At 44.4% G+C, this 98,639-nt stretch carries 94 protein-coding genes and 5 tRNA genes (1 of these 99 cut by a window edge); 52 read left to right on the forward strand and 47 right to left on the reverse strand.

Features of this window, described 5'->3' with window-relative positions:
* Positions 1 to 707 carry the 3' portion of a hypothetical protein gene (locus tag ACYFDN_RS06220; RefSeq protein WP_483510383.1) on the forward strand. 4 nt of this gene lie to the left of the window's left edge, so 707 of the gene's 711 nt are visible here — the last part of the coding sequence; its start codon lies off the left edge, out of view; its stop codon occupies positions 705 to 707.
* A 109-nt stretch (positions 708 to 816) separates the two neighbouring features.
* On the opposite strand, the gene ACYFDN_RS06225 is transcribed toward ACYFDN_RS06220, so the two are convergent.
* Positions 817 to 1,614 (reverse strand): hypothetical protein, encoded by a 798-nt coding sequence (locus ACYFDN_RS06225; RefSeq protein ID WP_483510385.1) that lies wholly within the window; start codon positions 1,612 to 1,614, stop codon positions 817 to 819.
* 201 nt (positions 1,615 to 1,815) lie between these two features.
* Between ACYFDN_RS06225 and ACYFDN_RS06230 the strand changes: the two genes are divergently transcribed.
* Positions 1,816 to 2,079, forward strand: coding sequence for a DUF5062 family protein (locus ACYFDN_RS06230; protein ID WP_016400603.1), 264 nt, complete (start codon positions 1,816 to 1,818; stop codon positions 2,077 to 2,079).
* Between the two features lie 130 nt (positions 2,080 to 2,209).
* Here ACYFDN_RS06230 and ACYFDN_RS06235 read toward each other — a convergent pair whose 3' ends face one another.
* The 5 genes from ACYFDN_RS06235 to ACYFDN_RS06255 form a co-directional block, all read right to left on the reverse strand.
* Positions 2,210 to 3,271: an alanine/ornithine racemase family PLP-dependent enzyme gene (locus ACYFDN_RS06235; protein ID WP_483510387.1), complete on the reverse strand. Its 1,062-nt coding sequence runs from the start codon at positions 3,269 to 3,271 to the stop codon at positions 2,210 to 2,212.
* On the reverse strand, positions 3,268 to 4,473 hold the full coding sequence (locus tag ACYFDN_RS06240) for an N-acetyltransferase DgcN family protein (protein ID WP_483510388.1): 1,206 nt from the start codon (positions 4,471 to 4,473) through the stop codon (positions 3,268 to 3,270). The genes ACYFDN_RS06235 and ACYFDN_RS06240 overlap by 4 nt, the downstream gene beginning before the upstream one ends.
* 251 nt (positions 4,474 to 4,724) lie before the next feature.
* Positions 4,725 to 5,621: an allantoinase PuuE gene (puuE, locus tag ACYFDN_RS06245; RefSeq protein WP_483510389.1), complete on the reverse strand. Its 897-nt coding sequence runs from the start codon at positions 5,619 to 5,621 to the stop codon at positions 4,725 to 4,727.
* 8 nt (positions 5,622 to 5,629) lie between these two features.
* Positions 5,630 to 7,027: an 8-oxoguanine deaminase gene (locus tag ACYFDN_RS06250; protein ID WP_483510390.1), complete on the reverse strand. Its 1,398-nt coding sequence runs from the start codon at positions 7,025 to 7,027 to the stop codon at positions 5,630 to 5,632.
* Positions 7,028 to 7,101: 74 nt separating this feature from the next.
* Positions 7,102 to 7,731 carry a TetR family transcriptional regulator C-terminal domain-containing protein gene (locus ACYFDN_RS06255; protein WP_483510392.1) on the reverse strand — a complete coding sequence of 210 codons (630 nt, stop codon included), beginning with the start codon at positions 7,729 to 7,731 and terminating at the stop codon, positions 7,102 to 7,104.
* Positions 7,732 to 8,008: 277 nt separating this feature from the next.
* On the opposite strand from ACYFDN_RS06255, the gene ACYFDN_RS06260 reads away from it, so the two are divergent.
* From ACYFDN_RS06260 to ACYFDN_RS06280, 5 genes are all read left to right on the forward strand, one after another.
* Complete coding sequence (locus ACYFDN_RS06260) at positions 8,009 to 9,559, forward strand: ABC transporter ATP-binding protein (protein WP_406608905.1); 1,551 nt, start codon at positions 8,009 to 8,011, stop codon at positions 9,557 to 9,559.
* Positions 9,552 to 10,658 (forward strand): ABC transporter permease, encoded by a 1,107-nt coding sequence (locus tag ACYFDN_RS06265; protein ID WP_483510393.1) that lies wholly within the window; start codon positions 9,552 to 9,554, stop codon positions 10,656 to 10,658. The genes ACYFDN_RS06260 and ACYFDN_RS06265 overlap by 8 nt, the downstream gene beginning before the upstream one ends.
* A complete protein-coding gene (locus tag ACYFDN_RS06270) occupies positions 10,658 to 11,587 on the forward strand; it encodes an ABC transporter permease (protein ID WP_016400612.1) in 930 nt (309 codons plus the stop codon). The genes ACYFDN_RS06265 and ACYFDN_RS06270 overlap by 1 nt, the downstream gene beginning before the upstream one ends.
* Positions 11,588 to 11,671: 84 nt before the next feature.
* Positions 11,672 to 13,351, forward strand: coding sequence for a bifunctional metallophosphatase/5'-nucleotidase (locus ACYFDN_RS06275; RefSeq protein ID WP_483510395.1), 1,680 nt, complete (start codon positions 11,672 to 11,674; stop codon positions 13,349 to 13,351).
* A gap of 42 nt (positions 13,352 to 13,393) precedes the next feature.
* Positions 13,394 to 13,879, forward strand: a complete 486-nt coding sequence (locus tag ACYFDN_RS06280; RefSeq protein ID WP_483510396.1) for an N-acetyltransferase family protein — start codon at positions 13,394 to 13,396, stop codon at positions 13,877 to 13,879.
* Positions 13,880 to 13,935: 56 nt separating this feature from the next.
* Here ACYFDN_RS06280 and ACYFDN_RS06285 read toward each other — a convergent pair whose 3' ends face one another.
* The gene (locus ACYFDN_RS06285; protein ID WP_483510397.1) at positions 13,936 to 14,367 is read right to left on the reverse strand and encodes a GNAT family N-acetyltransferase; all 432 of its coding nucleotides are present in this window, start codon (positions 14,365 to 14,367) and stop codon (positions 13,936 to 13,938) included.
* Between the two features lie 554 nt (positions 14,368 to 14,921).
* Between ACYFDN_RS06285 and ACYFDN_RS06290 the strand changes: the two genes are divergently transcribed.
* On the forward strand, positions 14,922 to 15,710 hold the full coding sequence (locus ACYFDN_RS06290) for an SDR family NAD(P)-dependent oxidoreductase (protein ID WP_483510398.1): 789 nt from the start codon (positions 14,922 to 14,924) through the stop codon (positions 15,708 to 15,710).
* A 209-nt stretch (positions 15,711 to 15,919) separates the two neighbouring features.
* Positions 15,920 to 16,630, forward strand: a complete 711-nt coding sequence (locus ACYFDN_RS06295; protein ID WP_483510400.1) for a substrate-binding periplasmic protein — start codon at positions 15,920 to 15,922, stop codon at positions 16,628 to 16,630.
* A 372-nt stretch (positions 16,631 to 17,002) separates the two neighbouring features.
* Here the strand turns inward: ACYFDN_RS06295 and ACYFDN_RS06300 are convergent, their stop codons facing one another.
* From ACYFDN_RS06300 to ACYFDN_RS06325, 6 genes are all read right to left on the reverse strand, one after another.
* Positions 17,003 to 17,251, reverse strand: a complete 249-nt coding sequence (locus tag ACYFDN_RS06300; protein WP_483510401.1) for a hypothetical protein — start codon at positions 17,249 to 17,251, stop codon at positions 17,003 to 17,005.
* Between the two features lie 162 nt (positions 17,252 to 17,413).
* Complete coding sequence (locus ACYFDN_RS06305) at positions 17,414 to 17,962, reverse strand: hypothetical protein (protein ID WP_483510403.1); 549 nt, start codon at positions 17,960 to 17,962, stop codon at positions 17,414 to 17,416.
* 85 nt (positions 17,963 to 18,047) lie between these two features.
* A complete protein-coding gene (locus tag ACYFDN_RS06310; RefSeq protein WP_483510404.1) occupies positions 18,048 to 18,428 on the reverse strand; it encodes a DUF6714 family protein in 381 nt (126 codons plus the stop codon).
* Positions 18,429 to 18,814: 386 nt separating this feature from the next.
* Positions 18,815 to 19,165, reverse strand: a complete 351-nt coding sequence (locus ACYFDN_RS06315) for a putative quinol monooxygenase (RefSeq protein WP_016400621.1) — start codon at positions 19,163 to 19,165, stop codon at positions 18,815 to 18,817.
* A gap of 95 nt (positions 19,166 to 19,260) precedes the next feature.
* Entirely contained in the window at positions 19,261 to 19,764 is a 504-nt protein-coding gene (locus ACYFDN_RS06320) for a hypothetical protein (RefSeq protein ID WP_483510406.1), read from the reverse strand.
* A gap of 192 nt (positions 19,765 to 19,956) precedes the next feature.
* Positions 19,957 to 21,345 carry a nucleobase:cation symporter-2 family protein gene (locus ACYFDN_RS06325; RefSeq protein WP_483510407.1) on the reverse strand — a complete coding sequence of 463 codons (1,389 nt, stop codon included), beginning with the start codon at positions 21,343 to 21,345 and terminating at the stop codon, positions 19,957 to 19,959.
* 659 nt (positions 21,346 to 22,004) lie between these two features.
* Between ACYFDN_RS06325 and ACYFDN_RS06330 the strand changes: the two genes are divergently transcribed.
* From ACYFDN_RS06330 to ACYFDN_RS06380, 11 genes are all read left to right on the forward strand, one after another.
* Positions 22,005 to 25,247, forward strand: coding sequence for an RICIN domain-containing protein (locus ACYFDN_RS06330; protein WP_483510409.1), 3,243 nt, complete (start codon positions 22,005 to 22,007; stop codon positions 25,245 to 25,247).
* Between the two features lie 289 nt (positions 25,248 to 25,536).
* Entirely contained in the window at positions 25,537 to 26,616 is a 1,080-nt protein-coding gene (locus tag ACYFDN_RS06335) for a BMP family ABC transporter substrate-binding protein (RefSeq protein ID WP_483510411.1), read from the forward strand.
* A gap of 71 nt (positions 26,617 to 26,687) precedes the next feature.
* The gene (locus ACYFDN_RS06340; protein ID WP_483510413.1) at positions 26,688 to 27,644 is read left to right on the forward strand and encodes an isopenicillin N synthase family dioxygenase; all 957 of its coding nucleotides are present in this window, start codon (positions 26,688 to 26,690) and stop codon (positions 27,642 to 27,644) included.
* A gap of 64 nt (positions 27,645 to 27,708) precedes the next feature.
* The gene (gene xdhA, locus ACYFDN_RS06345; RefSeq protein ID WP_483510415.1) at positions 27,709 to 29,124 is read left to right on the forward strand and encodes a xanthine dehydrogenase small subunit; all 1,416 of its coding nucleotides are present in this window, start codon (positions 27,709 to 27,711) and stop codon (positions 29,122 to 29,124) included.
* Positions 29,117 to 31,483, forward strand: a complete 2,367-nt coding sequence (gene xdhB, locus ACYFDN_RS06350) for a xanthine dehydrogenase molybdopterin binding subunit (RefSeq protein WP_483510417.1) — start codon at positions 29,117 to 29,119, stop codon at positions 31,481 to 31,483. Before xdhA ends, xdhB begins: the two co-directional genes overlap by 8 nt.
* Entirely contained in the window at positions 31,476 to 32,360 is an 885-nt protein-coding gene (xdhC, locus tag ACYFDN_RS06355; RefSeq protein ID WP_483510419.1) for a xanthine dehydrogenase accessory protein XdhC, read from the forward strand. The genes xdhB and xdhC overlap by 8 nt, the downstream gene beginning before the upstream one ends.
* Positions 32,353 to 32,868 (forward strand): 2-oxo-4-hydroxy-4-carboxy-5-ureidoimidazoline decarboxylase, encoded by a 516-nt coding sequence (uraD, locus tag ACYFDN_RS06360; protein WP_483510421.1) that lies wholly within the window; start codon positions 32,353 to 32,355, stop codon positions 32,866 to 32,868. The genes xdhC and uraD overlap by 8 nt, the downstream gene beginning before the upstream one ends.
* Positions 32,865 to 33,191: a hydroxyisourate hydrolase gene (gene uraH, locus ACYFDN_RS06365; protein ID WP_483510423.1), complete on the forward strand. Its 327-nt coding sequence runs from the start codon at positions 32,865 to 32,867 to the stop codon at positions 33,189 to 33,191. Before uraD ends, uraH begins: the two co-directional genes overlap by 4 nt.
* Before the next feature lies 1 nt (position 33,192).
* Positions 33,193 to 34,512, forward strand: coding sequence for a guanine deaminase (gene guaD / locus ACYFDN_RS06370; protein ID WP_483510424.1), 1,320 nt, complete (start codon positions 33,193 to 33,195; stop codon positions 34,510 to 34,512).
* The gene (locus ACYFDN_RS06375) at positions 34,493 to 35,695 is read left to right on the forward strand and encodes a urate hydroxylase PuuD (RefSeq protein ID WP_483510426.1); all 1,203 of its coding nucleotides are present in this window, start codon (positions 34,493 to 34,495) and stop codon (positions 35,693 to 35,695) included. The genes guaD and ACYFDN_RS06375 overlap by 20 nt, the downstream gene beginning before the upstream one ends.
* A 232-nt stretch (positions 35,696 to 35,927) precedes the next feature.
* Positions 35,928 to 36,383 (forward strand): hypothetical protein, encoded by a 456-nt coding sequence (locus ACYFDN_RS06380; RefSeq protein ID WP_483510428.1) that lies wholly within the window; start codon positions 35,928 to 35,930, stop codon positions 36,381 to 36,383.
* 64 nt (positions 36,384 to 36,447) lie between these two features.
* Here ACYFDN_RS06380 and ACYFDN_RS06385 read toward each other — a convergent pair whose 3' ends face one another.
* Positions 36,448 to 37,053, reverse strand: a complete 606-nt coding sequence (locus ACYFDN_RS06385; protein ID WP_483510429.1) for a nitroreductase family protein — start codon at positions 37,051 to 37,053, stop codon at positions 36,448 to 36,450.
* A 277-nt stretch (positions 37,054 to 37,330) separates the two neighbouring features.
* Between ACYFDN_RS06385 and ACYFDN_RS06390 the strand changes: the two genes are divergently transcribed.
* Both ACYFDN_RS06390 and ACYFDN_RS06395 read left to right on the forward strand, forming a co-directional pair.
* Positions 37,331 to 37,828 carry a GNAT family N-acetyltransferase gene (locus tag ACYFDN_RS06390; protein WP_338621629.1) on the forward strand — a complete coding sequence of 166 codons (498 nt, stop codon included), beginning with the start codon at positions 37,331 to 37,333 and terminating at the stop codon, positions 37,826 to 37,828.
* Between the two features lie 81 nt (positions 37,829 to 37,909).
* Positions 37,910 to 38,638 carry a hypothetical protein gene (locus ACYFDN_RS06395; protein ID WP_483510431.1) on the forward strand — a complete coding sequence of 243 codons (729 nt, stop codon included), beginning with the start codon at positions 37,910 to 37,912 and terminating at the stop codon, positions 38,636 to 38,638.
* Between the two features lie 46 nt (positions 38,639 to 38,684).
* Here ACYFDN_RS06395 and ACYFDN_RS06400 read toward each other — a convergent pair whose 3' ends face one another.
* The gene (locus tag ACYFDN_RS06400; protein WP_483510433.1) at positions 38,685 to 39,599 is read right to left on the reverse strand and encodes a LysR family transcriptional regulator; all 915 of its coding nucleotides are present in this window, start codon (positions 39,597 to 39,599) and stop codon (positions 38,685 to 38,687) included.
* A gap of 111 nt (positions 39,600 to 39,710) precedes the next feature.
* Here ACYFDN_RS06400 and ACYFDN_RS06405 point away from each other — a divergent pair, with 111 nt between their 5' ends.
* Both ACYFDN_RS06405 and ACYFDN_RS06410 read left to right on the forward strand, forming a co-directional pair.
* Positions 39,711 to 40,631 (forward strand): DMT family transporter, encoded by a 921-nt coding sequence (locus tag ACYFDN_RS06405; RefSeq protein WP_483510434.1) that lies wholly within the window; start codon positions 39,711 to 39,713, stop codon positions 40,629 to 40,631.
* An 81-nt stretch (positions 40,632 to 40,712) separates the two neighbouring features.
* Positions 40,713 to 41,066: a HopJ type III effector protein gene (locus tag ACYFDN_RS06410; protein ID WP_016400642.1), complete on the forward strand. Its 354-nt coding sequence runs from the start codon at positions 40,713 to 40,715 to the stop codon at positions 41,064 to 41,066.
* A gap of 125 nt (positions 41,067 to 41,191) precedes the next feature.
* Here the strand turns inward: ACYFDN_RS06410 and ACYFDN_RS06415 are convergent, their stop codons facing one another.
* The 3 genes from ACYFDN_RS06415 to ACYFDN_RS06425 form a co-directional block, all read right to left on the reverse strand.
* On the reverse strand, positions 41,192 to 41,587 hold the full coding sequence (locus ACYFDN_RS06415) for an ACT domain-containing protein (protein ID WP_016400643.1): 396 nt from the start codon (positions 41,585 to 41,587) through the stop codon (positions 41,192 to 41,194).
* A gap of 141 nt (positions 41,588 to 41,728) precedes the next feature.
* On the reverse strand, positions 41,729 to 42,268 hold the full coding sequence (locus tag ACYFDN_RS06420) for a phosphoribosyltransferase (protein WP_483510435.1): 540 nt from the start codon (positions 42,266 to 42,268) through the stop codon (positions 41,729 to 41,731).
* A gap of 35 nt (positions 42,269 to 42,303) precedes the next feature.
* Positions 42,304 to 43,482, reverse strand: a complete 1,179-nt coding sequence (locus tag ACYFDN_RS06425) for an MFS transporter (RefSeq protein WP_483510436.1) — start codon at positions 43,480 to 43,482, stop codon at positions 42,304 to 42,306.
* 156 nt (positions 43,483 to 43,638) lie between these two features.
* Between ACYFDN_RS06425 and ACYFDN_RS06430 the strand changes: the two genes are divergently transcribed.
* Complete coding sequence (locus ACYFDN_RS06430; RefSeq protein ID WP_483510437.1) at positions 43,639 to 43,857, forward strand: hypothetical protein; 219 nt, start codon at positions 43,639 to 43,641, stop codon at positions 43,855 to 43,857.
* A gap of 37 nt (positions 43,858 to 43,894) precedes the next feature.
* On the opposite strand, the gene ACYFDN_RS06435 is transcribed toward ACYFDN_RS06430, so the two are convergent.
* From ACYFDN_RS06435 to ACYFDN_RS06465, 7 genes are all read right to left on the reverse strand, one after another.
* Positions 43,895 to 44,719 carry a substrate-binding periplasmic protein gene (locus tag ACYFDN_RS06435; protein WP_016400647.1) on the reverse strand — a complete coding sequence of 275 codons (825 nt, stop codon included), beginning with the start codon at positions 44,717 to 44,719 and terminating at the stop codon, positions 43,895 to 43,897.
* Positions 44,720 to 44,899: 180 nt separating this feature from the next.
* Entirely contained in the window at positions 44,900 to 48,958 is a 4,059-nt protein-coding gene (locus ACYFDN_RS06440) for an AsmA family protein (protein WP_483510438.1), read from the reverse strand.
* Between the two features lie 177 nt (positions 48,959 to 49,135).
* Positions 49,136 to 50,299, reverse strand: a complete 1,164-nt coding sequence (locus tag ACYFDN_RS06445) for a glycoside hydrolase family 5 protein (protein ID WP_472590638.1) — start codon at positions 50,297 to 50,299, stop codon at positions 49,136 to 49,138.
* A 494-nt stretch (positions 50,300 to 50,793) separates the two neighbouring features.
* Positions 50,794 to 51,639 (reverse strand): S-formylglutathione hydrolase, encoded by an 846-nt coding sequence (gene fghA / locus ACYFDN_RS06450; RefSeq protein ID WP_483510439.1) that lies wholly within the window; start codon positions 51,637 to 51,639, stop codon positions 50,794 to 50,796.
* Positions 51,640 to 51,650: 11 nt separating this feature from the next.
* Positions 51,651 to 52,778: an S-(hydroxymethyl)glutathione dehydrogenase/class III alcohol dehydrogenase gene (locus ACYFDN_RS06455; RefSeq protein WP_016400652.1), complete on the reverse strand. Its 1,128-nt coding sequence runs from the start codon at positions 52,776 to 52,778 to the stop codon at positions 51,651 to 51,653.
* Positions 52,779 to 52,957: 179 nt separating this feature from the next.
* A complete protein-coding gene (locus ACYFDN_RS06460; RefSeq protein WP_483510440.1) occupies positions 52,958 to 53,863 on the reverse strand; it encodes an AraC family transcriptional regulator in 906 nt (301 codons plus the stop codon).
* Positions 53,860 to 54,276 carry a DUF5329 family protein gene (locus tag ACYFDN_RS06465; RefSeq protein WP_483510442.1) on the reverse strand — a complete coding sequence of 139 codons (417 nt, stop codon included), beginning with the start codon at positions 54,274 to 54,276 and terminating at the stop codon, positions 53,860 to 53,862. The genes ACYFDN_RS06460 and ACYFDN_RS06465 overlap by 4 nt, the downstream gene beginning before the upstream one ends.
* Before the next feature lie 193 nt (positions 54,277 to 54,469).
* Between ACYFDN_RS06465 and ACYFDN_RS06470 the strand changes: the two genes are divergently transcribed.
* Genes ACYFDN_RS06470 through ACYFDN_RS06500 form a run of 7 tightly spaced genes read left to right on the forward strand, consistent with a single transcriptional unit; the run spans position 54,470 to position 60,862 of the window.
* On the forward strand, positions 54,470 to 57,265 hold the full coding sequence (locus ACYFDN_RS06470; RefSeq protein WP_483510444.1) for a monovalent cation/H+ antiporter subunit A: 2,796 nt from the start codon (positions 54,470 to 54,472) through the stop codon (positions 57,263 to 57,265).
* On the forward strand, positions 57,265 to 57,618 hold the full coding sequence (locus ACYFDN_RS06475; RefSeq protein WP_016400656.1) for a Na+/H+ antiporter subunit C: 354 nt from the start codon (positions 57,265 to 57,267) through the stop codon (positions 57,616 to 57,618). Before ACYFDN_RS06470 ends, ACYFDN_RS06475 begins: the two co-directional genes overlap by 1 nt.
* Complete coding sequence (locus tag ACYFDN_RS06480; protein ID WP_483510446.1) at positions 57,618 to 59,129, forward strand: monovalent cation/H+ antiporter subunit D; 1,512 nt, start codon at positions 57,618 to 57,620, stop codon at positions 59,127 to 59,129. Before ACYFDN_RS06475 ends, ACYFDN_RS06480 begins: the two co-directional genes overlap by 1 nt.
* Complete coding sequence (locus tag ACYFDN_RS06485; protein ID WP_016400658.1) at positions 59,126 to 59,629, forward strand: Na+/H+ antiporter subunit E; 504 nt, start codon at positions 59,126 to 59,128, stop codon at positions 59,627 to 59,629. Before ACYFDN_RS06480 ends, ACYFDN_RS06485 begins: the two co-directional genes overlap by 4 nt.
* On the forward strand, positions 59,623 to 59,892 hold the full coding sequence (locus tag ACYFDN_RS06490) for a K+/H+ antiporter subunit F (RefSeq protein ID WP_016400659.1): 270 nt from the start codon (positions 59,623 to 59,625) through the stop codon (positions 59,890 to 59,892). Before ACYFDN_RS06485 ends, ACYFDN_RS06490 begins: the two co-directional genes overlap by 7 nt.
* 9 nt (positions 59,893 to 59,901) lie before the next feature.
* Positions 59,902 to 60,267: a Na+/H+ antiporter subunit G gene (locus ACYFDN_RS06495; protein ID WP_220718332.1), complete on the forward strand. Its 366-nt coding sequence runs from the start codon at positions 59,902 to 59,904 to the stop codon at positions 60,265 to 60,267.
* The gene (locus ACYFDN_RS06500; protein ID WP_483510447.1) at positions 60,257 to 60,862 is read left to right on the forward strand and encodes a DUF938 domain-containing protein; all 606 of its coding nucleotides are present in this window, start codon (positions 60,257 to 60,259) and stop codon (positions 60,860 to 60,862) included. Before ACYFDN_RS06495 ends, ACYFDN_RS06500 begins: the two co-directional genes overlap by 11 nt.
* Positions 60,863 to 60,917: 55 nt before the next feature.
* Here the strand turns inward: ACYFDN_RS06500 and clpX are convergent, their stop codons facing one another.
* The 3 genes from clpX to tig form a co-directional block, all read right to left on the reverse strand.
* Positions 60,918 to 62,198: an ATP-dependent protease ATP-binding subunit ClpX gene (clpX, locus tag ACYFDN_RS06505; protein ID WP_016400662.1), complete on the reverse strand. Its 1,281-nt coding sequence runs from the start codon at positions 62,196 to 62,198 to the stop codon at positions 60,918 to 60,920.
* A gap of 113 nt (positions 62,199 to 62,311) precedes the next feature.
* On the reverse strand, positions 62,312 to 62,935 hold the full coding sequence (clpP, locus tag ACYFDN_RS06510) for an ATP-dependent Clp endopeptidase proteolytic subunit ClpP (protein ID WP_016400663.1): 624 nt from the start codon (positions 62,933 to 62,935) through the stop codon (positions 62,312 to 62,314).
* A gap of 89 nt (positions 62,936 to 63,024) precedes the next feature.
* Positions 63,025 to 64,326, reverse strand: a complete 1,302-nt coding sequence (gene tig / locus ACYFDN_RS06515) for a trigger factor (RefSeq protein WP_016400664.1) — start codon at positions 64,324 to 64,326, stop codon at positions 63,025 to 63,027.
* Positions 64,327 to 64,723: 397 nt separating this feature from the next.
* On the opposite strand from tig, the gene ACYFDN_RS06520 reads away from it, so the two are divergent.
* A complete protein-coding gene (locus ACYFDN_RS06520) occupies positions 64,724 to 65,230 on the forward strand; it encodes a prepilin-type N-terminal cleavage/methylation domain-containing protein (RefSeq protein WP_016400665.1) in 507 nt (168 codons plus the stop codon).
* 44 nt (positions 65,231 to 65,274) lie between these two features.
* Here the strand turns inward: ACYFDN_RS06520 and ACYFDN_RS06525 are convergent, their stop codons facing one another.
* The 8 genes from ACYFDN_RS06525 to ACYFDN_RS06560 all read right to left on the reverse strand — a co-directional run bounded on the left by ACYFDN_RS06525 (position 65,275) and on the right by ACYFDN_RS06560 (position 73,480).
* Positions 65,275 to 66,261, reverse strand: a complete 987-nt coding sequence (locus ACYFDN_RS06525; RefSeq protein WP_483510448.1) for a Gfo/Idh/MocA family protein — start codon at positions 66,259 to 66,261, stop codon at positions 65,275 to 65,277.
* A 7-nt stretch (positions 66,262 to 66,268) separates the two neighbouring features.
* Positions 66,269 to 67,168: a carbohydrate ABC transporter permease gene (locus tag ACYFDN_RS06530; RefSeq protein ID WP_483510449.1), complete on the reverse strand. Its 900-nt coding sequence runs from the start codon at positions 67,166 to 67,168 to the stop codon at positions 66,269 to 66,271.
* Positions 67,165 to 68,181, reverse strand: a complete 1,017-nt coding sequence (locus ACYFDN_RS06535) for a carbohydrate ABC transporter permease (RefSeq protein WP_483510450.1) — start codon at positions 68,179 to 68,181, stop codon at positions 67,165 to 67,167. The genes ACYFDN_RS06530 and ACYFDN_RS06535 overlap by 4 nt, the downstream gene beginning before the upstream one ends.
* A gap of 69 nt (positions 68,182 to 68,250) precedes the next feature.
* A complete protein-coding gene (locus ACYFDN_RS06540) occupies positions 68,251 to 69,492 on the reverse strand; it encodes an ABC transporter substrate-binding protein (protein WP_483510452.1) in 1,242 nt (413 codons plus the stop codon).
* A 59-nt stretch (positions 69,493 to 69,551) separates the two neighbouring features.
* Positions 69,552 to 70,559: a LacI family DNA-binding transcriptional regulator gene (locus tag ACYFDN_RS06545; RefSeq protein ID WP_016400670.1), complete on the reverse strand. Its 1,008-nt coding sequence runs from the start codon at positions 70,557 to 70,559 to the stop codon at positions 69,552 to 69,554.
* A gap of 112 nt (positions 70,560 to 70,671) precedes the next feature.
* Positions 70,672 to 71,376 carry a phytanoyl-CoA dioxygenase family protein gene (locus ACYFDN_RS06550; protein ID WP_483510454.1) on the reverse strand — a complete coding sequence of 235 codons (705 nt, stop codon included), beginning with the start codon at positions 71,374 to 71,376 and terminating at the stop codon, positions 70,672 to 70,674.
* 284 nt (positions 71,377 to 71,660) lie between these two features.
* Positions 71,661 to 71,855: a carbohydrate-binding protein gene (locus ACYFDN_RS06555; RefSeq protein ID WP_483510456.1), complete on the reverse strand. Its 195-nt coding sequence runs from the start codon at positions 71,853 to 71,855 to the stop codon at positions 71,661 to 71,663.
* Positions 71,846 to 73,480: a hypothetical protein gene (locus ACYFDN_RS06560; RefSeq protein ID WP_483510457.1), complete on the reverse strand. Its 1,635-nt coding sequence runs from the start codon at positions 73,478 to 73,480 to the stop codon at positions 71,846 to 71,848. Before ACYFDN_RS06560 ends, ACYFDN_RS06555 begins: the two co-directional genes overlap by 10 nt.
* An 841-nt stretch (positions 73,481 to 74,321) precedes the next feature.
* Between ACYFDN_RS06560 and ACYFDN_RS06565 the strand changes: the two genes are divergently transcribed.
* The gene (locus ACYFDN_RS06565; protein WP_016400674.1) at positions 74,322 to 75,653 is read left to right on the forward strand and encodes a carbohydrate porin; all 1,332 of its coding nucleotides are present in this window, start codon (positions 74,322 to 74,324) and stop codon (positions 75,651 to 75,653) included.
* 259 nt (positions 75,654 to 75,912) lie between these two features.
* A complete protein-coding gene (locus ACYFDN_RS06570) occupies positions 75,913 to 76,875 on the forward strand; it encodes a MalM family protein (RefSeq protein ID WP_483510459.1) in 963 nt (320 codons plus the stop codon).
* A gap of 262 nt (positions 76,876 to 77,137) precedes the next feature.
* Here the strand turns inward: ACYFDN_RS06570 and ACYFDN_RS06575 are convergent.
* The 5 genes from ACYFDN_RS06575 to ACYFDN_RS06595 form a co-directional block, all read right to left on the reverse strand.
* Positions 77,138 to 77,214: transfer RNA gene (locus ACYFDN_RS06575), tRNA-Pro, on the reverse strand.
* Between the two features lie 135 nt (positions 77,215 to 77,349).
* Positions 77,350 to 77,434 (reverse strand) — tRNA-Leu (locus ACYFDN_RS06580).
* A gap of 43 nt (positions 77,435 to 77,477) precedes the next feature.
* Positions 77,478 to 77,553, reverse strand: a tRNA-His gene (locus ACYFDN_RS06585).
* Positions 77,554 to 77,584: 31 nt separating this feature from the next.
* A tRNA-Arg gene (locus ACYFDN_RS06590) sits at positions 77,585 to 77,661 on the reverse strand.
* A 47-nt stretch (positions 77,662 to 77,708) separates the two neighbouring features.
* Positions 77,709 to 77,785: transfer RNA gene (locus ACYFDN_RS06595), tRNA-Pro, on the reverse strand.
* A 46-nt stretch (positions 77,786 to 77,831) separates the two neighbouring features.
* Here ACYFDN_RS06595 and ACYFDN_RS06600 point away from each other — a divergent pair.
* The 4 genes from ACYFDN_RS06600 (at position 77,832) to ACYFDN_RS06615 (ending at position 81,731) form a co-directional block, all read left to right on the forward strand.
* Positions 77,832 to 77,996 (forward strand): hypothetical protein, encoded by a 165-nt coding sequence (locus tag ACYFDN_RS06600; RefSeq protein WP_472590625.1) that lies wholly within the window; start codon positions 77,832 to 77,834, stop codon positions 77,994 to 77,996.
* 208 nt (positions 77,997 to 78,204) lie between these two features.
* On the forward strand, positions 78,205 to 79,869 hold the full coding sequence (locus ACYFDN_RS06605; protein ID WP_338621653.1) for a putative transporter: 1,665 nt from the start codon (positions 78,205 to 78,207) through the stop codon (positions 79,867 to 79,869).
* A gap of 177 nt (positions 79,870 to 80,046) precedes the next feature.
* Positions 80,047 to 80,904, forward strand: coding sequence for a bifunctional methylenetetrahydrofolate dehydrogenase/methenyltetrahydrofolate cyclohydrolase FolD (folD, locus tag ACYFDN_RS06610; protein WP_016400678.1), 858 nt, complete (start codon positions 80,047 to 80,049; stop codon positions 80,902 to 80,904).
* 98 nt (positions 80,905 to 81,002) lie between these two features.
* Positions 81,003 to 81,731 (forward strand): substrate-binding periplasmic protein, encoded by a 729-nt coding sequence (locus ACYFDN_RS06615; protein WP_483510460.1) that lies wholly within the window; start codon positions 81,003 to 81,005, stop codon positions 81,729 to 81,731.
* A 43-nt stretch (positions 81,732 to 81,774) separates the two neighbouring features.
* On the opposite strand, the gene cysS is transcribed toward ACYFDN_RS06615, so the two are convergent.
* Positions 81,775 to 83,154 carry a cysteine--tRNA ligase gene (cysS, locus tag ACYFDN_RS06620; RefSeq protein ID WP_483510462.1) on the reverse strand — a complete coding sequence of 460 codons (1,380 nt, stop codon included), beginning with the start codon at positions 83,152 to 83,154 and terminating at the stop codon, positions 81,775 to 81,777.
* Positions 83,155 to 83,306: 152 nt separating this feature from the next.
* On the opposite strand from cysS, the gene ACYFDN_RS06625 reads away from it, so the two are divergent.
* The 3 genes from ACYFDN_RS06625 to ACYFDN_RS06635 all read left to right on the forward strand — a co-directional run bounded on the left by ACYFDN_RS06625 (position 83,307) and on the right by ACYFDN_RS06635 (position 85,349).
* Entirely contained in the window at positions 83,307 to 83,804 is a 498-nt protein-coding gene (locus tag ACYFDN_RS06625) for a peptidylprolyl isomerase (RefSeq protein ID WP_152786009.1), read from the forward strand.
* 6 nt (positions 83,805 to 83,810) lie between these two features.
* A complete protein-coding gene (locus tag ACYFDN_RS06630; RefSeq protein WP_221076722.1) occupies positions 83,811 to 84,560 on the forward strand; it encodes a UDP-2,3-diacylglucosamine diphosphatase in 750 nt (249 codons plus the stop codon).
* Between the two features lie 192 nt (positions 84,561 to 84,752).
* On the forward strand, positions 84,753 to 85,349 hold the full coding sequence (locus ACYFDN_RS06635) for a Yip1 family protein (protein ID WP_016400683.1): 597 nt from the start codon (positions 84,753 to 84,755) through the stop codon (positions 85,347 to 85,349).
* A gap of 54 nt (positions 85,350 to 85,403) precedes the next feature.
* Here the strand turns inward: ACYFDN_RS06635 and rluB are convergent, their stop codons facing one another.
* From rluB to rnm, 5 genes are read right to left on the reverse strand one after another with little or no spacing between them, the layout of a single operon-like run.
* Positions 85,404 to 86,264, reverse strand: coding sequence for a 23S rRNA pseudouridine(2605) synthase RluB (gene rluB, locus ACYFDN_RS06640; protein ID WP_040306893.1), 861 nt, complete (start codon positions 86,262 to 86,264; stop codon positions 85,404 to 85,406).
* A 26-nt stretch (positions 86,265 to 86,290) separates the two neighbouring features.
* A complete protein-coding gene (gene scpB / locus ACYFDN_RS06645) occupies positions 86,291 to 86,842 on the reverse strand; it encodes an SMC-Scp complex subunit ScpB (protein WP_016400685.1) in 552 nt (183 codons plus the stop codon).
* The gene (locus ACYFDN_RS06650) at positions 86,835 to 87,653 is read right to left on the reverse strand and encodes a segregation and condensation protein A (protein ID WP_483510463.1); all 819 of its coding nucleotides are present in this window, start codon (positions 87,651 to 87,653) and stop codon (positions 86,835 to 86,837) included. Before ACYFDN_RS06650 ends, scpB begins: the two co-directional genes overlap by 8 nt.
* Complete coding sequence (locus tag ACYFDN_RS06655) at positions 87,653 to 88,273, reverse strand: L-threonylcarbamoyladenylate synthase (protein ID WP_016400687.1); 621 nt, start codon at positions 88,271 to 88,273, stop codon at positions 87,653 to 87,655. The genes ACYFDN_RS06650 and ACYFDN_RS06655 overlap by 1 nt, the downstream gene beginning before the upstream one ends.
* Before the next feature lie 23 nt (positions 88,274 to 88,296).
* The gene (rnm, locus tag ACYFDN_RS06660) at positions 88,297 to 89,139 is read right to left on the reverse strand and encodes an RNase RNM (RefSeq protein ID WP_483510465.1); all 843 of its coding nucleotides are present in this window, start codon (positions 89,137 to 89,139) and stop codon (positions 88,297 to 88,299) included.
* Positions 89,140 to 89,381: 242 nt separating this feature from the next.
* On the opposite strand from rnm, the gene ACYFDN_RS06665 reads away from it, so the two are divergent.
* From ACYFDN_RS06665 to galU, 10 genes are all read left to right on the forward strand, one after another.
* The gene (locus ACYFDN_RS06665) at positions 89,382 to 90,965 is read left to right on the forward strand and encodes an anthranilate synthase component 1 (RefSeq protein WP_483510466.1); all 1,584 of its coding nucleotides are present in this window, start codon (positions 89,382 to 89,384) and stop codon (positions 90,963 to 90,965) included.
* Positions 90,955 to 91,551 (forward strand): aminodeoxychorismate/anthranilate synthase component II, encoded by a 597-nt coding sequence (locus ACYFDN_RS06670; RefSeq protein WP_016400691.1) that lies wholly within the window; start codon positions 90,955 to 90,957, stop codon positions 91,549 to 91,551. Before ACYFDN_RS06665 ends, ACYFDN_RS06670 begins: the two co-directional genes overlap by 11 nt.
* A complete protein-coding gene (gene trpD / locus ACYFDN_RS06675) occupies positions 91,551 to 92,555 on the forward strand; it encodes an anthranilate phosphoribosyltransferase (protein ID WP_483510467.1) in 1,005 nt (334 codons plus the stop codon). The genes ACYFDN_RS06670 and trpD overlap by 1 nt, the downstream gene beginning before the upstream one ends.
* Positions 92,552 to 93,934 (forward strand): bifunctional indole-3-glycerol-phosphate synthase TrpC/phosphoribosylanthranilate isomerase TrpF, encoded by a 1,383-nt coding sequence (gene trpCF / locus ACYFDN_RS06680; RefSeq protein WP_483510469.1) that lies wholly within the window; start codon positions 92,552 to 92,554, stop codon positions 93,932 to 93,934. Before trpD ends, trpCF begins: the two co-directional genes overlap by 4 nt.
* A gap of 51 nt (positions 93,935 to 93,985) precedes the next feature.
* Positions 93,986 to 95,176, forward strand: coding sequence for a tryptophan synthase subunit beta (gene trpB / locus ACYFDN_RS06685; RefSeq protein WP_016400694.1), 1,191 nt, complete (start codon positions 93,986 to 93,988; stop codon positions 95,174 to 95,176).
* Positions 95,176 to 95,982, forward strand: coding sequence for a tryptophan synthase subunit alpha (gene trpA / locus ACYFDN_RS06690; protein WP_483510471.1), 807 nt, complete (start codon positions 95,176 to 95,178; stop codon positions 95,980 to 95,982). Before trpB ends, trpA begins: the two co-directional genes overlap by 1 nt.
* Before the next feature lie 70 nt (positions 95,983 to 96,052).
* Entirely contained in the window at positions 96,053 to 96,613 is a 561-nt protein-coding gene (locus ACYFDN_RS06695) for a septation protein A (RefSeq protein WP_406608960.1), read from the forward strand.
* Between the two features lie 4 nt (positions 96,614 to 96,617).
* The gene (locus ACYFDN_RS06700; RefSeq protein ID WP_152785989.1) at positions 96,618 to 96,917 is read left to right on the forward strand and encodes a YciI family protein; all 300 of its coding nucleotides are present in this window, start codon (positions 96,618 to 96,620) and stop codon (positions 96,915 to 96,917) included.
* 124 nt (positions 96,918 to 97,041) lie between these two features.
* On the forward strand, positions 97,042 to 97,314 hold the full coding sequence (locus ACYFDN_RS06705) for a ComEA family DNA-binding protein (RefSeq protein ID WP_472590613.1): 273 nt from the start codon (positions 97,042 to 97,044) through the stop codon (positions 97,312 to 97,314).
* 169 nt (positions 97,315 to 97,483) lie between these two features.
* A complete protein-coding gene (gene galU / locus ACYFDN_RS06710) occupies positions 97,484 to 98,380 on the forward strand; it encodes a UTP--glucose-1-phosphate uridylyltransferase GalU (RefSeq protein ID WP_483510472.1) in 897 nt (298 codons plus the stop codon).
* The last annotated feature ends 259 nt before the right edge of the window (positions 98,381 to 98,639 follow it).

Consider the following 98,639-nt stretch of genomic DNA (forward strand, 5'->3'; position numbering starts at 1 on the left):
CTAATACCAACTCACACCCTAGCAAAAAATCCACGGGCACCTGGCAAGTAGTGGTGGCAGTTATCATCTTTGTTACCAGCCTGATAGCTGTGTTCTACTGGGGCTACAAAGACATTCACTTTTTGGTAGTGAATCCCGAGTTATCAGATAAAGGCAGCGACATTTTCCTAAAGTACCTATTTATTGTGGTTGCGGTAGAGCGAGCCGCTGCAGTGTTTGTAAGTAATTACCGTAATCGAAAAGTAGCCGATTGGACCTTAAGAATATCCAGAATAAAAGAAACCCTATCCGATGAAAGCCAACACTTAAACGTGCTAAAAATGGTGTTTGAACGAGAGATCCAAGTCGCGCAAAAAGTGTTAGATAAACAAATGGTTGATTTGCTTATCCCACCAGAAGATACCGCCGATGAATACCGCGCCGCGCTATTGTGCATTAAACACAGCTATGAGTTTTCGCTGGCTAGGCATCAATCAACCTGCAACCGAGACGTAACCTTTTTTGTGTTTATCTCGGGTATTGTGCTGGCTTCACTAGGGCTTAGCATTCTTAGCGATGTAATGATGAACCTAACTGAAATATCCGGCATACACGGCCACCTAATACGAATTGCCGACGTACTCATTACCGGAGGTCTTTTGGGAGGTGGAAGCGCAGGACTTAACTTTGCTTCTACGCGATTTGCTGAGCTGATGAAAAAGAATTAATGAACGGCAATTGATTAGTGCTTGCAGCCAATTAGAGGCTCCAAGCACTTTCTTTTGGTTTAATAGCAAAGCACCCGTTTTGTTATAACGAGTACTGTGGGTCTATTAGTTATAGTTCTACCGTGCCAATTTGTGGTTTGTCTTCTTTGTCTTCTTCCTCTTCATCAACTTGATTGTCGGTTACAAACTTATAGCTAAGTGACAAAACACCCACTTGGATAGTAGCTACTAACAAAGATACCGCTGTTGAAAATATCGCAAATAGCCAGCTATCCTCAACGGCAATTATGCTTAGAAGCATATTACTGCTAGTAGGAAGCAGCCCCATTAATAGGGCTAAACGCCAACCATTTCCATCACTTAAGTTCCATGCCCAGGATAAGCTCTTCCCCCTAATGCCAATAGCACTTGCAGGAAGGACTAACGACCACCGCCCAACAAAATAGTACACCGGAAAGGTAATCGCTAATGATACAATTTGAGCGACTAATTGAGGTGAATTTTCTCCCAAAACCATGCTGCCAACAAGTACACCACTAATACCAACCACCGGCAAAGATACCAAAGCAACACAAACTATTAACAGCAAGCTCCAACCTGCAAACCGGACCTCATTACCTGTCCAGTTAAACACCCTCTCTTCGCTAGGCAGTCGCTTGTTAAGAAACAAACGGTGAGCCCCAACCAAGGCCTGCAGCGCTGTAGTTATATAAGCAATGCTCAAAAAAGCTATACCAATATTACTAAAGTAACTGTCACCAACTTCTAACGAAAGTGACGCAAACAACACTGCAATAAACATAACAAAAAGCAGCGGAGCGCCAATATTAAGAAGATCTCGAAAATAACGAAAAGGCAAAGACACGGCATCATACAAAATGGCGGTAACGGGTAACTGCTGGCTCAAAATAAATTCCTTGTTCTAAATACCACTCCCTCCAACCCTATGGGTTGAGCTAGCCAACTATTAAAAAAGAAAAGCACAGCAAATGCCATACACCAAATTGGTGAATTTATTTGCTTTCACATTAATTAGTGAGCCAAGCACTGTTAATAGCCAGCGCTTTACCGTATGTTGAAGAAAAATTGCTAAGCAGCGAGGCCAAGAGTGAAAAAGTACAAACATGAGGCGCAGTTATTAAAAAAAGCCTTACAAATTGGTGAGGTATACGCACTGCAACGCGGTTTTGCCAAGTTTCCACCTGGCATCTCAGAGAAAGACAAAGTAGAAGCGCTATACATGTTGTTAGCCGAAGACAAACGATTAACACCGTTACCAAAAGACAAAATCACCGGCCCAGAAATGCGCCACAAACTGGTACTGTGGTTAGCCAACCAACTGCCTAAAGACCACGAATTGTTAGATGGTTAGCAATAAGATCATTCACAAAAAAGCAGCACCGAGTGCTGCTTTTTAAGTACCAGTTCCCCCCATCTTTAAAGCATAGGTATTAGAACTAACTCGCACGTGTAGAACTCAGTAGCGATTCACGTTGAATAGACTAGTTATTAAATACTTTATCAACTGAAGCAGAAGACATTGACGCCAAAAAAGCACTGTATTCAAGTGCAAATGTCACTTTTTCCCCTACCGTTAGCGACGCGTTTGGGGCTTCAACAATGAGATGGTCACTACACGAGGAAACCACCCTTATGCCATCAGGTGACTTAAGCCCTGTAACACAAACATCTTGTCGCCCTAAGGCTAGAATGGCTTGAGCAACAGCTCCTCTATCTTTAACGTACTCTTTTTCGCCAAAGGCATTTATACCTCGCTCTCCCCAAGGAAAAGTGGGCTTAACCTTCGCCTCTATCACCTCTGCGCTTAGGGTAATCGCATCAGTATATAACCCTTTTATAGGCGCTTGCTCGGCTGGCACACAGCCTAAGAAAATGGCTTCGCCAAGGCGCAGATTGTTGATGCGAGTTCGCTCTACATTGTCCAAAGCCCAATTAATTGATGCTGAATTCCCCCCGGAAATTACATCAAGCTTGATCCCTAAATCGCTCTCAGCTTCATCCACAAGTTCAGATAGCAGTTTCATTTTTTCATCATCGGGTGCGATCCCATAACGACAAGCTAAGTTTGTTCCAATCCCCCTAATCGTAATGTTGGGTAACGATACAACTTTACGCATAAAATTGATGACTCGCTCCGGCATAACCCCTTCTCTTAAATCGCCCAATTCAACCATAATAATGATCCCGTGGTTTAAATTTAGGTGGGAGGCTGCTTGGGAAAGCTTCTCAATAACCTTAATTTCTGAGTTGAGGCTAATATCGCAGTATTTTACAACTTGAGCAGCCTGGCTAAGCATGGGGGTGCGAATCAGCATTTTGGGAATGCTAATCCCCGAGTCTGCCATTCTTTTGATATTTTCAACTCTAGAATCGGCAAACATCTTTGCCCCAGCCTCGATCAAAATCTTCGCAATTACAGGGTGTCCTAAGCACACTTTAGTAACTGGGGTAACTGAAATGTTTTTCTTCGCCAGCTGGTTAATCAGCAGCTGAGCATTATGATGTATTTTGTAACAATCAATGTTTAACCTTGGGTAACTCACTCGCTGTCGGCCAGTTTTTGAGCTAATAGCGGGTAAGCCATTAACACCATTTCCACCAGCTTCTGCTTAGGCTGAGTAAGAGGATCAGTAACCAGCAGGTCAAATTCCTTGGTGCAAGCGGTGATTTCTGACTCCATTTCTTCACTAGACATTCCCTCATGATTCAATGAAATGCCTATAACAGAGGTGTTTGCAAAGGTTTCTATGAGATTTATTTCAGATGAAATAGAAGGTACTGGCATAGAGGGAAAATCTACGCGATACAAACGCTTAGGCGCATGCTGCAAGATAATTCCTGTAGGGCAGCTGCCACGTAAAATGAAAGAGCTGGTCGAAAATGCCGGATGGCTCAAAGCGCCTTGCCCCTCAATAATAATGATATCTGGGCTTTCTTTTTGGTAAGCCTTAAGTACCACCGCTTCTAACTCTCCAGCGCAAAACTGCGACGGAACTGCATCTAAAGCCACGCAGTAAGCTGCACCTTGCATGATGCCAGTTTGCCCCGTTGCAATCATCACCACATTAAGGCCTTTATTCCTCAGCTCTTCTGCCAGTATTGTTGCTGTAGTACGCTTTCCCAATGCGCAATCGGTTCCCATTATCGCTACTCTTGGGCAGCTAACATCATGTATCTTGCCACTAAATGTGTGCAAATCTTCTTGCTTTTTGGGTTTGCGAATATCGAGAATATGAACGTTATTGGCAATGCTTGCGTTCTTGAAGATGGGATCATCATTTAAAAACTCATGCAGACCATTAACAATATTCATGTTCAGCGACATAGCGTCTAAAATGATTGCTTTCTCTGCGTCAGATAAAAAGCCACTTGACGGCGCTATACCAAAAATAAAGTAGTCAGGAATAGTTTCTGCGTGATTCAGTGCCTCGATAATATCACTGACTATTGGAATACCATTTGGCTTGTTGTCGAGCATTTCGCCAGAATCTAAGCCCGCAGAATGGCTATCAATAACCGACAGTATTCGGTAGTTTTGCGAGTGCCGGACTAAGCCATTTGCAGTTTTTCCATCGGTTTTTCCAAAGTTTCCTTCACAAAACACAATGGCCGAAGGTACCAAGGGAGTTAAGCATTCGTAGAGCGGAGCAACTGCTGCGTAATCCATCGAGTCTGCGCCAATGTTTAATTCTTCAGTACTGTTAAATTGAGATGTATTTGGAAAATTTACTGTTGAGTTGGACATAACTAAAGCCTTGTTTATAAGGCTTAGAAGGGCGACTAAGGAGTGCCGAGATGTTAGTTCGGAAAAGAAAAGAAGTCCCTACTAAGCGGTAGGGAGAAAAAACATACTAACATACTTCAGGCTTCAAGCGGGGGATAATTTAAACCATGACCTTGAGGTGAAGATGTAGCTATCTCGCCTCCCCGATAAGGTCCAGACGAAATAGGCTGTGCGCTCACTATAGTAGAAAAAAACAAATACCCAATAGGCCTTTATTTATTCACCCAATGTTCTGCAATTTGCTCTCTGGTGGCATACCAAACACCTTCAAACTGCTGGGTATATTGAATAAAACGTTGTAACGCAGCAAACCTTGCTGGACGGCCGATGATTCGGCAGTGCAAGCCAATGCTAAGCATTTTAGGCGTGGTTTCTCCTTCAAAATACAACACATCAAAAGCATCTTTTAAATATTGGTAAAACTGATCGCCGCTGTTAAAGCCCTGTGGGGTAGCAAAGCGCATGTCGTTGGTGTCTAGGGTATAGGGCACCATTAACAAGGGTTTACTGTAGTTGTTGTCCCAATAAGGTAAGTCGTCGGCGTAGCTATCGGCGCAATAGAGAATATCGTCACGTTCGGCAATTAACTTTAGGGTATGCGGGCTGGTGCGGCCGGTATACCAGCCTTTAGGTTTCGAGCCAGTAGTTTGTTGATGAATAGCAATGGCTTGCTCTATGTGTTCACGCTCTTGCTGCTCGCTAAAATCTTGATAGTGAATCCATCTTAAACCATGGCTGGCAATTTCCCAGTTGGCATCTAACATAGCTTTTACCGCTTCCGGGTTGCGCTGCAAGGCCATCGCAACGGCAAACACAGTTACTGGGATCCCTTGGCTCACAAACAAACGATGCAAGCGCCAAAAACCCGCTCGGCTACCATACTCGTATATGGATTCCATACTCATATGGCGATCGGGATACGCCTCTGCCCCAACTATCTCCGATAAAAACTTCTCGGAATGACTATCACCATGTAATACACAATTTTCGCCCCCCTCTTCATAATTAACCACAAATTGCAGGGCAACTTTGGCTTTGTTTGGCCAGTTTGCTTTGGGCGGGTTTTGGCCGTAACCGACTAAATCTCGAGGGTAGTTTTTGTTGCTCATAGTTATCCTTAGTTCACCAATTGAATGGCTAATTGGTGATGCTGTAATTTTAGTTGTTCTAGCTGGGCACGGGTTTCATCGGCGTCTTCAATAATCCACTTACCCGCTACCATCAGTTTGCTCACTTGGCTTGCACCACATAAAATCAAAGCGGCTAATGGGTCGTGAGCACCCGAAAAATTAATTCCATCTAGCTTGTACAAACCAATGTCTGCCTGCTTACCTGGCGCCATAACGCCAATATCATCGCGCCCCAATACCGCGGCGCTGCCTTGTGTTGCCCAATTAAGCACTTGGTGGTGAGTGATTTGATCGGCGCGATAACGCAAGCGTTGCTGCATTAATGAATGGCGTAACTCTTGAATCATATTAGAGCTATCGTTAGAGGCTGAACCGTCTACCGCCATGCCTAGCTTACAACCGGCTTTGGCTAAGTCTAAAGTTGGGCAAATGCCCGATGCCAGCACCATGTTAGAGGTTGGGCAATGTGCTATTCCAACTTGTGCAGCACCTAAACGTTGAATTTCAGTTTTGTCGAAATGAATGCCATGCGCTAACCACGTTTGTGGTCCTAGCCATCCGCAATGCTCCAAATAGTCTACCGGTCGCATGCCTAGTGTTTTCAAACAAAAATCGTTTTCATCGATGGTTTCACCAAGGTGAGTATGCAGTCGTACTCCTTGTTCTTTGGCTAAAGTAGCGGTGTCGCACATTAGCGATTCGGTCACCGAAAAAGGGGAGCATGGCGCAAGCGCTAAGTTAAGCATGCTGCCTTGTTCAGCACTGTGATATCGCTTAATTAAACGCATGCTATCATCAAGAATTTGCTGCTCGGTTTGCACTACAGAGTCTGGCGGCAAGCCGCCATCTTTTTGTGACAAACTCATACTACCGCGAGTTAAAGTTGCCCTTACTCCCAAGCGCCCTACTACCTCGGCTTGAATATCTATCGCCTCGCTTAAGGCATGATTAAATACATAGTGATGATCGGCCACCGTTGTCGCGCCGCTCAACATTAGCTCCCAACAAGCAATCTCTGTAGCAACCTCGATGTGCTTAGCAGTAAGGCCAGCCCATATTGGGTAAAGCGTTTGTAACCAAGGAAATAATGGCTGATTAATTGCAGCCGGTAAGCAGCGCGTAAGGGTTTGATAAAAGTGGTGATGAGTATTAATTAAGCCAGGCAGCAACACCATATCACTGGCGTCGAGTTGTTGGTCTACTGCCGCAACCGGCTGCTGCCCTGCTGCAATACATTCAATTATTTGGCTTCCTTGAATCACAATGCCACCACGCAAATCGCGCTCAGCATCGGGGCCGCTGATAGCTCCGCTAAATACGGCTAAAGGATTTTTAATCCAAAGAGTTTGGCTTGCTTGTTGAGCTTGATTAGAGAGTGGCGACATGACTTAGTGCTTGTCCTGTTAGCATAGTAGCTAAAGCATAAGCAAAAATCTGACCAAGCACTCAGCTTTTTGCTTTAGCTTTTTAAGCCAATCCCGCGAATAACTATATCAATCACGTTTCGCTCGGCTTTGGCAAACTCTTCTGCACTTAAGGTTTTACCATTGATCATTCTAATTTCGGTATCAAAGTCGGCGTAAAATTGAGTAGCTCCCCAAATCAAAAACAACAGATATAAAGGCTCTATTGCTGCAATTTTGCCTTGGTCGACCCAAGCTTGAATCAAGCTACATTTGTTTTTAGTCCAATCTACAACAGGAAATTGTAAGTTTCCCTTTAGGTTAGGAGCACCTTGGATAATTTCCATAGCAAAGATCCGAGAGCTTTTAGGGTGGCTACGGCTGTAACGCATTTTAGAGCGAATATAAGCACTAATTGCTTGCTCAGGGTCGTCGTTAGCGGTGGTGTTTTCAAAGGCATCGTTCCACATATCTACAATATCTTCGAGCAAGGTTTTGTATAGGCCTTGTTTAGATTTGAAGTAATACAGAATGTTAGCCTTGGGCAACTCGGCTCTGTCGGCAATGGCTTGTAAGGAGGTGCCTTGGTAACCGTGTTTTACAAATTCATTGGTTGCCGCTTTAAGAATAAGCCGTTCATTCTTTTTTCTAATTGCGCCACTTTGACCTGCCGTAGCTTTAGCCATGCTAACCCACTCTCCCTGTTGAACTTTAATGCCGAAACTTTATACCAAAGTATTATTAATGATTAATTTATAAATCACTAGCACTAAGTTTGCTTTACTAAAAATAGCGATAAACGCACCATAACGCGCCAAAACTTGCCATACTTCGCACCATCAAAGCACAACAAAAAACCAACAATTGCAACTTATTAGCTACAGCGCTTAACTTGAACAGTTGGTCAGATTTATGCAGTAAGACCAGCCAAGCGGATAGAATGCATAAACGAATGGACGCAAAATGAAACCAGAGCAAAGCTTGTTGTCGTTATGGCGAGTGACAAAACGTTACCCCGGCGTAATTGCCAACGACAAAGTAAGCCTAGACTTAGCCGAAGGAGAAATCTTGGCGCTACTAGGTGAAAATGGCGCAGGGAAATCCACCCTGGTCAAAATGATCTACGGAGTGATTCAGCCAGATGAAGGCGGCCTGCTATGGAAAGGGAAAGAGCAATTAATACGCTCGCCTAACATGGCCAGAGCCATGGGCATTGGCATGGTATTTCAGCACTTCTCGGTATTTGAAACTCTCACCGTGCAAGAGAACATAGCGTTAAGCTTAGATGCTGGTGTAGTTAAAGATGCCGCGGCGCTGCGAGCAAAGATCGTTGAGCTAAGCAATGCCTACGAGCTAAAGGTTGAGCCCGACCGTTACGTGCATAACCTAAGCATTGGCGAACGCCAACGGCTTGAAATTTTGCGCTGCTTAATACAAGACGTAAAACTACTGATTTTAGATGAGCCCACTTCGGTACTCACTCCTCAGGAAGTAGCCGGTTTGTTTAAAGTATTACGCACCTTGGCAAGCCAGGGCTGTAGTATTTTGTTTATTAGCCACAAGCTAAAAGAAGTGACCGAGCTGTGTGACCGCGCCGTTATATTACGTGGCGGTAAAGTGAGTGGAGAATGTATCCCTTCACAAGAAACGCCAGAATCAATTGCTGGCATGATGGTTGGTAGCGATACCCAACTATCGGAACGCTACCAAAAACGCATTGGCTCAGACGAGTTAATGGTAGTGAGTAATTTGAGCGTGCCACCCACCAATCCCTTCGGTACAGGCCTAAATAAGGTGAACTTAAGTCTGCATCGCGGCGAAATTTTAGGTATTGCCGGGGTTGCTGGTAATGGCCAAGAAGACTTACTCGAAGCGCTTAGCGGCGAAGATACTCGCGCGGCAGCCGACAGCATTTTAATTGGTAAACGCAAAGTGGGTAAATTACATGCTGGCGAGCGCCGCTTGCTAGGTATGAGTTATGTACCCACCGACCGCCTAGGCCAAGGCGCAGTGCCAGAGATGAGTTTGGCCGACAATACCTTGCTTACCAGCGCGCGCAAGGGCTTGGTAAGCAAAGGGCTAATTTTGCCGCACAAAGTGGTGGAGCTCGCCAAAACCATTATTCATCGAAATGACGTTAAGTGTCATAACGCTCACGCCCAAGCTAAGAGCTTATCGGGCGGCAACCTACAAAAGTTTATTATTGGTAGAGAAGTAGACCAAAATCCAGAAATTTTGATTTGTGCTCACCCGACCTGGGGCGTAGACATTGGCGCAGCCAGCGCAATTCATCGCCAACTGATTGAACTTCGCGATAAAGGTGCTGCTATTTTGGTGGTGTCAGAGGATATCGATGAGCTGTTTATGATCTCCGATCGCATTGCCGCCTTATATGAGGGGCAACTTTCTGCGGCGGTGCATACCGAGCAAACCAATATAGAAGAAATTGGCAAATGGATTGCCGGTGGGTTTGTCCATAACGATAGCGAGCAAGGAGGCCAAGCGTATGCTTAAAACTCAAGCCCGTTTAGAGTCATCAAAGTTAATGTCTTGGCTCTCGCCACTCATCGCTATTGTTCTCACCATGTTGGTGTCTAGTGTGATGTTTTGGGCCCTAGATATAAACCCAGCCACCGCCTTTAAAGTGTTTATCATCGACCCGCTAAGTGATAGCTATAACTTAGGCGAGTTAATGGTAAAAACCACTCCCTTACTGCTTTGTGCTACGGGTTTAGCCTTGTGTTACAAAGCCAATATTTGGAACATTGGCGCAGAAGGCCAGTTGCTGGTTGGCGCATTAGTGGGCAGCTATTTTGCGCTGCAAGCCAATGAGCAAAGTGGCTATGGGTGGTTATTGGTTACTCTCGCAGCAGGGGCATTAGCTGGCATGCTTTGGGCGGCCATCCCTACTCTGCTGCATCAGCTATTCCACACCAACCTTATTCTTACCACCATCATGCTCAACTACATTGGCTTGTATTTGCTGCTGTGGGGCGTGCATGGTCCTTTAATTGACCCAGACGGATTTGGTTTCCCAGAGTCAGCCATTTTTGCCGACAGTGTATTGCTGCCGACCATAATGGAGGATGGTCGCGCTTCCATTAGTATTCTCTTGGCGGTGGTATTTGCTATTGGCTCAGGGATCATTTTGTATCGCACCTTACCTGGGTTTCAGCTGCGAGTATTTGGCTCCGACCAACCCGCTGCGCGTTACGCAGGTTACAGCAGCAAGTTTATTGTGTGGAGCGTAATGCTAAGCGCAGGCGCACTGGCAGGTTTTGCTGGCGTTGCAGAAGTAACTGGCCCAATTGGTCAGCTCATCCCACAGGTGTCTCCGGGCTATGGTTACGCCGCCATTATTGTGGCCTACCTTGGCAGGCTAAATCCCTTTGGCATTATTTTCGCCGCATTCTTCATGGGTACTTTATACATGGGCAGCGATTTAGCCCAAATAGAACTAGGTATGCCCACTGCCATCACTGGTTTATTCCAGGGTGTACTGCTGTTTTTCTTACTCGCTTGTGACTTTCTCATTCATTACAAAATAGTCTGGCAGCCCAGCGCGGGCGTAGCGCAACCCTCTTCATCTAGTGCTAAGCAAGGAGCTGCATAATGGACATGGAACTACTGCAACAAATATTGGTAGCAGCAATTAAAACCGGAACACCCTTGCTATTAGTAGCGCTAGGCGAGCTAATATGTGAAAAATCAGGCGTACTTAACTTAGGCCAAGAAGGCATGATGTTAATGGGCGCTATGGCAGGCTTTGCCGGTGCCTACTTTACTGGCAACTTAGCCTTAGGTTTATTGCTAGCGGTGATTGCAGGTATGTTAATGGCAGGCATATTTGGGCTACTCTCGCTAAACCTTAATACTAACCAAGTGGCAACTGGCTTAGCACTAACCATTTTTGGCACCGGTTTAAGTGCTTTCTTAGGTGCAAGTTTAGTTGGCTCTACCATTAACGGTTTTAAGGCAATTTCAATTCCTTTATTAAGTGATATTCCAATGCTTGGTGCCTTGCTATTTCAGCATGACATTTTGGTATATGGCAGTTTTGCTTTAGTGGCAATAACTTGGTGGGTTGTGAATAAAACCCGCGCAGGTTTAACCTTGCGCGCCGTGGGCGAAAACCCTTATTCTGCCAATGCTCTTGGCATTAAGGTAATAAAAGTTCGTTATATTGCGGTGCTGTTTGGCGGCGCAATGGCCGGTTTAGCTGGCGCTTATATGTCGCTTTCTTATACCCCAATGTGGATGGAAAACATGACTGCCGGCCGAGGCTGGATAGCGTTATCGTTAGTGGTGTTTGCATCATGGCGTGTAGGTTATTTAATGGTAGGCGCTTACCTGTTTGGAGCAGCCTCTATTTTGCACTTAGTGATGCAAGGCATAGGTTTTACCATATCGCCTAACCTACTAGCGATGATGCCTTACGTGGCAACTATTGTGGTAATGGTTATGATTAGCGCCAACCCAATTCGCCAGAAATTAGCGGCCCCAATGAGCCTAGCTAAACCCTTTGACGCTCGCCGTCATTAATAAGCAGGCCAATTTATTGAAGCAAATACTTCAAGCTAGCCAGCAAACTAACGTATTATGCTTGCCCGCTAGTTTGGAGTAGTCATGACTTATTCGCTGTACCTTGCTCACATCAACGATACCCACTCTCATTTTGAGCCTACTTTGGTTCACTTTGAAGTCACCATAAACCAAGAGGTTTACCAAGTAGACGCGTACTGCGGCGGGTATGCAAGGTTAGCTACAGCGGTAAAACAACACCACGCCTTGGCAACACAAAATAATAGCTCAAGCCTGTTTTTACACGCTGGTGATAGCTTTCAAGGCAGTTTGTATTTTAGCCAGTTTAAAGGTGAAGCTAACGCTCATTTACTCAATTTGATGTCGGTAGATGCTATGACCATCGGCAATCATGAGTTTGATCTTGGCAATGCTCCGGTGTCTAAATTTGTTGATCAGGTTAACTTCCCCTGTCTTGCCGGCAACATGGATTTAAGCCAAGAAGATCAGCAAAAGCATTTACCTTTAGCGCCCCATAACAATCTGTATTACTACAACAACGAGCTGGCTATTGCTAACTATCTGCTTAAGCCCTTAGGCGACCAGCAATTAGCCATAGTAGGCATCACTCACGACCAGATGCACAACATTGGTTGCCCCGATGCCGACTGCCATTTTTTGAACGCCATCGAAACCACCCAAGCCACGGTTAAGCACTTAAAGCAACAAGGCGTAAATCACATCGTCATACTTAGCCATTTGGGCTATGACGGCGACATTGCCTTAGCCAAAGCCGTAACTGGCATAAGTGTGATTGTTGGTGGTCACTCACACACATTAACCGGTGAGTTTGGCCATTTGGGGCTAGCAAGTACCGGCAATAACGGACAATGGCAGAATGGCTGCTTGTTACTACAAGCTGGTAAACATGCAGAATCCATAGGTTTAAGCTGCTTACACTTTGATAAGAATGGCAAGGTTATTGAGCTTGAAGGCGGGACCCAGTTTCTTATCGATGATAACTGGCAAGCCAGACAAAACGGGCAGATAGTTTGCAATGAAACTCGCCGTATCATTAGCGACTACTTGGCTGCTGCACCGGGGCTATTAAAGTGCTCTGATGATCAGCAAATCAGTAAGATCATCAATCAGCAATATCGTCCAGCGGTTGAACAAATGAAAAGCCAAATAGTGACCAAGCTCACCCAGCCTTTACGCCATAGTAGAATGCCTAATAAAGATCTACCCAATGGCAGTGAAATTGCGCCGCTGATTTGCCAAGGATTTTACCAAGCCTCTGCTGCCAAGCATCCAACCGACTTTGCCATGCACAATGCTGGCGGCGTTCGCGTATCGCTAAAAGCAGGCCCGTTGAGTAAGGCTGATATTTGTGGACGCTTACTGCCCTTCGAAATAACCTTAATGAGTTATTTAATTAAGGGCGAAAGTTTAGCCAGGGCCATTGAAGGTGCCATTAACAATGCCACTAACAATGGTTTAATGGGTACTGGAGATGGCAGCTTTCCCTACTTTTACAAACTGCGTTATAGCTACCAAGCCTACAAACCTCTGGGGCAGCGCGTTAGCCAAATACAACTTGAAGATGAGCAAGGCTGGCAAGCTTTGCAGCCCCAGCGGGTTTATCGCGGCGTTTCTTCCGCCTACACCTTGGCAGGAAAAGAAGGCTACCACGCATTATTAAACAGCTGGGATCATCACGATTTAGAGCTCAGCATGAGCGACAGCTTTGTTGCCTTTGCCAGTAGCAAACAATATTTGGTTTAATACCAATCGTACTAAATTGACTAAGTGAAAAGGAAAACGCCAGTGATTAGAGCCATGACCCAAGCCGACTTTAGTGCATTTTGGCCAAGCTTTAAGGCGATAATACAAGCGCAGCAAAGTTACGCTTTTGATCCAGAATTGAGCGAACAACAAGCCTTTCAGCTTTGGTGCGAGTTGCCGCTAAAAAGCTTTGTGTTTGAACACAACCAGCAAATTTTAGGGACTTATTACATCAAACCCAACGCCATGGGCCCCAGCAAGCATATTTGTAACTGCGGTTACATGGTAAGCGAAACAGCGCGTGGTAAAGGCATTGCGCGTAAGCTGTGCGAACACTCTCAAGATATTGCCTTAGAGCTCGGTTTTAAAGCTATGCAGTTTAACTCTGTAGTTGCCACTAATATCGTTGCTATTGCGCTTTGGCACAAGCTCGGCTTTGCAACTATTGGCACCATTCCAAAGGCCTACTTACACCCTAAGTTAGGTTATGTAGACAGCTTAATCATGCACAAACAATTAAGTGATTAAATTTGAATTGAGGCACCCATAACCTGCCTGCTTACATCTTGCAGTTTTTTGGTAGCTTAATCTTTAGCAATTGCCTTTCTTAAACCTATTCTGCTGTGCCCAGTAGGAAAGTTGTCAAAACGGGTAAACTCGCTAAACCCTAAACGCTTATAAAACGCGGGTGCTTGCCAGCTTTGGGTCCACAACCATAAACCACTAAGGCCTTTATCTCTGGCATAGTCTTCGGCTTGCTGTATAAGCTGCTGGCCCATGCCTTGGCCGCGGCAGCTATCGTCTACCCACAGCTCGTCTATGTATAACCAATCCCACAGTAGGTCTGCGGTTAGCGCAGCAATAAGTTTTCCCTCTGCATTTTGCAGCGTCCAATTTAAACGCTGCTTGTGATACGCCGGCGCGTCTTGTGATTGACTATGCTCTTCAAACCCTGCAGCCAAGGCGGAGTTAAGATTTGGTGCTAAAGCCCCTGTCGAAAACTCAAATTTAGCCATTACTTCCCCCAGCTTTAAACTGAACCAACACCACTATTTATTCAGCGAGTAAGTGTAACGCTCTCGGTTATGCAAGTAAGCTAAATTCATTTACATGTACTTGAATAGAGTTTGCTAGATAACCACCACCAGCGCTTATTAGTGGTTTATTTAACTAGGGTCTGTTGATCTTTGCTGATGGTTTTTGCAGCAATGTATTAGCCATTTAGGCAAGGCCGTGAGTGTGCAGTTAAGTGGGCTTATTAATCACTCGCTAACGCTGAATAAATGGCTAAGAAATGCCGCCCAAAGGGTTCGGATAAGCGAGCTTTACTCTTTGTTAAGCACTTCTTGCTTAGCCCACTAGGCTTCTAAGTGCTCGCCGCGATTAAAGCCCGCTTATCTCGAACAAAATTTCAACACCAAAGATCAACAAACCCTAGGTAATTATTAACAAAATCTAAAAACTGTTTCTCATTAACAGCCGTTGTAGTTGCTAGGTTCAACATCTACTATTTAAAACAACTTAAGGCATTCGCTTTTAGGCTTTCAATTTTAAGATAGGTATCAAGCACATGAGCAAAACCATTTTAATTACCGGTGCAACCGACGGCATTGGTTTAGTTACCGCCAAGCAATTGCTAGAGCAGGGTCATAAGGTGCTGCTTCATGGCCGTAACCCAGCCAAACTCGAGTCAGTTAAAAATCAATTGAGCGTGAATGGTGCACAAGTAGATACCTTTGTAGCCGACCTGTCCAAGCTTGAGCAAGTTGATGAGCTAGCCAAACAAGTAGCGAGCAAGTACAGCAGTTTAGATGTAGTGATTAACAATGCCGGGGTATTTAACATCCCCGAGCCACGCAATGCTCAAGGGCAAGATTTACGCTTTATAGTAAACACCCTCGCCCCATACAAGCTCACCAAAGCATTACTTCCTTTAATGGGTAAAAGTGGTCGTGTTGTGAACCTATCATCTGCTGCCCAAGCCACAGTAGATTTAGACGCGCTAAAAGGCAATCGCCAACTTAGTGACAACTCTGCTTATGCGCAAAGCAAGCTCGCACTTACCATGTGGTCTCGCGAATTGGGCTTAGCGCTAAAAGACAGTGGCCCAATCGTCGTATCGGTTAACCCTAAATCGCTACTTGGCAGCAAAATGGTGAAAGACGCTTATGGTATTGCTGGCGGCGATTTAAGCATTGGTGCAGATATACTAGTAAGAGCCAGCTTGTCGGAAGAATTTAATGATGCTGCCGGCCTATATTTTGACAACGACATCGGCCAATTTGCCTCACCCCACCCCGATGCGCTAAACGCCCAAAAATCTGGCCAAATTGTTGAGTTAATTGAAACACTCATCTAATAATTAAAGCAACTTAAGCGCCTTTAAAATGCCACTAACACAGTGGCGTTTTACTTTTTAACCCCTGGGGAAACTTGGTGGTCAAAATACATAGCCAAGCAGTCTGGATAACTTACATTTAAATCGCTTACCTACCCGCTTAAAATTTATGAAAAGCTCACCGAGCTGCACTATGCTTTTGAGGTAATAGTTAATACAAATGGTTCCTCATGATACGCAACATTCTCTTTGGCCTACTTTTTATATCCCTGCCTAGTTTAGCTTTTCAAGCCATTCACTTGGGCACTCAAGATCGTCCCCCTTATACCTGGCCACAAGATGGAAAGCCCGCAGGCCCCTTCGATAAAGTGGTGGTCTGCGCATTAGAGAGCATGGGCGTGGAATATAGCATCGACTTTTTGCCTTGGGCGAGAGCCCAATCAATGACCCAGCGAGGCCAATTAGATGGTTTTTATGCGCGTTCCCAAAATGCTGAGCGTGACAGTTACGCTACAGCCAGCCGCTTTATTGGCAAACAAAACTGGGCGTATTTTTATTTAGCAGATGTTATTAACCAACCGATCGATGACGAATACTTAAAGAACGCACGCGTGGGGGCTTACCTAGGGTCAAACATGGCGCGATGGCTAAAGGCAAAAGGCGTGAAAGTAGCCTATCGACCCGTTGAACCGGAAATGTTGCTAGAAGGATTAATACGCGATCGAGCCGACATCATTTTGGCTAACGAGGCAGCGATGCTAAAACTTACCGAGAAAACTAATCGCAGCGCCTATATCGACCGCCAAGTGGTAGTAAGCAAGCCCATCGCAGTTTATTTTGGCAACACCTACTTAAATGAAAACCCAGGATTTATTAATGCTTTCAATCAAGCAGCTAGCCAGTGCCTACCGGAAGAGTCATTGGTGATATACAGCGAATAGTAAGGGGCTAGAGTTATCAGTTTTAACTAGCTTGTTTTGGACATAAACGTGTTAGGAAAGTAATTTATGCTGTGATACTTTGGGTAAACCCAAGCTAGACATATTCAGTATTAACGCCTTCTAAGGTGCAGCTAACCAACACAAAAAACAAGCAACGCCGCCGTAATCACTAAACTCAACCGAACATAAAATGGTAGTGGTTAGCTGTCACTCGTAAGCAATTTGTTATGTTTATAGCTCCATACAACTTACTTCTGTATTACCCTGAGAGGTATCTAACAAAATCGAGCCTTCAACCTCAGCATACGTAACACCAATTGCGCGATGTGAGCGTGAAACAGGAAAAACAACAAATTCAGTTTTATCAGCACCTTAATAAGGAGACTTGTGTTCGAAGAGCATATTCACTTTTTTTCCATTACTATGATCTCTAATAGCAGTAACTATTCCTTTTAGCTCATCGCCAGTAGTTGTTTTTAATGTTGCGATGCGAGATTCTGTATTCCAAGCGATCGCCTTGAGTGTACTATGCTCTGTACCGGATTTTGAGCAAATGACGTTGCTTGCCATAGCTGGAGCGCACATTAGCAAACCTGATAGCAATGTAATTGTTAATTTCATATCTAAATACCTAATCTTCAAATCTTTACCATTATACAGACAGCTGCCACTTGCTAATTCAATTTATTTGTAAAAATGCTTAATTAAAAGTCATACCAACGCCTCAATAACCGGCGCAGCTTTTCTGCGTCCGGCGCCGTAGGCTCGTAGTTAATTGACTTGTTAGAGTGCAAATGCACGATTAATCACGTTTTCATATTCTGTAACGCTAAATATAAAAGGGCCTATCCCGTGAATTGTTTCCGGTTCTTCGTACCCATTCTCGTATGCAAAGTCACTCCAGATATACTCATTGTCAGTTTTAGTGATTTTGCACCCGTAAGCACCACAACCTAAATCAGCGCACTCAGGGCAAACATAAATTAGGCTTCGACCCGATTCAGTTTCAGGTGGTGCTTGTAGTAAAAGTTGTTTTAAGCTGTGATCATTCAAATTATCCCAGCCTCTTGCAAAACAGCCAAGGAAATCACCTCGCCCGCCCGCGTTTCTTACTATATCAGCTAAAAGTGATTGTCCATTTATCATGAAGTCAGAAGAATAACTTTCACGAGTATTATCACTTCCCTTTCTATGGAGGATATTCAAACCTAATTTCTTAGGGCTCATGTCAATTTCAATAGTTTCACCACACGCAGGGCATACGAAATACTCAATTTCATCAATAATTGATGATTCTTTAATGAATTCGCAGCAACTTCTACACTTCATCATTGCACTCTAACGCTTGTAGCTGGGGCGACCGGCGCTCGCGACGGGAGTCCAGCCGCGTTTTTTGCGGCGTGCCTGGCTACACTTGTTAGGCACTACGCCACCGTTCGATTATTTTTGATAGCTGTTCGAAGTCTATGTTTCCGGGTTGATTGTTCAGTAGGTGGCCAAGGAATGACATTACTGACTTCCTTTGGGCTGCATTAAGTAAGAGCCATAACCCTTCAGCGTGTTTGCACTTGCTGTACTCGTTTAAAGTAAACAAAAGCTGTATGTACACCATGGACTGTGGCTCAACTCTGAAATTGCGCAGTACATAGTTCATATAGTGCGGTAAGTACTTCGTTGCTTCTTCCGCATCAACTTCTTCGAACAAGTATTCGTTTGATGATATCCACTCATCGGTGATCACTTCACTCATATCGAATGAGGACGAAATTTGCTGGATGAGGCGCTCTTCAGCTTTCATTAGTGGTGCCTAACAACTTATTAAGAGGAAAAATTCCTTGTTTAAACAAGGGATTTTTCCTCTTATCATACATTTGATAAAACCCAGATTATCACCTTTCCTAAGCTACATCAGCCACCTAGCTCGAAAAATAACAAAAGCATCAGCACGAAAGAATGCAAGCCTTTGTGGAAAGAAGGAATCACCATTTATATGTATATAAGCTCAGTGCTTTGTCCACAAAAGTAGAGATACTAAGGATGCACAGGTTTATTAAGAGTAGTTTTTTGGGAGCTGTAACACGTGTGGGGCAACTACGAGTTAGCTTATAGCTTCAGTTCTCACTGATGAAGAAACCTATCGTTGAGCAACAAGAGCGCTCTATCGGCGCTCTTATCTACTTAAGACTAAGCAAATACTGGCGCGTCAAAATCTTCTGCTTCGTCGCTGTAAACACAAACATTTGAATCTTCTACTAAGCCTGTTTCTGCAACACAATGGGTTTGAAAAAACTCACTAATTTCTTTGCGTTGGCAGTGTGCTTCAAAGCTTTCTTTATCCGCCCAAATCTCTTGAAAGGCGATGGGATAACCAGTGCCCTGAGCAAAAGGGTTGTCAATTTGGCGTGTAACCGTGTATTGAATACAACCATCTTCGCGCAAGGTGTTTGGCTCTAACGCTTGTAATACTTTAAACAGCTCGTTTTGCTTACCGGCTTTAGGTTTAAACATGGCAATGCAATAGATCTTTTTAGACATAAGGCTTCCTTAATAAAGCGGCGAGCTGAGCTCGCCATTCTTAAAAATATCAATAATAAGCCTTTGTGCGGGCAAACGCTGCAACTAATTGGCTATTAGCAAGCTTTATAGCGCTGTGTTTGCATTGCCAACAAGCGCTTGTAAGCTAACTCTTGACGCAGCGCAGACGAACCTTCACACCAGTTATATTCCAGCGGTTCCCATAGTGGATCTTTGGGTGATAAACCCAAAGCCTCAATATAACTTGCGTTGGCCACTACATATTGGCTTTTATAAGGAAGAATTACCCCTCCCTGCTTGGCTTGCAGAGCCAGAGCCTCGGGATAATTGGCGCACCAATGATTAAGCAAAGCCATACAAGCAGGCGAGTACCAAAACTTGCCGCTATCTTGTTGCATGGTTTGCTTGTGCTGACACGACAATACACTTTGGGCGTGTTGCCAGTCTTTAAAGCCCGCTTCTCGCGCTACATACAACAAGGCATGTTTTAGTTGTGGTGATTTGTCTTTAGCTAAACTTGCTAATGGGGAATCGGCAGTATGGCGCTGTTTAAGCAAAATTTTACTGCGAATTTTCAGTTCTTCAACGGCAGATAACATCTCTATGCTCCTAAATACTTAAGTTGTTCCCCGCAAAACAATATTCAGAATGACATACAGTGTCGTAATGATGTGTAACTAAGCATGTGCTTAAGGGTGAGTTCCTCTTGGCGGGCAGGCGCCCCTTAGCACCTGCCCGCATTCTGCCAAAGCTAAGTTAATTATACAAGTAAACTCTAAGGCTCATTAATTCTATGATTGTTGCGTACTCGGTTTGAGTTGAGCCGCAACTGAAGATGGCTGCTCAGGTAATAACAAACTAAGCAAGATAACGACTAAACCACCGGAGGTAACTGCTGAACCAAAGATGTTTTGAACCAATTTAGGCGCGTGTTGTAATAGGTCGGGTACCATTGTCACGCCTAAACCTACCCCAAAAGACACTGCCATAATAAGTAGTTTGCGGCGATTAAGTGTTTCGCTAGCAATAATTTTAATCCCCGCTGCCGCCACTGTACCAAACATCACCAAGGTGGCTCCGCCTAGCACCGGTTTAGGAATTTGCTGTAAAACAGCGCCTAATATGGGGAATAGTCCCAGTACCACGAGTATTAGTGCAATGTAATAACCAATATACCGACTGGCTACGCCGGTTAGTTGAATCACTCCATTATTTTGGCTAAAGGTAGTGTTTGGAAAAGTATTAAAAACAGCGGCAATTAAGGAGTTAACGCCGTCGGCTAGCACTCCGCCACGCACTCGTTTTAAGTAGCTGTCTCCTTTAATCTCTTGCTGCGAGATAGCGCAGTTAGCGGTAATATCGCCAGCCGATTCTATTGCCGTAATAAAGTAGATAAGCGCAATAGGAAGAAAGGCTACCCAGTCAAAACTAAAACCATATTTAAAGGGAATAGGAATACTCACCCAAGGTTGTGAGCCTAGCGAAGAAAAGTCTACTTTCCCCATAAATAGCGCGATTAACATACCAGCGAGCAAGCCAATAACAATTGATGAGAGGCGCAGCCAAGGGTTTGCCGAACGGTTTAAAGCAATAATAATTGCCAACACAGTGAAGCCTAAGCCTAGGTTTTGTAAGCTACCAAAATCGGCGGCTTTAAAGCCCCCCGCCAAATCGGTCATGCCTACTTTTATCAGCGAAATACCAATGATGGTAATCACTATTCCAGTCACCAATGGCGTGATGATTTTCTTCATTTTCACCAGCATTTGCGATAAGAAAATCTCGATAAAAGCACCCAAAAAGCAAACGCCAAATATTAGCGACAATATCTCTTCGGGACCGCCGCCTTGGCTTTTAGCGATAAAGCCTGCCGCTAATATCGAGCCTAAGAAAGCGAAGCTGGTACCTTGCACACAAATCATGCCTGCGCCAATAGGGCCTAACCTTTTTGCCTGAATGAAGGTTCCAACGCCAGATACAATGAGCGCCATGCTAATCAGGTAGGGAATGTGCGAGCCTAAGCCTAATACGCCCCCAATAATCAAGGTTGGGGTTATCACGCCAACAAAACATGCCAATACATGTTGTAGCCCAGCAAAAAATGCTTCTGCTACCGCTGGTCTCTCCTCTAGTTGGTACAACAACTCCTTTGGTATCGCTTTTTCCTTATTTGCACTCATGCTTTACTCCCTGTTATTTCGCTATATCACAAGCAGATATCTGACCACTAGGTCAGATTAATAACGCAAGGAACTTGCCAATTTACCTTTTAGCAACAAACACCCTACAACAACTATCATTTATTCAATCACTTAGGCTGGAAATATTGCCAATAAACCATCGCTCAACGAGCTAGCAACATTCATATCATTACGCGTTTAATTGGTGCGCTCTCACCAATACGTGCACCAGCAACTACCAATGCGGAGCAGCACATAAAATGCGCCGATTTAGCGTTTTACTCTTGACTGGCAGTACGAATCAAAATCCTTAAATAACAGTGAGATAACTGTCTTTCATTAGCGACAGGCTCGCGCTAATCCGAGATATTAACGTGATAAGGCTCACAGCTTAATGATAAATTTAATTCTTAATTTAAATGTCAATTGATGCTGCTCTAGTATCTTGCCCAACCAGTTTTGGTTTAAGTGCCCCTTAATAAACAAGCAAGTAATAAAGTGAAGGGACAAAGCTTAGCAATATCAGGATGATATGAGTGTTACATTGCGCAAACTAGATTTGTTGCCGCCAATAATTAGCTAACTAAGCTAAGGCATCAGCAAAACATTTAACTAACACCCATGCCACATGTTTTTAAAACACTATCATGGAGAAATAAATGCAATTATCCACAGCCTCTGCGCTGGTTGGTGCATGCTTTAGTCTGTTGACTAGTAGCGCCTACGCAGCCACTAGCGTAAGCATCGACTTAAACACCCAAAAGTTTATTGGCGGCGAATCTCAGTTAGATCGCGAAAAATACTTTAACCTACATACCACCCACTCAGAAAACCAAGTTACCAATGATGAGCTTGAATACTTAACTAACGATCTAAACGCAGGCTTTGGCCGCGGCTTTTGGAGCCCGTTTTCGGCCCATAAAGGGCATGACTCCTACCCTAACGAAGCCACCGCTAAAACCAATGGCGCCAAAAACATTAGTAGCACCAAAAACCACAACAACTATGCTTATTTCTCGAATCGCTACATTGTTACCGACCATCCGCGAAACGCATTTGCAGCCAATCAAGACCCTGTAAAAGCCGCCGAGTGGGCAGCCAACTACTTTAAACACTACTTCGATGACAGCACTCGCCCGATTTTTTATGAGCCAATTAACGAGCCCTTTGTACATGCCGGTGAGTTTGGGATCGATGCCGATCTAGCACGATCTAAAATTACTGAGCTGTTCAAGCAAATTGGTAAAAAGTTTGACCAAGAAAACATTGATACCAAAGTGATCGGTTATGCCGGTGCTTGGCCGTCGATGGAATTGTGGGATTTTAGACACTTTGATACCCGCATGAAAATGTTCATGGATAGCGCAGGCCCATACATGGATGCCTTTTCGGTACATTTATACGATGGCGTAAACGTAACTGGCGCAAATAGCCAACGCTCTGGTAGCAACTTGGACGCGATTTTAGATTTAGTTGAAAGCTACAGCTACCACAAATGGGCACAGGTTAAACCGCTGGCCATTACCGAATATGGTGGCATTGAAAAAGGTTACGGCGACACCTACAGCGACATTGCTAGCGTGCAATCGGTTCGTTCTATCAACAACATGTTATTCCAGCTGTTAGACCGCCAAGACCGCTTACTAACTTCTATTCCTTTTATTACCGGTAAAGCTAGCTGGCATTACAATGCCGCAAACAACTGGGAACCATACGGCGCAGTAATTACTCGCCCCGACCCAAGCAGTATTGTTAACGGCAAACCTACCCGCTTCTTCTGGACCCCACGTATTCACTTCTACCAACTATGGTCAGATGTAAAAGGGGTTCGAGTTAAAAGCCAAAGTTCCAATCCAGATGTTCAAGTACAAGCGTTTGTAGACGGCAACAAAGCGTACGTTGCGCTTAATAGTTTGTCTGAGAATACCGAGCAAGTTAGTTTAGATTTTGTAAGCAGCTTAGGTAGCATCAATAAGGTAGCTAAGAAATCGTTAAAAATTTACCCAAATGCTGCTCCAGTTTATCAAGACAACAGCAATGTAAATGCTCCAAGTAGCTTGAGCTTAATTGCTGGCGAAACGGTTGTTTTGCAATACAGCTTTAATCAAAACATCGACCTAGACAACACGCTACATGTAAACAGCTATTACAGCACCACTAACTTACAAACCATTTCTGCCAACAAAGCGCTTAACTTTGCGATTAACAACGTTAGTGCCGGCCAAGGTACTTCAAACCTAAAAGTGAGTATTGGTCGTAAACACAACAAATCGAAAAAGCCAGTCGTGAAAATAAACGGTACTGCGCTAACGGTTCCGAATAACTGGAAAGGTGGCGATCAAAGCTCGCGCGATGACTTTTTTGGCGCTTTGCATATCCCAGTACCCAACAATTTACTGAGTAAAAACAACGTTGTTAGCATAACCTTCCCCGATTCAGATGGTCGGGTAAGCTCGGTAGTCTTAGAGGTGAACAACCAAAGTAACGCTGCTGTAACCCAAGATGCAGTAAGCTTTGCCAACACCATCGACAGCCTAGCACCGGGTAAAAATTACGCCGTTACGCTGGATTACAGCGCCAGCCAAAGCCGTGACTTAACCGTATCCATTTGGAAAGACCAAAGTTACCTAGCGGGCACAACTGTTAACGTAGCTGCTGGAGAAGGTACTAAAACCATAGATGTTACCTTGGCAAATGAAACGGTATCTGGCGAAACTGGCTACATCATAAAGGCTAATATTCGCCCTCAAGGTGGCGATGTTGCTAGCATTATCAAACAAACCCAAATCAACGATATTGTGATTGAAAGTGACAGCGGCGCAAACTACGACCAAATCGTGTTTGTAGAAAGCTACCAAGAACTCACTAGCGCTCTGCAATACACCATTAAGCTTGATTACTCGGCCATGCAACAACGTGACTTGGTTGTAGAGTTATGGGATGAACAAAACTGGTTAGCCTCTGGCAAAACCAGTGTGCCTCCTGGTTCGGGCACTACCTCAGTCACTATTGATCTTAGCACCGCACCGGCCGCAGGTAGCCAAGGCTACAAGCTTAAAGGCTCTATTCGCCCAAGCGGTACATCGTGGCAAGACAATCTTGATTTCGAGCAGATTAGCAATATTGAAATTGTTAGCGACCTTCCTAGTGAAGACACAACCAAGCTGGTGATGCCTTCTACCGAGTTGCTGCAGGCTCAAAGCTATCAATTTACGGTTGACTACAGCGCGACTCAACAGCGTGACGTAGTGGTTGAGCTATGGCTGAACAATCAATGGTTGGCTCAAGCTACCGAGCAAGTAGAAGCAGGTGAAGGCAGCGTACAACTTACCGTTGAACTTGATGAAGTGGCACAGGCCGCCAACACCTATACCGTTAAAAACAGTATCCGCCCATTAGGAACCGATTGGCACAGTAACTTAGCCACTAACCAAGTAAACAATGTAAGCGTTATAAGTGACGCACTTACTGCACCGAGCACTTGGACTAACCTGCAATTTAAACACAGCGCCAAATGTATGGACGTAGCAGGTGGCAAAACCACTAACGGTAGTCAATATCACCAATGGACCTGTAATACTCAAAACGACAACCAACGTTTTTTGTTTACGCCTCTCGGAGACAACTGGTACACCATTAAAGCTAAGGTGAGCAACAAATGTGTCGACCTAGCCAGTGGCACCACCGCCAATGGTGGAAAATTGCAGCAGTATTCTTGTGATAACAACAACCCAAACCAAGTTTGGCAGTTAGTTGAACAACAAGATGGTTGGTTTGAGCTGCGTGCTAAACCTTCCGCAAAATGTATTGATGTAAAAAATGCCGCTAGCACTAACCAAGCCAGCATTCAGCAATGGAATTGTGGTAACCAAGCTAACCAACTTCTCCGCTTTATAGAATAAACCAGTAAGGTTTAAGAGCCGCTTTGCGCGGCTCTTTTTTCTTTTTACACCTCGCCTACCCTAATCATTTACCACGCAAAATCGCCTAACATTGGTGCGTAGCTAGCGTTTGCTGCACCACAAACAATCATTCATTTAAAACCGTCGCATTAACAATTCCTTCAACTAAACTCAACAAAGCTTGTGAAATTGGGATTTATTGACTTAAATCAAAAAACATGACCAAGTGGCCAGCTTTTTGCTACTTCAATTTTTTAACTAACCGCCATTCCAAGAAACGGAGTTCTAAATGAAACTAAATAAATGGATAAGTGCTGCAGCCTTTGCTGTAACCACCTTAATAGCACCAGTTAGCATGGCTGCCGACGAGCCACTAAAAGTAGGCTTTGTATATGTTGGCCCTGTAGGAGACCACGGTTGGAGTTATGAACACGACCAAGGTCGAATTGAGATGGAGCAGCATTTTGGCGGAAAAGTTAGTACCACCTTTGTAGAAAACGTTCCTGAAGGCGCAGATGCAGAGCGAGTGATTACCCAGTTGGCCAAATCAGGTCACGACGTTATCTTCACAACGTCTTTTGGTTTTATGAACCCAACAATCAAGGCCGCTAAACGCTTTCCTAAAGTTACCTTTGAACACGCTACCGGCTACAAACGCAGCAAAAACGTATCTACTTATGTATTGCGTACCTACGAGGGCCGTTATGTATCAGGCGTGGCCGCTGGCATGACCACCAAAACCAATGTGATTGGTTACATTGCCTCGTTCCCCATTCCGGAAGTGATCCGTGACATTAACTCGGTGTACTTAGGCGCAAAAAGTGTAAACCCGGACGTGCAAATTAAAATTGTGTGGGTAAATACTTGGTACGATCCAGGTAAAGAAGCAGACGCCGCCAACGCCCTTATGGACCAAGGCGTAGACATTATTCTGCAGCACACCGACAGCCCTGCACCACTTATTGCCGCCGAGAAGCGCGGCGTAATGGGCATTGGTCAAGCTTCAGACATGAGCCAATTTGCCCCTACTGCACATATGTTCTCGGTACGTGATGTTTGGGCACCGCATTATATTCGCACGGTAGAAGAAGTAATGGCTGGTTCTTGGAAGCCAGAAGATTACTGGGGTGGTTTTGCAGAAAACATTCTGCAAATTGTTTCGGTTAACCCAGCCCTGCCCGACGACGTAAAAACCGCCATTAGCGAAACTGAAGCCAAGATTAAATCGGGCGAATTTCATCCATTTACCGGTCCAATGAAAGACAACAGCGGTAAAGAGGTGATCCCAGCGGGTAAAACGCTTAACGACCAAGAGCTAGCGGGTGTGATGTGGTACGTAGAAGGCATCGACGCAACGATTCCTAAGTAAACCTAAATCCCAAATAAACCGATGTTCTTAATGAGTGCCCAGTTTAGCTGGGCCTTTACAGCGAGAGTAAGATGAACTTAGCCCTACCTATTATTGATATTTCTACGCTAAATCATAGCGATAGTCAGCACTGGCAAGAAACCATTCAAGCCATTGATTCTGCATGTCGTGACAAGGGCTTTTTTTATGTGACCGGTCATGGCATTCCTAGCGAGCAATTTGGCGCTATGCAAGCCATGGCTGCGAAGTTCTTTGCGCTTAGTGAACAAGAAAAACAAAAGATCAATATTCAGCACTCGGCCAACCATAGAGGTTGGGGACAAGTAAGCGCCGAGCAACTTGACCCAAGCGGCCCTAAAGACTGCAAAGAAACCTTTGATATGGCTTTAGATCTTAGCCCTTATCATCCGCAAGTTGCGCGTTACCCGCAGTTGTACGGGCCAAACCAGTACCCAAATCTTGACGGCTTTATCCAACTTTTGCAGCAGCATTACGAACTCACTTTGCAAGTTGGCCTCAAAATACTTAAGGCCATGGCTTTAGCCTTGGGCCAAAGCGAAGACTTTTTTAGCAGGCATTTTAGCTGCCCGATTAGTGTGCTGCGCTTAATTCATTATCCGCCTCAGCAACAAAATGATAACGGCGCTGGCGCACACACAGACTATGGCTGCATTACCTTGCTGTATCAGGATCAAACCGGCGGCTTACAGGTACAAGACCGCAATCAACAATGGTTAGATGCGCCACCGGTGGAGAATAGTTTTGTGGTGAATATTGGCGATTTAATGCAACGTTGGACCAATGGCCGATACAAGTCGACGCCGCATAGAGTGCTTAGTCCAAAACAGCAAACCACTCGCTTTTCAATGCCTTTTTTTGTAGAGCCAGACTTTGATACTCCAGTGAATACTCTCGCGAGCTGTTTAGCTCCTGGGGAACAAAGTCAGTATCCAGAAATAACTGCTGGTGAATGGATACTATCGCGCTTTGCCGATACTTACGCTTATAGAAACGACCAGCAAGAATAAAAAAATTTGGCTAAAAAGCTGACCAATCAGTCAGCTTGATAGCTGCGAATTTTCCGGAGCAATCATGTTACAACTTATGATTAACGACCAAGCCATCACCTTAAGCCAGCAAGCGGCAGATACCATGCTGCTTAGCTTTTTACGCGAGCGACAAGGTTTAGTGGGCAGTAAAGAAGGTTGCGCCAGTGGCGATTGCGGTGCATGCACCGTAGTAATGGTGAGCCAAGATCAGCAACAACAACTTAGTTACAAACAAATAAACAGCTGCATTACGCCCTTACATTCTTTGCACGGTAAACAAATCATTACCGTTGAGTACCTAAAGCAAGGCCAAGAGCTACATCCCGTTCAACAAGCCATAGTAGATAAACATGGCAGCCAATGCGGTTTTTGTACGCCTGGTTTTGTAATGTCTTTATATGCCTTATCTCGTCAAACAACTAAACCCGAACATCCCGAGGAATTTTTAGCTGGCAACTTGTGCCGTTGCACTGGCTATGGGCCACTTATCGAAGCGGCTAAGCAAGTAGCGGCTGCGCCAGCGGCCAAGGATCATATCCAAGAAAATGAGTCCTCCGTGCAGTACTGGATGGGGCAATGTGACAAGCTAGAAAGTGACCACTACTGGCAGCCTACTAGTCGCAGTGAGCTAGCCAGCATTCGCGCAAAACACCCTCACGCCAAATGGATAGGCGGCGGTACCGATTTAGCATTAGAAGTTACTCAACAGTATCAACGCATTGATGAAATTATCGACTTAACCGCCCTTCCTGAGCTCACAGGCATCGAGCGCACCAACAATGGCTGGCGCATAGGGGCAGCGGTAAGCTTAGATAAAGTTCATGCATTTATGGCGCAGCACTACCCCACTACCGACGAAATTTTTGCTCGCTTGGGCAGTATTACTATTCGTCACCGCGCCACCCTTGGTGGCAGTTTAGGCAATGCCTCACCCATTGGTGACATAGCTCCATTGCTAATTAGCCTAAACGGCAAAATTGAAGTAGATGATGGCACTACTACCGAGCTTTACGCACCGGAAGACTACATCACAGGCTACCGCGAAACGCGCTTAAAACCACAACAGTGGATTAGCGCCATTCACCTGCCAGATTTGTCTCCAACACTTAAGCATCAAATCTACAAGGTGAGTAAACGTTATGAAGATGACATCGCCACCGTGGTATTGGCAGTAGCCATGGAGTGTGATGACCAAGGCAGAGTAAGCCACTGCGTGATCTCAGCAGGTGGCGTGGCGGCTAAGTCGGTGCGCTTAAGCCAGCTAGAAGACTGCTTATTGGGTGAAGTCTTCAACAACAACAAACTCAAGCAGCTACAAGCCCTAGTGCCGCAATATGTAAAACCCATTGATGATGTGCGAGCGAGCGCAGCTTACAGGGTATTGCTAGTACAGAATCTATTAAAACGCTTCTACCTCTATAGCCAACAATTACCCACGAGGTTAGCCGCCCATGCGTAAATTAACCACTCAGCACCTCGAGCAAACTGCGCCAAGCCAAGTAGTGGGTAAATCGATTCCCCATGAGAGTGCATCCAAACAAGTCGCTGGCGAAGCGCAGTTCATCGACGACTATAACCTGCCAAGTGGTTGCTTGCATGCTGCAGTCATCACGAGCCAAGTAGCCAAAGGTAAAGTACTTGCTCAGCAATTAGATTCGCTGCAACAACACCCCGATGTAGTTGCGGTAATTCGCTGCCAGGATATCCCCGGACACCAAGATATTGGCCCGATATTTAAAGGCGACCCGCTGTTAAGCGAGAACGAGATTAGCTACTTTCAGCAGCCTATCGCCCTAGTTCTTGCTCATAGTCATCAGCTCGCATGGCAAATTGCCCACCAAGCTAATCAAGAGCTAGTGCAATACCAAAACGCCGATACGCTAGCGCTAAGTAAGCAAGATATTAGCGATTTAAGCCAGCCCAATGCAACGGTGCGCCCAAGCCATTGCATGGGTAAGCAAATAGCCGATGCCGTGCTAGATCGCAGTGAACTGCAACTAAGTGGTGAACAACATATTGGCGGGCAAGAACACTTTTATTTAGAAGGACAAGTCAGCCTCGCCCAGCCAACCGAAGATGGCGGCATTATGCTTTACACCTCTTCACAGCACCCTAGCGAAGTACAAAAACTAGTAGCTGAAGTATTAGGCATTGCGTTTCACCAAGTAACCGTAGACATGCGCCGCATGGGCGGCGGCTTTGGCGGTAAAGAAACTCAAGCCGCTCAATGGGCGTGCTTAGCCAGCCTTGCTGCCTGGCATTGCAATAAACCGGTGAAAATACGCCTACCACGCAGTATAGATATGGCTGTAACCGGCAAGCGCCATCCTTTTTACAACCGATACCAACTAGGTTTAAGCACCGAGGGAATCATTGAAAGTGCTAAGTTGGAAGTGAATGGCTTGTGTGGCCACTCGCCTGATTTATCCGATGCGATTGTGGATAGAGCGATGTTTCATAGCGACAACGCCTACAGCTTAGGTGAAGCCGAAGTCGTAGGTAATCGATTAAAAACCGATACCGTTTCACATACTGCCTTCCGCGGCTTTGGTGGCCCGCAAGGCATGATGTTAATTGAACAGGCTATGCAAGACATCGCAATTGCTACCGGCCAAGATGCCTTAGATGTGCGTTACAAAAACCTCTATCGCGATGGACATGCCACCACCCACTACGGCATGCCGGTAGAGCAATATCAAGACCAGCTTAACTTAATTAAACAATTAGAAGTGAACGCAGATTACCGCGCGCGTCGTCAGCAAATAATTCAATGGAACAACTCTAACTCGCTGATCAAAAAAGGCCTTGCCTTAAGCCCAGTAAAATTTGGTATTTCATTTACCGCCAAACACCTTAACCAAGCAGGCGCACTGCTGCATGTATATACCGACGGCAGTGTTCAGTTGAATCATGGCGGCACCGAAATGGGCCAAGGTCTGCATACCAAGGTTCAGCAGATTGTGGCGCAAACTTTGGGCATTCCATTTAGCTATGTGCTTATTACGTCTACCCGCACCGACAAAGTCCCTAATACCTCACCCACGGCGGCTTCTTCAGGCAGTGATTTAAACGGGATGGCTGCGCATAATGCGGCGAAAGAAATCAAACAACGTTTGCTTGAATTTGCCCAGCAACATTACCAGCTTGCAGCAGAACAAATCACCATAAACCAAGGCCAAGTCAAACTCGCCGAGCAAACCATTAGCTGGGCGGAGTTAGTGCAACAAGCTTACATGCAGCGAGTGTCACTCTCAGCGACTGGCTTTTATAAAACACCAAAAATTTGGTACGACCGCGAACAAGCGCAGGGGCGGCCATTTTTCTACTTTGCACTGGGCGCTTCCGTTAGCGAAGTGAGCATTGATACGCTAACTGGGGAAATGAGCGTAGACCGAGTAGACATTCTGCATGATGTAGGCACCAGCCTTAATCCGGCCATCGACATTGGCCAAATAGAAGGCGCCTTTATACAAGGCCTAGGCTGGCTTACTAACGAAGAACTGGTATGGGACAAAAAAGGAAAGTTACTAAGTAATAGCCCGGCAAACTACAAAATCCCTACTATTGGCGACTACCCCGAACAAATGAACATTACATTGTTCGACCAAGCCAACCCTGAGCACAGCATCTACCGCTCTAAAGCAGTGGGCGAGCCACCTTTTATGTTAGCCATTAGCGCTTGGTGTGCCATTTACGATGCAGTGACGTCAATCAGCCAACATAAGCTGCCAGCACAGTTAGATTCTCCGGCCACCAGCGAACGCATTCTAATGGCTTGCCAAAAACAATATGAGTTTATGGAGGCGCAAGATGAGTGATTGGCAAACTCGATTTTTACCCAATAACTGGTTAGATGCCTGCAGTTATCTTAAGCAGCAACAGCAGCCATTTTGTATTGCGACCATTGTGGCCGAGGCAGGTTCAGTGCCGCGAGCAACAGGCGCTAAAATGGTGATAAGTCAGCAACAACAATTCGATACCTTAGGTGGTGGAAATTTAGAGTTTTCGGTGATCAAGCATGCCCGCGAGCAACTAGAAAAGGGAACAAAATCTAATCACATTGAACGCTTTTCCTTAGCTGCTGATCTAGCCCAATGTTGTGGGGGCGCAGTACAAGTATTGTTCGAATACTTCTTGGTTGATCAGCCACTTATCACCATTTATGGGGCGGGACATGTAAGCCATTGTTTATGTGAAATACTGGCGAAATTGCCAGTACAAGTGCAAGTCATTGATAATCGCCAGCAATGGCTAGATTCAATTAGCCAATTTGGTGTGAACACCCACTATCACGCGCAGCCAGAAAATAGCGTAGCAGAGCTAAAAGCCAACTCATATGTTGTCATTCTAAGCCAAGACCACAGCTTAGATTTCGCTCTCAGCTTAGCTGCGCTGCGCCGAGGAGATTTAGCCTTTGTAGGCGTGATTGGCTCGCAAACTAAAGCCCAACGTTTTAAGTATCGCTTAGCCGAACAACTTGAAAATCCGGCACGCTGTGATCAACTCACCTGCCCTATTGGCCTAGCCGAGGTGAGTGGGAAATTACCCATGCAAGTCGCGGTGTCGATTAGTGCCCAGCTGATCACGCTGCTAGAAAAACACGCTAAAACCAGTGATAGGGACCAGCAAAAACAACAATGGGAATCTAGCAATACTCTGCGAAAACAACTTGCGGGAGAACAGCTCAATGAATGATGACAAAAAACATCTTAAGCTGCTAAACAATCTGCCGCACAGTCAATTCGTTAGCGAAATGGCCAGTATTTGCAGTAGCAAAACATGGCAAAGCACCATGGCAACATTGCGCCCTTTTCAGTCGGTTGAGCAGTTTATGTCAATGGCGAAACAAGCCTTTAGTCAGCTAACCGAGAACGATTGGCTGGAGGCTTTTGCGGGTCACCCAATGATTGGTGACTTAACCAGCCTTCAAAAAAAATACAGCCAAGCCAAGCATTTAAGCGAAGCAGAGCAAGCACAAGTCAACCATGCTCAGCAAGCCACTCTTAGTGCTTTACTCGAACTTAATCAGCGTTATTTAAACCGATATGGCTTCATTTTCATCGTATTTGCTAGCGGTAAATCCGCCGAGGAAATGCTGCAAATATTGGAGCAGCGTTACGGTAATAGTCGCGAGCAAGAATTACACAATGCAGCCGAACAACAACAACGCATTAGCCTGCGTAGAATGGAGAACTTATTTTGAGCACCTTAAGCTGTCATGTACTCGATACCACTTGTGGCCAGCCCGCAGCAGGTATTGCGGTAGAAATTTATCGCTTTGGTGAAAGCCAAAGCTTAGCCAAAGGTTTAACCGATCAAGACGGGCGCTATAAGTTTGAACAATTAGACTTACCCAGTGATTGCTACTGCCTACGCTTTATTACCGAAGAATACTGCCTAGCGCACTTCCAGCAATGCTTTTTTCCTTTAGCCGATGTGGTGTTTGTTAGTGATGAGCAACAAGCCCATTACCACATCCCGCTGCTGTTAAGCACCTTTAGCTATTCCACTTATCGAGGCAGCTAAGATGACGCGACAGTTCCACCGCGGGAGTATTTTACACTTTCCAAAGGCCACTATTGCACCGAGCGATAACTACCAATATCTCCATGATGGCATGTTGGTTGTTGAGGATGGTCTTGTTCAACACCTTGGGGATGCGCAAGATTACTTACGCAACAACCCCGAAGTACAAGCGGCTGTTATTCAGCATCATGGCCTTATTATTCCGGGGCTTATCGACAGCCATGTGCACTACCCCCAGGTAGAGATTATTGCCAGCTATGGCAAGCAACTATTGGATTGGTTAAACACTTACACCTTTCCTGCTGAGCAACAATTTGTTGAAGCTGCCTATGCTCGTGCCCAAGCCGAGTTCTTTTTGCAACAACTGTTTGCCCACGGCACCACCACAGCTAGTGTGTATGCAACCGTTCACCCGCAATCGGTAAGCAGCTTTTTTGAGGCGGCAGAAAACTACAATGCACGAATGATTTGCGGCAAGGTATTGATGGACAGAAACTGCCCCACCGCGCTGCAAGATAGCGCTGAATCAGGCTATTTAGAGAGTAAAAAACTGCTGGAGCAATGGCACAAAAATGGTCGGCAACTCTACGCGATAACGCCGCGTTTTGCGCCCACCAGCAGCGAAGCACAGCTAGCTAAAGCGGGTCAGTTAGCCAAGGAACACCCAGATAGCTTTATTCAAACTCATTTGTCGGAAAACCCCACCGAAGTACAGTGGATTAACGAGCTATTTCCCGATTACTCTGACTACCTGGCAGTGTACGAAGCGCATGACTTGGTGCGAGAACGTTCACTATTTGGCCATGGCATTCATCTTACCGACCGTGAATATCTAGCCTTGGCAAGCTCAGGTGCAACCATCAACTTTTGCCCCTCATCTAACTTGTTTTTAGGCAGCGGTTTATTTAACTACCAACGCGCCCAAGCCAATGGCGTGGCTGTAGCGCTTGCTAGTGATGTAGGCGGTGGCACCAGCTTAAGTATGTTTGCAAACCAAGCCGATGCCTACAAAGTTTGCCAACTGCAGCAAGCCAGTTTAAGCCCCTTCGATTCATTGTATTTATGTACTCAAGGTGCAGCAGTGGCAATGGGTATTGAAAGGCAAGTGGGCAATTTAAATGTAGGCAGCGAAGCCGATTTTATTGAACTAGATATGCACCCTACTCCGATGCTTAGCCAGCGCTTAAATAAAGCCAGCAGCTTAAGTGAGAAATTATTTGCCATTAATACCCTAGGTGATGACCGCGTTATAAACGCCACCTATGTAGCAGGTAAGCAAGTTTACAAAAAAGGACAACACTATGTGGCCACAGCTGTATGAATGGTTAGCCCTCTTTATTAAATGGTTTCATGTCATTGCAGGCATTGCATGGATAGGCGCTAGCTTTTATTTTGTTTGGTTAGATAACAACCTAAAAACGCCGCCAGAATGGAAAAAGCAAAAAGGCATTAAAGGTGATTTGTGGGCGGTGCATGGCGGCGGCTTTTACGAAGTAGCCAAGTACCAAGTTGGCCCAGAAAAAATGCCAGAAAAACTCCATTGGTTTAAATGGGAAGCCTATAGCACTTGGCTTAGTGGCACATTGCTGCTGTTTTGGATGTACTACCTTCGCGCCGATGCCTACCTAATTGACCCACAAGTGATGGCTTTAACCAGCTATCAAGCTGTTGGTTTGGGAGTTGGCGGGATTGCGCTTGGTTTTGCCATTTATGAAGGTTTACTACGCTCACCCATTGCAAACAAACCTTTGCCCTTAAGCATTTGTTTAATCGTTATAGGTGCACTGTTTTGTTTTGGTTTTACTCAAGTATTTAGCGGTCGTGGTGCCTTTATCCATATGGGCGCATTAATTGGCACCATTATGGTGGCTAATGTGTGGACCAAGATCATCCCAGGACAGCGACAAATGGTGGCGCAAGTTAGCGCTGGCGAGCCCGTTGACCCTGCGCCAGGTCTCGAAGCAAAAAAGCGCTCGGTGCATAATAACTACCTCACCTTACCAGTCATTTTCTTGATGATTAGTAACCATTATCCAATGATTTATCAGCACAGCCATAGTTGGTTAATCCTCTGTGCGCTGATCGGCTTAAGCGCTTGGATCCGCCATTACTTCAACCTAAAGCACCAAGGCGTTCAAAAGCCCAGCATTATTGTCAGCGGCGCTGCAGGTTTGCTGTTACTGGCGGTGTTTTTAAGCTGGAGTAACGCTAATCGCTCAGTGCAGGTTCAAGATCAAAACAACAATGAGCTAAACGCCGAGCAGGGCCAAGTAATGGCAATTATTCAGCAGCGCTGTACCACTTGTCACAGCCGCATGCCTACAGACGACACCTTCACCGCAGCACCAGGCGGGGTAAATTTAGATACTTGGCAAGATGTAGAGCGCTGGAAAGCACGGATTGTAGAACGCTCATTTGTTAGCCAAGATATGCCGTTTTTAAACAAAACCCAAATGACTGATAGCGAACGGCAAAGCCTGCAGCAACTGTTAGCTACCCCCTAAACGAATGAAGATGCATTGCTAGTTTATGCTAGCAATGCGAAGTTACTCCAGACTTATTATTTCAAGAAAACCATTAAGCCTTATAGCTCCGCTTTAACCTCAACCTTAGTCTATTCAAGGTCACAGAAATCAAGTTTTTATACTAAATAAATCATAGCCTTATGGTAGTCTCGCCCTGTAGATAAACGGAGTTTTATCAGATGTATTCGCAAAATATTTAGGAAGGATTCTAATGAACTTAAGGTTAGTGTTAGCGACTGGTATAAGGATATTCTCTATATTCTTATTTTTATCAAGCGCATCATTTATTGTAGATATAATTCGCGCTAGAGAATTTTTAGACACTCAAATAGGTGCCTATTTCGTAGTGGCTGTTTATTTAATTGTTGCAACCTTGCTATGGATGTTTCCTTTATCCATAGCTGGTAGCTTTATCCCCAAGCAATCTAGCGATGAAAAAGAAAGCTTTAACACTTTTGATTTAGCAAACGTTGGTTGCGCTTTATTAGCCTTGTACATTCTAGCTTCAAACGCTTGGGCATTAGTAAAAGTAGTGCAATTTTTCTCTCAGGGCTACATGACAGACCCAGAGCTAAAGGCCACCTTTTGGGCTCACTTCGTGATGTTTATAATTGGTGGCTTACTATTTATAAATAGTAAGCTCGTTGCTAGAAAAATATGCCAATAGTTAGGGTAAGCTTAACCCAGAAAGGCTGGCAACTAGCGTTAGCCTTTTTCAGCAGGTTTTCCAGCTAAACAAAATGGTTTTGCATCAACACCTGGTTCATCGCTAATTGTCCCCCGCGTACACCTGCCGGTTTAGCCGCTTTACCAATAGCGATGATCATACCAATCACATGATCTTCGGGCAGTTTAATAACCTCAGCCAATTGGCCAGCATCAAAACCTATCATTGGGCAAGTATCATAGCCCAAGCCTTTCGCTGCTAGCATTAAGGTTTGGGCTGCCATGCCGCACGAGCGCATCGCTTCATCACGTTGCAACTGATCTTTTCCGTGATAAAAACTAGCTAGCATATCTACCAAAACACCCTGCGCTTTAGCGTCTACATTTTGCCAATAGCGCTCTGGTTGCTTAGCCCAAGCTTGAGTGTCAGCACATAACACCAATAGCTCCGAAGCCTCTGTCACTTGTGGTTGGCCCCAAGCAGCTTCACCAACTTGCTCTCGCACCTCGGCATTGCTCACTCTTACAAATCGCCAATGCTGAATGTTGTAAGAGGTGGGCGATAACAACACAGCTTCCATCATTTTCTGGAAATCTCGCTCACTCATTTGTTCGCCTGAATCGAAATGCTTAACGGCGCGACGTTGCTCAATGGCTGTAAATAGTTCCATGGTTGTTCCTTAAGCTTTGTAAGTAATTTGGTGAAACTTAAGACCTTGACTTAAGTTGCCACCAGCTTAATTCCACAGGGTTTAAATGATAATCCCGCTTTTGCAAAAGAAACTGTTGAGAAAAACTATACAATTGTCTTAGAAAAGTGCTTTTAGCGTCCTTTATATTCAACAAAAATTGTGAGCAATAACTGGAATATTGATTAGCCTTTAGCAAAAATAATTCGCTAAAATACTTAAGTTTCTAGCGACGTTTTAGCAAGCTAAGGTATAAGGTGTGAGCCAAGAACTGTATATAAGAAAACCCGAGCGTAGCGATTTAGAAGAGCTAAGCGAGTGCTATCAAAACAGTGAGATATTTCATCGCCCTTGGAGCTATCCGCCAAAAAATGTGCGCGCTTATTTAGAAGAAGAACACCGCTACTTTGTTTGCCTGCAAGCAACGGGTGAAATAGTAGGTACTTTTAATATCTCGGCTATCATTCGCGGCCATTTTCAATCAGCTTACCTTAGTTACGAAGTCTTTCATCCTCACCAAGCCCAAGGCTATATGCGAGCAGGCATCCGCTTAGTATTAAAAGAAGCCTTCGAAGAACTCAATCTGCATCGCTTAGAAGCCAATATCCAACCTGCCAATAAGGCTTCAATAGCATTAGTAGCAAAAGCAGGGTTCGTGAAAGAAGGTCTATCAAAAAACTACTTAAACATTGGTGGTAAAGGATGGAAAGACCACGAACGCTGGGCGATTATCAATCCTAAATGGCGAAGCGAATAAACCGCACAAGCGCTGAAAACACCAGTATTTATCCAGCTTGGTCTAAGATCTAGAGAGCCTTACAAATAACTAGGTTTTAGCATGAGCATCATTAGCAATATTTTAAGTAATACCTCTCTTTGGGAGCTTATGGTACTAGCCGCAGTGATTTACATTGCGACTCAACCGGAGCTTCGTAAGCGAATCACTAAGCTCAAGTTTGGCGAATTTGAACTAGAACTACAAAGCCTGAAACAAGAAGTTGAGAAAGGTAAGGAGAAGATTGTAGAACTAGAAGCAGAGATCGAAAATGATAGGCGCCAGTTCGACGATATTCTGCAAAACTTTGATCCTCATGCCCCAGTGAGTCAACTAGCTGAAGCTAGGCAAGCAATCATCGCCGAAGCACGCAATTTGTCAGAAACTGATTCCCTAGCAGATTACCTTCGCTTAAATGCTTCAGCAAAAGAGCTTTACGTTGCTGCTGTAAGCATCAGGGAGAAAAGACCAGTATCACTGTTGCCAGAGCTGATCCGTTTTTTAGATGAACTCGCGAGTGACAGCCAGCTTGGAGGGTTTAGGCTAAACACAATTTGGACTTTAACCAGTGGCTTACATCGTACGCTAATTGCCTGTATTCGCGATGGTGTCGCACCGATGCCAGATCAACAAACCGTAGCTTATGCTCAGCAAGTTTTGCTTAAACTCAACAACCATCCAAAAGTAAGAGCCGACCGCCCTGACGCCCCACTAAAAGGCATACAAGGCCCAATTAAACATGCACAATCTTGGTTAGAAAAAGCGATAGCTGGAGCTAGTAACGGCGAATAGTAATTAGCTCAGTATTCACGTAAAACGATAGCAATACACATAGTTGTTAGCTGGGGTTAAGCTCCCAATATGGCTGTTCTGCAGCTAAGTGCTCTATGGCAAAATCGACAAAAGCTCTCACCTTGGCAGGCAAAAATTGACGCTCTGAAAACACTGCGTAAATGCTTTGGTTTGGCATTTGGTATTGGTCTAACAGCTTAATTAAACGCCCCGCTACAATATCTGGCCCAGCCACAAAAGTGGGTAAGCGCCCAACGCCTAATCCTTGCAACATTGCTTCGCGCAAAGCTTCACTGTTATTCACTCGATAATTGCCTTTTACGTCTATTGATTGTGATTGCCCATCACGCATAAATGTCCATTCTTTAACATCGCGAGAATAGCTAAACTGCAGACAATTGTGGGCGGCTAATTGTTCAATAGTTTGCGGTATACCATGTTGCTTTAAATAGTCTGGAGAAGCGCATAACACGCTTTTTAGCGGAGCAAGTTTACGCACAATTAGTGATGAATCTGGCAAGTTTCCGGCTCTTATTGCTACGTCAAAACCTTCGGCGACCAAGTCGACAACTTTGTCGTCCATCACCATATCAATAGTAATTTTGGGATAACGCTGCAAAAACTTGGCTATCAGCGGTGCGATATGTAAACGGCCAAAAGACATAGGCGTGTTAATGCGCAGCAAACCTTGTGGCTCCCCTTGCAGTTGGGCAACCGCATCTTGGGCATCTTTTGCGGCATTATTGGCTTTTTCCGCATGCTCAAAATAATGCTTACCCGCTTCGGTTAAACTCAGTTTACGAGTAGTACGGTGCAGTAATTTAACCCCAAGTTGCTGTTCGAGTAGATTGATCCGCTTACTTACTGCCGACTTGGAGATCCCCAAACTACGCGCTGCAGGCGAAAACCCACCATGTTCAACTACTGCTACAAATACAGGAATTGCTGCAAATCCGTCCATGAACTCACCACTGTCAACTTAATCTCAACAGTTATTATCAAAATAGAGGGATTATCAGTCAATATAAATATTATTACACTGACCGCATGACTAAATAACGCGGTATTTTCCATGCTAAACCCAAGCTACACTCACACTAAGCCAAGCTTAAATAACAGCCATTTAGCAACTCATGGCTTGATGCTGCTAATGGTTACGCTAGTCGCTAGCTCTTTCCCAGTCGGCGCTGCGATTACCCACGCATTACCTCCAGTAGTGATGATGTTTTTACGCTTCCTCACTGCGGCTTTGTTATTTGCCCCTTATGTGTTGTACAGAAACGGATTAACGCTACCTTCCGGCAAAACCTTAATGGGATATGCTTTGCTGAGCGTACCCTTGGTGATATTTTTTTGGTGTATGTTTGAAGCGCTGCGCCACACCAGCGCGTTAAACACCGGTGCTTTGTATACAACATTGCCTGCCATTACTGCCCTTACTAGCTTTTTTATCCTAGGCCAAGCCATAAAACTACAGAGAGCAGTGGGTTTAACAATGGGAACTCTGGGCGCTTTATGGATTGTATTTCGCGGTGATGTTAATGCGCTATTTGCATTAACGCTAAATCAAGGAGACTTGCTGTTTTTGCTCGGCTGTGTCGCTTTAAGTATTTATAACCCCTTAATGAAAAAGCTTTACCAAGGCGAGCCACAAGAGCTAATGACATTTTGGGTCTTAACATTTGGCAGCCTTTTTTTGTTGCTGCTTTCACTCACCAGCTTAAATGAGATTAATTGGTTAGCAGTCCCCCTAAAAGCTTATGCTGGCATTGGCTATTTAGCGTTATTCACCACCCTAACTACCTTTTTCTTGCTGCAAATAGGTACGGTTCGCCTTGGCCCCACCAAAGTGGCTGCCTACAGTTACTTAACGCCTCTATTGGTTTTAGTGCTTACGGTAAGTATGGGGTTTGAGCAACTATCATGGCGATTATTGCCTGGCGCAATACTGGTGTTTTTTGCAATGCTAATTATTCAAAATGACAATAGTTAAAACAGATGATTTTTTCTTGACCCGAGGCAATATTCTCAAATAAGGTAAGCGCGAATAAACCAATACTACAGGACGTAACTCATGGCACAGGCAGATATCGCTAACTTTGTTGAAGTTCTTACTAAAGATCCCGATCAAATTCGCTTTGAAGATAGTATGAAAATTATTGATGCAAACTACGAGTTCACGCCAAGTGCATTTAGCAACGGCAAGCAACATAATGCCGAAGGTGAAAATTCAGGTTCATGCAAAGTATTTGCTTTTGGTCAATTAAACGGATTAAGTAAACAACAAACCCTAGCCTTGTTTGGCCAATACTACCAAGATGTATTGTCTACGCCATACAGTGACGACCACCAAAATATTCGCCAGTTTATTAAAAACGGTTGGGATGGCATTAGCTTCAGCCAACCTGCCTTAAGCCTTAAAGCTTAAAACGTAAAAAGCCGCTTAATGCGGTTTTTTACTTCGCTAGTATCATCTCCACCGCTTCTCAGAGCCCCCTCAAAAAGTAGCACTACTCGGCAATGACTGCAGACTTTAAACCGCACTTAGCAACCCTAAACGCCAAACTCTTGTAAGGCATGCATTGCTGCTTTTGCTTTGTCGGTTTGCACAAATACATGATCGTGATAATAGGCAGCAATTACGTTCGCACTAATACCTTTTGATGCGAGCTTGTTGGCAACAGCTGCGGTTAGCCCAACAGCCTCTAAGCTAGAGTGCACTGTTAAGGTAATCTGGCTGAATGAGCCCTCATATTCCAAACCAGCTGCTTTAGCCGCTGCCTTTTTAACAACAAGTGTTAAACCTTCAGATTCTATAAAAGTGGCTACAGGTTCTAGTTCCAAGTATTCGCTAATACCTCCAGGAACCGTGCAAAATACAAATTCTGCATCTATCAACTTAGGGTGCATAGACCTTAAGAGCTCATCTAAATCTGTAATTCCTGACATGCTGGCAAAATCCTTTTGTGAATGCGCCTTTGTTGTATAAAACCATGGGCAAAATACTTAGTGGTTTCCCCCACTCCCCACGAACATTGCAAGCTATCTGTTAGCTTACCCTAAATCTTTAACTCCTTTAGATAGTTAGATTTATTGCTTATCATCTACCGTGTTTAATTTAGAAATATAAGGAAGGTTGCGGTTTAAATTGTTCCAAGATAAACCATAACCCACCAGCATATCGTCGGTGTCCATTAAATAAGCAAAATGTTGTTTTACTGGAATATCCACTCTGCCGGGTTTTACCAGCAAACTAGCTATAGCCAAAGATGAGGGTGAGAACTGAGTACTTAGATGGGCAATAAGCCGCTGCATTGTGCCGCCAGACTCTATGGCATCATCAATTACAATCACTGGCTTATTGTTAATTTCGATATTTTGATGATAAACAATGGTGGAGTTGTTCTGCCGATCGCCAGGTGTATGTGGGCAAGAGATGTAATCCATTTCAACTTGAAAGTTTAACTGGCGCACCAGATCAGCGGTAAATAAAATTCCCCCCGGAACTACCGTAATCAGCACAACCGTTTTGCCTGCATACAAGTGATTGAGTTGCTTAGCTACCGTGCTTACTCCTTGGCTAATTTGTTGCTGGCTTAACACCAGCTCGCCGATGTGTTCGTTTCCCATAAAAACCCTTTGTACTTGAACTAAGTGATGACTGGCTAATCGCTTTTTGTTGGCTGCGACTGCGGCCAGAGTTTCAGTCGCTCAGTGCTAAACATCATTAAACCACTAAACACTAGCAATGCGATTGGCAGGACCACAAAAGAACTGGATGCAGCCAATAAGCCGATAAACGGAGGCATTAAGGTAGTGCCAACATAGGCGCAAGCCATCGATAAACCAATAATGGTCTGCGATGCTTGCTTGCCAAACCTTTGTGGCGTTAGATGAATAGTATTTGGATAGATAGGCGCACAACCAAAGCCGATAAACATTAAGCCTATTTTAGCCAGCATTGGCCAACCAGGTATCAGCAAGAACACTACACCTACAAAAATAGTTAATACTCCACCACGAACTAGCTTATCTTCTTCAATTCGCTCAGAAACAAATCCACATATAAAGCGCCCCAGCGTTATTCCCAAAAAGTACATAGCAGTCCAAAAAGCAGCATTAGCGGCACTTACTTGCTGCTGACTAATTAAGTAACTAGCGGCCCACAAGCCAGTCCCCGCTTCTAAGGAGCAATAACAAAAAAAAGTAAGCAATTGCAGCTTAACTCCCTTCATTTTAAAGGCTGTAGCATTGCTTAGCGGTGTATGCTGCTCGCCGCTTGCTGCTAACTTCTCGCTGGTTGCGCGTCGCCACAGGGGCAAAGCCAACAGCAATACAGCAACTAAGGCAAACTGAATATAAGAAATACTCGCGTAACCGTCGCGCCAACCTTGTTGCTGACTCAGATAAAGCGCCATAATCAAAGGACCAGCAGTGGCACCAACACCCCAGAAAGAATGCAGGTAATTCATATGTTTGGCTTTGTAGTTTATCGCGACAAAGTTATTTAAAGCGGCATCCACTGCACCCGCGCCTAAGCCCAAAGGCACAGCCAAAAGCACCAGTAACCAAACGTTGTGAGTTAAGCTAAAGCCAAATAAAGCAATCGCAGTCATTAGTACGCTTACAGCTACCACTTTACCGGTGCCAAAGTAATGAGTAAGCCGAGTAGACAATAGACTCGACACCACTGTTCCCGCGCTAACAACAATAGAAATTACGCCGGCAAATTCGAGGCTGGCGTTTAGGTCACCCCGCATGATTGGCCACGATGAGCCCAATAGCGAGTCGGGCAAACCAAGGCTAATAAACGCCAGGTAAATAATCGCTAACAGCAATAGCATTTCAGTTACTCACTAGGTAAGACAGATGAACATCAAAGTAACTGAACAATACTCTTCACTACGATTGCTTAATAGCGATTTTCTCTCATAAAATACAACAAAACTCTCAGTTAATGATGAAAGGCAATTCTTTGCTCTTCAAATAGAGGTGAAGGCATGAATACTTACAAAATTCGTTTTTTCAATTCTGCCGGATATCGTGACAACGAAATCATCCGCACTAATTTTCAGATTGAAGAGCGGAACAATAGCTTGGTGGTCTTAGAAGAAGGGGTTGTTGTTGGTAATGCCGAGATGGTTGAACAGCTTATTAACGAAACCCGCGGTTGGCAAGAAGCCAACACCGCAGTCAGTGCAGAGAAAGTGACAAGCTAAGGTGGGGGACGCTTAGTCACTAAGCCCAACTGAGTACTTAATCTCGCTGCACCACGCCAAAATTAGATTGCTGCAATAACCACGCTTGCATGTGTTTATCGAATAAACGTTCGAAGGTATTAAACTTAGTGAGCTGAGTGACCCGTTCACTTAAATGGCGCCTTAATGCTTCACTATTACAACCTGATTTTTTTGAAAAAGTGAAATACAAACCTTCAATTGAGATTGGGTTATCTAAAGCAACAACCTTAGATTTTAAGCCTGCCGACTCCAAAATAGTTAAGCCCTGATATAACTCGTAAAGCACATAATCGAAGCGGTCGGCCAACAACATGGCAAAAGAGCGCTCAGCCGATGCACTGCTAAGTATCTTCAGGTTCTTTTTGGCGTAAGCATCAAAGTCTTGACCAAAGCTGTTATTTACTAAGGTGCCTCCGCGGCGGTCTAACAAATCTTCCCATTTTTGATAATTAAATTCCTTACCTTTTTTGGTCCAAACAACACTGGGAACGTCAGTAAACTGCGGCACAATGTAGTCCATGTATTCTTGTCGCTCATTGGTTAGAAAGGCGCCCGCTAACATATCTATTTCACCATGTTTGGCTTCTTGCAATGCTCTTGCCCATACGCCTCGATCCCGAGCGTCAACACTGATTTCAGTGTCCATTAACGCTAACTCAAGTAGTTCTATGGCTAGGCCAGTAAGCTTGCCGGGATGATTTTGGTCTCGCCATAATATGGGGGGATATTCGGCATTACCGGTTACCACTAATCGATTACAAATAGTTAGCTCGGAGGCTGACACCCACTGAGAGCTGCTGAGTGCGACAATTAAGAATAAGGTTTTGGTAAACGCGGACATTGCGTAGCTTCCTAAAATACAACCTGTACTTAAGGTTAGCGCTAAGTACTTAGTTATCAAGCTTGCTTAATGCTAAGCAACTGAAAAATTTGTATTTAGTGACCAGACTCCAATTTAGCTTAAGGCTCATTGTCAGCATCCGCTTTATAAACTAGCTAAGGATGTAGTGAGCCTGCCAAACTAATCTACTTGCTTATCGGTATTCACCTGTTTGGCTTGCTGCCAAACTTGACGGCAAAGCTCACTGCCATCGGCATCCAGCGGCGCTTCCACTATCCAACGCAAAGGTGAAACAACCGGGCTGGTTACAAAACGAATGGTGGTGCCAATTAAACCACCACTTGCGATGCCTATTTTGAAATCTTCAAAACTTCCAGTAACTTGTACCGGTGTAGACAAACCAAAAATTTGGGCGCGTTTCGCTTTTGGCCTTAGCACCATTTTTACTTGTTGTTGCTTAAAGTCCACTTCGGTTTCACCTAGCACTCTCATGCGGGAAGTATCTGCCAACAAGACATTTTGAACTAGTTCACCATCGTTACTATCAAAGGCTGCCACCACGCAATTAAGTACCGATTTGTCGGAGTCATCTAGTTCGGGAACCACAGCACTGGCCAGACTTACCGCCCATAAGTCCATAATTCCGGCTTCAAATTCTTTAGGCCAAACCGCAAAACCCACCTTACCGTTAGCACTCTCTAACCATTGCTCAAGCTGTTCAAACTCACTGTTTACATCTAGATGCAGGCTAAAACTGCCTCGCATTTCGGTGTCGGGTTTTATCCGCCTTGCTAACAAGCCATAATCAAAATTGTCGATATCCGCCTTAAGCTGACTATAAAAACCATTTTCTAAAGCACTTAACTCGCCGCTAAGGTTAATTTCACCGCCTGGCAGCGCCAACCATAGAGGCGCTAAACGCAAGCTGCCATCGTGTAACTGCCAATGCAATTTGCCCTCGCCTAACCAATCTTCACCAGATTTAACCCGCTCAACATCTAAAGAAAAATTGGCGTTTAAACGCTGGAACACAGCTTGACTCAACAAAGGCTGAGCGACTTCGTTTGAATCAACTTGATTTTTCTCCTCAGCATTACTTTGCGTTTGTTCAGCTGGTAAATCAGTGCGTTGCTCAAGCCCTTGCCAATCTCCCGTTTTAAAATCATCTAACTGAATATTATTGGCACTAATCGCAATATCGAGTTGGGGTTTTACGTTTACGGTACTTAAGTTAGCTAAGCCTGTGAGCTCGCTATTTGCTACCGCTAATAGCATGTTATTAATAGCGTAGCCTTGCTCGTTTATCTGCAACTCACCAGCAAGCTCTATCGGGCCAAACGGTGGCAGTTGAATACCATGCAAGCTGTCTAACTGACTTAAACTAGGGCTTTTTAAGCGCATAGCAAGGCTTAAGTTATTGCTTGAAACGGGACGTGGAAGTGTCGCCTCTGCCTCTAAATTAACCTGGTTTATATCTAAATTAAGCTGAATTGGTAGCTCACGAGGTTGTTGGCTAAACTCGGCCAAACTGAGAGTGCTTAGCTCTACACTTAACGGAAGCTGCTTTAAGTGACCTGTTAGGGCCAAAGCCAAGGGCTGCTGCGGGCTAGCAGTTAAGCTACCTTGATTAAGCTCTACTCTTGCGCTCGCTTGAGTATTGGGGTCAATTAAGTCCCAATAGCCGCCAATCAGCTTAGCCGAGAGCGTGGTACTCGCTAATAGCTGGGCTATATTGTCGCCCTTTAAAGACAAATCTAGTTCTGCACGTTCCAAAGCTAAATTAGCTTGTTCTGCAATATTGAGTTGTTTAAGCAATTGAGGGATATTTGGCTGCTCACTAGCAATAGTAAAATCTAGTTTTAGTGGTGAACCGCGTAAATCTAATACTGCGTTCCCCGCTATTTTACTTTGAGCAAATTCGCCACTAAATGGCGCTTGCTGCAACCAGCCATCACGCGCGGAAGCTTGCAGTGCTATTCGATTAAATTGATGCTCACCTAATAGTAGTTGCGCTACCGAAATATCCAGATCAGCATCATGAATAGCCACACCTTGCGGCAAGATAGGCACACTAATATCTATTGCCTTCTTTTCACTAGCCGGTTGGGTAGCTGCTTTATCTTCTTTTAATCCTGGCTGTGCAGATTCGCTAGGCATAAAAGCCATTAACTGGGCTATGTTAATGCGTTGCCAATCGGAACTAATGCTCACTAAACCTTGCTCAGTTTTACTTTTATCCCAACTTGCCTGTAACTTGCCTTGGCTGTCGGCCAATTGAAGCTGATTAATGTTAAGTGATGAGCGCCCTTTTGCTGCCTGCAACGCGAGATCGAGCTTAAAAATCCCCTGCGCTTCTTTATCTACGCCTAGCCATGGCGCGAGCAAACCAATACGTGGAGAATTTGCATTTAGCTGCAGACTTGCTCCCTGCTGCCACACGCCACTAGGTAGCTCTCCATTTAGGTTTAGCTCTATTGCGGGCGAGTCTAGCTTCATGCGCACTTGCCACGCTTGTTGATTGAGCATGGCTCTTAGAGGGCTGGTATGAATTACCGCGCTAACCGGAATATCTAGCAACACACCATCAAGATTAACGGCTACTTCACTCGCTAATCCGGCACTCATGTTAGCACTGGCAATATCAAAACTGGTGCCAGCGGGTAAGGTCATACGGCTGTCTTCAATTTTGTAGTTAAACTGGCTACTTTCTAGTAGCTCAGCAACATCACTACCCGCAGCATTAATGCGTAATACCGAGCGGCCAATGCTTCCAGTACTTCCCGCCAACATTGGAATGCGGCTGGCTAGTTTATCTAGTGGAGACTTTTGCGCGACCAAACGCATTGACGTTGTTAAGCGGTCGTCCTGCACATTCGCTTTTAAGTTACCGCGAAAGCGAATGTCGTCGACCACTGCGCGCAGCGGTGCTTTTAACTGTTCACCTTCTACTTTTAAACCTAGGCTAATGGATGATATTTCTTGCGGTAGCCCGATTATCTCACCAATGCTTAACGACAAATCTGCATCGGCTTGATTTAACCAGTAGCGGATTATCTGCAACAACGGTAAAGCTTCAGCTTGTGTTTCTGCTTCTTGAACTTGCGCAACAGCGGGCTTATTTGGCTTCGGCTGAGTGGGAGTATCAACTAAAGGTTCTTCTGAAGACTGATTAGGCTCAACGCTGGGAAGCCAAACACCTAAATCAATTTGGTTTATATCTAAGTTGCCATTAATGGCGACCGGCTGGTGCCCGGTAAGCGCTAACTCACCAGAAAATTGGCTACTCCCCAAAGTGGCCGAAATTGGCGATAAACTATAGCTCCCAGGTTTACCATCAAAACGGGTCGCTAATTTAATGGGTGCAATATGCGATAAATTTTCGCCTAACAAACGGGCAATCGAATCGGCATTTTGCCAATCAAGTTTCAGCTCCAAATAGCTGTTTATTTCTTTTTGCGGCGCTAATTGACCCGATAGGCCCAAACTAGCATCTGCCACCTGCATATTCAGTTGCACGTCGCCAGCTCGCCCCTGCAATAAGGGCTCTAACTGCCAGGTTGAATCTAAGGAGTAACGCTCATCTAGCATGCTGCCTTTGGCTGTCATAGCCAACGTCTCGCTATCTAAGGAGGTTAGTTTCAGCTCTTCGAGCTGCCAGCTAAGCACTGCTTCAGCGGCTTGGTCTGTATAGCTTATTCTGGCATCACTAATTAAAATTTGCTCTTTGATTTCAAAGCTATAGTTAATACCTTGCCAAGTGAAATCATTGCTACCTTCTGATTTGCTAAGGTCTGGCTGAGAGGCTGTATTGCTTGGCGCGGTTGCAGAACTAGCAAATTGCCAATTGTTTTCCCCTTCCTCGGTTCTTATTAACTCTAAATAAAAGCCATCTAGCAGTACTTGCTCGATCTCTAGATGCTGCCTTAGTAATGGCAATACTTGAACCTGAGCACTGGTTTTTCGCACTTGAGCAAAGCTTTGTTCACCAAAGCCGCTAGGGTTGGCAATGTGAATATCTTCTACGGTAATCGCTGGACGAAAAGACAGCTCTAGTTGGATATTTCCGTTAATACGAACATCTCGCTGCAGTTGCTCGCTAAGTAGCTTGGTAACCAATTGACGGCTATCACCAATCTCTACCTTCACACCCACCATTAAGGCTGCAATGGGTAGCAGGACAATAAGCAACAACACTGTTAAACCTATTAAGCTTCGTTTTAGCCAGGGCTTCATTTTCATCACTACAGTTACGTTTAAATAGCAGAAAAAGCCACTAGCACACCGGCTAATAGCTTGAATTTAATGTTGATATTGTAAACCTACTAACAAACTATAGTGTTTGATTAGCAATAAGATAATAGTTAGAAAGGAAATATTTAGCGCTAGCCAAGACTGACTAGCGCCTGAGGGTAATACTTAAAGCGAGGTAGGTATCAATCCTTCAATTAGCGCTGGTCGCCACGCGCCAGCTTCAGGATCGTAAGCACCAAAGCCAGAGGCGTACTCCCAGTAGGCCCAGCTTATATTGCGCTTTTCTGCTTCACGAGAGATAAACGCTGTCCAGGCACGTTGATGGTCGGGATCAGAATGCAGTGAATACACGCCATATTCTCCCATAAATATCTCAAAGCCTCGCCCAGCTTGTTCATTCCAAGCTGTTACCCTATCGAACAAATCAATCAAAGGTTGTTGGTCTGAAGCAGTGCCTAACCATGGTGTGCCAATCCAATCGTTAGAGCCCGATACCCAATCAGCGCCTTGGTGAGTAAAGTGGAACGGTTCGTAATAGTGAACGGTAATAATGGTGTTATCGGAGTTAACACTGCTAGGTAATTGCAATTGGGTTAAGCCATCGGGGTGTCCCCAATTGGCGGTACCAATCATAATAGTACGCTGCTCACTGCCATTATTTTGTTGATCGGCCATAGTGGTCCAAATCAACTGCGTTAGGCGAGCAATGATGTCATTCCAATCGTCGTAGCCAATGGTGCCATTTGGCTCATTAAGTAGCTCAAATACTACCTGCTCTTGACCGTACTCACTTAACGGGAATTCTTCACTAATTTGTTGCCAGATACCCACTAAGCGGCGAATATGGTTTTCTTGCATGTTCTCGCCATCGTTCATCATTTCTTCATAGTGATGAACGTTAAGCACGACTTGCAGATCCTCAGCTAAGCTCCAGTCTACCACTTGCTTAACCCGAGCCATGAAGCTTGCATCTATTTGATAAGGTGTTGTTTCACCAGCATGATTTGACCAACGCACCGGGATGCGTACTGTTTTAAAACCAGCATCAGCAATAATCTGTAGATCTTCTTGAACCAGCAGTCTTCCACCCGTCCACTCTCCTTCATTAGGCGCTTCTAGGTAGTTACCTAAGTTAAGTCCTCGGCCAAGTTGGGTTTGGCTAAGTCCGCCGCTGGCATTCCAACCATACAGGTCGGTATAGTAGGCGCTATCCAATTCAACTTCTGCATCGCTTGGCGCGCCCACAGAGCTACCGCCGCCACATGCTGCAAGTAGAATACAACTACTGAGCAACACACCACCTTGAAGACATTTCTTAATCACTTCCATGCTTTACCTTCTAAACAACTACCTATTACTACTAAGCAGGCTAACTGATTAGCCCGGGCTGACCTAGGCTAAAGCTTTGTTCAGTAATCAGAATTTGTAGGTTCTCACATTAATAAAGCATCAATGAAAATATGCCCAAATTTGTTTCAAACAAAACATCAAAGAATGTGAAAAAACAACAAACCCGCAGCGTTAGTTGCGGGTTTAGCGTAAAAGATAGTAGCTAGGGTCTGTTGATCTTTGGTGTTGAAATGTTGTTCGAGATAAGCGGGCTTTAATCGCAGCGAGCACTTAGAAGCCTAGTGGGCTAAGCAAGAAGTGCTTAACAAAGAGTAAAGCTCGCTTATCCGAACCCTTGGGCAGCATTTATTAGCCATTTATTCAGCGTTATCGAGTGATTATTAAGCCCACTTAACTGCACACTCACTGCCTTGCCTAAATGGCGAATAAATTGCTGCAAAAACCATCAGCAAAGATCAACAGGCCCTAGTTAACTAAAAATACTTAAAGTGGAAGCGCAGATGATCTTCGATAAAGCTAGCGATGAAGAAATAGCTATGGTCGTAGCCTTGCTGCATTCTAAAGTTTATTGCGTAATCAAGTTGTTTGGCGGCATCAACAAGGGTTTCGGGCTTGAGCTGCTCAGCAAGAAAATTGTCATCGCTGCCTTGGTCAATCAGCAGTGGCAATTGCTGCTCGGGTTTTAATTGTTTAATCAACAAACTACTGTCGTGCTCCTGCCAACGTAGTTGGTCATTACCTAAATAAGCCGCAAAAGCCTTTTGTCCCCAAGGGCAATTTGTAGGCTGACAAATTGGGCTAAATGCTGAAACCGACGAATAACGCTGGGGATTTTTAAAGGCTATAGACAAAGCGCCATGCCCGCCCATCGAGTGCCCGGCAATAGCTCGCTGTTGAGTAATGGGAAAGTTCTGCTCTAACAATGCGGGTAACTCTTCACAAATATAGCTATACATTTGATAGTGTTTAGCCCAAGGCGCTTGGCTGGCATTAACATAAAAGCCAGCACCTAAGCCTAAATCATAAGCACCTTCTGGGTCATCAGCAACGCTTTCACCTCGTGGGCTGGTATCAGGGGCCACAATCGCCATACCTAGCTCGGCAGCCACTTTAAAGGCTCCGGCTTTTTGCATGAAATTTTCGTCGCTACAGGTTAAACCAGACAACCAATACAACAAGGGTACCGGTGTATCCTCGGCAGCTTGCGGCGGCATATAAACAGCAAAAGTCATTTCACATTGCGTGGATTCTGATTGATGAGAATAACGCTGATGGACACCGCCAAAGACTTTGTTGCTGGCAAGTAATTTAATCGTCATTACACGTTACCTTAATAGTGAATTACGCTGCGAATACTCTTACCTTGATGCATTAAATCAAATGCCTCATTAATTTTGTCTAAAGCCATGGTATGGGTAATAAAGTCACTAAGTTTAAACTCGCCTGCCATGTAACGTTCTACATATTCGGGTAACTCACTGCGCCCTTTTACTCCTCCAAATGCCGAACCGCGCCAAACCCTGCCGGTAACTAATTGAAACGGCCGAGTGCTTATCTCTTCGCCCGCACCAGCCACCCCAATAATGACCGATTCACCCCAACCTTTATGGCAACACTCTAAGGCTGAGCGCATTACGTTTACGTTACCAATACATTCAAATGAAAAATCCACGCCACCATCGGTAAGTTCTACGATGTAATCTTGAATAGGTTTATCGATGGTTTGTGGGTTTATGCAGTCGGTAGCACCAAGCTGTTTGGCTAACTCGAACTTAGATTCGTTAATATCAATGGCCAAGATACGTGAGGCCTTAGCCATTTCTGCGCCAATCACTGCTGACAAGCCAATGCCGCCTAAACCAAATATTGCCACCGTATCTCCAGCTTGCACCTTGGCTGTTTTTGTCACCGCGCCCATGCCGGTGGTAACGCCACAGCCCAGCAAACAGACTTCTTTTAAGTCTGCACTTGGATTTATTTTGGCCAGTGATATTTCTGGCAGCACCGTGTATTCACTAAAGGTAGAACAGCCCATGTAATGAAAGATGGGTTTACCGTCTTTATAAAAGCGGGTAGTGCCGTCTGGCATTAACCCTTGCCCTTGAGTTGAGCGAATTTTTTGGCAAAGATTGGTTTTGCCCGACAGACAAAACTTACACTCGCCACATTCTGGGGTATAAAGCGGAATCACGTGATCCCCCACTTTAACCGAGTTAACCCCCTCACCCACTTGCTCAACGATGCCGCCTCCTTCATGGCCAAGAATACAGGGGAATACCCCCTCTGAATCGGCGCCTGATAAGGTGTAAGCATCGGTATGACATACCCCTGTAGCAATTATCTTAACCAGCACTTCTCCTTTCTTCGGTGGCATAACATCTACGGTTTCGATAGAAAGCGGCTGATTGGGAGCCCAAGCAATAGCGGCACGAGATTTAATAAAGTTACTGGTATCCATAACATTCCTTCACTGATAGATAAGCAATTTAAACATGCAGTTACCAGAGCATAGCAGAGCCTATAGCCTTGAGCTTTATAAGCATTTTTTATTTTAGGGAACAAAAAAAGCAGCCCGAATGGGCTGCAAAACAAAATGAACTCAAAAACACGGCAAGCAACTTTAGTTGCTTGAACTACTTACAACTTAATTGAGGTGCAAAAACTTACATCGGCATGGTGAGTCTTTAAATCGTAGCTATGGTAAAGCTCGAAACATGGGCGGTTATCAACCGTTAACTCTGCGTCTACCACTTGGGTCATCAGCTGCTGCCAGTAAAGCGCATATTGCGATTTATCCGTTACCAGTTTACGTAAATTGGCATAACTCCCGGCAGGTAAGGTTTGTAACTCGATGCCAGCAGGTGGAGTAACCCCTGCTGGTATAGCCAAGCAAACGTCGGTACGGCATTTATCGGCTGGAGTTAACTCTGGGTTGTCGTGATAAATAAAAATACTCTCACCCTCAGCTAAACCCATTGGTCCCGCCCAGCCATAAAGGCGTTCACTGGCAACATCGTAACCTTCGCCATAAGGCCCGGTTACCCGAATGTAAGCCAAGTTCTTTTCTTCAAAATGTTCAGTTTTCATGATTTCACTCCTTGTTTGATTTGCAGTGTCATCATATTGCGTGCCGTTTGCTAAAGCGTGTCCATTGTTGCGTAACAGGTGTCCAATCTTGCTGTCTCTTAGCAATTGAGTGTAATGCTCCATGCTTTCACAATTTTTTACTTCGCTAGGGCTTAGTGCGAAATAACCACGAAAAGCCTTAGCTAAGGCTTGCGAGCTAGAAAAACCAAAATCTAAAGCCACCTTGGTGACCGCTTCTTTATGAAAAAATAGCTGGGTGGCGGCTTTCTCTAGTTTTAAGCGGCGAATGAAATCGGCGGGAGTCTCTCCCGTTACCGCCTTAAACACACGGTGAAAATAGTAAGGAGATAAATGGGCCATCTCCGCCACTTCATTCAAATTAAGGTTTTTATCGTAGTTTTTTTCTAAGTAACGAATCACCGGTACAAACTTACGGTGATAATTAGTTTTACTCATTGTGCTCCCTGCTGCTGATCATATAGGGCGAGCTGTTGATAAAGCCAAATAGATGAGTCCACTTGCTCGCCATTGGCAAACCGAATTTGATAGGGTTTGCCACTCAAGGACGACTTGCTGGCAAGCTTGTCGATGAACATTTCGGCGGTCCAGCTCTCTTTATCTGGCGCAAACCAACTGTTTTGCGCGCGCTTTAGCTTCATTCTTAAATGTTCGCCTGCTTGCTGAGGATTGTGCTCAGAGCCATTGCGAACAAAAGTGAGATCGGCTTGTTCAATGGCTTGTAAAAGGGCTTCAATTCGTTGCTTCTGTAGCCCCCAATTTGAGTTGCTTGCTGTTTCAGCTAAGGTAAATTGACTAAACATGCACAAACTTAACAACAGTAAACTAACACCGCGTTTAAATAGCACCATCAAAAACACCTTTTATTGTAGGGGTTTGCGCCTAGTCTATGACTCATTTCCCTTAAGCTCAAGAAACAAAATAACTGTTGTTAATCGCTGAGTAACTTTAGCCAAGTAGTGTAAACTAAGCGTGGATATTCATTCGAATAATGACTATGATTTTTCATAAATACCAAACAATTAGCTGACGGAGCTGCGTTAAATGCACTATTTCTGGGTACCGTTTTTACCCATGCTAGGAATTATTGTTCCTTTGCTAACCAACAAATTCAGCCGAAGTACTTGTGCACTGGCCACCGCCTTGTTACCTGCGCTTGCACTGGCCTTGATTTTGTTCGACATGCCTGCGGTATTGGGGGGCCAGTTTTTCACCCAAAGTATCGCTTGGATCCCACAGCTAGGGCTTAACCTCTCTTTTCGCCTTGATGGCTTGTCAGTGCTGTTCAGCTTACTGATTTTGGGCATAGGCTTATTGGTCATTTTGTATGCTCGCTACTACTTGAGCGAAAAAGACCACATGGGCCGCTTTTATTGCTACCTAATTATGTTTATGACAGCAATGCTAGGCATTGTGATGTCGAATAACATGTTGCAGCTGTGGTTTTTCTGGGAGTTAACCAGTATCAGCTCCTTCCTGCTTATTAGTTTTTGGTCTCATAGCAGTGACGCAAGAAAAGGCGCTCGCATGGCGCTTACCATTACTGGCGCTGGCGGCTTAGCCCTGTTAGGTGGCATTGTGTTACTGGGTCAAGTTGTCGGTAGCTACGAACTGGATGTGGTGCTAAACAGCGGCGAATTAGTGCAACAACACCCTTATTACTTTGCCATTTTGGCCTTGTTTCTATTAGGCGCGTTCACTAAATCAGCACAGTTTCCGTTCCACTTTTGGCTACCACATGCCATGGCAGCCCCTACACCGGTAAGTGCTTATTTACACTCTGCCACCATGGTTAAAGCGGGTATCTTTCTATTAGCACGTTTTTACCCAGTGCTAGCAGGAACCGAAACCTGGTTTGCAGTGGTTTCTCTTACTGGATTGTTTACTCTGTTACTGGGTGCTTACACAGCGCTATTTAAGCACGACTTAAAAGGCTTACTGGCTTATTCAACCATTAGTCACTTGGGTTTAATTGTATTGCTGCTTGGCTTAAATACCCAACTGGCGGCAATTGCTGCAGTATTTCATATTATTAACCACGCCATTTTTAAAGCTTCACTCTTTATGGCTGCAGGCATTATCGACCATGAGTCTGGTTCGCGTGATATGCGCAAACTTAATGGTTTATGGAAGTACATGCCAATCACCGCCACGCTGGCGATGGTGGCTTCAGCCTCGATGGCGGGTGTACCACTCCTAAATGGCTTTCTTTCCAAAGAAATGTTTTTTGCCGAAACTCTCGACCAAAGCATTTTAGGCTCATTATCTTGGCTTATTCCTGTTCTCGCCACCATTGGTGGTGCGTTTGCTGTAGCCTATTCATTACGCTTTATTCACGATGTATTTTTCAACGGAGAACCGAAAGGTTTAACCAAAACACCGCACGAGCCGCCACGTTACATGCGGGTGCCCGTCGAAATCTTGGTAGCCCTATGTTTGATTGTTGGAATCTTCCCTAATTTCACCATTGGCCCGCTGTTAGACAGTGCCTCGCTGGCAGTATTGAACCACCCCTTACCCGAATTTAGTTTAGCTCTTTGGCACGGCTTTAACATTCCATTGCTGATGAGCGGCCTCGCCATTGCTGGCGGATTAGCCATTTATTTAAACCGCAAACCATTGTTTAGGTTTGAAGGTTTATTCCCCGCACTAGATGCCAAGTTAATATTTGAAGGCGCCATTCAACGCTGCGTAATGTGGGCGCAAAAAGTGAATGGTTATTTAGAGTCTGGATCGTTACAGCGTTACGCATTTTGGTTGTGCTTTTTTGCACTAGCCTTAACAGCACCACCACTACTGGACTTAGAGACAACTCAAGGAAGCTTGCCAAGCACGCCGCTTAATGGCGCAGTAGTGATTGCCGCGATACTGCTAATTGCAGGCTCTCTCGCTACCATTATCTGGAGCCACTACCGGATGATAGCGCTACTCATGTTATCGCTAGTGGGTTTGGTGGTATCGATTACCTTCGCCTACTTCTCGGCGCCAGATTTAGCCTTAACGCAGTTATCTGTAGAGGTAGTAACGGTAATCCTGCTGTTGTTAGCTTTGTACTTTTTCCCTCAACATACTCCTACCAGCAAAAGCCGCCCCAGCCACTTTGTTCGTGACTTAGCGGTGGCTTCGGCAATTGGTTGTATTGTTGGCAGTATTTGTTTTGCCTTACTGACTCATCCGCTCGATAGCATTTCAGATTTCTTTATTGCTAATGCTAAAACTGGCGGCGGTGGTACCAACGTGGTTAACGTAATTTTGGTTGATTTCCGTGGTTTTGATACCTTTGGCGAAATTACCGTTTTGGGTATTGCGGCACTAGGTATTTATAAGCTGATTGCAAGAATGCGTTTATCGATGCGTACTAAAGATCACGATGGCCGCTTATGGGCTAAAGACAAATACCCAATTCTACTGTCGGTAGTATCACAAAGTTTACTGCCCTTATTCCTATTAGTATCGGCTTATATTTTCATGCGAGGACACAACTTACCTGGTGGTGGCTTTATTGCAGGCCTAATTACCTCGATTGCTCTGATTCAGCAGTATTTGGCTCACGGCGTAGATTGGATGAGCAAGCGAGTAAGTGTTAGTTACCACTACTTTATTGCCATTGGTTTAGTCACCGCAGCAATTACCGGTTTAGGCAGCTGGGCCTTTGGTCGCCCATTCTTAACCTCTTGGTTTGATTACTTCTCACTACCTTGGATAGGCAAGTTTGAGCTTACCAGCGCCTTGGTATTTGATTTAGGCGTGTACTTAACGGTAATCGGCGCAACCTTATTGATTTTGGCTAATCTAGGCAAACTTACTACCAAAGAACGACTCACCGTAGGAGAAAGATAATGGAAGTAGTCTACTCAGTGTGTGTCGGCTTTATGACCGCGTGTGGCATCTTTTTGATGCTACGTGGCCACACTTTTACCCTTGTTATAGGATTAACCTTGCTGTCTTACGCTGTTAACTTATTTTTGTTTGCCAGTGGCGGATTAACCATTGGCGCTCCAGCGGTGCTAAATGGCGGAGATAATTACGCCGACCCACTCCCTCAAGCTTTAGTCCTAACAGCGATTGTTATTGGATTTGCGATGACCGCTTTTGCCGTTATTTTGGCCATGCGCGGGCGTGCTGATTTGGGTAATGACCATGTTGATGGAGAAGAACCTATAGACCGTTTAGCGCGGGAGGATAAAGCCTAATGAGTTTGTTTGATCATTTAGTTGTTTTCCCCGTTCTTATCCCGTTTTTTGTGGGTGTAGTGTTGCTATTTCCAAGCCTAAGCGCTTCGTTAAGCAAACAACGTATTTTCACGATTGCAGCCAATTTGTTAATGGTTGTTGTGGCAATCGCCTTGCTTTTAAAAGTGCAACACCAAGGTATTCAAATGTATGCCTTAGGTGATTGGTCGGCGCCCTTTGGTATTGTGTTAGTGGCTGATGCCTTTTCAGCATTAATGATCGCCTTAAGCGCCATATTAGGCCTAACAGTCATTTTGTATGCCAGTGCCGGTGAAGATAAAAATGGAGCATTTTTTCATCCATTAATTATGTTCCAACTAATGGGCATTAACGGCGCCTTTCTAACTGGCGATGCGTTCAATCTGTTTGTATTTTTTGAGGTATTGCTGATTGCTTCCTACTCCTTGATGATCCACGGAGGCGGTAAACAAAAAATTCAGGCCAACATCCATTATGTGTTTTTAAACTTAATTGGCTCATCGTTATTCTTGTTTGCCTTGGGCACCTTATACGGCACCTTAGGTACGCTTAACTTTGCCGATATGGCTGACAAAATTCCGCAACTGTCACACAGCGAGCAGCTAATTACTAAGTCTGGCGCATTACTGTTACTTGCCGTGTTTGGTTTGAAAGCAGCAATGCTACCGCTGCACTTTTGGTTGCCAAAGGCATACTCAAGCACCAGCACCCCAGTAGCCGCGCTATTTGCCATTATGACCAAAGTTGGTATTTACAGTATTTGGCGGATCCACGGAGTAATGTTTGGAGATCAAGCGGGTGAGCTGGCCAATATCGCACTTCCGTGGCTATGGCCAATTGCCTTATTGACCATCGCCATTGGCGCAATATCAGTATTAGCGAGCCAAAGCCTAAGAGTATTGTGTAGCAACTTGGTGATTGTTTCGGTTGGTACTTTGTTGGTTACAATTAGCCTAAATAGCGTACAAGCTAGCACTGCCGGTATTTATTACTTAGTACACAGTACCATCGCTTGTGCTGCGATGTTTTTGCTGGCGGGGCTCATTCAGCAACAGCGAGGAAAAGCAGAAGACCGCTTTGTAACAGCAAGAGCTATGCCTCAATCAGCTAAATTAGGCTTTGTATTTGCGCTGCTTGCAATTGGTCTAATCGGCATGCCTCCGTTGTCTGGTTTTGTTGGCAAAGCCCTTATCTTGCAATCGGTAACCGATACCAATCAAATGGCGTGGATATGGTCTTTAATTTTAGGGGCAGGTTTGATTTCGCTAATTGCCTTATCTCGTGCCGGTACCTCTTTGTTTTGGCGTACCAGTGGCGAAAACACCACTGCCTTACAAGGGCACCCTATTCAATATCTGGCCATCGCTATTTTAGTGGGCTTACTGCCTTTAATGGTGGTCTTTGGTGGTCCATTAACCGATTACGCTCAGCTTGCCGCAGAGCAACTCAATGCTGGCCTAAGCCTGCAACAACTTAACGAGGTAGCCAAATGATTAAAACTCAAAAGAAATTTGTTTGGTTTCCAACCCCTTACCACAGCTTACTGTTGTGGTTAGTGTGGCAAATCTTACATGAGTTTAGCCGCGGGCATATGGTACTAGGTGCAATCTTCGCCATTGTAATCCCTTGGATCGTTGCGCCTCTAAGTGAAAAAGAACCGGTTGCTAAAAACCCACTTAAAGTAATCTCTTACACTTTTCGTTTAATTATCGATATTGTCGTTTCGAACTTTGATGTTGCGAAAAGGGTTTTGCAAAGTAACAAAAAACTTAACCCTGCATTTGTCGCGGTGCCTATCTCTTTTAGCGAACCTTTGCCATTAACCATTTTTACAAGCAGTGTGTCGTTAACCCCAGGAACCTGCAGTGTCGAGTTATCTGACGACAAACAATGGCTTTATGTACACGTGCTTCACCTAGAGGATGAGCAAGCGCTAATTACACAAATTAAACAGCGCTATGAAGCCCCACTGAAGGAGATTTTTAAATGTTAGCTTATGCCACTCTCTTTGCTAGCGGCTTAATTTGTATAGCCTTGGCGCTTAATGCTTGGCGCTTAATTATTGGGCCTACCGCACCTGATCGCATTGTTGCGGTAGACACTATGTATATCAACAGCATCGCCTTAATTATATTGTTAGGTTTGTACCAAGGCTCGGTAAGTTACTACGAAAGCGCATTGCTAATTGCCTTACTAGGCTTTGTTAGTACAGCTGCATTTTGTAAATACTTACTTCGCGGCGACATCATCGAATAGGATTAGCAGATGACCAGTTTATTAGAAATTGTTGTAAGCATTCTGCTTGTACTTGGTGCGGTAGTTATGTTGATTGGCTCAGTTGGTTTAGCCAAGTTACCAGATTTTTTCACCCGCTTGCACGCCCCAACCAAAGCGAGCACATTGGGTGTTGGCTGCATTTTAATTGCCTCAATGGTTTATTTTAGCTTTGAGTTAGGCAGGGTTAATTTAAAAGAAATACTGATTACCATGTTTTTGCTAATTACTGCGCCTATTGCAGCGCACATGCTAGCTAAAGCCGGTTTGCACTACAAAGTGAAGCTTAAGGACAATACTCATAAGCAACACTTAACCAACAAAGCTTATTTACATCAAAACCCGAATGACGAGTAATCAACACCCGGCGGCGTTTTTTAATCGCGCCGCCGACAATAACAAACAGGCAATCATAGAACAGCTCGCCCCAAGGCTAACATCATCGCGGTGCCTGCTTGAGATTGGTTCAGGCACCGGACAACACGCGGCTTTTTTTGCTAAAGCGCTACCTCAGCTTCGTTGGCAGACCTCTGATCAACAAACCAATGACGCAGCCATTCAATATTGGCAAGATTACATGCTGCTCAATGAGCAACCGCAGCCAGTCAACTATCAAGTAGGTAAAGATGTTTGGCCATGTGATTGTGACGCAGTATATACCGCCAATACCGCACACATAATGCCTAAAGAGCTCGTAGAGCTAATGTATGCAAACATCGGTGACAATTTACCATCTAATGGACAACTGTTTCACTATGGCCCGTTTAAGCAAGCTGGCCAATACAGTAGCGAGAGTAATCGCGAGTTCGATTTGATGCTGCAAGCTCAAGGCTACGGAGGCCTTCGAGACATTGAGCAATTGCAGGCTTGGGCAGCCATACATGATTTACATCTCAAAGAGACAATAGCTATGCCAGCTAACAACCTGTTTTTAGTTTGGCAAAAGGCCTAACTTACAAAAACAAAAAAGCCAGTCATAAGACTGGCTTTTTTTATACTCGCACAGTTTACTCTGCGCTAGCAGCTTTATCTTCATTGGTGTAAATCAAGATTGGGTCACTCTCACCCTGAATCACCGTTTGGTCGATAACTACTTTTGAAATATTATCAATCGATGGTAAGTCGTACATTGTATTAAGCAATACTGCTTCTACAATTGAACGCAAGCCACGAGCACCGGTTTTACGCTCCATCGCTTTGTGAGCGATAGCTCGAAGTGCATCTTCGCGGAACTCTAGCTCAACATCTTCAAGCTTGAACAAAGCACCGTACTGTTTAGTAAGGGCATTTTTAGGTTCGCTTAAAATCTGGATTAATGCGTCTTCATCAAGCTCAGTTAGCGTAGCCACTACAGGCAAACGACCAATAAACTCAGGAATAAGACCATACTTAACTAGATCTTCTGGCTCAACTTTAGAGAAGGTTTCGCTTAGCGAGTTTTTATCTGCTTCGCCCTTCACTTCAGCCCCGAAACCAATACCCGTTCCGGTAGAAGCACGTTGCTCGATAACCTTATCTAAGCCAGCAAATGCGCCACCACAGATGAATAAGATTTTAGAGGTATCAACCTGTAAAAATTCTTGCTGAGGATGCTTACGTCCGCCTTGCGGAGGAACAGAAGCTACAGTACCTTCGATTAACTTAAGTAAGGCTTGCTGTACACCTTCACCAGAAACATCACGAGTAATTGACGGGTTATCTGATTTACGAGAAATTTTGTCAATTTCATCAATGTAAACAATACCGCGTTGCGCTTTATCAACGTCGTAGTCACATTTCTGCAGTAACTTCTGGATAATGTTTTCAACATCTTCGCCTACATAACCTGCTTCGGTTAAAGTAGTAGCATCAGCCATGGTAAACGGTACGTCGAGTAAACGAGCAAGCGTTTCCGCCAGTAGCGTTTTACCACTACCAGTTGGGCCAATAAGAAGGATGTTACTCTTACCAAGCTCAATGCCATCAGCCACATCACCGTTACGAAGGCGCTTGTAGTGGTTATAAACCGCAACTGCTAATACTTTCTTGGCGTGATCTTGACCAATTACGTAGTCATCAAGGTGCTCTCTAATTTCCTTAGGAACCGGTAAGGCGTTGCCTTCTTTTTTATTTGGCGATATTTCTTTTATTTCTTCTCGAATGATGTCGTTACATAACTCAACACATTCGTCACAAATATAGACGGAGGGACCGGCAATCAGCTTTCTCACTTCATGCTGGCTTTTACCGCAGAAGGAGCAATACAACAGCTTACTGCTATCTCCATCACCCTTGCGCTTATCTGTCATTCGCTAACCTCAAACTATGTAGCATTCTACGCTTTTATCTACAGTGTAAATCAAACCGCGAAGAATGCTATTTTCTCTATGCTCTATCTGTACAGACCGTGAATTGGAACTAATTATTCACGACGCGCAAAGATATCATCGACGATACCGTATTCTTTAGCCTGTTCAGCTGTCATATAGTTATCGCGATCAGTGTCTGCAGCGATAGTATCAAAACTTTGGCCAGTATGCTCGGCCAACAACTCGTTCATGCGACGTTTTGTTTTAATAATTTCGTTGGCGTGGATTTCAATGTCAGATGCTTGACCTTGATAACCGCCTAGTGGCTGGTGAATCATCACTTTGGCGTTTGGTAAACAATAACGTTTGCCTTTAGCGCCACCAGCCAATAAAAATGCGCCCATGCTTGCTGCCATACCCATACACACGGTACTAATTTTAGGCTTAATAAACTGCATGGTGTCGTAAATCGCCATACCAGCGCTAATTGAACCGCCTGGCGAGTTAATGTAAATGAAGATGTCTTTCTCTGGGTTCTCAGATTCTAAAAATAACAACTGAGCAACCACTAGGTTGGCCATGTGGTCTTCCACTTGACCAGTTAAGAAAATAACTCGGTCTTTTAATAGACGAGAGTATATATCATAAGAGCGTTCCCCTTTAGAGGTTTGCTCAATAACCATTGGCACCAAAGCCGCCATGGGGTCGAATGCAGACTGATTAACTTCTTTAGACATTGATGCGCTCTTCCTTAAAAAAAATGGCTCGTATGTAGTACATACGAGCCATTATATGCGAGATAAAGGTGGCTAAGTCAAATTAGACCTTAGTTTGCACCTTGCTTGTTCATAATTTCATCAAAAGCTACTTCTTTTTCAGTCACTTTTGCTTTACCAAGCACAAATTCAATCGCTTGCTCTTCTAAAACTACGTTACGAACGTTGTTCATCAACTCTTCGTTTTTCGCGTAGTAGTCAAGAACTTCAGTTGGATCTTCGTAAGCAGAAGCGAAAGAAGCAATGTGCTCTTTAACTTTCTCATCATCAGCTTCTAGTTCGTTAACTTTGATTAACTCACCTAATAGAAGGCCGGTGCGAACGCGACGCTGCGCTTGCTCAGTGAATAGCTCATCAGGAAGCTCTGGAGCATTTTGTGCGTTTTCGCCAAAACGTTGCATTGCTTGCTTACGAAGTTGCTCAACTTCTTGAGAAACTAGAGCAGCTGGTACGTCAATTTCGTTTTGCTCGATAAGACCAGCTAAAACTTGCTCTTTAACACCCGCTTTTAGCGTTTGCTCAAGTTCACGTTCCATGTTCTTACGGATTTCAGCTTTAAGTGCGTCTAGTTCACCAGACTCTACACCGAACAATTTAACGAATTCTTCGTTAACTTCAGCTAGTTCAGGCTTTTCAACTTTGTTGATTTTGATATCAAAAGTTGCAGCTTTACCTTTTAGGTTTTCTGCGTGGTAATCTTCTGGGAAGTTAACTTCAATAGTGAACTCTTCGCCAGTTTTCTTACCCATGATGCCGTCTTCAAAACCAGGAATCATACGGCCAGCGCCCATAGCTAGGTCGAAACCTTCAGCTTTGCCGCCTTCAAATTCTTCACCGTCGATTTTACCTAAGAAGTCTAGGTTTACGCGGAATTCGTTTTTGATCATGCCCTTGGTTTCTTTCCAAGTAGCTTGCTGCTTGCGCAACGTGTCGATCATGTTGTCAACGTCTTTGTCGTTAACGGTAGCAGTTTTCTTTTCTACTTCGATTGCGTCTAGACCAGCAACTTCTACTTCTGGGAAGATTTCGAAAGTAGCGCTAAAGCTGAACTCGCCATCTTTAGTATCACCAGGCTGAAGTGCTGGAGCACCTGCTGGGTTTAACTTCTCTTGCATGATAGCTTCGTAGAATGAACGCTGCATTGCTTGACCAGTTACATCGTGGCGAATAGCTGCACCGTAACGTTTCTTGATTACGCTTACTGGCACTTTACCAGGGCGGAAACCGTCGATGCGAGCGCGACGTGATTCTTGCTTAAGCGCTTGCTCAATTTGCTGTTCGATTTGCGTAGCGTCAATCGAAATCGTAACACGACGCTCCAAGCCCTGAGTTGTTTCTACTGAAACCTGCATTTTATTACCTCGGCTATAGTCAGCACCCTGCTGACAATTTACTTACGTAAACAATGGGAATTTAGCGGTTCGCATTGGCGAACTAGCTGTCCTTAGTTAAGGACCCATAATTTCAAAACGCCGCATTATAGCCATGGTTTTCGCCAAGGTCGAGACTGATTGCTAGATAATCGCAGATATCGCGTAAATATTTGCTGCTACGCATACCTGTTTGGCGATTTTCACTACATTAAGCTCAAAGCTCCCGCTCAAAAAGCAGGTCTTTGTTGATATAACGCTCGCTTATAATTAGCGCACCCACACAAAATTAGACCAATGACTCTACAAAGCTAGGCAAGCGATAAGCAAACTTTTATACTTCGCCGAAAACGGATGCGGTAAAAATATTTAGGGATTAATGAAGAACCAAGGCTTTACCTTAATAGAACTGGTTGTAGTGATTATCGTGATCGGTATTCTTGCGGTTACTGCTGCACCTAAGCTACTAAATCTATCCAGTGATGCCCGAATAAAAACCATTGAACAAATCAGCGTTAGTGTAAAAGCCGCCAACGACCTCCTCACCCTTAAATCCTACATGCCAAGTTATGTGTCGCAACAGGTGCCTAATCGCGATGATTTAATCGACGTAGACATGGATGGAGATGGCACTTTTGATGTATTTAACCCCGATAGTCCTGACGTAAGACTAAAATGGCGATACCTTGATAATACCGACATTACTAAACGCATCGACATTGATGATGTTTTTGTTTTACAAGAGCAAGGCATTGCTTTCACTTATTTGGGTTACGACAGAAACGGAAATGGCCAAGTCACTGACGACAACTGCTATTTTCAATATACCCAAGCCAGCAACGCAACTACACCTCCGCAGTACGAGCTAGTTGACGACGGTTGCTAAAAAGCCCCTAAGGCGGAGCTTTTGCTAAATGCATTAACGACCGACTAAAGAAATGGGTAAGTAACGCCTACTTGAGCCAGAATCTCATCCATTACTCGCTGGGTGCCTAGGGTGTCTTGCCAAGTATTTAATTGGCTTTGCAACTTCCCCTGACGAATGCAACTCATCGCTTCACTTGCTTGATATTCAAAACCGCTGGCTAAGTACGGCAGTTCTAATAGCTCTGGGCACTTGTCGAACAAATGAAGCTCTACTTTGTTGCTATCCCAAAAATACGCTGGTACCACAATTTTGCCTTTATCACCGTAAATGCAAAAACTGTTTTCGGTATAACTTTGGAAAGAACAGGTGAATTGGCTAGCTGCACCACCATAGTTAAGGATAACGCTACAACGCTCGTCAACACCTGTGGGACCAACTAGGCCATCGGCTAAAACCTTACTAGGGTGTCTGCCCATCACAAACTGCGATAAAGCAACGTTATACACTCCGTAATCAAGTAGCACCCCGCCCGCTAAATCTACATTAAGTAAGCGATCACTTTCGTCTCTTGGGATTGGAAACGCAAAACTAGATTGCAGCAACTTAATGTCACCAATCATGTTTTGATTTAGCCAACGCTTTACCTGCTGCCATACTGGCAAATAGCGGCTCCACATAGCTTCCATTAAAAACACTTGGTGCTGTTCGGCCAACGTCATAAGTTGTTCAGCTTGCGCGGCATTCACCGTTAAGGGCTTTTCACACAGCACTGGCTTACCCGCTAAAATACAAGCCCGAATCGTTTCGTAATGAAAACGATGGGGGTTGGCAATATATACTGCATCAACCTTTAGGTCGGCGAGTAATTCGTCGTATCGTAAATAGCTAGTAGCGGCGCCAAAATCTTTAGCAAAGGCTTTGCCACGCTGCTCATTAGAGCTTGCCACCGCATACAGTTTGGCGTCTTCTATGGCGCTTAAGCCCTCGGCAAAACGCCGAGCAATACGGCCTGGAGCAATAATGCCCCAGTTAAAGGTTTTTCTTTGCATTATTGATTTAACCTTTTACCGCACCACTGGTGAGCCCAGAAATCATTTGCCTAGAGGCAAACAAGTAAAAGGTCACAATCGGTAAAATGGAAATGGTAGTTCCCAACATCACCGCGCCCCATGGAGTATTTGGCAAACCTTGAACGGTTCGCAGAGCAAGTGTTACCACATACTTATCTTGGCTAGACAAAATCACCAAAGGTCCTAGGAAGTTATTCCAAAAGAAAACAAATTGCACAATGGCAACGGTTCCCAATACTGGTTTCATCAACGGTAATGCAATGCGGAAATAAATTGACCACTCACCCGCCCCATCAATTCGCGCGGACTCTATTAACTCTCGAGGGATAGAACTCACCACATATTGGCGCACCAAAAATATCGCAAAAGGGGTAGCGGTAAACGGCAACCACAAGGCAACGTGAGTATTTAATAAACCCAAAAACTGCACAATCATGTAGTAAGGAATCAAACCTAAGATAGGCGGTACCATCATGGAGGCTACCATGGTTCCAAATATAAAGTTCTTCCCTCTAAACTTGTAGATTGCAAAGGCATAGCCGCCCATAGAACAAAATAAGATAGACACCACCGTCCCCAAGCCAGTGACATAAAAGCTATTTAACATTGAAGTCCAGAACGGCAAGGTATCAACCAAAGATTGATAGTTCTCAAACAGTGCATTGCCTAGCGCCAAGCTAAGCTCTGAGGAAAAAATCTCAGTTCGGGTACGAGTAGATAAAATACTCGACCATATAAACGGGAATATACTTAAAAAAGCACACAACACTAAAAAGACATAAAAACCAATAGTGCCCACTACCCCAAAGATTTGGGCGGCTAACTCTCCGCCTTTGGTTTGCTGCCTACGACGGCGAGGCATAGTAGAATTTGCGAATATATTCATGAATGGCTCCCTAATCCTTTACGGCCAAAGAATAAGAACTGCACCGCCGTTACCGCTGCAATGATTAAGAACAGTAACCACGACATTGCCGATGCCCAGCCCATGTCTAGCCATTCCCAAGCAACTTTATAGAGGAACATAGAAATCGTTAAGCCAGAGTTACCAATGCCACCGGTACCGTTAGTTAGAATGAACGGTTCTTCGAACATTTGTAGGCTACCGATAATGGTTAAAGTGACCCCAAAGAAGATAAATGGGCGCAAATGAGGCAAGGCGATATACCAGAAACGCTGGCGGAAGTTTGCACCATCTAGCAAAGCCGCTTCTTCCACTTCCTTTGAGATAGTCAATATGCCGGAAATATAGATTACTAAGTGAAAACCGGTGTATTTCCAAAATTGTAAAAAGGCAATGGCAGGTTTAATCAACAAACGATCTTCTAGCCAGCGCAAGGGCATTAAGTCGTTTAACCAGCCAAAGATGTAACCCAAACCAGGCGCGTTAGCTAGAGCTACCAAAGCCTTGTTAATTATCCCTACATTTGCAGAGTACATGTTCACAAAAATCAGGCTCACTGCAACGGTAGAGGTGATAAACGGTAAAAAGAAGGCAGAGGTCATAAAGTGGCGAAACTTGCTGCCAAGGTTCACCAGCAAATAAGCCATTGGAATTGCCACTAAGTGTTGGCTTATCCCAGAGGCTAATCCCAGCCAAATGGTGTTATATAGAGAACGGTAAAAGTCTTCGTCTTCTATAGAAAAAGTGTAGTTTTCGATGCCGACAAAGCGCATTGAATCTAAACCAGCAACCGGGTTCCATTGGTGAAACGACAAATACAAAGAAAAGGCGAAACCAAAAACCTGAAAAACCAAGAATAGAATGATGAACGGCATTAAAAAACCGTAAGGGGCGAACACTTGGCCTAACTTGGCAAACGAACGTTTGCGTGCAGACTTAGCCTTCTTATCGCCCTCTACCTCGGAAAGAGGTGCGGATGCGTGAGAACTGCTCATGTTACTTACTCATATTGTGGTGAACTGAGCGACGGCAGTCGCCCAGTAATTAGAAAGAAACGGTGAAGCTTACAAACTACGCATGCGGCGTTTTATTTGTTTCTCGGCATCAGCCAAGGCTTCTTTCACATCTTTGCCTTCTTCTACTACCGCTGGTAACGCTTGCTCTAAAATAATCGCGCGTGCGATGTTATCGGCTTTAGAAGGTTTAATTGGCTTAATGTTTTCAGCAATTTCTGTCCACAATAGGCGGGCTTTTTGGCCACCTAAGAAAGGCATTTCTTCTTGGAACATTGGCGCGTCGTAAGAACTTTTTAATGCAGGGAAAGCAGCATTGGTTTTAAATTCGTACAACACGATGTCGCGGTTTTTAGTTAAGTATTCAACTAATTTGTAGGCTTCTTCTTTGTTCTTGCTTTGCTCAGGGATCGCAAGGAAGGTCCCACCCCATGAACCGTAATTACCCGCAGGTAAACCACTTACGCCCCACTTACCGCCTGTATCAGGCGCGATCCAAGATTCTAGGAAACCCGCTAACCAAGCCCCCGAAAATTGAATGGCGAAATTGGCATTTTTCAAGCCTTCAAACCACTCAGAGCTCCAGTCACCAATACGCGCATCAAGGCCTTTTTCACGCGCCATTTTGGCGTAAGTAAAGGCTTTAACAAAACGTTCGTTAGTTACAATTGGGTTATCGTCTTTATCGAAGTAAATACTATTACCCGCTTCTACTTCGGTATTGATGATTGCTTGAGCGATAGAGCCAGCATGACCTACTAACGGAACACCTTTAGTTTTTAGCTCTTCGCCCCAAGCCATTAATGCGTCCCAATCTTTAGTAACGGCTTCAGGGTTGAAGCCTTTATCTTGCATGTGCTCACGGCGGTAATACATTACACCTGGGCCAACGTTTAGCGGCAATGCGTATTGCTCGCCATCAGCGCCTTTACCTTGTGCCCAAGCAAATGGAGCAAATTTGTTTTCATCCTGATCAGCGTTAAAAGCTTTGCTCATGTTGGCAAAGCCGCCTTGGTTAACAATGGCGCCAATCTTTTCTACATCGATACATACCACGTCGCCAGCACCATCGCCGGTAGCTAGAGCCGTGGTCAGTTTGTTGTGGTGGTCAACCCAGTTGTTAGACAGTACTTCAACTTTAATGCCTGGGTTGGCTTTGTAAAAATCGTCAATCTTTTCTACGGCGGTTTTATCGTGGTTTGGCCAACAATCATAACGAATGGTTGTTTCTGCCTGTGCCGCCACGGCTGTGCCTGCTATAACTAGCGCTAAACTAAGCTTTTTGAGTTCCATTATTCAAATCCTTATGGGCGTCACTCAAACTGCTCAATTAGCACAGTAGGAGTGAACAACTAGATTGTTTTAACGGATTCGCGCTCCATCAGTTGAACATCAACCTCAAGGGCTAAATCCAGTTCTTCCTGTGCAATCAAACTTAACGCGCGTTTCGCAGCTAAGTTGCCGATACTTGCAACAGGTATCCTCATTGAGCTCATTTTGGGTTTAAGGAATTCATTCAGTGGCACATCCTCAAAACCAATCACTGAGACATCTTCAGGTACCGACAACCCGGCATGATTAAGCGCTTGAATTCCGCCAATCGCCATTTCGTCGTTACCATAAAAGACGGCGCTAAAGTGATGTTTAGCCGCTAACAACTTCTCAGTTGCTAGCTTTCCGCCAGGGACTTGAAAGTTAGATTCCAATACCAACTCAGGACGATAAGGAATTGCGAATTCCTCTAAAGCCTTGCGGTAACCGGTTAATCTATCTCTCGCGTCTTGATTACTTAAAGGTCCGGTGATGGTGGCAATATCACTATGCCCGTTAGCAATCAGGTGCTTGGTAGCCTGGTAAGCTCCACTGGTGTCATCGAAGCGTATACACTGGCTGTCCAATTCTTCAATAAAGCGGGAAATCAATACTACTGGGCTTCCTGCTTGGTTAATCTTGATTATTTCTTCGTCCGATAAACAATCGGAATACACAATAATCGCGTCACATTGGCGCGAGACCATAAATTCCATGGCTGCACGCTCAGACTCATAAGTGCCATGCCCGCTAGTTACCATGCATTGATAACCAGCTTTGGTGAGAACTTCTTCTACCTCGCACATGATGCTGCCAAAAAAGAAACCGCCTAAAGAGCGCACCATTAAACCAACACTTTGCGAACGCCCTTTTGCCAAGGCTTGAGAGAAATAGTTGGGCGCAAAACCCAACTCATCCATGGCTTGATTAACTCGCTCTCGCAACTCTGGTTTCACGCCTGGGTAATCGTTTAATACCCGTGATACTGACGCACGAGATACCTTCGCCCTCGCGGCTACATCTTTAATGGTAACTTTCTTGTTATTCACAACGCTCTCCGTAAGCGGTTTCACAGCTAGCTCTAATAAGACCTTTATTTTCAGTCACTAGCAATTGCAGAACCAATTTCTATGGGTTTTGTCGTGAAAAATGTTAACGCTATCACTGTCGCTCTTCTACCACTTTGTTGCTGCCAAAGTGGTAACGCATATTTCGGTAGACACAAATGTCAGTAATATCTAAAGGCGTGCCTTTAGGAACTGCGCGATAATTAGTCGATATACGGTTTCCACCATGGATTGGAAGTACTCGATGCCAAGTATGGCCATGCAAAAAAATTAGGCTGCCTTTTTTGGGGCGCAAGACTAATTGCCCTGGTAACTCGCCCTCTGGGTCTCCAATCGGGATTTCGCCACGCAGATGAGAGCGAGGCACCACAACTACTTCACCACCTATGTCTTGGCGAATGTCCGAGGTGTAGATGAGGCGATTAATATTGAAACGCTTAGGGTCTTCCGGGTCGCAGTCTTGGTGCCAGGCCTGCCCTACCGTACCTTGCTTAGAAAACATCACCATGCAGTAAAGTGTTTGGCTGTCTTCGCCTAACACGGCTTTTGAAAGAGCTTTGAAGTAAGGGTGCTGATCAACCTCGTTAAACAACAAGCAACCTTCATTTTGCGGAAACCAAGGAATCACTTCAGTTTTGGCACGATCTAAAAATTCGTTGGTGTGCCAAAATTCTGGATCTACACCATAGTGCTCATTAATAGCATTGGTCATTTGATCCATTAGCTGCATTGAAAAGAAGTCTTCAATAAGTAAGTAGCCATCTCGCCAGAACTGATCACTAAGTGCCTTAAGATTCATTTCTTCTCCAGTTTACTTTATTCCCTTAACCCAGAATCCGATTAAAAAACACAAAATGAAACCGGTTCCTGAAACTGGTTTCAGAATATTGTTAATTATGAAAACAAACAAGTAATCTAAAAGAGAAATGAGATCTTGATCAGTAATAATTAACTTAGCCTTAACATTTATTGGAAGCTAGTTAAGGCAAAAAAAAGCCCGCAGTCTATGCGGGCAAACAAAGGCTATGCAATTGCTAATATAGCCAAGGAAGAGGAATGAAATAGATTCGACTAAGGCACCTCCTATTGTTGAATAAATTTGAACCAGTCAATGTTTCCTGGCGTGTTATAGTCACCACTTGCAGTAAATTCGATGGTAAGTAAGTGCTCACCTTGAGTTAGCGTTATTTCCTCAAGACTCACTACTTGGTAGGTTTCCCAACTCTTAGTTGCCGGAATGTTCACTTGTTCGATGAGTGTTTCGCCATTTAATAGCACTTTGAAAGAGCCGACTTTTTCCCACCATGCCACAGCCTAAAGTTAGCGGTATAAGTGCCTGTTTCGGCCACGCTAACCGAGTAATTCAACCACTCACCTTTGGCTGTCCAGCCAACTACGAAGCTTTCGGTCTCGGGATCTTTGCCAATATCAACAATTTCATTTTCACGGAAGCGGATGCCCCATTCGTTCGCACCGTGGTTTATGCCCGAACTATCTTTATAAGCTACACCCTCGCCTCCTTTATCGTACTCTTGTGCTTGAATACGACCAGGAATTGCAGCAGGTTTATCGTGAAATGGGCTTGATTTAACCACCTTGGCTATTTCTGGTTTAACGGCTGTAGCTGCCGTTATTGCAACACTGGCTTCAGTCCAACCACTCAATTGATCAAAGCTGCCATCTTCTTGGCGATAAATATACTTACCGTTGTCTAGGCGATTAAAGAACTGTTGCTTAATGTATGGATTAACTTGCACTCTGGCATCACCCCATATGCCATCTTTACAGGTTAAGCCAAGCTTAACAGCGCGGGGGTTTTTAATGTCGCAACTCCAGCCAGCAAATGACTCCCAATGCATGTTAATGTAAGACACTGCGCGAATTGATTGCTGATGACGTTCCAGAAAATCAAAGAACGGCTCATACCAATCTTGCCAAATTTGCTCGCCACTAACTTTTTGTAAGTTATTCACCGTGGTATCTGCATCGGGTTTGTACTCGCCACGTTCAATCCAATAGTATTTAGGGCTAGCTTCAGCAACAAAGATAGGTTTATCTTTTGCATTTAAGTAAGCGATGATGTTGTCCAAAGCTAAACTATTGCCTTGCTCGTCAACATCACTCAAGGAGCCAAAAGCACTCGGCAAACCACCAGCGGCATTTTTAGCTGTATCACTCAGGCAATCACGAGGTTGGGAAAAATATGAAAGCCCCAGCCAATCAACATGCTCATCGCCTGGGTACCAGGCGTCATAATCTAAGCCCTTAAAACTGTTCTGAGTTTCGGTAAACACCGAGTTGTCCATAGATGCACAATAGCCAGCAATTTGCCAAACAGTAGTAATATTTTGCGCGTCATTCTTGGCAATAGCAGCAGTGATAACCTTCCAAGCAGCTTTAAACTCTTCTGGGTGATAGTTATTCCAGTAACCATCAACTTCATAGCCAATTCTAAGCATAATGGGCCTGTTCAACCCTTTTAGATGTTTTACTAAACGGTCTACATTATTGACGCTACGTGGGTGCCCCTCTGCTAACTTCTTATAGGTGTTTTTTAACCACAAACCTATCGCCAATGTAGCGTTTGGGTAATCCTCAGCATAAGCAGGAATATCCAAAGACCCATGCGACTCAGGAAAAGCATTAAGCACACCGGTTAAGTCGGCCGAGGCGTAAGCGGTAACAGCAGCAGGCTGCACTCCTGTGTCAGCTACAAACTCATTAATAGTTTGTATGTCTTGGCCAATAAACATTAAGGTTTTACCCTGCGGAGGCAAAAACTGATGACGCTTGTACGATGTTACATCTAGATTAGGCTCAACCTTACTGGTTGCTCCGCACCCACCTAACAATGCCGCTAGAGAAACACCCAGTATTGCCGAGGTTGTTGTCCTTTTCTTCATATATCGCTCTTCCATAAAGTTCTCGTAATAACGCCTTTACTTTACCACTCGAACTAATTAAAACCGTGAACTCAAACACACAAATGAAACCGGTTTCAATTTCATGTTGCTTAAAAGTAAAATCAACGAACTATAAATAAAGGAGCGAGCTTTTGTGGCAGAAAGTAAGAAGGCAGTTGCTAATTTCAGATTGTCATTGTAAATTTAGTAATTATAAAACAGATACTTATAGTAAAAACACAGAATAATAACCACTCGACAATGCCATAGGTAGCAAACAAACAAGGTCATTTCGAGCAACACTCTAAAGCCGAACGCTTAGCCACTAGGCCTAAAATATCATCGCTCTACTATTCATTTGCACTCGCACCAAACACGACGTTAATATTTTGTTATTCAAGCTTTTAAAAATCATATTTGCTCGTGGTTGTTACAAGCAATTTGGAATAACGTGGTAATGAATAAGCCCCCACAACAAATCATTAACCATAAGCCACTGATTATATTGATTAAGATATCCAATAAAACACTGTAAAGGTGATGCATAATCTAATTAGCAAGCCAAAAACCGCCCTGCATCATATGTTAACGCTACCATTCAAAATCGCTTATTTTTGCCCTAACGCTCCGCAGCGTTAACAAAAATTTACTTTTGCTTATGAATTTTAAAAATCGAAATAGAACTGTGATCCACACATCATTGAAACCGGTATCATTGTGACGAAGCTCAAAATAAAACCGGTTTCAGATCCCTATAATCGAATCGTCTTTTGGCAAAACAGCGATGTTTAAGGAAGCCCAATGAAGACATACGGAAATATATTTAGGGAGTTAAATTAAAATGAAAATTAAAGCACTATCTGTTGCATGTTCAATGGCACTTGCAGCTAGCGCAGTTAGCACAACAGTTGCAGCTGAAGAAGGATTCGAATTCCACGGATACTTCCGCTCTGGCGCGCTATTTACTGGCTCAACTGGCGGCAACCAAGCACTTTACCCTGCATCTAAAGAAAGCTTAGGTCGCTTAGGTATTGAAAGTGATGACTTCTACGAGCTAGCCTTTAACAAAACGTGGGCCCTAGACAACGGTCAAAAAATTGCTATCAAAACGCGTTTAGGTCAGCACAACACTGGCGAAGATGCATTTGAAGCTCAGCAGAACTACTCGATTAACGGTTCAGCTACTGGTTTACTAGAGGGATTTGTAGAGTTTGAAGGCTTAACAAACACCGGCAAAATGTGGGGTGGTCAGCGCTACTACGGCCGTGATAACTACATCTTCATGACTGACTTTTTCTACACAGATTGGTCGGGCACGGGTTTAGGTGTTCAGCAAATGGAATTAGGCGGCGGAAAGTGGGATTTTGCTTACTTAGCAAGTAACCGCCCCGATGACAACGGCTATGGCAGCGACGAAAGCGCCCCACTTCACTTAGGTCACGCTCGTGCCGATTACGGCAACTGGCGCGTAGAGTTAGTGGGTAAATACATGGCTGACAACGTGTCTCGCAGTGATGACGGAAATGGCAATATTACTGTTTCTGAGTTTGCCACTAATGGTATTGAAGCGCATGTTCAATACACACCAAAAGACTTCTTCTGGTTGGGCAATGGTTTCTCAAAAATCTCTGTTCAAGCCGGTTCAGGCCTAGGTGCTAGTAGCATGCTTGGTAAGTCATTCACTAACTACAACGGCTATGCGCCAGGCAGCGCTGGTAAAGGCCCTGTTGGCATGGCTCACGTAGATAAAGGCGATAAATCTTACCGCGCTTTAGCTTATGGTGGCTGGTTTGGCAGCAGCGTTATGATCTTCCCGTCCGTACAAATGCAGTATGACGATTTAGATAATGGCAATAAGAGCTTATGGTGGTCAGCAATGGCTCGCCCGGTGTTCTTGATCAACTCTATCGACAATTTCACCATTGCTACTGAATTTGGTTACACAGAAACAGACGTAGAAGGCTCAGGCGGTAACACTTTGTTTGAATCTTCACAGTACAAAGCAACCATAGCTCCTACTTGGGTAATTGGTACTGGTACTGGCCCTGCTCCTGAGATCCGCTTGTTAGCAAGTTACATCGACGGAAAGACTAATGGCCAAGATAATACCAATGCAAATGGTGAGCAAAAAGGTGAGTTTGTTTACGGTGTTCAAGCGGACATGTGGTGGTAGAAACGAGCCCTTAGGAAGAAGTGATTGGAGTTAGTGTGGCACCAACTTCAAACACTCCGGTAAAACTTCGGGTGATGACGAAGCTTTACTAACCCTAATAGGCAAGGTGAAATATTTGTGGCGAATACTCACCTTGCCTACTTTACGCTAAGCCTTTGTGAATTAGCAATAACTTAGTCAACAAACAGCAACAAGATAAAACAAAAACAACAAATAAAGGTGAAGGCAATGATCTTTGCTTAGCAACAAGGAAGATATGATGAAAAAGTTACTAGTAATAACTATGGTTGCGTTAACAGCGGCCTGTAGTAGTAATAAGAGTATGATTATTGATTATGGTGCTGCTGACGCAAAAACTGTACAGAAAATAGATCCCAGCATTGGTTACCAAGCCTTAGAGCAAGCGCCTGTTTGTTGCTCTAACTTGTCACAGCTCAATTACCAAAAAATATCGGCGCCAGGTAAAGTTGACTTTACCCTTACTACTCAAGATCCCGCTTTTCAGTTCAGAACAGGTAAATCCTTTGTTAAAGCCATTGAATTACCAGAAGTAAATGGCCCCATTAAGGTTGCGGTATCTTCCCCCATTGTTACCAGTGTTTTTGCTCCTACCCTATTAGTACTCGACAAAAACTTCGACCCCATTGATGTTTACGGGGAAGAAACTATCAATTACGAGAACGGCTCGCTATTAAGTATTGACCGTTTTTTTGGCAATGTGGAATTACCCGCAGTGTTTCGAGATGGGAGACAAGCTAAGTACCTAGTGGTGCTTACAACAGACCAAGCGATGCAACAAACCACTAAACTCGACCCTCCCGATCCAAAAGCAGTGGAGTTAGGTAGAGAGGCCGATGTAGTAAAAATGTACAGTAACCAGCCAATTGCACACACAGCTACCGGTGTATTCCGCTTAGCCTTCGATTACGCACCAGGGGCAGTTAGCTCAGCGAATGACATGGTTGAACAGCAAAACTCTGCAGACGCATTAATTTCAGAGCCTGCAGCAGCCAGCACTGCAAGCGCTGTTGCGGTAAGTTCAGCAAAAACCAAGACCAGCCCTATACAACCAGAAACCGAAGCAATGTTTAATCAACTTATCGAAAATGCGGTAAAAGCCAGTGACTTTGATAAAGCGTTAAGCTTTGTGGAAGAAGCAGAGCGTGCAGGTTCAACCTCAGCCCGCGATGCCTTGGTTGAAGCAATGAAAAAGCATCACTAGCGATAACTTTAAACTTTACCTCAATAGAGAGCTACGGCTCTCTTTTGTATTTGAAGGTGTGTTAAGTCGAGCACACTACCAACACAAACATTCAGATTTTAATAAACGTAAAATACAAAGAACCTTACCTCTGTGGACAAGGCTTTAGATAATGGTCAGTGATGAGCCAAGCTTAACAGGCGAACTCCCAACACCAATACTCAAAATTCAATAAACGCAAAATACAAAAAAGCCCCGTCATTGCTGACGAGGCTTTATGTAGTGGTCGGTGATGAGAGATTCGAACTCCCGACCCTCTGGTCCCAAACCAGATGCGCTACCAAGCTGCGCTAATCACCGAAATTTGACTTGGTATGTTTACCAGACTCTCTGGTCCCGCTCTTTATGAGCTTCGCGACGATGCACTACCAAGTTGCGCTAATCACCGAAAACTAGTTGGTATTTTTTAAGCGTTACCTACGCTTACACCAATAATGGTGCGGAAGGAGAGACTTGAACTCTCACACCTTGCGATACTAGAACCTAAATCTAGCGCGTCTACCAATTCCGCCACTTCCGCAAAACTATTTTCGCAACATTGCTATGGCAATGTAGTCGAATAATGGGGTGAGTAATGGGATTTGAACCCACGACAACCGGACTCACAATCCGGGGCTCTACCAACTGAGCTATACCCACCACAAACTTTTATGCTACTAGAGCATGTATTTGGCGCACCCTGTAGGACTCGAACCTACTACCTACGGCTTAGAAGGCCGTTGCTCTATCCAGATGAGCTAAGGGCGCATCTTTAGCGTCAAATAACCCAGTGTAAACACTAGGCTTCAAAAATTTGGTCGGTGATGAGAGATTCGAACTCCCGACCCTCTGGTCCCAAACCAGATGCGCTACCAAGCTGCGCTAATCACCGATTGCTTTGATATTTTAGAAGGCTAAACCCTCTGGTCCCGCTCTTTATGAGCTTCGCGACGATGCGCTATCAAACTACGCTACTCACCGATTTGTTTAAAGCACTGATTGTGCCCTTCAACGGAGGCGAATACTACCCACTTGATTGGTCAGCGTCAAACAGTTTTTTACTGATATTTACCGATTGGTTACAGCATAGCCAAAATGGGTGAATTTCAACAATATCTAGCGCTATTTATCAGCAAACAAACGTCTTGTGCCAATCAACAAGCTTTGCACTTCCACATTTTTTACGTAGGCACTGTTTATTTAGATCATTGTTATTTATTAATCCAAATCAATAGTTAACTACGACTAAAGTAGTAGTCTCGTGCTGGTTATTTAAACACAGAATGTTTTTTACGATTGGAATGGAATCTCATGAGTGAAGTTGCGTTATCCATCTTAGTGCTATCAGCAGTGGCTGTTATAGGATTATGGTTTGGTGGAATAAAGGTTCGTGGTGTTGGCTTAGGTATAGGTGGTGTATTGTTTGGAGGCCTATTTGTTGGCCACTTCATCAAACAATTTGGCTGGCACCTTGATCCACACGCACTACACTTTATTAAAGAGTTTGGCCTTATCCTATTTGTTTATACCATTGGTATCCAAGTAGGTCCTGGTTTTTTTGCCTCCCTTAAAGCAAGCGGCTTACGACTAAACCTATTAGCTGTTGGCATAGTCGTATTGGGCGGCGTTACTGCTGTTGCACTTCATTTTATTTTCGACCTGCCTTTAAACGTATTTTTAGGCATATACAGCGGCGCGGTTACCAATACCCCCTCTCTAGCAGCAGGTCAGCAAATTCTGCAAGAACTTGGTATGGCTACCGAAGAAACCACCGTACTCGGTTTAGGTTATGCCATGGCCTACCCCTTTGGTATTTTGGGCATCTTGCTCACTATGTGGATCATCCGCCTTGCCTTTCGCGTTGATATCGAACAAGAAGCAGAAGACTTCGATAATGCCAAAGGTAAAAAGAAACAAAGCCTACTCGATATAAACGTTATTATTGAAAACCCCAACCTAAATGGCATTGCTTTCTCAGAGTTGAGTAAACTGATTGGCGAAGATGTGATTTGTTCGCGAGTAAAATCGGATGGCGAACTAAAAGTACCTGGTGCCGATATGCTGATGCACCTAGGCGACTACCTACACTTAGTTGGGCCCGACCGCAATAAACTAGAACAAGCCACCTTAATTATTGGCCAAGAGATTAATGAATCTCTTTCTACTAAGGGGACCTTGCTTCGCAGTGAACGGGTTGTAGTCACCGAAGAGCGGATTTTAGGTAAAAAACTCAGCGAGTTAGATTTAAAACATAGCTTTGACGTAATTATCTCGCGTCTAAACCGTGCCGGTGTTGAGCTGGTTGCTAACAAAGACACCATTTTACAGTTTGGCGATATTCTTAATATCGTAGGCCCTAGCCAAGACATTGAAAAAGTAGCCAAAAGCTTAGGCAACGTGCGTAGCAAGTTACAGCATGTACAAATGCTGCCTATTTTCATTGGTATTGGCTTAGGTGTTTTACTGGGTTCTTTGCCTTTAGCAATTCCAAGCTTGCCGGCTCCTCTTAAGCTTGGCTTAGCTGGAGGGCCACTTATTGTGGCAATTATTCTTGCGAGAATTGGCAGTATTGGCCGCCTTTACTGGTTTATGCCACCAAGCGCTAACTTAGCACTTAGAGAGATAGGGATTGTGCTATTTTTGGCGGTTGTAGGTATTAACTCGGGTGCTAACTTCATTGAAACTTTAGTTGAGGGCGATGGCCTTAGCTGGATGTTCTATGGCGCTTTTATAACCCTTATTCCCCTGCTTATTATCGGCTTTATTGGGCGTTACGTTCTAAAAGTAAATTATTTAAGCCTATGTGGTTTGATGGCAGGTTCGATGACCGATCCACCAGCGCTGGCATTTGCTAACTCTATTCACAGTACCAGCGGTGCCTCGGCCTTAGCCTATGCTACGGTGTACCCTTTGGTAATGTGTTTAAGGATTTTATCACCACAAGTAATCGCTGTATTACTCTGGGTTGCTGCTTAGTTATATAAAGGCCTGTGCAAGCAGGCTTTTTCTTTATCCGCCTTATAAATTCCCCCGTTTCGCTCAACTTCTTTTTAAAACCATCCTTTTTGCTAAAAAAAAGATCTGACATTTATTCGCCTATCATGCCAAAATAGCGCCCTCTAGCATGGTCAATCACTCGTTAAAGAAGAATCAATGTCTGCACAAATAATTGATGGAAAAAAAATCGCTCAACAAGTTCAAGATCAAGTTGCTGAGCGTGTTAAGCAAAGAGTCGCTGAAGGGAAACGTGCTCCAGGTTTAGCCGTGATTTTGGTAGGCGACAACCCAGCCTCTCAAGTGTATGTAGGCAGCAAACGCCGTGTATGTGAAGCCGTTGGCTTTATTTCTAAGTCTATCGACTTAGATGACAACACTGATGAGCAAACGCTATTAGCCGAAATTGACAAACTTAACGATGACCCACTAATCGACGGAATCTTAGTGCAATTGCCTTTACCCGAAGGTATCGATGAAACCAAAGTGGTAGAGCGTATTCGCCCCGATAAAGACGTAGATGGCTTTCATCCTTATAACATAGGTCGATTAGCTCAACGTATTCCAGCACTGCGCCCATGTACTCCTAAAGGCATTATTACCCTTATTGAATCAACCGGTGTCAGCCCTTACGGTCTAGAAGCCGTTGTTGTGGGTGCCTCAAATATTGTTGGCCGACCAATGACCTTAGAGTTATTGCTAGCTGGCTGCACTACCACCACATGTCACCGTTTTACTAAAGACCTAGAAGCGCATGTGCGTCGCGCCGATTTAGTGGTTGTTGCAGTAGGCAAACCACAATTTATTCCTGGTGAATGGATTAAACCCGGAGCAATGGTGATCGATGTAGGTATTAACCGCTTAGACAACGGCAAACTAGCTGGTGATGTTGAATATGAAGTTGCTCGTCAAAATGCCGCGTTTATTACGCCAGTACCTGGTGGAGTTGGCCCAATGACAGTGGCAACACTTATTCAAAACACCTTAGAAGCCTGTGAAGAGTTCCACGACAAATAGTCGGTTGGGCGAATACTCAGATCAAGTATTCGCCATTTTCACTGCAACTTAATCAAAAGTAAGCTAATTTTAACAAAGGGACTAGATTAGGATTACTTATGCTCCACCGTTACTTATTATTGCTGTGTTTAACCTTACCTTTTGCCGCTCGTGCAGAAAACATTAGCTTTGTAACGGAAAACCTGCGCCCTTTTAACTATGTAGAAGATGCTCACCTAACCGGTATTTCTGTAGAACTACTGCGTTTAGTGTGGCAAGAGATGGGCGAAGATCCTCAGCCTATTAAAGTGCAAACCTGGGAAAAAGCCTACTACTTGCTACAGCATCGCCCCAATATGGCATTGTTTCTTACCATGCGTAGCCCCCGTAGAGAACACATGTTTCACTGGGCCTGCCCCATAACTACCTCCAATATTAAACTCATCGCTTTAAAGTCACGCGCTATCAAAATTGACCAAATTGGGCCAAATTCAAAACTTCTATTTGGCGCTATGAAGGCCGGCGTTGGCGAACAACTCTTGCTCTATAAAGGCGTTGAGTTTGAGCAGATATCACTTACCGAAGACTTAGAAAAAGCCTTACGCATGTTAAAGCGCGAGCGTGTTGATGTTATTGCTTCTGAACCCGAGGTTGTTGAGCAAACCGCTAAAGCCTTAGGATTTGAAAGTGAACTATTTGAATCTGTTCATCAACTGGGTAAGTTAGAGGGTTGTTATGCATTTAGCCAAGGGACTGACCCAGATTATTTGCAACGCTTTAGAGCCGCACTAAACAAAGTAACCTCTGGCGAGCAATATCAAAGCTTATTAAAGAAATACAAGATGTAAAAAAGGCAGCCTAGGCTGCCTTTTTGTTATCCGTAAACCTTGCTTAGGCTTTACGCCAAGTTGTGCCTGCTGCACCGTCTTCCAACACAATACCCATTTCGGTTAAGCGATTACGTGCAATGTCTGCTGCAGCCCAATCTTTATCAGCTCGCGCTTGATTACGCGCAGCAATCAAAGCCTCAATCTCAGCCACTTCACTATCGTGCTCACCTTGCAAAAAGGTTTCTACATCTTGAGTCAAAATGCCAAGCACCGCGCTCAGTTCTATCAACAAGCTAGCATACTGGCCAGCTAACATTGCATTGCTTTCTTTAACCCGGTTAATTTCTTTTGCTAACTCGAATAAAACAGGCAAGGCTTCTGGCGTATTAAAATCGTCATCCATCGCAGCCTTAAACGGTTCACGATAAGCAGCTGCTACTTGTTCGTCTACAGCTACCAGCTCAATACCACGCAAGGCAGTATACAAACGCTCAAGTGCCGAGCGAGATTGCTTTAGGTTGTCTTCAGAGTAATTTAACTGGCTGCGGTAATGGCCAGACAACAAGAAGTAACGCACCGTTTCAGGATCATACACTTCTAACACATCCTTGATGGTGAAGAAGTTACCTAAAGACTTAGACATTTTCTCTTTGTTTACCTGAACCATGCCAGAATGCATCCAGTAGTTCACGTAATTGGTCTTATGAGCGCAGCAAGATTGAGCAATTTCGTTTTCATGGTGTGGAAAGGCTAAATCTGAACCGCCACCGTGAATATCAAATACATCCCCTAAGTGCTTCATATTCATTGCTGAACATTCAATGTGCCAGCCAGGGCGGCCTTTACCCCATGGAGAATCCCACATAGGCTCACCAGGTTTGGCACTTTTCCACAATACAAAATCTAGAGGATTACGCTTGTCCTCTTCTACTTCTACCCGCGCGCCTGCTTGTAGCATTTCTAAGTTTTGTAAGCTCAGCTTGCCGTAATCAGCGAAGGTGCTCACTTCAAACAGTACATCGCCGCTATCGGCAACATAGGCATGGCCATTAGCAATCAGCTTTTCTATCACCTCAATGATTTCTGGCATATGCGTTGTTACCCGAGGCTCAATATCTGGGCGCAGCATATTCAGTGCATCAAAGTCAGCATGCATTGCTTTAGTAAAACGCTCGGTTAAGGCATCGCAGCTTTCGCCGTTTTCAGCTGCACGTTTAATGATTTTGTCGTCTACGTCGGTAATATTGCGAACAAAATTAAGCTCGTACCCCGACCAACGTAAGTAGCGAGCAACCGTATCAAAAGCGACAAACGTACGCGCGTGGCCAATGTGACAGTAGTCGTAAATGGTAACTCCACAAACATACATACCCACTTTCCCTTCGACTAAGGGCTTAAACGCTTGTTTCTTGCGGGTTAAAGTATTGTATATCTGTAACATCTAATTGGTTTCCTGTTCCATTTACTGACTATTGCTAAGGTTGGCTATTCTAACACTGCGCTTGAGGAAAAACAGCCGAATTAAGCGCTGTGACTAGTCAGTAGACATGGGAAAGTTTAGAATCGGTGCACTTACCAAAAAAGGGTGAAACAATGGTTACTTTACATACAAATTTTGGCGACATCGTGGTTAAACTAAACACCGCTGAAGCGCCTGAAACAGCTGCTAACTTCCTTGCTTATGCAAAAGACGGTTTTTACAACGACACTATCTTCCACCGCGTAATCGATGGCTTTATGGTTCAAGGCGGTGGCTTTGCATCTGGCATGGAAGAGAAAGAAACCAAAGCGCCAATTAAAAACGAGGCGAACAACGGTTTATCTAACAAAACTGGCACCTTGGCAATGGCTCGCACCATGGATCCTCACTCAGCTTCTGCCCAGTTTTTCATTAACGTGAATGACAACACCTTCCTAGACTTTAAAGCAGAGACCACCGAAGGCTGGGGTTACTGCGTGTTTGGTGAAGTGGTTGAAGGCATGGATGTAGTCAACAAAATCAAAGGCGTAGATACTGGTAACTTTGGTTATGTTCACTCAGACGTGCCTTTAGAAGAAGTACTAATCACTTCTGTAAGTGTTGCGGAATAAGCTTACGTGCACACCTATTTCATTTCAGATTTACATCTAAGTGAAGATCGGCCTGACATTATTCAGGCCTTTCTCGACTTTTTGCAGCAACAAGCCCCTAAGGCCGAAGCCCTCTACATTTTGGGCGATTTATTCGAGTTTTGGATTGGTGATGACGATAAAACACCGGTGGCCAAGCAAGTAGAGCAAGCGTTAAAAGCTTTATCTGACAAAGGTGTGCCAAGTTACTTTATTCATGGCAACCGAGACTTTATGGTAGGCAAGGCTTACGCAAAACGCTGCGGCATGACCTTGCTTGAAGAAGAAAAATTGGTAGATCTTTACGGTCATAAAGTCTTAATTTTGCATGGCGATACCTTATGCACTGACGATGTAGGTTATCAAGAATACCGCGAGGTGACTCAAAAGCTTTGGCTTAGGCGCTTATTCTTATTGCTGCCTCTATTTGTTCGGCAAAAAATTGCCAACAAAATCCGCAGTAAAAGTAAACAAGCCAACACCAGCAAATCGCTTGGCATTATGGATGTTAACCAACAAGCCGTTGAACAACGCTTTGAATGTCAGGCTATCGACTACATGATCCACGGTCATACCCACCGACCTGATATCCACTCTATTCAGCAAACCAATAATACAATCAAGTATCGTGTAGTACTTGGAGATTGGTACCAACAAATGAGTGTATTAAAAATTGATCAAAACGGCTTAGAACTTAGCGCGAAAGGTCAGCTACAGAAGCTTGAGCTTGGTCAATAATTTAAACATTAAGTACTAGCACTTTGCTTAGGTAAATTGTTAATAAACCAAGCCAAGCACTTGAATACTCTACTCTTACCCAGATTCTCAGCAGAATCGTTTAATTAATAAACTACTTGACGATTTCATAGACATCGCGCATAACTTAATCATTAATGTTGCATTAATGTTAATTTTAGCGAGGACGCGCCTATGTTATTTAGTCATGTTTGGGGACTAGCTTCACATACAAAAGAAGAATGGCAAGACATTGACAAGCACCACGAAGGGATCGGAGCGAGCTTGTCGCACTTATTACTTATGGCACTTATTCCTGCCATTTGTGGTTACTTTTCTACCGTACACATTGGTTGGAAGGTGGGAGCAAACAGCTTTTCATTAACCAGCGACAGTGCCATTTTCATGTCTGTGGCTATGTACGCAGCCATGGTTACCGTAGTGTTGTGCTTAGCTTATGCAGCGCTTTGGATGGCAAAAACGTTTAACACCGATACCACCTACCAGCAAACCCTAGAGCTATCTGCTTACGTAGCCACGCCAATTTATATGGTGGGTTTCGCCGCGCTTTATCCAGAACCTTGGTTTGTTATGGTTGCCGGCTTAGTTGGCGTTACTTACGCCGTATATTTGCTGTACACGGGTGTGCCTATCATTATGCACATCCCAGAAGAGCGAGGCTTCATCTTTGCCAGTAGTCTAGTCACTGTAGGCTTGGTGATGTTGGTGACCGTGCTCATCTCAACTGTTATTTTATGGTCTAGCGGCGCAGGCCCCATCTTTGCGAACTGACGCAAGGCCAAAAAAAAGCTCGCAACTAAGCGAGCTTTTTTATTGGCTAAAGGGCTATTTTAAACGCCTTCTCTTTGCCGCTTGGCTTTGCGTGCGAGAGCGGTGTTTACGCACCGACTTTCTAATACGCTGGGTACTGCGAACACGATCTTCCACCTTGATAATCGTATTCTCTTCTTTATTTAGCTGTACCAACTTACGCAAGTAGTTTACCTGATCTAAGGGCATTTCTTGCCAGCCGCTGCGTGGTAAACCTTTAGGTAAAGGAATAAGCCCATAACGAACCCGAATCAAACGGCTCACTTGCATGCCTTGAGATTCCCACATTCTGCGCACTTCGCGATTACGACCCTCGCTTAGTGTCACGGAGTACCACTGATTAATACCCTCGCCGCCTTGGCGCTTAACCGTGGTAAATGCTGCTCGGCCATCTTCTAATTCAACACCGGTGCGCAAGTTACGAATGACTTCGTCATCTACATCACCAAATACCCGTACTGCGTATTCGCGCTCAACTTCGAAACTTGGATGCATTAAACGATTGGCCAACTCGCCATCGGTAGTAAATAACAATAAACCAGAGGTATTGATATCTAATCGACCTACCGCAATCCAGCGACCATGTTGCAAGCGTGGTAAACGGTCAAATACGGTTTCTCGCCCTTCTGGGTCATTACGAGAACAGATTTCACCTTCCGACTTATGGTAAGCCAATACACGACAAATGGTGTCTTCGACTTTTTGAATATCGATGATGCGGCCATCCACCCTTACTTCAACCCCTTCTTCGATGCGATCACCTAAAGTGGCAATACTCCCATCTACGCTTACTCTCCCTGCGTCAATTACAGCTTCCATCTCACGACGTGAGCCTAAACCGCTGCGGGCCAGGACTTTTTGAAGTTTTTCACTCATATTTCTTATCCGGGTGGTAAAGTGCGCTAAGTCTGAAAGTCTTGCGGCAGTTTTTCAAGTAAAGATTGATCTAATTCTGGCAAATCGGCCAGATCTTTCAAACCAAAGTAATCTAAGAAGCTTGTTGTAGTTGCAAATAAGGTAGGACGGCCGGGAATTTCTTTATGTCCGACGCTGCGGATCCAATTGCGCTCTCTCAATACACTTATGATATGGCTGCTCACTGCCACTCCCCTAATCGCTTCGATCTCACCGCGAGTAATTGGCTGGCGATAAGCAATTAAAGTGAGTGTTTCTAACATTGCTCGGCTAAATTTCGGGGCTTTTTCAGCCCATAAGTTGGCTAATTGTGGCGCATATTCTTGGCGCGCTCTAAATTGAAACCCGGATGCGGTTTCGGCCAACTCAATACCCGAATCTTGATAACGCAAAGACAACTCTTCAAGCACCATATTCACTTGTGCTTTAGCTAATCCTACATCTGCCAACACCGTGGCTTGCAGCTCTTTAACGCTGAGCGGTCTGCCAGCAACAAACAAAGCGGCTTCAACTAACTTAACTAAATTGGGTTTAGCCATGCTCAGAGATCTCCGCATCAACTAATAATACTTGAATAGGCTGCAGAGGCTGACTTTGCACACACTTGATATAACCTTCTTTGACTAACTCAAGTATTGCCAAAAAACTTACCACTAAACCGCTACGACCTTCAGATAAGGAAAACAACTGACTAAATTCGACAAACTGGTGTTGTTGTAACTTGGCCAATATATCGCTCATCCTTTGCCGAGTAGACAGTTTTTCACGCTTAATTTCATGATGTTCAAAGTTAGCCACTCGCTGGGCAATACCCCGCATAGCTTGAATTAACTCATCCATCGTCACTTCTGGGTAAATAACGTTAATTGGCATATCTTGAGGGCGGTCAATGATAGCTGTGTAAGTATCTCGTTGCTGTCTTGGTAAACTATCTACTTTTTCGGTAGCGTCTTTATATAATTCATACTCTTGAAGACGCCGAATAAGCTCAGCCCTTGGGTCTTCCTCAACTTGTTCGTGCTCTTGTACTGGTAATAAGCTGCGCGATTTAATTTCGGTTAACAGCGCTGCCATTACCAAATACTCAGCCGCGAGCTCTAATTTGAGCATTCGCATTGCTTCAATATATTCCATATATTGCTGGGTGATGGCTAATACTGGTAAGTGTTCAATATCCAACTTCTGTTTACGGATTAAATACAATAATAAATCCAATGGCCCCTCAAACTGCTCCAGAATCACTTCCATGGCATCCGGCGGAATAAACAAATCCTCCGGCATGTCTAGCCAAGGCTCACCATTTACGCTGGCTAGGGTTAATTGCTGAGTAGGAGAAGCCTGTTCAGACATTATTCAAATGGGCTCGTATCACCGGAGCCACTGCGCAATATCTCTGGCTCATCTTCTGAAAGATCAATAACAGTAGTAGGCTGCTCGCCTAAATAGCCACCGTTAACAATTAAATCTACTTGGTGTTCCAATAGGTCGCGTATTTGTTCCGGATCAGATTCGGTGTAGTCATTGCCCGGCAAAATTAAGCTCGATGACATTAGTGGCTCACCAAGAGCTTCCAGCATCGCCAATGCAATTTTGTTGTCGGGAACTCGAATACCTATGGTTTTACGTTTAGGGTTGAGTAAGCGACGTGGCACTTCCTTGGTACCTTTAAAAATAAAGGTATATGGTCCTGGGGTATTGTTGCGTAACAAGCGATAAGCTTGGTTACCCACTCGCGCGTATTCCGAGAGCTCAGATAAATCGCGACACATTAAAGTAAAATGGTGGTTTTTATCTAACTGACGAATACGGCAAATGCGCTCTAATGCGGCTTTATCACCAATATGGCAACCAATGGCATAACCTGAATCGGTTGGGTAGATCACCACCCCGCCCTGTTGAATATGATTAGCCGCTTGGTTCATCAAGCGTTGTTGAGGGTTGTCGGGGTGTACATAGAAAAACTGACTCATAACTGTCCCTGCGATTAATGGGCCTAGCGATTGGATTCAGGAGAGAAGCCAGGCCACAACTGCCAAATAGCTTGGCACTTTTCTGGTAATTGTAAGCCTCTACCTAATTCACGCCAAGGAGAGGGATGATGAAAATCAGAGCCTTGAGAAGCACGTAATCCATTTTGTTCGGCTAAATCGGCTAGCCACAGTAATTGGTCTTTAGACATTTGCGGCATTGCCACTTCTACGCCGTCGCCGCCCAATTCGGCAAACTCGGCCAACAACTTACGCACCCATTTATTCGACAAATCGTAATGAGTTGGGTGAGCCAATACAGCAACACCGCCAGCATGATGAATAATGTCTATTGCATCGCCCATACTCATCCAATTATTAGGCACATAACCGGTATTGCCACGGCTTAAATACTTATCAAATACTTTATTAAAGTTAGCTGCTATACCACGTTCCACCAATACCTTGGCAAAGTGAGAACGGGTAATCGGGGCATTGCCCGCCAATTGTTTCGCATCACTGTAAACATCATGGATACCGGCTTTTGCTAAACGGCGGCTCATTTCTTGAGCGCGAACTTCTCGCTTGTCTCGTTGCTCAGCTAAGTGTCTTTGTAATTCTGTAGACGTCACGTCAATATTCAAGCCTACAATATGAATATCAAAAGCATGCCAAGCAGTAGAGATTTCAGTGCCAGTGATAATTTGCACATGCTTCGCATTAGCTTTTGCTTCTGCAATGCCAGCTGTGGTGTCGTGGTCGGTAATAGCCAACACGTCGACTTGCATGTTTTCGGCACGCATTACTATTTCAGTTGGGCTTAAGCCACCATCCGAGGCAGTAGTATGGCAATGCAAATCAAATCGCATTAAATTTCCTAAATTTTTTCTTGACTTGGTGATGTCATTTACAGTTAACTTAGTCTATCAAAATGACTAGGAATAAGCATGACAACTTTTCTTCTTACCAACAAATCTTGGTGGTGGCGCACTCCGAAATAAACGGGTGTGAGTTGTTGTATTTCCAATACATTGAACAGAACAACAAAAAGCCCGCTTAATGCGGGCTTTTTTTATATTTGCGCTACGGCCTTAACGAGGAGTAACGAACCATGAGTAATCACCCTAGGGTGCAGCTAAGCAACAACTTAATTGATGCTAGCTACGTGCTTGACCCACTAAGTTTATATCAAGAGCTTTGCAAAGAGAGTCAACACAATGTTTTGCTAGAATCTTGCGAAATAGACAGCAAAGAAAACCTTCAAAGTTTAATTTTGGCCGATGCAGCCTTAAAGATCACTTGTAAAGGTCGTCAAGTGACGTTTACTGCGGTATCACTCAATGGTGAAGCGGTTATCTCGGCGGTTGTAGAACACAGTGACAACAGCTTAATCACCGAACATAGTGCAACTCAACTGGTGTTAGATTACCCACTCCCAGCCGCTAATTTAGATGAAGATTCTCGTTTAAAAGCGAGCTCTCCTGTTGATGCCTTACGGTTGATAACTACACTATACGGTGAGCTAGCCTCTCATGATAAAGGCGTTTTTATCGGCGGTGTATTTGCCTATGATTTCATCGCCAGCTTTGAGCAACTACAAGACGTCGCCGAAAGCACCAACATTTGCCCCGACTACCAGTTCTACCTCGCCGAAACATTGCTACTAATAGACCACCAAGAACAAGTAACTCACTTAATTGGCTCGGTATATAACGAAGGTGAGCAAGCTAGAATAAATCAGCGTTTAGCCCACTTAGTAGAATTATGTGAGCATAAAAATCACCAACAGGCACAGCCAGATTTTAGTGATTACCAAGGGAAGATTGAAGCTGACATTAGCGACCGAGACTTCTGCCAGAATGTAGAAACAATGAAAGACTACATTCGCCAAGGTGACATTTTTCAAGTGGTTCCATCTCGCAGTTTTAAACTCTCTTGCCCTGATAGCCTCGCCGCTTATCGCGAATTAAAAATTACCAACCCAAGCCCTTACATGTTCTACCTGCAAGACAGTGAATTTGTATTGTTTGGCGCCTCTCCTGAGAGTGCAATTAAATACTCCTCTGATAGCCGAGATGTAGAAATTTACCCGATTGCCGGCACGCGTAAACGCGGCTTTAACGCCGATGGTTCGATTAACCAAGATTTAGACGGCCGCTTAGAGCTAGAGCTACGCCTAGATAAAAAAGAAACCGCAGAACATATTATGTTGGTTGATTTAGCCCGCAATGATGTCGCTCGCATCAGTGAGCCTGGCACTCGCCATGTAGCTGATTTACTAAAAGTAGATCGCTACAGCCATGTTATGCATTTAGTGTCGCGCGTGGTAGGTACCTTACGTAATGACCTAGACGCACTTCACGCTTACCAAGCTTGCATGAACATGGGCACCCTTGTTGGCGCACCAAAAATTCGTGCTTCAGAGTTAATTCGCCAAGTAGAACAGCAGCGCCGTGGCAGTTATGGTGGCGCAGTTGGTTACCTTGCAGGTAACGGCGACATGGATAGCTGTATCGTTATTCGTTCTGCTTTTGTTAAAGATAAGGTCGCGCATGTTCAAGCTGGAGCTGGTGTGGTGTATGATTCACAGCCTCAAGCCGAAGCCGATGAAACTCGCAACAAAGCAGCTGCGGTGCTAAATGCCATTGCCCGCGCTCACGGTTCTACTTTGAAGGATGTTAGTGATGACGCATAGTGTATTTTTGTTAGACAACTTTGACTCGTTCACTTATAACCTTGTTGATCAGTTTCGTAGTCAAGGCTTAGAGGTTAGCATTTACCGTAACCACTTAAGCGCTAAAGAGATCAAGCAACATATTGATAATAGCCCTACTCCGCCAGTATTGGTTTTGTCACCAGGCCCTGGTAACCCACAGCAAGCGGGCTGTATGTTAGAGCTTATCGATTTATGTAAAGGCGAAGTACCTATTATTGGTATCTGCCTTGGCCACCAAGCACTAGTAGAAAGCTACGGTGGTGTGGTGGGTAAAGCCGATGAAATTGTTCATGGTAAATCGTCGGCGATTGAGCACGACAACCGGCTTATGTTTGAAGGTTTAAGCAATCCTCTGCCAGTAGCGCGCTACCACTCGTTAGTAGCCACTACAATGCCAGATGGGGTTGTAGTGAATGCTCATTATCAAAACATGCCAATGGCGATAATCAACGAACAAGACAAGATTGTTGGGTTTCAATTCCACCCCGAATCCATTTTAACCAGCGAAGGGGCAACACTATTAGCCCGCAGCCTAGACTGGGCCACCCAAAAGGAGCAAGCGTAATGCAGGCTATTTTAGAGCAGCTATATCAAGGAAAAGACTTAAGCATTGAACAAGCACAGCAGGTGTTTAGTCAGGTGATTCAGGGTGAAGTTGAGCCTATCGTTTTATCTTCATTGCTAACCGCACTAAAGATTAAGGGTGAACAACCCCAAGAAATTGCTGGAGCAGCCAAGGCTCTATTAGCGAATGCGGCCCCTTTTCCAAGCCCCGATTATGATTTTGCGGATATTGTTGGCACCGGCGGTGATGGCCACAACACCATTAATATCTCAACCACTTCTGCGTTTGTTGCAGCAAGTTTAGGGGTTAAGGTAGCCAAGCATGGTAACCGCAGTGTATCAAGTAAGTCAGGCTCTTCAGATCTATTGGCCGCTTTGGGAATCAACATTCAAATGACCCCAGATACCGCACGCAAATGTTTAGACGAGTTAGGTCTGTGCTTTTTGTTTGCACCGCAATATCACGCCGGTGTACGCCACGCCATGCCGGTGCGCCAAACCTTAAAAACCCGCACCATATTTAATGTACTAGGTCCGCTAATTAACCCAGCTCATCCAAGTATGGAAGTGATGGGCGTTTATGACCCCGCGCTCATTTCGCCCATTGCGCATACCTTGCAACAATTAGGTATGAAAAAAGCCATGGTGGTTCACGGTGCAGGCTTAGACGAAGTAGCCATTCATGGTGAAACTCAAATTGCGGAGATTAACGGCGACAAGATTACCGAATATAGCTTAACCCCTTCTGATTTTGGTGTTGAGCAAGCCGATCTAGATGCCATTAAAGGTGGCACACCTGAAGAAAACAAAGCCATCACTTTACAGTTATTACAAGGCACCGCGACACCAGCCCAACAAGCAGCTGTTGCAGTTAATGTTGCCTTGTTACTTAAGCTTGCAGGTAAAGCTGATGATGTTGCTCAAGGCGTTAAAATGGCCTTAGATGAAATGGCCTCTGGTCGTCCACTAACCCTAGCAAACCAATTGGCGGAGATGAGTCAGTGAGCCAAGCAGAAACAAAACAAGCCACCATTCTAGATAAAATCGTGGCTGACAAAGAAATTTGGTTAGCAGAGCGTATGCAAAGCCAAGCACTAGCAAGCTTTATAGATCAGGTTGAGCCCACAGAGCGCAGTTTTTATGATGCGCTATCAGGCTCTCCCGCTAAGTTTATTCTTGAATGTAAAAAGGCTTCTCCATCTAAAGGCTTGATTCGCCCAGAGTTCGACTTAGACCTGATTGCCGGCGTATATAAAAACTATGCTGCGGCCATTTCGGTGCTTACTGATACTAAATACTTTCAAGGTGAGTTTGACTATGTAACTCAGGTTAGAGAGCAAGTTGATCAACCAGTGTTATGTAAAGACTTCTTCATTGACGAGTACCAAATCTATCTAGCCCGTTACCATAAGGCCGATGCCATCTTGCTGATGTTATCGGTTCTCGATGACAACGAGTATCGCTTGCTGGCTGAGTTAGCCCACAAGCTAAATATGGGCGTACTGACTGAAGTAAGTAACCAACAAGAGCTTGAGCGCGCTATTGCTCTAAATGCCAAAGTTATAGGTATTAACAATCGTAACTTGCGTGACTTGTCGATTACCTTAGACAGAACACCGGAGCTGGCCAAACAAATCCCTGAAGATCGCATCATCATTTCAGAATCAGGCATTTATCAGCACCAACAAGTGCGTGAGCTAGCCAAATACGCCAACGGCTTTTTAGTCGGTAGCTCGCTAATGAGCCAAGATGATGTAGACATGGCTTGTCGTAAACTCATACTTGGTGAAAACAAAGTATGCGGCTTAACACGCGAGCAAGATGTTAAAACGATTTATCAAGCGGGCGCAGTATACGGCGGATTAATTTTCGCCGAAAAATCGCCGCGCTGCGTAAACCTAGCGCAAGCAGAAATACTCAGTCAAGCGGCACCACTTAATTTTGTGGGTGTATTTGTAAATAGCTCGGTTGAAGAAGTAGCCAATATTGCCAATCAACTTAAACTTCATGCAGTGCAATTGCATGGTGATGAAGACGAGCAATTCATCGAGCAGCTAAAAGAAAAACTTAACAGCAGCCTTGTATGGAAAGCGCTTGGCGTGAGTGAGGCATTACCAAAAGCGCCAAGCAACGCAGACAAAATATTATTTGATAGCAAAGTCGCCGGCCAATGCGGTGGTACTGGGCAAACCTTCGATTGGCAACTGTTAGGTGAGCACAGTCATGGTGCGATGCTAGCAGGCGGCATAAGCCCAAGTAACATTCAAGATGCACTAGCCTACGCCGCTGCAGGCTTAGATTTAAACTCCGGTGTAGAACAAGCGCCAGGGGTAAAAGACCCAGCAAAAATTAATGCTGCGTTTGAACAGATTAGACAGTACTAGTCTCAAACAGATTAGTAAGCGTTAACCATTTTTAACGAATAAGAGTCAACAATGAGTAAATTAAATTCATATTTCGGCGAGTTTGGCGGGCAGTTTGTTCCACAAATTTTAGTGCCAGCGCTTGATCAACTAGAACAAGCCTTTATTGACGCCCAAGAAGACCCTAGCTTTATCGAAGAGTTCAACGGGCTATTAAGCGAATACGCTGGCAGACCAACACCTCTAACTTTGTGCCGCAATTTAACTGCGGGTACTAAAACCAAAATTTACCTAAAGCGTGAAGACTTATTACATGGTGGTGCACACAAAACCAACCAAGTTTTAGGCCAAGCCCTATTAGCCAAGCGAATGGGTAAGAAAGAAATTATTGCTGAAACCGGTGCTGGTCAACATGGCGTAGCTACCGCCTTAGCGTGTGCGTTACTTGGTCTAAAGTGCCGTGTTTACATGGGCGCAATTGACTGTGAACGCCAAAAGCCTAATGTTTTCAGAATGAAGCTAATGGGTGCAGAAGTGATTCCAGTGCACAGCGGCTCCTCTACCCTAAAAGACGCCTGTAACGAAGCCTTACGCGACTGGGCAGCCAGTTACGACAGCGCTCACTACTTGTTAGGTACGGCAGCAGGCCCTCACCCATTCCCAACTATTGTTCGTGAATTCCAGAAAATGATTGGCGAAGAAGCTAAACAGCAGATTCTTGAGACCGAAGGTCGCTTACCTGATGCGGTAATTGCATGTGTTGGCGGTGGCTCTAACGCAATCGGCATGTTTGCTGACTTCATCAAAGAAGAAGATGTAAAACTAATTGGCGTAGAACCAGCAGGTAAAGGTATTGATACCGACCAACATGGCGCTCCACTTAAACATGGCCGCAAAGGCATGTTCTTTGGGATGCATTCGTTATTGATGCAAGACCAAAATGGTCAAATTGAAGAGTCTTATTCAATTTCAGCGGGTTTAGATTTTCCATCAGTAGGCCCGCAGCATGCTTATTTGAATTCAATCGGCAGAGCAGATTATGAATCAGCTACCGATGAAGAAGCCTTGGACGCATTCCAAACCCTAGCTGAGAGTGAAGGTATTATTCCCGCTCTAGAGTCTGCTCACGCGCTGGCTTACGCGCTAAAACTCGCTAAGCAAGATAAAGACAAAGAACAGATATTGTTGGTAAACCTATCGGGGCGTGGCGACAAAGACATCTTTACTGTAGCCGAAATATTCGAGCAAAGAGGAAGCTTATAATGACGCAACGTTACGCTAAACTATTTGAACGTCTAACAAGCGAAAAACAAGGCGCTTTTGTTCCCTTTGTAACACTTGGCGATCCCGATTTAGAGCAATCTCTAGCCATTGTTGATGCCTTAGTTGAAGGTGGTGCCGATGCTTTAGAGCTGGGTATCCCTTTCTCTGATCCAGTAGCTGATGGCCCTACCATTCAAGGAGCTAACGTTCGCGCATTAGCGGCTGATGTTACCCCTCCTAAATGTTTAGAAATGCTAAGTGCTATTCGTGAAAAACATCCAGGGGTACCTATTGGTCTGTTGTTATACGCTAACCTGGTATATTCAACCGGTATTGATTCTTTCTACCAAAAACTGGCAGCGGCAGGCGTAGACTCGGTGCTAGTTGCAGATGTACCTATTCGTGAGTCTGCGCCTTTTAGAGAAGCAGCTGATAAACATGGCTTGCAAAGCATCTTTATTGCGCCACCAAACGCCGATGAAGCTACATTGGCTAAAGTTGCTGAGTATGGACAAGGTTATACCTACCTTGTTAGCCGAGCAGGCGTTACCGGTACAGAAACCAAAGCAGGCGCGCCAGTGGGAGAGTTGTTAAATAAACTTAAGCAACATAATGCGCCGCCAGCCTTACTGGGTTTTGGTATTGCTACTCCTCAACAGGTGAAAGAAACCATTGAAGCTGGCGCAGCAGGTGCAATATCAGGTTCAGCTGTAGTTAAGATCATCGAAAGCAACCTTGATGACAAAGCGCAAATGCTTGTAACACTCAAGCAATTTGCCAGTGACATGAAAGCGGCTACCGTTTAGTTAAAGATCTTGCTACTATCAAAAGCCGCTTTTTAGCGGCTTTTTTATTAACAGCTTACGCTGAGGAACTATGAAACAATTTTTCGAGTTTATCCCTTTAGTTATTTTTTTGGCAGCCTATTACTTAAAAGACATATATGCTGCAACTCTTGCGTTAATGATATCAACTGCGGTCTTATTGCTAATTTCATATATTAAAAACAAAAAAGTTGAGAAAATGCATCTCATCTCCTTTGTTCTTATATTGGTTTTTGGTGGCTTAACTCTTATCCTGCGCGACGATAACTTTATTAAATGGAAACCTACCGTTATTAACTGGATCTTTGGTTTAGTGCTGTTAGTGAGTCAGTTTGCATTTGGTAACCCACTGATCAAAAAGATGCTGGGCAAAGAAATGACCTTACCTGATAATGTTTGGTCAAAAGTGAATGTATCATGGGCACTTTTTTTCATCGCTTGTGGAACACTAAACCTCTATATTGCATTCAGTTTCTCAGAAGAATTTTGGGTTAATTTTAAGGTGTTTGGCCTACTCGGCTTAACCTTAGTGTTTACAGTAGGCACTGTCGTTTACTTATACAAACACTTACCTAAAGAACAAAAAGAATCACTCACAGAGAAAAAGGATTAATAGTATGTGGTATGTAATCTATGCTGAAGATGTGGCTAATAGTTTAGATAAACGCAAACAAGCGCGACCAGCTCACTTAGAGCGTTTAAACGCTTTACTCAACGAAGGGCGATTATTAGTTGCCGGCCCAATGCCAGCTATTGATGCTGATGACCCAGCAGAAGCAGGCTTCACAGGCTCTACAGTAATAGCAGAGTTTTCAAGCTTAGAAGATGCAAAAGCCTGGGCAGATGCAGACCCTTATGTGGCTGCAGGCGTGTATGCAAAGGTAAGTGTAAAGCCCTTCAAAAAAGTACTTCCTTAATCTAATTGGGCGAGCTATCGCCCATTTGTCATTTTAGTGTCACAATTTAGCCCAAATGAGTGATTCGCATATAAAACATATCCTCTACTGTTATTTATGGTTTTATCAAAAAGGAGAATAAACCATGAAATTACTTAAGCTGGCACTGGTGCTCGTATTTAGTTTAATCAATATACAATCAGCCTTAGCTAATGAAAATTTAACACCAATCAACTTAAATACTGCCAGCGCAGAACAACTAGATTCTTTAAAAGGCGTAGGTGAGTCGAAATCAACAGCAATTGTTCAGTACCGCCAGCAACATGGTAACTTCAAGAACATTGAACAAATTGTGCTAGTGCCAGGCATTGGTGAAAAGATTTACCTCGATAACAAAGACCGAATCTACGTAGACTAAGTTACCCACCTAGCATCGTCCGTAGGTCGCTACCACCGCGAGGGCGATGGCTTCTCCACTTCAAAAAATTATCACAGGGATATCTATTCGCTAATATCTCAATTTAAAATGTCATTTTGGCGTGTTACAGTGCACGGGCATTTAACCTTACTTTTTCAAGAGACTGAAAATGACCCAACAAGTACGAAAAGCGGTACTACCGGTAGCAGGACTAGGAACAAGAATGCTACCCGCAACCAAGGCCATTCCTAAAGAGATGTTACCCATCGTAGACAAGCCGCTAATTCAATATGTTGTTCAAGAAGCTATATCTGCAGGCATTAAAGAGATCATTTTAGTAACCCACTCTAGTAAGAACTCAATAGAAAACCATTTTGACACCAGCTTCGAACTAGAAGCTACATTAGAGAAACGGGTAAAGCGTCAATTGCTTAATGAAGTGCGTTCTATTTGTCCCAAAGACGTTACCATCATGCATGTACGACAAGGTGTTGCCAAAGGTCTAGGGCACGCAATTCTATGTGCTCACCCTCTTATTGGCGACGAGCCTTTTGCCGTACTTCTCCCAGATGTAGTGCTGGATGATTCAACCTCAGACCTTCGCACTGAAAACTTGGCAGACATGGTGGCGAAGTTTAACCAAACAGGCTCTAGCCAAGTAATGGTTGAAGCAGTAGCTCAGGAAGATGTTAGCAAGTTTGGTATTGTAGACATCAACGGCAGCGAGCTTAAACCCGGAAATTCAACAGACATGGTAGGTTCTGTAGAAAAACCCGCTATTGAGGATGCCCCTTCTAATCTTGCTGTCGTGGGCCGTTATGTATTATCAGCTAAAATCTGGAAAGAGCTCGCAAGAACCCCTCCAGGGGCTGGAGATGAGATTCAGTTAACAGATGCCATCGCTAGTTTAATGAAAAAAGAAACTACTCAGGCTTACTACATGGTTGGTAAAAGCCATGACTGCGGTAGTAAGTTTGGCTATATGAAAGCCATCGTCGAATTTGGCTTACGCCACCCAGAACTAAGAGACCGATTCAAGAAATACTTGTCTGAGCTGAAGCTCTAGTAAATCTGCAATCACTTTCTCGATTAAAAAAGCCTGTTTAACAAACAGGCTTTTTTAATCGACAACCACCTAATTGATAGAAATATTTTTCCACTTAAGCGGGCTAGCTTTGCTAAGAAACACGCCAAGCGTAATCACTGGTCAACCTTGTATGTGCAGGAAGGCGATGTTTGTGATGCGCTAGGTTAGCGCTTTTGATGAATCTATAGAGGATTGAGCGTTTGGTTTGTGGGTGAGACTAAATCGCAGGCAATAAAAA

The sequence above is a fragment of the Agarivorans sp. D1326 genome, from assembly GCF_056958115.1.

What these genes read in the sequence shown, in the direction of transcription:
- ACYFDN_RS06240 (WP_483510388.1), bottom strand. Translation starts at nt 4,473, where the DNA reads ATGTCCAACTCAACAGTAAATTTTCCAAATACATCTCAATTTAACAGT.
- puuE (WP_483510389.1), bottom strand. Translation starts at nt 5,621, where the DNA reads ATGAGCAACAAAAACTACCCTCGAGATTTAGTCGGTTACGGCCAAAAC.
- ACYFDN_RS06250 (WP_483510390.1), bottom strand. Translation starts at nt 7,027, where the DNA reads ATGTCGCCACTCTCTAATCAAGCTCAACAAGCAAGCCAAACTCTTTGG.
- ACYFDN_RS06255 (WP_483510392.1), bottom strand. Translation starts at nt 7,731, where the DNA reads ATGGCTAAAGCTACGGCAGGTCAAAGTGGCGCAATTAGAAAAAAGAAT.
- ACYFDN_RS06260 (WP_406608905.1), top strand. Translation starts at nt 8,009, where the DNA reads ATGAAACCAGAGCAAAGCTTGTTGTCGTTATGGCGAGTGACAAAACGT.
- ACYFDN_RS06265 (WP_483510393.1), top strand. Translation starts at nt 9,552, where the DNA reads ATGCTTAAAACTCAAGCCCGTTTAGAGTCATCAAAGTTAATGTCTTGG.
- ACYFDN_RS06270 (WP_016400612.1), top strand. Translation starts at nt 10,658, where the DNA reads ATGGACATGGAACTACTGCAACAAATATTGGTAGCAGCAATTAAAACC.
- ACYFDN_RS06275 (WP_483510395.1), top strand. Translation starts at nt 11,672, where the DNA reads ATGACTTATTCGCTGTACCTTGCTCACATCAACGATACCCACTCTCAT.
- ACYFDN_RS06285 (WP_483510397.1), bottom strand. Translation starts at nt 14,367, where the DNA reads ATGGCTAAATTTGAGTTTTCGACAGGGGCTTTAGCACCAAATCTTAAC.
- ACYFDN_RS06290 (WP_483510398.1), top strand. Translation starts at nt 14,922, where the DNA reads ATGAGCAAAACCATTTTAATTACCGGTGCAACCGACGGCATTGGTTTA.
- ACYFDN_RS06295 (WP_483510400.1), top strand. Translation starts at nt 15,920, where the DNA reads ATGATACGCAACATTCTCTTTGGCCTACTTTTTATATCCCTGCCTAGT.
- ACYFDN_RS06300 (WP_483510401.1), bottom strand. Translation starts at nt 17,251, where the DNA reads ATGAAATTAACAATTACATTGCTATCAGGTTTGCTAATGTGCGCTCCA.
- ACYFDN_RS06305 (WP_483510403.1), bottom strand. Translation starts at nt 17,962, where the DNA reads ATGATGAAGTGTAGAAGTTGCTGCGAATTCATTAAAGAATCATCAATT.
- ACYFDN_RS06310 (WP_483510404.1), bottom strand. Translation starts at nt 18,428, where the DNA reads ATGAAAGCTGAAGAGCGCCTCATCCAGCAAATTTCGTCCTCATTCGAT.
- ACYFDN_RS06315 (WP_016400621.1), bottom strand. Translation starts at nt 19,165, where the DNA reads ATGTCTAAAAAGATCTATTGCATTGCCATGTTTAAACCTAAAGCCGGT.
- ACYFDN_RS06320 (WP_483510406.1), bottom strand. Translation starts at nt 19,764, where the DNA reads ATGTTATCTGCCGTTGAAGAACTGAAAATTCGCAGTAAAATTTTGCTT.
- ACYFDN_RS06325 (WP_483510407.1), bottom strand. Translation starts at nt 21,345, where the DNA reads ATGAGTGCAAATAAGGAAAAAGCGATACCAAAGGAGTTGTTGTACCAA.
- ACYFDN_RS06330 (WP_483510409.1), top strand. Translation starts at nt 22,005, where the DNA reads ATGCAATTATCCACAGCCTCTGCGCTGGTTGGTGCATGCTTTAGTCTG.
- ACYFDN_RS06335 (WP_483510411.1), top strand. Translation starts at nt 25,537, where the DNA reads ATGAAACTAAATAAATGGATAAGTGCTGCAGCCTTTGCTGTAACCACC.
- ACYFDN_RS06340 (WP_483510413.1), top strand. Translation starts at nt 26,688, where the DNA reads ATGAACTTAGCCCTACCTATTATTGATATTTCTACGCTAAATCATAGC.
- xdhA (WP_483510415.1), top strand. Translation starts at nt 27,709, where the DNA reads ATGTTACAACTTATGATTAACGACCAAGCCATCACCTTAAGCCAGCAA.
- xdhB (WP_483510417.1), top strand. Translation starts at nt 29,117, where the DNA reads ATGCGTAAATTAACCACTCAGCACCTCGAGCAAACTGCGCCAAGCCAA.
- xdhC (WP_483510419.1), top strand. Translation starts at nt 31,476, where the DNA reads ATGAGTGATTGGCAAACTCGATTTTTACCCAATAACTGGTTAGATGCC.
- uraD (WP_483510421.1), top strand. Translation starts at nt 32,353, where the DNA reads ATGAATGATGACAAAAAACATCTTAAGCTGCTAAACAATCTGCCGCAC.
- guaD (WP_483510424.1), top strand. Translation starts at nt 33,193, where the DNA reads ATGACGCGACAGTTCCACCGCGGGAGTATTTTACACTTTCCAAAGGCC.
- ACYFDN_RS06375 (WP_483510426.1), top strand. Translation starts at nt 34,493, where the DNA reads ATGTGGCCACAGCTGTATGAATGGTTAGCCCTCTTTATTAAATGGTTT.
- ACYFDN_RS06380 (WP_483510428.1), top strand. Translation starts at nt 35,928, where the DNA reads ATGAACTTAAGGTTAGTGTTAGCGACTGGTATAAGGATATTCTCTATA.
- ACYFDN_RS06385 (WP_483510429.1), bottom strand. Translation starts at nt 37,053, where the DNA reads ATGGAACTATTTACAGCCATTGAGCAACGTCGCGCCGTTAAGCATTTC.
- ACYFDN_RS06395 (WP_483510431.1), top strand. Translation starts at nt 37,910, where the DNA reads ATGAGCATCATTAGCAATATTTTAAGTAATACCTCTCTTTGGGAGCTT.
- ACYFDN_RS06400 (WP_483510433.1), bottom strand. Translation starts at nt 39,599, where the DNA reads ATGGACGGATTTGCAGCAATTCCTGTATTTGTAGCAGTAGTTGAACAT.
- ACYFDN_RS06405 (WP_483510434.1), top strand. Translation starts at nt 39,711, where the DNA reads ATGCTAAACCCAAGCTACACTCACACTAAGCCAAGCTTAAATAACAGC.
- ACYFDN_RS06410 (WP_016400642.1), top strand. Translation starts at nt 40,713, where the DNA reads ATGGCACAGGCAGATATCGCTAACTTTGTTGAAGTTCTTACTAAAGAT.
- ACYFDN_RS06415 (WP_016400643.1), bottom strand. Translation starts at nt 41,587, where the DNA reads ATGTCAGGAATTACAGATTTAGATGAGCTCTTAAGGTCTATGCACCCT.
- ACYFDN_RS06420 (WP_483510435.1), bottom strand. Translation starts at nt 42,268, where the DNA reads ATGGGAAACGAACACATCGGCGAGCTGGTGTTAAGCCAGCAACAAATT.
- ACYFDN_RS06425 (WP_483510436.1), bottom strand. Translation starts at nt 43,482, where the DNA reads ATGCTATTGCTGTTAGCGATTATTTACCTGGCGTTTATTAGCCTTGGT.
- ACYFDN_RS06430 (WP_483510437.1), top strand. Translation starts at nt 43,639, where the DNA reads ATGAATACTTACAAAATTCGTTTTTTCAATTCTGCCGGATATCGTGAC.
- ACYFDN_RS06435 (WP_016400647.1), bottom strand. Translation starts at nt 44,719, where the DNA reads ATGTCCGCGTTTACCAAAACCTTATTCTTAATTGTCGCACTCAGCAGC.
- ACYFDN_RS06440 (WP_483510438.1), bottom strand. Translation starts at nt 48,958, where the DNA reads ATGAAAATGAAGCCCTGGCTAAAACGAAGCTTAATAGGTTTAACAGTG.
- ACYFDN_RS06445 (WP_472590638.1), bottom strand. Translation starts at nt 50,299, where the DNA reads ATGGAAGTGATTAAGAAATGTCTTCAAGGTGGTGTGTTGCTCAGTAGT.
- fghA (WP_483510439.1), bottom strand. Translation starts at nt 51,639, where the DNA reads ATGACGATTAAATTACTTGCCAGCAACAAAGTCTTTGGCGGTGTCCAT.
- ACYFDN_RS06455 (WP_016400652.1), bottom strand. Translation starts at nt 52,778, where the DNA reads ATGGATACCAGTAACTTTATTAAATCTCGTGCCGCTATTGCTTGGGCT.
- ACYFDN_RS06460 (WP_483510440.1), bottom strand. Translation starts at nt 53,863, where the DNA reads ATGAGTAAAACTAATTATCACCGTAAGTTTGTACCGGTGATTCGTTAC.
- ACYFDN_RS06465 (WP_483510442.1), bottom strand. Translation starts at nt 54,276, where the DNA reads ATGGTGCTATTTAAACGCGGTGTTAGTTTACTGTTGTTAAGTTTGTGC.
- ACYFDN_RS06470 (WP_483510444.1), top strand. Translation starts at nt 54,470, where the DNA reads ATGCACTATTTCTGGGTACCGTTTTTACCCATGCTAGGAATTATTGTT.
- ACYFDN_RS06475 (WP_016400656.1), top strand. Translation starts at nt 57,265, where the DNA reads ATGGAAGTAGTCTACTCAGTGTGTGTCGGCTTTATGACCGCGTGTGGC.
- ACYFDN_RS06480 (WP_483510446.1), top strand. Translation starts at nt 57,618, where the DNA reads ATGAGTTTGTTTGATCATTTAGTTGTTTTCCCCGTTCTTATCCCGTTT.
- ACYFDN_RS06485 (WP_016400658.1), top strand. Translation starts at nt 59,126, where the DNA reads ATGATTAAAACTCAAAAGAAATTTGTTTGGTTTCCAACCCCTTACCAC.
- ACYFDN_RS06490 (WP_016400659.1), top strand. Translation starts at nt 59,623, where the DNA reads ATGTTAGCTTATGCCACTCTCTTTGCTAGCGGCTTAATTTGTATAGCC.
- ACYFDN_RS06495 (WP_220718332.1), top strand. Translation starts at nt 59,902, where the DNA reads ATGACCAGTTTATTAGAAATTGTTGTAAGCATTCTGCTTGTACTTGGT.
- ACYFDN_RS06500 (WP_483510447.1), top strand. Translation starts at nt 60,257, where the DNA reads ATGACGAGTAATCAACACCCGGCGGCGTTTTTTAATCGCGCCGCCGAC.
- clpX (WP_016400662.1), bottom strand. Translation starts at nt 62,198, where the DNA reads ATGACAGATAAGCGCAAGGGTGATGGAGATAGCAGTAAGCTGTTGTAT.
- clpP (WP_016400663.1), bottom strand. Translation starts at nt 62,935, where the DNA reads ATGTCTAAAGAAGTTAATCAGTCTGCATTCGACCCCATGGCGGCTTTG.
- tig (WP_016400664.1), bottom strand. Translation starts at nt 64,326, where the DNA reads ATGCAGGTTTCAGTAGAAACAACTCAGGGCTTGGAGCGTCGTGTTACG.
- ACYFDN_RS06520 (WP_016400665.1), top strand. Translation starts at nt 64,724, where the DNA reads ATGAAGAACCAAGGCTTTACCTTAATAGAACTGGTTGTAGTGATTATC.
- ACYFDN_RS06525 (WP_483510448.1), bottom strand. Translation starts at nt 66,261, where the DNA reads ATGCAAAGAAAAACCTTTAACTGGGGCATTATTGCTCCAGGCCGTATT.
- ACYFDN_RS06530 (WP_483510449.1), bottom strand. Translation starts at nt 67,168, where the DNA reads ATGAATATATTCGCAAATTCTACTATGCCTCGCCGTCGTAGGCAGCAA.
- ACYFDN_RS06535 (WP_483510450.1), bottom strand. Translation starts at nt 68,181, where the DNA reads ATGAGCAGTTCTCACGCATCCGCACCTCTTTCCGAGGTAGAGGGCGAT.
- ACYFDN_RS06540 (WP_483510452.1), bottom strand. Translation starts at nt 69,492, where the DNA reads ATGGAACTCAAAAAGCTTAGTTTAGCGCTAGTTATAGCAGGCACAGCC.
- ACYFDN_RS06550 (WP_483510454.1), bottom strand. Translation starts at nt 71,376, where the DNA reads ATGAATCTTAAGGCACTTAGTGATCAGTTCTGGCGAGATGGCTACTTA.
- ACYFDN_RS06560 (WP_483510457.1), bottom strand. Translation starts at nt 73,480, where the DNA reads ATGAAGAAAAGGACAACAACCTCGGCAATACTGGGTGTTTCTCTAGCG.
- ACYFDN_RS06565 (WP_016400674.1), top strand. Translation starts at nt 74,322, where the DNA reads ATGAAAATTAAAGCACTATCTGTTGCATGTTCAATGGCACTTGCAGCT.
- ACYFDN_RS06570 (WP_483510459.1), top strand. Translation starts at nt 75,913, where the DNA reads ATGAAAAAGTTACTAGTAATAACTATGGTTGCGTTAACAGCGGCCTGT.
- ACYFDN_RS06600 (WP_472590625.1), top strand. Translation starts at nt 77,832, where the DNA reads ATGAGCTTCGCGACGATGCGCTATCAAACTACGCTACTCACCGATTTG.
- ACYFDN_RS06605 (WP_338621653.1), top strand. Translation starts at nt 78,205, where the DNA reads ATGAGTGAAGTTGCGTTATCCATCTTAGTGCTATCAGCAGTGGCTGTT.
- folD (WP_016400678.1), top strand. Translation starts at nt 80,047, where the DNA reads ATGTCTGCACAAATAATTGATGGAAAAAAAATCGCTCAACAAGTTCAA.
- ACYFDN_RS06615 (WP_483510460.1), top strand. Translation starts at nt 81,003, where the DNA reads ATGCTCCACCGTTACTTATTATTGCTGTGTTTAACCTTACCTTTTGCC.
- cysS (WP_483510462.1), bottom strand. Translation starts at nt 83,154, where the DNA reads ATGTTACAGATATACAATACTTTAACCCGCAAGAAACAAGCGTTTAAG.
- ACYFDN_RS06625 (WP_152786009.1), top strand. Translation starts at nt 83,307, where the DNA reads ATGGTTACTTTACATACAAATTTTGGCGACATCGTGGTTAAACTAAAC.
- ACYFDN_RS06635 (WP_016400683.1), top strand. Translation starts at nt 84,753, where the DNA reads ATGTTATTTAGTCATGTTTGGGGACTAGCTTCACATACAAAAGAAGAA.
- rluB (WP_040306893.1), bottom strand. Translation starts at nt 86,264, where the DNA reads ATGAGTGAAAAACTTCAAAAAGTCCTGGCCCGCAGCGGTTTAGGCTCA.
- scpB (WP_016400685.1), bottom strand. Translation starts at nt 86,842, where the DNA reads ATGGCTAAACCCAATTTAGTTAAGTTAGTTGAAGCCGCTTTGTTTGTT.
- ACYFDN_RS06650 (WP_483510463.1), bottom strand. Translation starts at nt 87,653, where the DNA reads ATGTCTGAACAGGCTTCTCCTACTCAGCAATTAACCCTAGCCAGCGTA.
- ACYFDN_RS06655 (WP_016400687.1), bottom strand. Translation starts at nt 88,273, where the DNA reads ATGAGTCAGTTTTTCTATGTACACCCCGACAACCCTCAACAACGCTTG.
- rnm (WP_483510465.1), bottom strand. Translation starts at nt 89,139, where the DNA reads ATGCGATTTGATTTGCATTGCCATACTACTGCCTCGGATGGTGGCTTA.
- ACYFDN_RS06665 (WP_483510466.1), top strand. Translation starts at nt 89,382, where the DNA reads ATGAGTAATCACCCTAGGGTGCAGCTAAGCAACAACTTAATTGATGCT.
- ACYFDN_RS06670 (WP_016400691.1), top strand. Translation starts at nt 90,955, where the DNA reads ATGACGCATAGTGTATTTTTGTTAGACAACTTTGACTCGTTCACTTAT.
- trpD (WP_483510467.1), top strand. Translation starts at nt 91,551, where the DNA reads ATGCAGGCTATTTTAGAGCAGCTATATCAAGGAAAAGACTTAAGCATT.
- trpB (WP_016400694.1), top strand. Translation starts at nt 93,986, where the DNA reads ATGAGTAAATTAAATTCATATTTCGGCGAGTTTGGCGGGCAGTTTGTT.
- trpA (WP_483510471.1), top strand. Translation starts at nt 95,176, where the DNA reads ATGACGCAACGTTACGCTAAACTATTTGAACGTCTAACAAGCGAAAAA.
- ACYFDN_RS06695 (WP_406608960.1), top strand. Translation starts at nt 96,053, where the DNA reads ATGAAACAATTTTTCGAGTTTATCCCTTTAGTTATTTTTTTGGCAGCC.
- ACYFDN_RS06700 (WP_152785989.1), top strand. Translation starts at nt 96,618, where the DNA reads ATGTGGTATGTAATCTATGCTGAAGATGTGGCTAATAGTTTAGATAAA.
- ACYFDN_RS06705 (WP_472590613.1), top strand. Translation starts at nt 97,042, where the DNA reads ATGAAATTACTTAAGCTGGCACTGGTGCTCGTATTTAGTTTAATCAAT.
- galU (WP_483510472.1), top strand. Translation starts at nt 97,484, where the DNA reads ATGACCCAACAAGTACGAAAAGCGGTACTACCGGTAGCAGGACTAGGA.